Source organism: Calditrichota bacterium (genome assembly GCA_020637445.1).
In the GTDB taxonomy this organism is placed as follows: Bacteria; Electryoneota; RPQS01; order RPQS01; family RPQS01; genus JABWCQ01.
On the sequence record JACJVZ010000001.1, the window covers coordinates 1 to 115,343 of the forward strand.

The 115,343-nt window shown below is 49.5% G+C and carries 85 protein-coding genes (1 of these 85 running past the window's edge); 46 read left to right on the plus strand and 39 right to left on the minus strand.

Annotation, left to right across the window (positions count from 1 at the left end):
* Positions 1 to 384 precede the first annotated feature (384 nt).
* Genes ric (H6507_00005) through H6507_00065 form a run of 13 tightly spaced genes read right to left on the minus strand, consistent with a single transcriptional unit; the run spans position 385 to position 15,664 of the window.
* A complete protein-coding gene (ric, locus tag H6507_00005) occupies positions 385 to 1,083 on the minus strand; it encodes an iron-sulfur cluster repair di-iron protein (protein ID MCB9367483.1) in 699 nt (232 codons plus the stop codon).
* 28 nt (positions 1,084 to 1,111) lie between these two features.
* Positions 1,112 to 2,659: a NarK/NasA family nitrate transporter gene (locus tag H6507_00010; GenBank protein MCB9367484.1), complete on the minus strand. Its 1,548-nt coding sequence runs from the start codon at positions 2,657 to 2,659 to the stop codon at positions 1,112 to 1,114.
* Between the two features lie 13 nt (positions 2,660 to 2,672).
* The gene (locus H6507_00015) at positions 2,673 to 4,199 is read right to left on the minus strand and encodes a NarK/NasA family nitrate transporter (GenBank protein MCB9367485.1); all 1,527 of its coding nucleotides are present in this window, start codon (positions 4,197 to 4,199) and stop codon (positions 2,673 to 2,675) included.
* 24 nt (positions 4,200 to 4,223) lie between these two features.
* Positions 4,224 to 4,799: a hypothetical protein gene (locus H6507_00020; protein MCB9367486.1), complete on the minus strand. Its 576-nt coding sequence runs from the start codon at positions 4,797 to 4,799 to the stop codon at positions 4,224 to 4,226.
* A gap of 5 nt (positions 4,800 to 4,804) precedes the next feature.
* A complete protein-coding gene (locus H6507_00025; protein MCB9367487.1) occupies positions 4,805 to 5,902 on the minus strand; it encodes a cytochrome bc complex cytochrome b subunit in 1,098 nt (365 codons plus the stop codon).
* Positions 5,902 to 7,218, minus strand: coding sequence for a respiratory nitrate reductase subunit gamma (gene narI, locus H6507_00030; protein ID MCB9367488.1), 1,317 nt, complete (start codon positions 7,216 to 7,218; stop codon positions 5,902 to 5,904). Before narI (H6507_00030) ends, H6507_00025 begins: the two co-directional genes overlap by 1 nt.
* The gene (locus H6507_00035) at positions 7,211 to 7,747 is read right to left on the minus strand and encodes a hypothetical protein (protein MCB9367489.1); all 537 of its coding nucleotides are present in this window, start codon (positions 7,745 to 7,747) and stop codon (positions 7,211 to 7,213) included. The genes narI (H6507_00030) and H6507_00035 overlap by 8 nt, the downstream gene beginning before the upstream one ends.
* Position 7,748: 1 nt before the next feature.
* A complete protein-coding gene (gene narH, locus H6507_00040) occupies positions 7,749 to 9,239 on the minus strand; it encodes a nitrate reductase subunit beta (protein MCB9367490.1) in 1,491 nt (496 codons plus the stop codon).
* 9 nt (positions 9,240 to 9,248) lie between these two features.
* Positions 9,249 to 12,872 (minus strand): nitrate reductase subunit alpha, encoded by a 3,624-nt coding sequence (locus H6507_00045; GenBank protein MCB9367491.1) that lies wholly within the window; start codon positions 12,870 to 12,872, stop codon positions 9,249 to 9,251.
* On the minus strand, positions 12,869 to 13,672 hold the full coding sequence (locus tag H6507_00050; GenBank protein MCB9367492.1) for a c-type cytochrome: 804 nt from the start codon (positions 13,670 to 13,672) through the stop codon (positions 12,869 to 12,871). Before H6507_00050 ends, H6507_00045 begins: the two co-directional genes overlap by 4 nt.
* Positions 13,669 to 14,190, minus strand: coding sequence for an MOSC domain-containing protein (locus H6507_00055; protein MCB9367493.1), 522 nt, complete (start codon positions 14,188 to 14,190; stop codon positions 13,669 to 13,671). The genes H6507_00050 and H6507_00055 overlap by 4 nt, the downstream gene beginning before the upstream one ends.
* Positions 14,191 to 14,194: 4 nt before the next feature.
* Positions 14,195 to 15,211: a GTP 3',8-cyclase MoaA gene (moaA, locus tag H6507_00060; GenBank protein MCB9367494.1), complete on the minus strand. Its 1,017-nt coding sequence runs from the start codon at positions 15,209 to 15,211 to the stop codon at positions 14,195 to 14,197.
* A 9-nt stretch (positions 15,212 to 15,220) separates the two neighbouring features.
* Positions 15,221 to 15,664 carry an Rrf2 family transcriptional regulator gene (locus H6507_00065; GenBank protein ID MCB9367495.1) on the minus strand — a complete coding sequence of 148 codons (444 nt, stop codon included), beginning with the start codon at positions 15,662 to 15,664 and terminating at the stop codon, positions 15,221 to 15,223.
* 253 nt (positions 15,665 to 15,917) lie between these two features.
* Here H6507_00065 and H6507_00070 point away from each other — a divergent pair, with 253 nt between their 5' ends.
* From H6507_00070 to H6507_00110, 9 genes are all read left to right on the plus strand, one after another.
* Positions 15,918 to 16,541 (plus strand): NTP transferase domain-containing protein, encoded by a 624-nt coding sequence (locus tag H6507_00070; protein MCB9367496.1) that lies wholly within the window; start codon positions 15,918 to 15,920, stop codon positions 16,539 to 16,541.
* A complete protein-coding gene (locus tag H6507_00075; GenBank protein MCB9367497.1) occupies positions 16,538 to 17,476 on the plus strand; it encodes a bifunctional molybdenum cofactor biosynthesis protein MoaC/MoaB in 939 nt (312 codons plus the stop codon). Before H6507_00070 ends, H6507_00075 begins: the two co-directional genes overlap by 4 nt.
* Positions 17,469 to 18,683: a molybdopterin molybdotransferase MoeA gene (locus H6507_00080; GenBank protein ID MCB9367498.1), complete on the plus strand. Its 1,215-nt coding sequence runs from the start codon at positions 17,469 to 17,471 to the stop codon at positions 18,681 to 18,683. Before H6507_00075 ends, H6507_00080 begins: the two co-directional genes overlap by 8 nt.
* Positions 18,684 to 18,746: 63 nt before the next feature.
* Positions 18,747 to 19,490 (plus strand): sulfite exporter TauE/SafE family protein, encoded by a 744-nt coding sequence (locus H6507_00085; protein ID MCB9367499.1) that lies wholly within the window; start codon positions 18,747 to 18,749, stop codon positions 19,488 to 19,490.
* 136 nt (positions 19,491 to 19,626) lie between these two features.
* Entirely contained in the window at positions 19,627 to 19,848 is a 222-nt protein-coding gene (locus H6507_00090; protein ID MCB9367500.1) for an Rrf2 family transcriptional regulator, read from the plus strand.
* Positions 19,758 to 20,057, plus strand: coding sequence for an Rrf2 family transcriptional regulator (locus H6507_00095; GenBank protein MCB9367501.1), 300 nt, complete (start codon positions 19,758 to 19,760; stop codon positions 20,055 to 20,057). The genes H6507_00090 and H6507_00095 overlap by 91 nt, the downstream gene beginning before the upstream one ends.
* A 518-nt stretch (positions 20,058 to 20,575) precedes the next feature.
* Complete coding sequence (locus H6507_00100) at positions 20,576 to 21,862, plus strand: Glu/Leu/Phe/Val dehydrogenase (GenBank protein MCB9367502.1); 1,287 nt, start codon at positions 20,576 to 20,578, stop codon at positions 21,860 to 21,862.
* A gap of 83 nt (positions 21,863 to 21,945) precedes the next feature.
* Positions 21,946 to 23,718 carry a hypothetical protein gene (locus H6507_00105; protein MCB9367503.1) on the plus strand — a complete coding sequence of 591 codons (1,773 nt, stop codon included), beginning with the start codon at positions 21,946 to 21,948 and terminating at the stop codon, positions 23,716 to 23,718.
* Positions 23,711 to 26,896 carry a nucleotidyltransferase domain-containing protein gene (locus tag H6507_00110; GenBank protein ID MCB9367504.1) on the plus strand — a complete coding sequence of 1,062 codons (3,186 nt, stop codon included), beginning with the start codon at positions 23,711 to 23,713 and terminating at the stop codon, positions 26,894 to 26,896. The genes H6507_00105 and H6507_00110 overlap by 8 nt, the downstream gene beginning before the upstream one ends.
* A gap of 6 nt (positions 26,897 to 26,902) precedes the next feature.
* Here the strand turns inward: H6507_00110 and H6507_00115 are convergent, their stop codons facing one another.
* The gene (locus tag H6507_00115; protein MCB9367505.1) at positions 26,903 to 27,739 is read right to left on the minus strand and encodes a metallophosphoesterase; all 837 of its coding nucleotides are present in this window, start codon (positions 27,737 to 27,739) and stop codon (positions 26,903 to 26,905) included.
* A gap of 521 nt (positions 27,740 to 28,260) precedes the next feature.
* Here H6507_00115 and H6507_00120 point away from each other — a divergent pair.
* The 4 genes from H6507_00120 (at position 28,261) to H6507_00135 (ending at position 30,988) form a co-directional block, all read left to right on the plus strand.
* Entirely contained in the window at positions 28,261 to 28,470 is a 210-nt protein-coding gene (locus H6507_00120; protein ID MCB9367506.1) for a hypothetical protein, read from the plus strand.
* A gap of 97 nt (positions 28,471 to 28,567) precedes the next feature.
* Entirely contained in the window at positions 28,568 to 29,665 is a 1,098-nt protein-coding gene (locus H6507_00125) for a hypothetical protein (GenBank protein MCB9367507.1), read from the plus strand.
* Positions 29,628 to 30,323 carry a hypothetical protein gene (locus H6507_00130; protein MCB9367508.1) on the plus strand — a complete coding sequence of 232 codons (696 nt, stop codon included), beginning with the start codon at positions 29,628 to 29,630 and terminating at the stop codon, positions 30,321 to 30,323. The genes H6507_00125 and H6507_00130 overlap by 38 nt, the downstream gene beginning before the upstream one ends.
* A gap of 8 nt (positions 30,324 to 30,331) precedes the next feature.
* A complete protein-coding gene (locus H6507_00135; protein MCB9367509.1) occupies positions 30,332 to 30,988 on the plus strand; it encodes a ThiF family adenylyltransferase in 657 nt (218 codons plus the stop codon).
* A gap of 187 nt (positions 30,989 to 31,175) precedes the next feature.
* Here the strand turns inward: H6507_00135 and H6507_00140 are convergent, their stop codons facing one another.
* Together H6507_00140 and H6507_00145 are read right to left on the minus strand one after the other, a co-directional pair.
* On the minus strand, positions 31,176 to 31,571 hold the full coding sequence (locus tag H6507_00140) for a winged helix-turn-helix domain-containing protein (GenBank protein ID MCB9367510.1): 396 nt from the start codon (positions 31,569 to 31,571) through the stop codon (positions 31,176 to 31,178).
* An 18-nt stretch (positions 31,572 to 31,589) separates the two neighbouring features.
* Positions 31,590 to 31,856, minus strand: coding sequence for a hypothetical protein (locus H6507_00145; GenBank protein MCB9367511.1), 267 nt, complete (start codon positions 31,854 to 31,856; stop codon positions 31,590 to 31,592).
* Positions 31,857 to 32,682: 826 nt separating this feature from the next.
* Between H6507_00145 and H6507_00150 the strand changes: the two genes are divergently transcribed.
* From H6507_00150 to H6507_00160, 3 genes are read left to right on the plus strand one after another with little or no spacing between them, the layout of a single operon-like run.
* The gene (locus H6507_00150) at positions 32,683 to 33,765 is read left to right on the plus strand and encodes a hypothetical protein (protein MCB9367512.1); all 1,083 of its coding nucleotides are present in this window, start codon (positions 32,683 to 32,685) and stop codon (positions 33,763 to 33,765) included.
* A 1-nt stretch (position 33,766) separates the two neighbouring features.
* Entirely contained in the window at positions 33,767 to 33,988 is a 222-nt protein-coding gene (locus H6507_00155; GenBank protein MCB9367513.1) for a hypothetical protein, read from the plus strand.
* Positions 33,985 to 37,080, plus strand: a complete 3,096-nt coding sequence (locus tag H6507_00160) for a DNA polymerase III subunit alpha (GenBank protein MCB9367514.1) — start codon at positions 33,985 to 33,987, stop codon at positions 37,078 to 37,080. Before H6507_00155 ends, H6507_00160 begins: the two co-directional genes overlap by 4 nt.
* Positions 37,081 to 37,972: 892 nt before the next feature.
* On the opposite strand, the gene H6507_00165 is transcribed toward H6507_00160, so the two are convergent.
* The 4 genes from H6507_00165 to H6507_00180 form a co-directional block, all read right to left on the minus strand.
* Entirely contained in the window at positions 37,973 to 40,540 is a 2,568-nt protein-coding gene (locus H6507_00165) for a hypothetical protein (GenBank protein MCB9367515.1), read from the minus strand.
* Positions 40,503 to 40,775 carry a hypothetical protein gene (locus H6507_00170; protein MCB9367516.1) on the minus strand — a complete coding sequence of 91 codons (273 nt, stop codon included), beginning with the start codon at positions 40,773 to 40,775 and terminating at the stop codon, positions 40,503 to 40,505. Before H6507_00170 ends, H6507_00165 begins: the two co-directional genes overlap by 38 nt.
* An 18-nt stretch (positions 40,776 to 40,793) precedes the next feature.
* Positions 40,794 to 41,447, minus strand: coding sequence for a hypothetical protein (locus tag H6507_00175; protein MCB9367517.1), 654 nt, complete (start codon positions 41,445 to 41,447; stop codon positions 40,794 to 40,796).
* Between the two features lie 788 nt (positions 41,448 to 42,235).
* On the minus strand, positions 42,236 to 42,664 hold the full coding sequence (locus H6507_00180; GenBank protein ID MCB9367518.1) for a hypothetical protein: 429 nt from the start codon (positions 42,662 to 42,664) through the stop codon (positions 42,236 to 42,238).
* A gap of 762 nt (positions 42,665 to 43,426) precedes the next feature.
* Between H6507_00180 and H6507_00185 the strand changes: the two genes are divergently transcribed.
* The 11 genes from H6507_00185 (at position 43,427) to H6507_00235 (ending at position 61,277) form a co-directional block, all read left to right on the plus strand.
* Positions 43,427 to 46,339: an ATP-binding protein gene (locus H6507_00185; protein MCB9367519.1), complete on the plus strand. Its 2,913-nt coding sequence runs from the start codon at positions 43,427 to 43,429 to the stop codon at positions 46,337 to 46,339.
* Positions 46,336 to 46,758, plus strand: a complete 423-nt coding sequence (locus tag H6507_00190; protein ID MCB9367520.1) for a hypothetical protein — start codon at positions 46,336 to 46,338, stop codon at positions 46,756 to 46,758. Before H6507_00185 ends, H6507_00190 begins: the two co-directional genes overlap by 4 nt.
* Positions 46,759 to 46,775: 17 nt before the next feature.
* Positions 46,776 to 49,736: a DUF1156 domain-containing protein gene (locus H6507_00195; protein MCB9367521.1), complete on the plus strand. Its 2,961-nt coding sequence runs from the start codon at positions 46,776 to 46,778 to the stop codon at positions 49,734 to 49,736.
* A gap of 5 nt (positions 49,737 to 49,741) precedes the next feature.
* Positions 49,742 to 53,293, plus strand: a complete 3,552-nt coding sequence (locus H6507_00200) for a hypothetical protein (GenBank protein ID MCB9367522.1) — start codon at positions 49,742 to 49,744, stop codon at positions 53,291 to 53,293.
* A 444-nt stretch (positions 53,294 to 53,737) separates the two neighbouring features.
* Positions 53,738 to 55,105, plus strand: coding sequence for a DUF262 domain-containing protein (locus H6507_00205; GenBank protein ID MCB9367523.1), 1,368 nt, complete (start codon positions 53,738 to 53,740; stop codon positions 55,103 to 55,105).
* Complete coding sequence (locus tag H6507_00210; protein ID MCB9367524.1) at positions 55,102 to 56,178, plus strand: DUF3696 domain-containing protein; 1,077 nt, start codon at positions 55,102 to 55,104, stop codon at positions 56,176 to 56,178. Before H6507_00205 ends, H6507_00210 begins: the two co-directional genes overlap by 4 nt.
* Positions 56,175 to 56,933, plus strand: a complete 759-nt coding sequence (locus tag H6507_00215; protein ID MCB9367525.1) for a hypothetical protein — start codon at positions 56,175 to 56,177, stop codon at positions 56,931 to 56,933. The genes H6507_00210 and H6507_00215 overlap by 4 nt, the downstream gene beginning before the upstream one ends.
* A 790-nt stretch (positions 56,934 to 57,723) precedes the next feature.
* Entirely contained in the window at positions 57,724 to 58,311 is a 588-nt protein-coding gene (locus H6507_00220) for a hypothetical protein (protein ID MCB9367526.1), read from the plus strand.
* 95 nt (positions 58,312 to 58,406) lie between these two features.
* On the plus strand, positions 58,407 to 59,951 hold the full coding sequence (locus H6507_00225) for a hypothetical protein (GenBank protein ID MCB9367527.1): 1,545 nt from the start codon (positions 58,407 to 58,409) through the stop codon (positions 59,949 to 59,951).
* A 7-nt stretch (positions 59,952 to 59,958) separates the two neighbouring features.
* Positions 59,959 to 60,252 (plus strand): excisionase family DNA-binding protein, encoded by a 294-nt coding sequence (locus tag H6507_00230; protein ID MCB9367528.1) that lies wholly within the window; start codon positions 59,959 to 59,961, stop codon positions 60,250 to 60,252.
* Entirely contained in the window at positions 60,252 to 61,277 is a 1,026-nt protein-coding gene (locus tag H6507_00235) for a tyrosine-type recombinase/integrase (protein MCB9367529.1), read from the plus strand. Before H6507_00230 ends, H6507_00235 begins: the two co-directional genes overlap by 1 nt.
* 397 nt (positions 61,278 to 61,674) lie before the next feature.
* Here H6507_00235 and ric (H6507_00240) read toward each other — a convergent pair whose 3' ends face one another.
* The 13 genes from ric (H6507_00240) to H6507_00300 are packed head-to-tail and all read right to left on the minus strand — an operon-like array spanning position 61,675 to position 76,953.
* Entirely contained in the window at positions 61,675 to 62,373 is a 699-nt protein-coding gene (gene ric / locus H6507_00240; GenBank protein ID MCB9367530.1) for an iron-sulfur cluster repair di-iron protein, read from the minus strand.
* Between the two features lie 27 nt (positions 62,374 to 62,400).
* Positions 62,401 to 63,948, minus strand: a complete 1,548-nt coding sequence (locus tag H6507_00245; GenBank protein MCB9367531.1) for a NarK/NasA family nitrate transporter — start codon at positions 63,946 to 63,948, stop codon at positions 62,401 to 62,403.
* 13 nt (positions 63,949 to 63,961) lie between these two features.
* On the minus strand, positions 63,962 to 65,488 hold the full coding sequence (locus H6507_00250) for a NarK/NasA family nitrate transporter (GenBank protein MCB9367532.1): 1,527 nt from the start codon (positions 65,486 to 65,488) through the stop codon (positions 63,962 to 63,964).
* Between the two features lie 24 nt (positions 65,489 to 65,512).
* Positions 65,513 to 66,088, minus strand: coding sequence for a hypothetical protein (locus H6507_00255; protein ID MCB9367533.1), 576 nt, complete (start codon positions 66,086 to 66,088; stop codon positions 65,513 to 65,515).
* 5 nt (positions 66,089 to 66,093) lie between these two features.
* Complete coding sequence (locus H6507_00260; protein ID MCB9367534.1) at positions 66,094 to 67,191, minus strand: cytochrome bc complex cytochrome b subunit; 1,098 nt, start codon at positions 67,189 to 67,191, stop codon at positions 66,094 to 66,096.
* The gene (gene narI / locus H6507_00265) at positions 67,191 to 68,507 is read right to left on the minus strand and encodes a respiratory nitrate reductase subunit gamma (protein ID MCB9367535.1); all 1,317 of its coding nucleotides are present in this window, start codon (positions 68,505 to 68,507) and stop codon (positions 67,191 to 67,193) included. Before narI (H6507_00265) ends, H6507_00260 begins: the two co-directional genes overlap by 1 nt.
* A complete protein-coding gene (locus H6507_00270; GenBank protein ID MCB9367536.1) occupies positions 68,500 to 69,036 on the minus strand; it encodes a hypothetical protein in 537 nt (178 codons plus the stop codon). Before H6507_00270 ends, narI (H6507_00265) begins: the two co-directional genes overlap by 8 nt.
* A 1-nt stretch (position 69,037) precedes the next feature.
* Positions 69,038 to 70,528 carry a nitrate reductase subunit beta gene (gene narH / locus H6507_00275; protein MCB9367537.1) on the minus strand — a complete coding sequence of 497 codons (1,491 nt, stop codon included), beginning with the start codon at positions 70,526 to 70,528 and terminating at the stop codon, positions 69,038 to 69,040.
* Positions 70,529 to 70,537: 9 nt separating this feature from the next.
* Complete coding sequence (locus H6507_00280; protein MCB9367538.1) at positions 70,538 to 74,161, minus strand: nitrate reductase subunit alpha; 3,624 nt, start codon at positions 74,159 to 74,161, stop codon at positions 70,538 to 70,540.
* Entirely contained in the window at positions 74,158 to 74,961 is an 804-nt protein-coding gene (locus H6507_00285; GenBank protein MCB9367539.1) for a c-type cytochrome, read from the minus strand. The genes H6507_00280 and H6507_00285 overlap by 4 nt, the downstream gene beginning before the upstream one ends.
* Positions 74,958 to 75,479, minus strand: a complete 522-nt coding sequence (locus H6507_00290; protein ID MCB9367540.1) for an MOSC domain-containing protein — start codon at positions 75,477 to 75,479, stop codon at positions 74,958 to 74,960. The genes H6507_00285 and H6507_00290 overlap by 4 nt, the downstream gene beginning before the upstream one ends.
* A gap of 4 nt (positions 75,480 to 75,483) precedes the next feature.
* On the minus strand, positions 75,484 to 76,473 hold the full coding sequence (moaA, locus tag H6507_00295; GenBank protein ID MCB9367541.1) for a GTP 3',8-cyclase MoaA: 990 nt from the start codon (positions 76,471 to 76,473) through the stop codon (positions 75,484 to 75,486).
* Between the two features lie 36 nt (positions 76,474 to 76,509).
* Positions 76,510 to 76,953 carry an Rrf2 family transcriptional regulator gene (locus tag H6507_00300; GenBank protein MCB9367542.1) on the minus strand — a complete coding sequence of 148 codons (444 nt, stop codon included), beginning with the start codon at positions 76,951 to 76,953 and terminating at the stop codon, positions 76,510 to 76,512.
* Positions 76,954 to 77,207: 254 nt separating this feature from the next.
* Between H6507_00300 and H6507_00305 the strand changes: the two genes are divergently transcribed.
* The 14 genes from H6507_00305 to H6507_00370 all read left to right on the plus strand — a co-directional run bounded on the left by H6507_00305 (position 77,208) and on the right by H6507_00370 (position 100,586).
* Positions 77,208 to 77,810 carry a molybdenum cofactor guanylyltransferase gene (locus tag H6507_00305; protein ID MCB9367543.1) on the plus strand — a complete coding sequence of 201 codons (603 nt, stop codon included), beginning with the start codon at positions 77,208 to 77,210 and terminating at the stop codon, positions 77,808 to 77,810.
* 18 nt (positions 77,811 to 77,828) lie between these two features.
* Positions 77,829 to 78,749 carry a bifunctional molybdenum cofactor biosynthesis protein MoaC/MoaB gene (locus H6507_00310; GenBank protein MCB9367544.1) on the plus strand — a complete coding sequence of 307 codons (921 nt, stop codon included), beginning with the start codon at positions 77,829 to 77,831 and terminating at the stop codon, positions 78,747 to 78,749.
* 10 nt (positions 78,750 to 78,759) lie between these two features.
* Positions 78,760 to 79,974 (plus strand): molybdopterin molybdotransferase MoeA, encoded by a 1,215-nt coding sequence (locus tag H6507_00315; protein ID MCB9367545.1) that lies wholly within the window; start codon positions 78,760 to 78,762, stop codon positions 79,972 to 79,974.
* Between the two features lie 32 nt (positions 79,975 to 80,006).
* Positions 80,007 to 80,768 (plus strand): sulfite exporter TauE/SafE family protein, encoded by a 762-nt coding sequence (locus H6507_00320; protein ID MCB9367546.1) that lies wholly within the window; start codon positions 80,007 to 80,009, stop codon positions 80,766 to 80,768.
* A 153-nt stretch (positions 80,769 to 80,921) separates the two neighbouring features.
* Entirely contained in the window at positions 80,922 to 81,353 is a 432-nt protein-coding gene (locus tag H6507_00325) for an Rrf2 family transcriptional regulator (protein MCB9367547.1), read from the plus strand.
* A gap of 443 nt (positions 81,354 to 81,796) precedes the next feature.
* A complete protein-coding gene (locus H6507_00330) occupies positions 81,797 to 82,006 on the plus strand; it encodes a hypothetical protein (protein MCB9367548.1) in 210 nt (69 codons plus the stop codon).
* Positions 82,007 to 82,104: 98 nt separating this feature from the next.
* On the plus strand, positions 82,105 to 83,199 hold the full coding sequence (locus H6507_00335) for a hypothetical protein (protein ID MCB9367549.1): 1,095 nt from the start codon (positions 82,105 to 82,107) through the stop codon (positions 83,197 to 83,199).
* Positions 83,162 to 83,878, plus strand: coding sequence for a hypothetical protein (locus tag H6507_00340; GenBank protein ID MCB9367550.1), 717 nt, complete (start codon positions 83,162 to 83,164; stop codon positions 83,876 to 83,878). The genes H6507_00335 and H6507_00340 overlap by 38 nt, the downstream gene beginning before the upstream one ends.
* A gap of 8 nt (positions 83,879 to 83,886) precedes the next feature.
* Entirely contained in the window at positions 83,887 to 84,540 is a 654-nt protein-coding gene (locus H6507_00345; GenBank protein MCB9367551.1) for a ThiF family adenylyltransferase, read from the plus strand.
* 364 nt (positions 84,541 to 84,904) lie between these two features.
* Positions 84,905 to 87,409: a T9SS type A sorting domain-containing protein gene (locus H6507_00350; protein ID MCB9367552.1), complete on the plus strand. Its 2,505-nt coding sequence runs from the start codon at positions 84,905 to 84,907 to the stop codon at positions 87,407 to 87,409.
* 25 nt (positions 87,410 to 87,434) lie between these two features.
* Positions 87,435 to 94,271: a right-handed parallel beta-helix repeat-containing protein gene (locus tag H6507_00355; protein ID MCB9367553.1), complete on the plus strand. Its 6,837-nt coding sequence runs from the start codon at positions 87,435 to 87,437 to the stop codon at positions 94,269 to 94,271.
* A gap of 470 nt (positions 94,272 to 94,741) precedes the next feature.
* Complete coding sequence (locus H6507_00360; protein MCB9367554.1) at positions 94,742 to 95,797, plus strand: hypothetical protein; 1,056 nt, start codon at positions 94,742 to 94,744, stop codon at positions 95,795 to 95,797.
* Positions 95,798 to 96,200: 403 nt separating this feature from the next.
* Positions 96,201 to 97,283, plus strand: coding sequence for a hypothetical protein (locus H6507_00365; GenBank protein MCB9367555.1), 1,083 nt, complete (start codon positions 96,201 to 96,203; stop codon positions 97,281 to 97,283).
* Between the two features lie 240 nt (positions 97,284 to 97,523).
* Complete coding sequence (locus H6507_00370) at positions 97,524 to 100,586, plus strand: DNA polymerase III subunit alpha (protein MCB9367556.1); 3,063 nt, start codon at positions 97,524 to 97,526, stop codon at positions 100,584 to 100,586.
* A 51-nt stretch (positions 100,587 to 100,637) separates the two neighbouring features.
* On the opposite strand, the gene H6507_00375 is transcribed toward H6507_00370, so the two are convergent.
* The 6 genes from H6507_00375 to H6507_00400 all read right to left on the minus strand — a co-directional run bounded on the left by H6507_00375 (position 100,638) and on the right by H6507_00400 (position 105,588).
* A complete protein-coding gene (locus H6507_00375; protein ID MCB9367557.1) occupies positions 100,638 to 100,901 on the minus strand; it encodes a hypothetical protein in 264 nt (87 codons plus the stop codon).
* 296 nt (positions 100,902 to 101,197) lie between these two features.
* Positions 101,198 to 104,098 (minus strand): hypothetical protein, encoded by a 2,901-nt coding sequence (locus tag H6507_00380; protein ID MCB9367558.1) that lies wholly within the window; start codon positions 104,096 to 104,098, stop codon positions 101,198 to 101,200.
* Positions 104,046 to 104,336 (minus strand): hypothetical protein, encoded by a 291-nt coding sequence (locus tag H6507_00385; GenBank protein ID MCB9367559.1) that lies wholly within the window; start codon positions 104,334 to 104,336, stop codon positions 104,046 to 104,048. The genes H6507_00380 and H6507_00385 overlap by 53 nt, the downstream gene beginning before the upstream one ends.
* Positions 104,337 to 104,352: 16 nt before the next feature.
* Positions 104,353 to 104,715 carry a hypothetical protein gene (locus H6507_00390; protein ID MCB9367560.1) on the minus strand — a complete coding sequence of 121 codons (363 nt, stop codon included), beginning with the start codon at positions 104,713 to 104,715 and terminating at the stop codon, positions 104,353 to 104,355.
* Positions 104,716 to 104,816: 101 nt separating this feature from the next.
* A complete protein-coding gene (locus H6507_00395; protein ID MCB9367561.1) occupies positions 104,817 to 105,017 on the minus strand; it encodes a hypothetical protein in 201 nt (66 codons plus the stop codon).
* Between the two features lie 34 nt (positions 105,018 to 105,051).
* Positions 105,052 to 105,588 (minus strand): hypothetical protein, encoded by a 537-nt coding sequence (locus tag H6507_00400; protein MCB9367562.1) that lies wholly within the window; start codon positions 105,586 to 105,588, stop codon positions 105,052 to 105,054.
* A 1,269-nt stretch (positions 105,589 to 106,857) separates the two neighbouring features.
* On the opposite strand from H6507_00400, the gene H6507_00405 reads away from it, so the two are divergent.
* The 5 genes from H6507_00405 to H6507_00425 all read left to right on the plus strand — a co-directional run.
* Positions 106,858 to 109,524, plus strand: coding sequence for an N-6 DNA methylase (locus H6507_00405; GenBank protein ID MCB9367563.1), 2,667 nt, complete (start codon positions 106,858 to 106,860; stop codon positions 109,522 to 109,524).
* Positions 109,521 to 110,822: a restriction endonuclease subunit S gene (locus H6507_00410; GenBank protein ID MCB9367564.1), complete on the plus strand. Its 1,302-nt coding sequence runs from the start codon at positions 109,521 to 109,523 to the stop codon at positions 110,820 to 110,822. The genes H6507_00405 and H6507_00410 overlap by 4 nt, the downstream gene beginning before the upstream one ends.
* Positions 110,810 to 113,947: a type I restriction endonuclease subunit R gene (locus H6507_00415; GenBank protein MCB9367565.1), complete on the plus strand. Its 3,138-nt coding sequence runs from the start codon at positions 110,810 to 110,812 to the stop codon at positions 113,945 to 113,947. Before H6507_00410 ends, H6507_00415 begins: the two co-directional genes overlap by 13 nt.
* A gap of 5 nt (positions 113,948 to 113,952) precedes the next feature.
* Entirely contained in the window at positions 113,953 to 114,627 is a 675-nt protein-coding gene (locus H6507_00420) for a M48 family metallopeptidase (GenBank protein MCB9367566.1), read from the plus strand.
* 115 nt (positions 114,628 to 114,742) lie between these two features.
* Positions 114,743 to 115,343: the 5' end (the start) of a hypothetical protein gene (locus H6507_00425; protein ID MCB9367567.1), read on the plus strand. It continues 683 nt past the right edge of the window; the window shows 601 of its 1,284 coding nt (coding positions 1-601); it begins with the start codon at positions 114,743 to 114,745; its stop codon lies off the right edge, out of view.

Genomic DNA, 115,343 nt, shown 5'->3' on the forward strand with positions numbered 1-115,343 from the left:
AATCGAGCCTCCTGTTTTCTTTTGGGGCATGCCGGTTCACTGCCATTTTTCATGGGCAATTTCATTGTGAAAGTGATGCGACAGATCAGTTGACAACGGATACGAAAGTCTCGACTTGAATGTGAACATACGAACAAAATCGGTTTGCAAAAAAGCCCTGCAAAACAATGTTTTAGCAGGGCTTTAGTTGGTGCACCCACAGGGACTCGAACCCCGAACCAATTGATTAAGAGTAAATTAGTGGGGGTTGTTTTACAAGATATTACACGGCGACAAAGACAAATTCGGGACAGTTCGAGATGAACGTGTTCTTTCTGTGTAGTCGGATTTGGTGCCCTTGTGTAGGCAACGTCGCCGTAAGAAGAATAGTGTGAACAGTCCCGTTTACTTACCTCTTAAAGCACGCGGGAAGAGGATGTTGTTCTCCTTGTGGATGTGCCAATGTAAATCGCGCTCAAGCTCCTCCAGCCCAGCGAATAGTCCACGAAATGTGTTGCATGCGTCAGCCGGCGGAGTGTAGTCGTTGGTCAATTCTCTGAGTTTCAACAGCGCTTGGCCAGCTGATTCGTGCTCCTGCTCCATAACGCTGATCGGCCCAAAGAGCTGTGCGGCAGCTTCGGCAGGCAGAGAGCCTTGCTCAATTCTCTTGACCGCCGGGAAAAGAATATTCTCTTCTTTGTACATATGAGAATCCAATTCCGCATATAAGCCCGAGAAAGTCTGAAGAACATCGAGCATTTCGGGATGATGTTCACCATGAACGCGGTAGACCTTTTCAGCCATTTCGCCAAGATGCGGAAGCGCATTCTTCAGATAGTCATGGTGCTGTGCAAGAATGTTATCGACAAGTGCCGATAGCGTTGCTTTCGACCAATCCGGCTCCGAATTAGTGTCTTCCCGACTATCTTGGTCGGCCAGTTCTGCTTTGATAGTTTGTGGGTCGATGTTCTTTTCCTCGCAAACCACATTGAGGGGCCGACCGCCACCGCAACAGAAATCTATTTTGTGTTTTTGAAATATTCGAGCTCTACTCGGCTTGTCAACGACGAGCTGCCCGACGGGAGTTTCAAGCAAATTTTCCATCCTGTTTTTCACCTATTTTGTTTTGGTTTTAGCACTTGATCTCGGCATTCCGTCGCGCGTAAAACCACCAGTTAACCAATAAACAACTGCCATAATAGACGGCAAAACCGTACAGAGCATATTCCGGATGCCCGGCTTGAATTTGTGCCCCAAATACTTTCGGAATGATGAATGCGCCGTAAGCGGCAACGGCAGAAGTCCACCCCAGCACAGGGCCTGCCTGATGAGGCTCGAAGATCATCGGTATCATTCGGAACGTAGATCCGTTACCTATGCCCGTTGTGACGAACAACAACAAGAAGAGAATCAGGAAGGGAAAGAAATAGACTTCAGGATTCGGCGCGTCATTCGCAGCTTTCACGTTGTAAGCTACACCCAGCGCAGCAGCGATCATGACGATCGTGTCCCAATGTGTAACACGCGCGCCGCCGAATTTGTCAGACAACCAACCTCCCACCGGACGAATTAGCGATCCGACCAGTGGCCCGAGCCAAGCGTACGCAAATGGATTCGGCGCGTTGGAATTGATAGAGCCATCGGGCAGGTAACCAAAGACGTCCTGTATCAACTTCGGAAATGCCGCAGAGTATCCAATAAATGATCCAAACGTCATCACATAGAGCCAGGTCATTACCCAATTGTGTTTTTCGCCGAAGATTGCATACTGCTTCTTCAGGTTTGTGCGAATCTTCTCCGGGGAAAGATAGCGAATAAGCGCAAGTGTCAGCAGAATCGTGATGGGAAGAACGATCCACATATTCACTTTCAGAGAAATCAGCAAATACAAGCCGACAGCCGCGGACGCGAAACCCAGAGTGGTGAGATACAGCATTTTGCCAATCGCTGCGGGCGCTGAACCGACATTGTGCGTCGCCATGTTGTTCATTAAGAACCAGGCAAGAATCGTAAGAACCAGCAGAATCGGCACCCACACGAATCCACTGTTTTGAATCCACACCGAAGCACCGGTTGTGGGCATACTGTAGGCACCTCCACCAAAAGCACCAAACATTCCAAAAGTCATTGTGAAGGGCAACAGTACTTGCATTACACTGACGCCGAGATTTCCAAGACCAGCATTCAACCCCAGGGCCGTTCCCTGTACCCGTTTGGGGAAGAAAATGCTGATGTTAGACATTGAAGATGCAAATGCACCGCCTCCGATGCCTGAGAGCGCGGAGAGAACCACGAACGTCGAATAGGATGTGCCCGGCTCGCGCAGTGCAAGTCCCAGCCCGATTGCAGGAAGGATCAACAAAGCTGTCGTAGCGACGATGACGTTTCTTCCACCGCTAAGTGCAACAAAAAAAGAATTGGGGATGCGCAGCGTCGCACCTGTGAGACCGGCTATGGAGATCATGGTGTAGAGCATCGCCTTATTCTTTGCCGGATCGGGATCGAACACGAACCCAAGTTCCTGCATCTTCGTTGTGACAATCGACCAATACATCCAAACGGCGAAGCCGCACAGCAAACAAGGAATTGATATCCAGAGATTGCGGTTCGCGATGCGCTTGCCTTCTGATTCCCAGAAGACGTTGTCTTCAACATTCCAATTTGTAAGGGAGTGTCCCATGTGCGTAGTCCGGTTAGTTTGAAGGAACTGCCGTGGTTATTGGCAGAGAGTGATGATCCTCAATCTGCCGCATCAATACGGGCTGTTTTTCGCGCATCATTCGTTGAATAACTCGGTGCATCCACCACAAACACCAGGCGCTAAAAGCTGCAAAGAACATCCAACACGTCGTCCAGATACCGGTTCCTTTCAATAAGTATCCGAAAATAATCGGACAGAAAAACCCTCCTAATCCACCGACGACGCCGACAATTCCTCCGACCACGCCGACATCGTCAGGGAAATAGTCTGGGATGTGTTTATAAACGGCGGCCTTACCGATGCCCATCATGATTCCCACAATAAACACGAGTACCGTGAAGATCCAGATGTTCGCTTGAAAGTAGAGATGCGTAACGCCTTTAGCAAGGAGTTCCTTCTTCTTGATCTTGTCGCCGACTTGCACGACTGGTTCTTGCCAGAACGTGCCGGCAGGAATCACGTAGGTTGCTTGATCAAGGTGTTCGCGCCAACCCAGCGGCTTTGGCCTCAGTTTGTACGGTGTTCCGTCCACAGAAATAGTGGAATCTGAGACTTCTGTGACTGTTCCCCCTTTAACTGCGATGATGCTTTGTCCAGGCGACTGGATGTCCATTTTGGGAATGATCAAGAGACCGCAGCATATCACGCAAGCCCCGAGTACCCAATACATAACTTTGCGCGCGCCAAATTTGTCGGACATCCATCCACCCAGCGCACGAATTACACCGGAGGGCAAACTGAATATTGCGGCCAACAAGCCTGCGGTCGCAATTGTCACTGAATAGACGCTGACATAATACGGGATCAGCCACTGTGCAAGTGCGACAAATCCGCCAAACACCAAGAAGTAGTAAGCACCGAATCTCCAAACTCTCATGTGTCTTAGCGGATCGAGGCGCTGCCTTAGAGTATATCCCTGACTGTGTCCGGCGAGTTTCGTGTGAGAAAAGAGGACAAATAGAACGGCCACTAGCACAAGTCCTCCGGCGTACATTCGCGGGAGCATTCGCCAACCTTCGAGATTCGTGCCACCATCCGTCAGCCAACGCAAGACGAACGGAGCTCCCATGCTTGTCAGCGCCGCCCCTGCGTTTCCTGCGCCGAAAATACCTAACGCCGTGCCCTGTCTCTCTTTCTTGAACCACACAGACGTATACGCGATTCCTACCGCGAATGAGGCTCCGGTTAATCCAAAGCCAAGTCCCGCCAACATGAACTGTGTGAAATTGTTGGCGTAGCTCACCAAGAACATGGGAACTGCGGCCAAGAGCATCAGCACGCTGTAGACGACGCGACCGCCATATTTATCCGTGAGAATTCCAACAGGCAGCCGGGTGATTGATCCCGTCAAGACGGGTATACCAATCAACCATCCCATCTGAGCCTTATCCCAATGAAACACTCCATTGTCCACCAAGTAGGTAATCAACACACCGTTCATCATCCACGCCGCGAAGCAAACGGTGAACGCGAGCGTATTGAGGATCAGTACTTGAATTGCCTTGCTATTTTCTTGCATGGCGATCCCTCAGATTTCGAGATGCTAATTTCTCGCTTCGTGTGATTCGGCTTGAATTGCGAATCCCTGCAGCAGGTTGCTAAGACCATAGAAGCCCGAAGCTGTCGCGAGAATGATCAAGAATATGTGCAGTTTGTATTGGTTTAGATTGTGAACAAATAGCTTCCATGGATTGCCGTGCGAGCTATTGAGAGGATTTGTACCATCCAAGTATTCCAGAGCGTCGGGGATTCCATCTTCGTCGAGATCACTTTGGAAACCGTAAGCTTCGGCAAGTTGCTCGGGGTGCGCCCGTAACTCGAGGAATTTCGTTTTGCCGATTTTTCTGATGATATTGTTACCAAACGCGTTTAGAATTGGGCTTTCGACAGGCATGCCGGGTGCGAAGGCGCCGCGAGCTGCATTTAATCTGTTCAACTCGACGGGCGTGAGACTTCCGATTTGGCCCCGTGATGCCCCTTCGGGTCCGTCACCATTGACGTGACACATGGCGCAGTTTATCGGGCGGCCCGAATTCTCCTGTGAAAATCGCTGAAACTCTGGATAGGCGAAGCAGTTCCCAATGAATACAAGCGCCACAACAAAAACAGATTTGACCATAGCTACTATCCCTTAATGGCGTGATAAATGCTTTCGCCAAACAGAGTCATGATAACCAAGTATGCCGCGATTGCTGATGCGATCCAGCGCATAAATTTGTGACTCGCACCTTTGAATATCCAGGGCGCGGCAAATAGCCCGAGAGTCGCCGTAGTCATTACGACCATAATGATCCAGAACGGAAGTAGCTCCATTGGGTAATAGACGAAGTAGAAATACCATTCAGGCTTGATACCGTCCGGAGTGGATCCGAGAGCGTTGTAGGGTTCGAGCAGCGGGTATGGAAAGAGTGAATCGAACGGCAAACAAAGTGCGAGTACAAAGACGACGAGAAACGCGATTCCCCACTCTTTGAAGTCTTTCAGAATGAAAATCGGGAAGAACTTCTCTTTGCGGACAGGCTTCTCCTCGATTCCAGGACTCATGCCATGAAGTTGCACTGACAACAAATGCAGCCCGATCACTCCAAGTACGAGCAGCGGAAGAATAACCACGTGTAATGCGAAAAATCGACTGAGTGTCGCCTGACCGATTGCAGGCGCACCCTGAATCGTCACACGTACATCCTCGGCAAGGTGAGACAGCGCCGCAGGTAAATACTGTCCGACTTGATCGATTGAGGCCAATCCGACCTTGGTCGCATTTACTGCGATTTGATTCCACGGAAGTAGATAACCGGTGAATCCGAATCCGAAGGTCACAAGCAGCAACAAGACACCCGCGATCCATGTAATCTCACGCGGCTTGGCAAACGCTTTCATTGCGAGCGACGTCAGCATGTGGGTGATGACACAGAAGATCATGAACGACGCTGACCACGCGTGAAGATTTCTGACGAGTGCACCCATCGTGACAAAATGGGTGATGTATTCCACGGACTCGTGCGCTTCACTCACCGTCGGTTCGTAATAAAACAGGAGCATCAGCCCTGTCACTACTTGGATGATGAAAAAGAAGAGTGCCAATCCTCCGACGTAATATCCCCACGACATGGGATGAACAGGAACATCCTTCTCCGTCACCATGTGCTTGAAGCTTAGTTTTTCAAGGGGAAGCCGTAAGGCAAGAAAATCAAAGGTGGATGCGACAAATGACCTCTTCATCATGCCTCCGCCGAGAGTGATCTTACGATGTAGAGCGAATAGTCTCCGGCAATCTGCGGATCGATTCGTCCGGTCCGCGAGCCACGCGAACTTTCCGTCGCGATCTCTGCGCCCTGTTCGTCGCGAACAATCCATGCGATGCGGTCGAGCGGAGCTTTTGCCGGAGCGCCTTCATTCGGCAAACCGGTCTTAACGTCGAAATACGAGACATGGCACGGACATAGTATCTTGCCATTTGTGTCAACCTGATTTCCGACGGTGCAGCCGAGGTGCGTGCATTTGGCAGAGAGCAGCATCGGCCAGCCGTCTTCTGATCTAAAAGCAAGTCCGGGCCGCATTGCATAGTCAATGAAATACCTTCCCGTCGATCCATTCAGGTCGGAAAGCCTGGCGACATAGATTTCATTGCTGCGCAAGCGCTCTAATTCGAGTTGTTTCTCTTCGGCAGTTAATTGCAACCGCCGAAGCCGAGTTTCAAGTAGATCGGCTTCCTCGTCATGATGCAAACCGGGCATTTGAAAAAAACGACCAAGTTTGTCAAGCACTCCGACGGAGAGCAGCAATCCGGCGGCGCTCAAACCGAGAGAGGCTTTGATAAAGTGTCTGCGGGAGTTCTGATCCGCCCTGGCGACAACCGCACTCGCATTGCGGCGCGGGTTTGTCCATACTACTTTTTGCGGCGATCGCATCAAGTAGTGTATGGGAACTGTGATCATATGAATCAAACGAGTAAACGGGAAAATAAGGACAATTAACCACGCACCGACAATATGCGCCTGAATAATTACGGGCATGTCAGGAATGACCGAAATGTCGGGACTGAGTGTTATGAGGCTCCAAACGTACGGGGCTAAGGTGCCGGTGGACCAGCTTGCACCCCACCGGAAACCACCGGCGATCATTAACCCCAAAGTTATCTGCCCAAGCAAGAGCAATGCAACTATGAAATCGGCAAGCCTCGTTGTCTTCTGCAACCGTGCTGTGGTAGCGCGACGAAATATGAGTACTATCAATCCGACAAGGCAAATAATGCTTGCGGCCATGCCAAGAGTCTCCGCTACGGTAAGTAGGGAAGGAATTGCCATCAGTCGTTGCCATAGACCTGGGACGAGAAAAGCGACAAAATGACCCAAGAATACTGTTAATATTCCGATGTGCCAAGGAGCGGAGCCCCAGAGCATTTTCTTGCCTTCAAGAAATTGAGAAGACAGCGTGGTGATTCCATAACGATCGTATTTGAATCGCCGGACAGTTCCGACAACGCAAACGATTATGGCTGCGTAGGGCAGACCGACGTAGAGGAACAGCTCAAGCATAGACGGCCTCCTTTCCAGCCTCGGTCTCAACGATTTCACAAGCCGCTTTGAGTAGATGCGCGAATGGACTGTTTTTCGAAGCCAGAAACTCCGCCATTTTCATCAGACCGGGTAAAACTACGTATGTTGAAAGTTCTTTGCGGTCGACCACAGAAGCGCACGGTAGAAACCCAATCACTGTGCTCATGTGGTCGGCTGACTCGCCAGTGGAAACATACGATGTCTCGCGATACATGTCGAGCAGCCCGACCATCAAGTGCGATCTTTTGAAACTTTCCACTCCAAACAGGTGGACGCTTAAGGCAGGTGACGCAACCGGATTTAAGTCAAAAGTCTTCGAGTATAACTCTTGAATATCAGTGATTGAGAACGATTCTATTTCCTTAAGAAAGGCTCTGATGTGTCGGGTTGCGTGTTTTGAGTCCACGGAATCCGCGAGAGCCTGGGCAAGTTCGAGATAGTTGACTTGAGGATGACTGAGCAGTATAGCAAGATGCTCGAAATTGTTACCGACAATAGATTGAGACATACTATGCCCTCCCCGCACCGGCTTGCTTGATGTAGCCGCAACTTCCTTTGCAATCTTGTACGTCGCAGAGCGAACTAATTGCTTCCTCTCGTTGCAGTGGCGGAAGGACGTACCTCTTGTGGACAGTCGGGATAGCAGTCAGACTGTAAATTTCTTCCGCTTCTTCGGGTGTCGTGCCAGCTTCACGCATGATTCTGCGAACATTGTCATCGTCCACATCTCCGACATCCTGCATACGCTTGTAGTATCTGACGGCCATTAGCTTTCTGAGAGCGGCCGTAACCACTGCCTCGTTTCCAGCACTGAAGAGGCGAGCCATATATTTGATCGAGAGTCTTGCTTTGTCCAAAGAGCTGAACATCGTTTGATCCGCATGATCATAGGGTTGATCGCCGTCTTTTCCCATAACCGGCAAGAGCGGCGGGACATAAAAGAGCATCGGCATAGTTCGATACTCGATGTGCAACGGAAGAGCAAGTTTCCACTTAACGACGTATTTGTACACGGGAGATTTGCGCGCAGCTTCAAGAAACTCATCGCTGATTCCATTTGCGCGCGCACTCGCGATGACATTTTCATCATTAGGATCGCAGATTACATCACGCTGCGCCTCGACCAACAATGGATCCGCCGTTTTCATCGCTGTTTCGATGCGGTCCGCGTCATAAAGAAGAACGCCGAGATAACGGATTCGACCGACACATGAATGGAAGCATGCTGGCGCTTGTCCGGTTTCAAGACGTGGATAACAGAGAATGCATTTCTCGGACTTTCCAGTAACCCAGTTATAATAGATCTTCTTGTATGGGCACGCCGAGACACAGGCACGCCAGCCTCGACAGACATCCTGATTGATTAGCACGATTCCATCTTCGCCGCGTTTGTAGAGTGCCCCCGATGGACATGATGCCACGCAACTCGGGTTGGCGCAATGATTACATATACGCGGCAGATACATGAACGCGACTCGTTGAATCTCGAACAACTGCTGCCGTTCTTCAGGAGTTAGTCCGTCGTAGTTTACATCGTTGGCTGCGTAGAGGGGAGACCCTGACAGATCGTCATCCCAATTGGGACCGGCCTCGATTTTCATTTCCTCGCCCGTGATCTGAGATACCGGTCTTGCTGTCGGCTGATCGTCTCCTTCTGGCGCGTCAAAGAGATTCTCGTACTCGTACGTCCACGGCTCGTAGTAATCTTCAAGCCCCGGCTGATTGGGGTTGTAGAAGAGTTTCAGCAACCCGCTCAATTTGGATTGCGATTTCAACTGAAGCGACTTACTTCCGGTCAGTTTCCAGCCGCCTTTATAGCGCTCCTGATCTTCCCAACGGTGCGGAAATCCTGTACCCGGCTTCGTTTCGACATTGTTCCACCACATGTATTCTGCGCCGGGCCGGTCGGTCCAAATATTCTTGCAAGCGATGCTGCACGTATGACACCCAATACATTTGTCAAGGTGAAACACCATGGAGACTTGTGCTCTAATGTCCATTGTTCACCTCTAATAGTCTACTTTTTCGAGTTTCTTGACTGCCACAAATGTATCCCGATTCACTCCGGGAGGACCCCAGTAATTGAAGGCATATGTAAATTGCCCGTATCCGCCGATCATAAACAGTGGTTTGAGTCGCGCGCGCGTAAGGCTGTTGTGACCACCAGCTCTGCGGTTTCCGCGCTCCGGAGATTTGGGAATGCCGATAGTTCGTTCCGGAGAGTGGTAGATGAAACACATGCCGCGAGGGATTCGCGCGCTGACATTCGCGCATGTGCACACTACTCCGTGATCGTTAAAGATTTCGACCCAATCATTGTCTTCCACGCCAAGCAGTAATGCGTCCTTATCATTGATCCAAATGGGATCATGTCCCCGGCTTAGCGTACGCATTCTCAAAGTGTCGCCATAAGTCGAATGGATAGACCATTTCCCGTGGGGGGTCAAATAGTTCAGCACCAGTGTTCCACCGGCCGGTTTAGACATTTTCAGGTCACCGAGAATCTCGCGCGCCGGACGAGGTTTGTATGTTGGAAGGTTTTCACCGTACGCGATATACGTCTCGTGGTCGAGATAGTAGTGCTGTCTTCCACTAAGTGTGCGCCACGGAATATCGCCTTCAACGTTTTGACAATAGGCAGAATAGGTTCTGTTGTCGCTTGTTACGCCGGTCCAGAAGGGAGTAGTGAGAATTCTGCGGGGCTGGGCAGCGATGTCTTCAAACGTAATGCGAACTGAGCGGGTCTTTTCGGCAGCATGCGAGTGATCAATACCGGTTTTGACCGCCTCTGCTTTGTAGGCGCGGAAGGCCAGCTCGCCGTTTGTCTCAGGTGCGAAATTCAAAATCGCTTCGCAAACCAAAACATCTTCACGCAATGAGGGATACTCTTTACCGTCCCATTTTTCTGTAGGGTTGTTTTCCATGAAGGAATCGTACATGTCCGCGACTTCAAACAGAAGACCGTGCATCCCGAGTCCGTTCCTGAAATTCGGCCCAAGACTTATGAATTTGTTGAATACATTTTTATAGTCGCGCTTGACGACTTTCATGGCAGGCATCGTCTTGCCGGGGATCGCTTCGCATTCGCCTTTTGACCAATCCTTAACAGTCGGTTGCGCAATTTCAGCCGGTGTGTCGTGTGCGAGTGGCGCAGTCACGACATCTTCAACGGAATCGGGGAGATGTTTCTCTGCCAGCTTCGATGTTGCGCGCGCGATCTCGCGGAATATGTCCCAGTCGCTCTTGGATTCCCAACAAGGCGGGACGGCGGCCTGCAACGGATGAATGAAGCTGTGCATGTCCGTCGAGTTGAGATCATTCTTCTCATAGTAGGTTGCCGCCGGTAGTATGATATCCGAATAGAGCGCAGAGGAGTCCATCCGGTAGTTGAGGTCTACAACCAAGTCCATCTTGCCGAGTTCGACCTTGTCGTGCCAAGTCACATCTTCGACGAGCTCCTTCGCGCGCTCCGTGGCGATAAGATTCGTATGAGTCCCGAGATAGTGCTTTAGGAAATACTCATGTCCTTTCGCAGACGACATCAAGGCATTTCCCCGCCAGATATAGAATATTCGCGGGAAGCATTTTGGTGAATCTGGATCCTCAACTGCAAATTTGAGTTTCTTTGATTTCAGCCGGTCAACAACATTCTTGATGATTGACGCTTCGTCTTCGGCACCGTTTTGCCGCGCTTCACGAGCCACTTCAATCGAGGATTGATCGAATTGTGGATATGATGGAAGCCAACCCGCACGCACTGCCTGAATTTGCCGGTCCATTGTGTGACCGGAAGCCATTGAGTGCGAACGGTCGGCGACGGGACAGACTTCGTCCATTTTTCCGTCGTAGCGCCATTGATCCGAATGGACATAGTGGAATGACGGCGTGTTTTGGAGACGAGGCGGCGCCGACCAATCGGTACCGAACGCGATTGGCGCCCAGGATGTCTGCGGAACGAGTTTCTCTTGTCCAACATAGTGATTGAGCCCGCCGCCATTTTTTCCGACACAGCCGCACAGCATCAGGCTCGAGATAATTGATCTGTAAATCAAATTATTATGATACCAGTGGTTCACACCGGCGCCGATAATCACGCTGCAGCGGCCATTGGTTTTTTCTGCGGTGGTTGCCCAGTTGCGAGCGAAGCGAAGCACGACATCACCGGACACACCTGTGAACTTTTCTTGCCATGCGGGAGTATAGCAATGATCAGGCTCGTCGTATGGAATCGGCTTGTTCAAGTCCCGGCTTACTCCGTAGCTTGCGATCAACAATTCAAAAGCTGTTGTCACATAGATCTCGCCGTGCGCCGTCTGAATCTTACGGACAGGAACCATGGACTCGATTCGTCCGTCACCCTTTTCAGACGAGAACTCAGGAATCCTCACGGTAACCAGATCATCTTTGCTTGCATCCAGCGTCAAAAGCGGATCAAACTCTACCCCCGTGCGTTCGTCTTCGAGTTTGAGGTTCCATTGACCTTTTTTGTCCTGCCAGCGATGTCCGATTGTTCCCTGTGGAAGGCGCAGCTCACCGTTTTTGGAATCAATCATCAGGAATTTCCAGTCGGCCTTGTCGATGCCCGAGATGGAATCGACTTGTGACACGCGCAGGTATTGACCCGGCTTGAAAGTTCCGTCAGTTTGTTTGTGTAACTGAACGAGAATCGGACCGTCGGTAAAGCGTTTCTGGTAGTCTGTGAAGTAGGGAACACTTCGCTCAACATAATTTTCGCGCAAAATCGTATGCCCGACGGACATCCAGAAGGCGGAATCCTGTCCCTGATGAATCGGCACCCACTCGTCTGAGACTTTGGAGACCATAGAGAAGTCCGGCGAGAAAACGACGACCTTCGCTCCACGATGCCGAGCTTCAACAAGAAAATGCGCATCGGGAGTTCGCGTCATCAAGACATTTGACCCAACGACAGCAATGAATCCCGACTTGAACCAATCCGCACTTTCTGCAACGTCCGTTTGCTCGCCCCAAACTTCAGGAGAAGCCGGGGGCAAATCGCAGTACCAGTCATAGAACGAAAGTGAAACGCCGCCCATAAGCTGCATGAAGCGCGCTCCGGCGGCATAGCTTACCATCGACATTGCGGGAATCGGCGAGAAGCCTGCGATGCGGTCCGGGCCGTGCTTCTGCACCGTATGAATATTTGCCGCAGAAAGAATCTCGAGCGCTTCGTCCCAGCTAAACCGCCGCAATCCGCCTTTACCGCGCGCAGTATGATAACGAGCGCGCGATTCCGGATTCGAAACAATAGAATCCCATGCCGCAACCGGATTATCAGGGAAGTTACGTTTTGCGTCGCGCCACAAATCGATCAGAGCGCCGCGAACGTAGGGATACTTCACCCGAATGGGACTATAGATATACCAGGAGTACGAGATACCGCGTTGACAGCCGCGAGGTTCGTAGGGAGGAATATCCTTGTCGATTATCGGATAGTCCAAAGCCTGCATTTCCCACGTTACGATGCCGTTCTTGACGTAGATGTTCCAACTGCATCCACCCGTGCAGTTGACTCCATGTGTGCTACGAATTATCTTGTCGTAGGACCAACGGTTTCTATAGAGGTCTTCCCATTCCCGCTGCTTGGGGTCGAAGAGATCTGTTATCCAGCTCATGCCATGCCTCGTTGACGCGAAAAGTTTTTGCGCGAGCGCTTTCTGTACAGTCCGACCACAACCAAGAATCCAATGACTCCGAGCGACGCCCCAAGGACGGGTACACTCTTCTCAGCGCTTGACTTGGGCATCAATTCCGGTGAAGTGAGATACTCTGCGAGGTGTACGGCTTCTTGCGCTGTAATTGGATGGTTCTGATAGGTTCCAGACATTACCTTATACTGAGTCTGTTGTATTGCCGATATCATCGCTACTTTACTTAGCCGAGTATGCAATGAAGTGAGGTCAGGACCAAAGGTTCCGCCTTGCGCGCCTGTCCTGTGACAGGTGATGCAAGCGATACCTCCATTTACAAGCGGTATTGTACCGTCGAACAATCTCTGTCCAACACTCTTTGACGCAGGCTCGAGCTTCGCGGCGACCGCTTTCGCAGCGAGTTCTTGCGCGATGTGGACGCGTTCTTGCGCTCTCGAATCGTGTAGCAATTCGACATATTGATCAATGTCTTCTTGCGTCAACGGTCCCACTCGAGGTTCCATCAGTTTAACCTTTGCAAAAAGATCTGCTTTTGGCCAGGCGCGAGTAGGAAGGAGATCGGGACCTGTGAGTTTTCCGCCTCCGATTGTGTGACATCCCGCGCACTTTTGAGCGTAGCTTTGGGCCGCCACGTCGACCTGAACAGTTGTGTCTGCTGTTAAGGTCGAATCAGCGGTTGCTGCGACGGAAGACGAATCTTGTGCGAGTGACGTCGTCAGGGAGAGTAACAAGAACAGTGCGAACTGAAGAACAATGTGCTTCATGAATTCACCGCGTCGATTGCAACTTGGACATGATTGCTTTCACTCGGGATCGTGTGTACCACCACATTATCGCCTACCCTAATAACGCCGCCCCGCTTCACGATTGCGAATATACCCTCGCGAGGCATTACGCAATCGCCTGCACGATAGTAAATTGCGCACTTCTGATGGCACTCTTTCCCGATTTGCGTGATTTCTAGTTCAGATTCCCCAATTGATACTCGCGCACCGATAGTAAGATTGGGGATATCGATAAATTCGGTTGTGATATTTTCGGCAAAAGCACCCGGGCGAACGGGCACTCCCTTGTCTCGCATTTTCTGGACGCTTTCCATGGCGAGCAAGCTGACTTGCCTGTGCCAATCTCCGGCATGAATGTCGCCTTCAAGCCCCCAATTTTCTATCAGGCGTACTTCTTCGCGATTTGATTTGGGAATGCCACGGCGAGTGCTTGTCGAAATCGCGACAATCCTGCCGGAAGTTGTGGATGTTGAATGATCGTGTTGCGACTCGAGCATTGTTTTATCCTCCAATTTCGATCATGCTGAGATCGTTAAGCTTCTCAAGCTCCGTGGGATCAGGATGACCTTTCGGTTTCAAGCGAACTGCATCTGCAATGAGACTGCGGATGACCTCGTCGGACAGATTCGCCCGAAGGCTCTCACGAAGCTGAACTTGAGCAGGGAAAAACAGGCAAGCCTTAAGTGCGCCATCGGCAGTCAAACGCAGCCGGGAGCAAGTCGAGCAGAAGCTGTTCGACATGGACGCGATGAAACTTACCTTTCCAAGAAATCCCGGAATCATGAAGTCTTCCGCAACACGGTTGCTTATGAATGTATCCGGAAGAGCCTGTAGATCATATTTCGCCTCAAGTCGGGAGCGCATTTCGCTGTAAGTTACAACGCCGCAAGGATCCCAGCGATTCCCTTTGAACGGCATATATTCAATAAAGCGGACATTTACTGGTGTGGTACGAGCCAGTTCGACAAAATCGGCCATCTCGTGTTCGTTTATTCCAGCCATTACAACCATATTGATCTTGACTTGATCGAAGTCGCAATCGAGAGCGGAGTTCAAAGATTTGAGTACGGCGGTAAGTAGGTCACGACGGGCGATTCGGAGGAAGTTTTCCCGATTCAGGCTGTCGAGACTGATATTTACGCTTGACAATCCGGCACGTTTCAGGTCCTGAGCGTACTTTGAAAAGAGCACACCGTTCGTCGTAAGACATACTTTCTCGATACCGGGAACTTCGACAAGTCGAGAAACGAGTAATGGGAGGTCTTTGCGTGTTGTAGGCTCTCCCCCGGTCAGCCGGATCTTCTTGACACCCATTTCTGCCATTAAGCGGGCGACGCGCACAATCTCTTCGGTCTCCAGAAGTAGACCGGAGGGTTTCCAGTCTACACCTTCAACCGGCATGCAGTAGGTGCATCGAAGGTTGCAGCGATCGGTGACGGAAATCCTCAAGTAGTCGTGTATCCTGCCGAAGCGGTCGATAAGTTGCGGCGCAGGTTTATTTCCGGCTAACAGTTCCAAGTTTGCACGTTATGATTTTGAATTCGGTATGTCTGAATTTGCTGACTTAAGGCTGATACTGGCAAGCGTTCCAATCGTTGTGGATTCGAGAAGATTTCGAACCACAGATCGCGAATTCTCCCAAAGCTGTTCGAACGGGCACTGCGTGGTTTTGCCGCATTCACCGTAGGCCAGAACACACGAGCTAAGTTTCTTCTCTGTGTCGAACATTTCTGATATCATAAGAAGCGTGATCGTATCCGGTGCCTGAGTAAGAGTGTATCCGCCGTTGGGGCCGCGAATTGAAGAAACTAACCCCTGCGATTTCAGCACTCCGAGGACTTTGCTGAGATAGGGCAGGGGGATACCCTCCTGAGTTGCGACCACATTTGCCAACCAGCGGCTGTTCTTGGGCTGACAGGCCAGCCAGGTGAGGGCTCGAACCGCATATGCCGCTGAATGTGAAAACAACATAAAAGAGTATTGTATCTTTTTATCCGAATATATATTATATTGGTGGGCGTGTCAATGCTTTGGAGTAAAAAATCCAAAATCTATAAATATATATTTTCTTTTTGATTAGTTGAATATTTCGTACCTCGAATAGCCTACTAAGAAGCCACGGTGCTTCATTTCTAACCTCCTCCACATGTGTTCTAATGATGCGAAATTATTCTAATGTTCAAAAATTGGGAGATTGCAAGGATTTACTATATTGGTAGGTGATATGACCACGTCTGAGCAAAATTATGGGGTTGTCGCCGCGATTCTGGCGGGCGGAATGAGTTCACGAATGGGCAAGCCGAAAGCCGGGGTGCGGTTGTCGACCGGTCTTTCAGTATTTGAAACCGTATGGGCAGTATTGAGCCGCATGAATATTCCGAAAGCGATAGTCGGTCATGCGCACGGTATTGAATTGGCTTCCTTGGGAAACCCAATCGTAGTTCCAGACGTCGTTGAGCGGCGCGGGCCGGTCGGGGCACTGCTCGGACTCTTGAAAAGCGGGCTCGGCACTCATTACCTTGTTGTCGGATGCGATCAAATTTTGCTCACTCCTGCCTTGCTTCAGAAGCTTTTGACAGAGATTGACACTCGTCCAGCGGTATTAGGACTTCACAACAGTCACTTCAGTCCATTACCTGCACTCATTCCGGATACGGTGATCGGACGCGTTGAGGAATTACTGCAAAGTGAAAAGGCATCGATTCGCGACCTTCTTACTTTGACAAACGCAAGAATTGAAACTATTAGCGAATCAGAACTTGAACTGCTTCGAAGCGTGAACACTCCGCAAGATCTGGCGGAATTGGATCGTTTACAAAAAAATAACTCGATAGATCAAGAAACATGATCGACGTATCAAAAAAATCGCCAACTCTTCGAATTGCGGTTGCTGAATCCACTATTCAAATTTCGCCGGCGACGGTTGAACGCATACTCGCGCGGTCAGTACCCAAAGGAGATCCGCTCGAAGTTGCCCGAGTCGCGGGAATTATGGCCGCGAAACGAACGCAGGACATTATTCCGTTTTGTCATCCGGTTCCCATCGAGTTTATTGGCATAGAGCACAAGATCGTTGAATCAAGAGTCATGTTGACTGCGACTGTGAAAGGGATTTACCGTACTGGCATGGAGATGGAAGCCATGACAGCAGCAGCAGTTGCCGCATTGACCGTGTATGACATGCTCAAAATGCTTGATGACAAGATGGAGATTGAATCCGTAAAGCTAATCGAAAAGCGCGGCGGTAAATCAGATTTTAAGACACGAGTCGCCACTCCGCTTCATGCTGCGGTCTTGGTTTTGTCCGACTCGGTTTCAGCCGGCAAGAAATCCGATGCGTCCGGCCTTCTCATCAAGGACATGCTTACGAACTCTGGAATTATCGTCGACAGTTATGAGATTTTGCCCGACGACCGAGCAGCCATCATTGATAAGTTGAGAGACTACTGTGATAAGTCGCGACTTGACCTTGTGGTAACGACGGGCGGTACCGGTTTCAGTCCAAGAGACACAACTCCAGAGGCAATGTTGGAAGTCATTGAGCGCAGCATTCCCGGAATACCGGAAGCGATGCGCGCCTACGGCCAACAGCGTACGCCTTATGCCATGCTTTCCCGTTCGGCAGCTGGCATCCGAGGCAATACGCTGATACTTAATCTCCCGGGATCGAAGCGCGGAGTCCAGGAATCACTCGATGCACTGTTCCCTGCTTTGCTGCATGCGTTTCCGATGATGAGGAGCGGTGGGCATGAGAATCCGATATTGAAGAATAGCGATGATTAGCATAGCAGACGCGAAAAGAATCATTCTTGATTCTTGCAAGAGCTGCGGACACGAAGTCAAGTTGCTGGCGGATGCGCTGAACTTCCACCTCGCAGAAGAACTAACCACGAAGTTTCCCATTCCACGGTTTGACAACAGCGCGGTCGACGGATTTGCTGTTCAATCACGGGATACGATCGCCGCAACGACAGATGAACCGGTGCGGCTGCAGATTATTGGCACAGTGCATACGGGCGCAGCGACAACATTCAGTCTTAAGAGTGGGCAAGCTGCGCGTATATTTACAGGTGCGCCAATTCCGGAAGGTGCTGACTCAGTAGTCATGCTTGAAGATACCAAATGCGAAAACGATGCTGTCTCCCTCGCGGAGCCGCTCGCGCGCGGCCGAAACGTTCGATTGTCGGGAGAGGAGTTTAAAGAGGGAGCAGTTTGTATTCCCAATCGAACACGAATGACTCCGCCTGCCATTGCTCTTGCGTCTTCACTTGGCGTCACTCATATCAGAGTATTCAGAAAACCCAGCGTTGCCCTCATAATCACGGGTACTGAACTTGTGCAACCGGGCGAGGAGCTTGGTTCCTCGCAGATTTACGATTCGAACCTGCTTGGTTTAACTGCAGCACTTGCTGACACGGGAATACTTGTTTCTCGCGCATTAAGATGTAAGGACAATTTGGGTGAAACTCAGGTTGCCTTGAGCGAAGCGCTTAACACCGCTGATGTGGTCATCACATCTGGTGGTGCCTCAGTTGGAGATGTTGATTATGTAAAGCCAGCGCTGAAGGGCATCGGGGGTGAAATCGATATAGAGAGTATTGCAATAAAGCCGGGAAAACCTACGATACATGCAAGAGTTGGATCCAAACATGTGTTTGGATTACCTGGAAATCCAGTTGCGGCTCTTGTGGTGTTTGCACTACTTGTACGGCCAGCGTTACAGGTAATGTCGGGTGCAGTCTACTCCGAACCCAAACTGATTTCGGCCAGACTGGGCGCGAATGTCAAGAAACGTACTCCTCGAACCGAATTCGTCAGAGCGACGCTCTCAAACGAAAGTGGAGAATTGATAGCGAAACCGTGCCAGGGCCAACAATCCCATATGCTTGGAGGATTGCTCAGCGCAGACTGTTTGATTGTTTGCGATGGTGAACCTGGAACCATTCGCGGGGATGACATAGTTAAGGTGATTTTGTTGCCTTGGACTTAAGACTTTGTTAGTAAGTTCCCTCGCAAATACTTGATGATTGAGTCCAACACTTTACATTATCTTTTGCTACCGTCGATAATTTTCCTTGTTGCGGCTGTCTATTCCTCCGTCGGGCACGGAGGAGCTTCAGGCTACCTTGCCGTAATGAGCTTCTTCGCGTTTTCGCCGGAACAGATGTCAAGTTCAGCTCTGCTGCTGAATGTTATGGTTGCAACACTTGCATTTGTAATGTACCGCAGGGGTGGGCACAGACTCCCGGCTTTCTCGTGGCCAATCATACTTTTTGCCGTGCCGTTTGCGTTTATCGGGGGAATGCTTCGAGTTGACGCGCATATCTATAAGCTGCTGTTGTCGGCAGTGTTGGTATTTGCTGCGGCACGGATTGGTGTTGTGAGAAACAGTGGTCAATTAGATGCACTGAGAGCACCACATATATGGAGTGTGGTTGGAAGCGGAAGCGCGATTGGGCTATTGTCCGGAATTGTTGGTGTGGGCGGAGGCATCTTTCTGAGTCCGTTGGCTCTACTGCTTCGTTGGGCGACAGTAAAACCTGTTGCGACTTTGTCTGCACTGTTCATTCTGGTTAACTCACTTGCTGGATTGGCTGGCCGCGCCATTTCAAATAAGCTGACGCTCGCGCCCGCAGCGGGAGTCATTGTGGGGGCCTTTCTTGGTGGATTGCTTGGTTCCTATGTCGGAGCAAACCGAGTAAGTCCAATTTGGCTACGACGGTTACTTGCAATTGTGTTGCTTATGGCATCAACAAAGCTCATACTTGCAACGCTAAGGGCTTGGCACATCTTCTAACGGAAAACAGGTTAACTTCAATTCTTTGGGCTATAGTTGACTTTGCGACACAGTGCATGTTTGCTGATCATAATTTTTATTGAGTGTTTTTTGTGAATAATAGTGGATCTTTTGTGTTTGGTGGAAGGATAGGGAAATGATATTTTCCCGACAGACCGGCTATGCAATACGTGCCTTGGTGCACCTTGCGCAGAATATGAATAGCGGCGCAGTCTTGGCGAGTGCGATCGCAAAAACTGAGAATTTACCTGCGCTTTTCTATCAAAGTTGCTTCGCGATCTATCTTCAAACGGCTTCGTCAACTCGAGCAAAGGGCCGGGAGGCGGATTCACGCTTCTGCGCAAGCCTGAAGAGATAGCGCTCTATGATGTGTTTATTCTCTTCGACGGACTTACCCTTGCGCAAGACTGCATACTTGGCCACGGCGTCTGCAGCGACGAGACAGCGTGTTGCGTTCATCAACTTTGGAAAACTAAGAAAGCAGAGGTCGAGTCTTTCCTAAAAATAACTACAATCGCGGATCTTGCTAAGATGCGTGAGAAGAAACTCTGGATTCCGCAGCCTTAGCAAAAGCAGTTCGCTTTTTGCGAGTTCAGTTTCATTCGTCCTGAGCCAATGCTCTGGGAGTTCTTCATGAATAGACTCGACTTTAGGGAGAACTGTCAGTTTGGTTTGCACGTGATCCGCTTCTGTCGACCATGATGAAATGTTATGAATCAAAGTAAAAGTGACCCAAAGCCCTTGGCCTGAAATCCAAGGGCTGTCGACTTCTGGTGCTGTAGCGGGTAATGACTTTTCGCGAAATGATCCCCGAAATGCAAAAGGGACTATGTTTTGTTGTGAAATATTTCTCAAACGTTGTGTGTGCTAATCACAGTCTCGCATATGTAACATTTATAATTGTTTGTATTAAAGTAGGAGAAAGCTACCTGTAGCGGACGATTTTGCACTTTCGTACATTTGTGGTGCTGAAAGTTCATTGTGAACGGCCAGCTCCTGGAAACAGGATGAATTCCCAAACTTAACTGTGTGCATGTGGTATTAGATTGCCGCCTGCAACACAACGATTCGGAGGAATCACAGTAATGGCTACTAAGTCATTCAACGCGTTCGAAATGGCGCAAGCGCAATTCGATCAAACAGCAAAACAGCTCGGACTCGATCAGGCGACCTGCGAGCTATTACGCCAACCGCTTCGGGAGTACTCATTTGCTATACCCGTGAGAATGGACAACGGCACAACACAGGTCTTCCGCGGTTTCAGGGTCCAGCACAACGACGCGCGAGGCCCGGGTAAGGGCGGCATTCGGTTTCACCCTATGGAAACGCTCGATACGGTTCGCGCGTTGTCAATGTGGATGACCTGGAAGTGCAGCGTCGTAGACATCCCCTTGGGCGGCAGCAAAGGCGGCGTAATCTGCGATCCGCACAATCTCAGCGGCCGTGAGCAAGAGCAAATTTGCCGTGGATGGGTCCGGCAACTCGCGCAAGACATTGGACCGGATCGAGATGTTCCGGCTCCTGACGTGATGACCAATGCCCAGCACATGCTCTGGATGCTTGACGAGTACGAAACGATTCGCGGAGCGAGATTCCCGGGATTGATCACGGGCAAGCCGGTCGGTATGGGGGGATCTTTGGGCCGTACTGAAGCCACCGGATATGGTGTCGTCTTCACCGTGCGAGAAGCCCTGCGAGAGATGAACATCAAGCCGGCAGACACGATTGCAAGTGTTCAGGGATTTGGAAACGTGGCACAGTACGCGATCCAACTTTATACGCAACTTGGCGGCAAAGTCATCGCTATCTCCTATTGGGACCAAAAGGAACAGACTCCGCGCACCCTGCGAAAGAAAGAGGGAATTGATCTGGGCGCGTTGCTGAAGATCACCGACCGTTTTGGCGGAGTCGACAAAGATAAGGCTACGGACCTCGGCTACGAAGTCCTGCCGGGTGAAGCTTGGATTGAGCAAGAGGTCGATATTCTATTCCCCTCAGCAATGGAAAATCAGATAACCGCCGCAAACGTCAACAAGATTTCAAAAAGAGTTAAGATCATCGCCGAAGGCGCGAATGGGCCGACCACTCCGGATGCGGACATCGAGATCCACAAGCGCGGCATTTTCATGCTTCCCGATCTATTGGCCAATGCGGGCGGAGTGACGTGCAGCTACTTTGAGCAAGTGCAGAGCAACATGAATTACTTCTGGGAGAAGGATGAAGTACTCGGCAAACTGGATACTAAGATGACGTCCGCATATTTGCGTGTCAGCGAACTTGCGAGAAAGAAGAAGCTGTATATGCGTGACGCCGCCTACACGATTGCCGTGGACCGCGTTGCAAAAGCGTGCCGTGACCGAGGTTGGGTGTAAGCGAAACGGACTAAAATAATACCTATATAGCATACGAAATGGAACCGGAGTAATTCCGGTTCCATTTCTACTTTTTGTGTCATATGAAACTCACCGCCTTCACGCATACACAAGAGCAGATTCTCGATCTGATTCCAGGGTACTCTCGGGATACCGGATTTCACCTGACTCCTATTACACGAATTGGCTCTGGTGAAATCGGAGGAAAGGCGCACGGGCTTCTGTCCGCCAAAGCCCTTATCGACAGGCTTGATCTCTCAGGCGAACTCGAAGGCATTTCCGTATCGATTCCCCGCATGGTTGTTCTCACTACCGAAGTCTTCGACTTGTTCATGGAGCGAAACGAGCTGCAAGAGCTTGTCAAATCGGAAATTTCGGACGTCCGAATTGCAGATGCATTCCAGCGCGGCGATTTTCCAACCGAGTACGTTGGCGACTTGATGACCCTTGCGCAGAGTCTGACAACTCCGATAGCAGTAAGGTCTTCAAGCAGACTCGAGGATGCACTTTACCGCCCGTTTGCCGGCGTGTACGGAACAAAGATGGTGCCGAACAATCAATTCAGCTCGTCAGAACGCTTCTTACGGCTCATCGAAGCGATCAAATATGTTTATGCGTCAACGTATTTCCGAGAGGCAAGAATCTACAGACGAAACTGCACTGATGACACGACAGAAGAGAAGATGGCTGTCATTCTGCAAGAAGTTGTCGGAAAGCGACACGGAGAAAGATTCTATCCCGAAGTTTCAGGAGTTGCGAGGAGTTTTAACTTTTACGCTATGAATTGGGTGCGTCCTGAAGATGGCGTTATCGACTTGGCCCTTGGACTTGGCAAAACCGTTGTGGACGGTGAAGCGGCGTGGACTTATTCCCCGCATCTGCCTCACGTCGGGCCGCCCTTCAATACAATCTCCGACATGCTCAAACATTCTCAGGTGACGTTCTGGGCAGTGAATATGGAAAAACCGACCGTCTATGATCCTGTAAATGAAGCCGAATATTTGATTCGCTGCGATTTACCGGATGCCGAAGTTGACGGAAGTCTCAAATTCCTCGCTTCAACGTTTGATTCGGAGTCGGGGCGAATTCGGAGCGGAATTAGCACGCGCGGACCGAGGTTGCTAAACTTCACCCCAATATTGACTCACAACAGAGTTCCGTTGAATCAACTTCTAAAGCTGTTGTTGAAGGAATGCGAGACAGCGCTCGGCAGTCCCGTGGAGATCGAGTTTGCGATGTCCTTGGACCTCGAGGATGGACTGCCGGCGAGCTTCGGGTTTTTGCAAGTCCGGCCAATTGTCATCGACTCCGTGAACGTCGAGTTTGGTGAAGAGGATTTCGAAGCGACAAATGTCTTGTTGGCTTCGGACAATGCTTTGGGTAACGGAATTATCGATACAATTGAAGATATTATTCTCGTCCGGCGGGATTTGTTTGACTGGAAGCACACGCCGGTTATCGCCAACGAAATCGAATACTTGAATGCGCGGTTGATTCGTGAGAATAGGAATAGTATCTTGGTAGGTTATGGCCGCTGGGGTACGACAGACGAATGGCGCGGGATTCCCGTGCACGTAGGGCAGATTTCTTCAGCGAGAGTGATAATTGAAGCAACGCTGCCAGGAATGGTGGTTTCTCCCAGCCAGGGCTCGCACTTTTTTCACAACTTGACAAGTTTTCGAGTGTTCTATTTCTCCATGCCTCACGAAAACTCTCTGCGCAATATCGCGTGGGACGTTTTGGATGCATGTGAAATCATCGAAGAAACCCAATTTGTTCAATTACTGAGAGCAAGATCACCATTCAAGACTATGGTTGACGGCAAAACAAGACGCGGAATAATACTACATGGATAAGAACGGGCCGAACATTGACAAGCTTTTACACGACCTTTCGGAACGTGCAAAAGAGCTTAATTGCCTCTACCAAATTGAAGAATTGCTGAAGGACTATGGGCGCGAGCTTGACGAGGTACTATCAAAGGTCGTTGAAGCTATTCCGGCAGGATGGCAATTCTCCGATGTTTGCTGCTGCAAACTGGATTACGGCGACCATGCGTATTGCTCGAGCAATTTTGCCCACTCGCCGTGGTCGCAGACTGCGGGGATCGTCGTGCAAGGATTGGTCGTAGGGAGAATTCATGTTCATTATCTCGAAAATAGGCCACAGGCGGACTCTGGTCCATTTTTGAAAGAAGAAGTGAAGCTCATCCAGACAATATCGGAGCGTATTGCCGGCTTCATTCAGCACCAAAAGCTAAACCAAATTCTGAGAGAAGTAGAACGGGCTCGAGATACGGTATCTCCGACACCTGCATCGGACTGGCGAATTGTCATCGACATGCTTGCCGGAACTAACACGGTTCTTTACAACCGCATTGCTCGAAAATTGCTAATTACACTTTGCAGGCAGGGAACGCCCGAAGCCATAGAGCTGCAGCGAATTTTCAGTTCGGACCGAAGCCTGTCGCAACCAGGCACCGAAGAAGGCGAAAACCAACCTCGCCGCATTGAGAGTAGTATTGGATTAGAGGCAAACAGTGAATCTATTTTCAGAATCGCATCCGAACATATGCCGTCCGCGGCAATCTTGAATCTTGTCCAAGACTGGATGAAAGAAGACCGCGCGGGATTTCTTCTGAAGGCAGTCTCTGACCCGTCCATTAGTTTGGGTGACGTCATTAGCGCCGTGCGCAGATTTGTCCTGCTTTCGCCCTCCGGAATCGATCTGCCGGATTTCACGAAGAAAAGCATTCGCGTCGCATTACTCAGAAGAATTTTTTCCGATGATTTGGATTATATCAGGATCGCCAAGGAGTTCGTTAATCTCTACGACTTTCATGATTTGCTCTCGCGCGTCGTCTATCCGTCCGGAAGTCATGGCAGGCTGGGCGGCAAAAGCGCAGGGTTGTTTCTTGCAGAAAGTATCCTCAAGAAGCATGCGGAAGAATTCCCCGAGCTTGCCGCGCTCCGGGTTCCAAAAACCTGGTATATAGCCTCCGATGCTCAATCAGTATTTGTCCATTACAACAATCTCGAAGAGGTTGTAGAACAAAAGTACAAAGATATTGCTCAAGTCAGACAAGAGTATGCGCATGTAATCCAGTTGTTCAAAAACTCACAGTTTCCGCCCGACATGTTGCAGGGGCTCTCGATGGCACTTGATGATTTTGGAGACAAGCCTCTGGTTGTAAGAAGTTCGAGTCTACTTGAAGACCGGTTTGGCGCGGCATTTTCGGGCAAATACAAAAGCCTCTTTCTTGCAAATCAAGGAACAAAGGCGCAACGGCTCAGCGCGCTCACGGACGCAATCGCAGAGGTTTATTCATCTACCTTCGGGCCGGATCCAATCGAGTATCGTATCGAGCGTGGACTTGTAGATTTTCACGAAGAAATGAGTGTGATGATCCAGGAGGTAGTTGGAACTCATGTTGGAAAGTTCTTTTTGCCTTCCTGGGCGGGCGTCGCATTCAGCAACAATGAGTTTCGATGGTCGCCGAGAATCAGACGCGAGGACGGCCTGGTCCGCATGGTACCTGGACTTGGGACTCGTGCCGTTGACCGACTAAGTGACGACTATCCTGTGCTCGCTGCACCCGGTCAGCCGGGGTTGCGCGTGAACGTCTCGCCAGAGGAAATTGCGCGCTATTCTCCTTCAAAGATTGACGTCATTAATCTTGAAGAGAACTGTTTCGAGACGATTTCCGTGCAGGAATTTCTTGAGTGCTGCGGTGACGAGCTGCCTGACGTTGCAAACATGGTATCGATACTGGACGGCAACGAAATTCGCAGGTATTCAATCGCCGAAATGGACGTCAATTACCAGGAGGTAATTGTGACGTTCCGCACGCTCTTTGAAGACACCGCCTTTCTCAATCAAATGCACCGCATTCTCTCAATCTTGCAGGAAACCATTCAGTCACCTGTAGACATTGAATTCGCGTCTGACGGTTCGAATCTTCATCTATTGCAATGCAGGCCGCAAAGTGCAGGGCAAGAGAGTGCACCGGCCGTCATTCCGCGTGACTTCCCGGATGTCGCGTGCGTTTTTTCGGCAAACAAATACATTTCCAATGGCACCGTGCCGGACGTTACTCACATTGTGTATGTTGATCCGGAAGGATACGCATCCCTTGAAGGTATCGAAGAATTGCGTGCAGTTGGCCGCGCGGTGGGAGAGCTTAACAAGCTATTGCCGAAGCGCCAGTTTGTTCTGATGGGTCCGGGTCGATGGGGCAGCAGAGGCGATATCAAACTTGGAGTAAACGTAACATACTCCGATATCAACAATTCGGCCGTGTTGATTGAAATTGCTCGACGCATCGGGAACTACGTGCCGGATCTTTCATTTGGAACGCACTTCTTTCAGGATTTGGTTGAAGCGGGTATTCGTTATCTGCCTCTTTATCCTGACGACCCTGACGTACGATTTAATCTCCACATGCTGCAGAATTCTCCTAATATTTTGAAGGATCTGATTCCTGCATTTGCACATCTCGAGAAAGTAATTCGCGTCATTGATGTACCTGCTTGTACGGGCGGAAAGGTATTGAAGGTCTTCATGAACGCCGATTCGAACGAAGCAGTTGGAATACTATCACAACCTTCTGCGCTGCCAGTCGCCAAATCTGTCGAGGGACTTGTTCTCGGGAAAACGGAGAAGGGCGAACATTGGCAATGGCGATCTGAAATGGTGGAAAGACTTGCGAGATCCATGAATGCCGAGGAGTTTGGCGTCAGAGCGCTCTACATTATCGGAAGCACGAAAAATGGCACGGCGGGACCCGGTAGCGATATTGATCTTCTTATACATTTCGCTGGAACGAGTGCACAACAAGAAGCCCTTCACCAATGGTTAAAGGGCTGGAGTCTGTGCCTTGACGAAATAAACTACCTGAAGACCGGTTATCGAAGCACCGGCCTATTGGATGTTCACATGATCACTGACGAAGACATTAAGAGGCAGACCAGCTACGCCGTCAAAATTAATGCAGTGACAGATTCTGCTCGCGAAATTCCGATCGGTTCCAATTAGTCAAAGTTAAATCAGAATTCGCTCAGCTGACTCAAGTTCGTCGATCTTGAATCGGATAACGGAGAGTTCCGGTCCGTCATGTGCTGCGTTCATACAATGTGTACGACCAATCTTCTGGCGCCACGTTCCTGTCAATCTCGTCGATTCGTGCACATGTCCGTGTAATGTTAGCATTGGCTGCCGTTTTTCGATAAATCGCCTGATCGCAATACTCCCAACGTGTAAATCGAGCGGAATTCCTTCAAATGATTGGCCATCCAACGCTGCGCGATCGAGTTGTGTATCATAAGGCGGTGAATGGAACATTAGAATTGCGTTTGTCAGGTCGACGTTTTCTGTCAACTTGTCTAGATCGCTTGCAATTGTTGACCACTTTCTTTCCGTTTCGCTTAAGTCAACGCTAGTTTCACCTTCATCCGGAGGTGTGCAGCCTGGATCAACGTAGCGCGATACATCGTACCGCTCCCAGTCCTTAAGTTGAAATGGGGTCGGAGGAATGTAGTTGTAGCCTATAACGACGTATCGGTCAGTATTTGCACGCTTGCCATGGCAATAGATACAAAGTCCTTGACTTTCAAGTTCCAGCAATTCAGGTTCAGCGGCTCGAGGGTCGTCGTTTCCTAAGATCAAATAGATTAGAGGAAAATGTTCACGTAGGTGTTCCTGCAGACGCTTTAGTTGTGGCCTTAGGTATCCCGCAATAAACCCTTGCGAGTTCATTCGATGCGGAAAAAGGTCGCCACAAACGAAGACGTTTTTCGGTAGTACTTGCTTGATTGATTCGAAAAGACGGTCATACCGTCTTGTGCTGCCATGTAAGTCTGAAACGAAGAGTGATGTCATATTGGTACAGTAACGTTGTTCGTTCCTAGCAATATAGCAGGCTTTGCACGAATTGCAATTCGTTGCTGGCGAGGCATTCAGTCTAAAATGCTTATATCCTTAGGTGATATCACAGAGCGATTTGATGGAGAAACTGTGGAATCCTCAGTGTGGTCATCACGCAGTCCGAGAACATTCAACTCAACTGGAACAAATGCGCTGACATGTTAAGGCTTTATTGAGTGTAAGTTCGAGAAATTTAGATATTTGGGTATGTACGTTTGTATTTGTCAGAAGGTGGTACTCTAAGCTCAGTAGGAGCCTGCCAATAGATTGGCAATCAGAGGTGGCTCCTCGTAAAACATCATCTTACGAAGCGTTAGAGACAGAATCGAGACAGACACTACATCTTGTGGTGCCTGTGTTAGGTGCAAAGACAGACTCTTAGTCTTATGCCTGATTCCCTGGCATAAGAGATCAAGAAAGAAAAGGCCTCGCATTGTGCGGGGCCTTCTTGTTGATCAACCATTCAGGAGAATCTCATGCGGGTGAAAGTATTGTGCTTAGGCCGCTCGGCCAAAGAAATCAACGTCAGTGACGGCACGACAGTCGAACAGGCTATTGCCGAGGCAGGTTTCCCGAAAGACAGCTCGAACACTCGGCACTTGAACGGTAGCCCGTGTTTCGATACGGATGTCGTGGTCGATGGGGCCGTGCTGACACTGGTCCCGCAGGTCAAAGGGGGCATCTAGGAGGGTGCTTCAGACTACCTGTCCTACGTAGTCTAAAGTATTCAAAGAGGGCTGTGATCCACGTGATCATGGCCCTCTTTCCTCCGGAGGTACAATCATGATTGAACAACAGATTAGAACGCTGTGCAACTTCCACGCCCAGAAGTGTCATACGCCAATTACGCTGATAACCAAGGAAGCTGATATTGCGACTTGGCATGAAGTCGGGATTGCAGTGTATGTAAATGCCGAGAAGGATTCGCAGTTGTGCAAGGACATGTTCGGTGATCCGATTGTGATGGAGTCCGTGCTTGTCGGTAAGGTGTCACCGACGTGGTTGGTTTTGTACGGCGCACCCAGACTGGACATCACATCGAACATTCTCGATGCGCATCTTCCACGCATGTGCCGTGTCTTTCGAAACAGCCAACGCCAGGCATTGATCGAAACAACGCTTTCAGTTGCTGCCGAACGTAAGCAGGAACTTGCACGAACATTACGCGACGACAAATATGAACTCGAACGACTCTGCATGCAAGTGATGACTCTATCTCGCAAGATCGAGGGCGACAACGAGATTCTCAAGCTGTTCAGCAGAGCACCTGAATTGATTAAATCCAAGGCAACGCGGAAATTTGTCGAGATGATGAAGTTAGTGCCGAGTTGCTACGAATCTATCAAGCTGGAAGACTCTTCGGTCATCGCGACGACGTATCCAATCGTGCTTGAACATGACGGCGGGCGATACGACTTTGAACCATACACCGTGGAAGTTCGTCTTGATATTGGCAAGGTACTTATCAGCGGTGGCACTGAAATGAACGGCTACATCCATCCGCATGTCACGGATGATCCGAACAACATCTGCTGGGGCAATATCGGGCATCTCGTACCACGACTTGCAGGAGAACTTGATTTGCATGGATTGCTACAACTGGTTCATCAATTCCTATCAAGCTACAACTCATCGGATCCATTCGTTCGCCTTGAAAAATGGTCCAATGACTGGACCGAAGATGAAGACGATGAACCTTATTGCTCGTGGTGCGACGACTATGGCCATGACATTAGCGACTGTGAATCATGCTGGTGGTGTCCTCACTGCAATCAACACGATGACCACGATGAAGACGATTGCCCCAACCGCCCACAAGAAGACAACGAGGAGGTGGATACCGATGCAGAACTTGCAGAGGACGCAGCGACAGCCGGTTGATGCGGGAATCAAGATTCAAGTTGAAGCAACTGCCATGCAGAAACTGTGGCTATGGACAGACATGGCAAAGGGCGAAGTGTCGTGTCTTGGACTGGTCGATGAAGTCGTTGATGCTGATTCCAAGCGCATCACTGCTTTGGTCGTTACAGACTTCTTTCTGGTTAAGCAAAACTGCTCGTACGATGAAACAGACATGGACATTGCCGACGTGGCTAGGTTGATCACTGAACTTGAATCCAAGGGCATTGACTCACGAAAGCTCCGATGCTGGGCCCACTCGCATGGCAGCATGTCAGTATTCTGGAGCGGGCAGGACAACACTTGCATCGACGGACTCGCAAATGGTGAATGGCTTCTGTCACTGGTAGTCAACAAACGCCGAGATACTATCATGCGTTTGGACCAGTATCATCCGAGTCACATGTATCTTGCCGATGTCGTATGGGAGACTAAGTTTCCACTTGTAGATGGTCTTGCCGAATCGTGCATGTCGGAGTTCAAAGCTAAAGTGCAGGAGGTAGCCTTTGTTCCAAGGAATCGTGACTACGGTCCTGCAAGCTTGCGGGACGCTAAGGAGCGGGGTGCATTGACGATGGACGAACTGAATGACGAACTTGATTGGCTGGGATTGGATCGTGATGAACTTGAACCCTTCTAGGAGACAACATGAACGACATGCGATTTCTAAGACAGCAAGATGTTGTCGATGCGGACAGATTGGCAAATCTGTCTGTGACTTTGATCGGTCTAGGGAGCATTGGTTCGGTGACGGGCCTATATCTTGCAAAGATGGGCGTTTGCAACTTGACTTGCTTCGATGCCGATATTGTGGATATTCACAATGTCAGCAATCAGGCTTATGGGATGTCTGATGTGGGATTGCTGAAAGCGGATGCGTTTTCTGTTCTTGTTGAAAATCAAACCGGACTGCTGTCAAACAGTACCTGTTTGCAATATGACGGAAGACGACTTTCAGGAGTTGTCATATCCGCTGTCGACAGCATGGAAAGTCGCAAGGCAATCTGGAAGAGTATTCGAGACCAAGCTGGCGTTCAGGTTTACATTGATTCACGCATGGCGCTAAACACGATGGACATTCACATTGCTAATCCACAAATTCGAGAGGAACGCGTAGCTTATTCACGGACGATCGTTTCAGACGATCAGACTCTGCAAGAACCATGTACCGCACGCACCGTTTGCTACACGCCTTTGATGGCGGCGAGTGTTGTCTGCAACTTGGTCAAGCGCTATGTTAACAACGAACAACTACCACATCGTGTGATTCTGGATCTCGCGACGTGGACACTTATCACGAACTAGGAGAACAACAATATGAATCGAAAAGGCTGCGCAATAGTTGACGCAGTTTGTACAGTCGCAGATCGGGTTTGCGGCAATGACCGGCCGGATGACGACGAGGACAAAAAGTAGGTCATTGCGGTCGACAAAAGAAGAGCCTCGCGGGGGCTCTTCTTCTATGGATAATTGAGATCTACCTGATTAACTGTCAGCAACTTCCACCGTGATCAGTTCGCGGACGCAAGGCTTGGTTCTTGTCCCTCCATGTTGCCAACAACTTACGAACTCTTTCGGTCTTGATTTGCGACTCCATGTATATCCGTCCTTTTTCTGAAAGTTCCCATTGCCCATGGCGAGAATCACGACGGAGATAACCATCGTCTTTCAATTGCTTGCGCGCCCAACAACACGTGTTGTAATACCTCTTCTGGTCAGAACTCAAAAGCTCAAAGTCTAAAGGTCTTAACATTCCGTTCGCCTCAAGGATCGTTCTAACTATCTCTACGACTTTCCAGGTAGGCACGCTTGACTTCTTGGCATATAGTACTACAAGTATCATTGTTTTGAAATCATCTTCGGGCGTTCTACCATTTCGTCTTTGCATGCTAGTCTCCTTTTGTGGTTACTGGTTCTGTTTGTATACTGTGAGGATCTTAAACGCTGATACAGGCGGCGACCAACGGGCATCGCAGACAACAACAGTACCTATTGCGTTTCGAACATCAGTGTCCCACAATCGATTATTTTTGACATCTTCTTGTGTTAACTCGAAGCGAATTACACTCATTAAAATTCGTTTCTGTCCATAGCGAAGCGTTGCATCAATTTCCCAGTCAGAAACAAAGCGCTCCGCACTTCTAGAACTACTGTGTTCGGTAAAAAGATACATGATGTCTCCGTATTTATTCGTGGTCAAATATAGTTCACGACGAGCAGTGTGTCAAGCAAAAGGTGCAAAATACCTTAGTGCAAGATAAAATAGTTTGGTGGAATGTTTAGAAGAATCATTAGAAGAAACCTTAGAAGGAATAGGCTGACGTGTCTAACGGAAGCTAACATGATTGAGCACAGAAGTCTCTCTCGGGCTTTGATTGATATGTTGATTTGCTCGAGCACTCGCGCGTTTTGAACCAGTGGATCTGGGTGGTTCAGAGACAATCATCTTTTCTGGAATAAGAATCTGTCCGAGGACAAAACTAACGGAGATTCATTGAATGAGAAATAGACCGGGATTGATCGACGGGATACTAAAAGGATTATCCGAAGCCTTGAAGGTGATCCTGAAGCGGCATTAGGTGCAACGAAAAAAAATAGACTCCAAGGACGATTTCGGAGCCTATGAGACTGAAGAAGACCTGTAAGCGCAGGTCTTCTTTTTATTTTTGAATTCACACGAAAAATAGTAACAATAACACGATTTTGGGACATCATAGGGGCATACCCAGAGACCTAAAAAATCCAACAAAAGAAATTCCAAACTCGGTTTTGGGACCAGGTTTGTATGATTCCTAGGGTATTAGGCGGGAAGAGATACTCACGGGGTATTATTGCACCGCGTGGCTTTCACGAAAGAATGCTTTTTCATCCCTTGACTCAAGCCAAATTGCTCCGTATATTCATTGAACAAATGAATAAATAACGACATTTTTATGATTGTTTTTGTTATGTTTCCGAGTTTTTATCTGTACGGACTGCAACAGGGCCCAAAGCAAGCGGTGGCTAGGGATCGAACCGTCCTTGAAGCATCAGATGAAGCAGCCAGGCACGGAGTTCAGGTAGGTGACACGATTAGACTGGCACGAAGACAGTGTCCGGGACTCGAAGTTCAGGAGTTTCGACCAGAAAACTATTCAGATCGTTTTGAACAGGCTTGGTCGGTCATCGCTGGATTCACGCCTATGGTTCAGACTACTGATCTTCATCAAGGCTACTTGGACATCACGAAGGACTTCAAGCGATTTGGCGACGCAGATACGATGGTTCGAAGTCTAAATGAAGAGCTGACGAAGACAACGGGCCTGAAATTCAATTGGGGTGGTGGAGCGGACAAGTGGATGGCTTGGCTTGCTCGCGGGCACAACCAGTTTATCACTCCTGCGATGGAGTCTCTCGTCCTGTCCAAGCTGCCGATCGAGTCAATGGCTCTGCCTGAACGCGTTACGGAGCGTCTCCACCACTTTGACATTCATACTGTCGCACAAGTCACGGGATTGCCGCCGGGATTTCTGGAATCGCATCTCGGTTTCGATCGGATCTTTGTGCTAAAGTTCTTGACTAGACACAAAGAACCCGTTCGACCAAACTTCCCACCGCGCAAGATTGAATCTTGTGTGGATGTCACAGAATCAGATGAATTTGCCTGTCAGCGGGCGATAGCAGAAGTCGCATCGAGTATCGCTACACAACTTGCAGACGCTTCTTTGCAGACCTCATGTTTACGAATAGCCTATAAGTCTGAAGTGAAGAAGCTCGAAGTAGACCACAAGCTTTCGCAAGGAGTTCTTAGTGATGGACGACTTACGAAGATACTTTTTGATTTGTTGCCAGACGGCATGCAGCAAAGCCTAAAGAGCATTGACGTTGAAGCCCTTAGATTACTTCCCCGACAAGTTACACAAGACTTGCTTTGGGAAAAGTCGCTTACTAACAATGCTGGAGAACAACTTGAACGTGCACAGAACAAACTTCACACCCGATACGGCATGGACTCTTTGGTGACTGGAAGCACCGCTTTTGCACGACAGCAGCCTCGTTTTGCACAACTAGTCTATCAGTCTCGTGGGCTAACTCTGCCATAGTATGGAGCCAGTGAACGTCATATGCGCTTCAGGCGCACCCAATTCGCTATTCTGGCGCGGCCAGTCACAGCTGATTGTCTGCGTCTTGGATCATTGGTGGGAAGCCGGACGCTGGTGGGAGACGGAAGTTGCGCGGGAGTTCTTTCTTGTGCTGACGAATCAACGGAGAATTCTACTGTGCCGCAATCCAAATTCTGGTGATTGGCTTGCCAAGTCAGCATGAGACCACCTGTTCCACTTATGGTCCGCAGCGAGTTCAGCTTTCTGAATGGCGCATCGCGGTTGGAAGAGCTTGTCAAAGTTGCTGCCCAACTTGGTTATGACACGCTTGCGCTGACCGATGTAGATCACTTGTGCGGAGTCCCAGAATTTCTTGGACTATGCAAACGCCACGGAGTGCGTCCGATACTCGGTGTAGAACTTACACTAAACACCGGCAGAATAATCGCCCTTGCCAAATCACGCAAGGGTTTTGCTTCTCTGTGCAGGCTATTAACGCAGTCACATCTGGAGAATGAACGGCGTCAACCCAAGCTTCACGAAGGTCGCCTTCTTGATGACGCAGAAGACATGATTCTGATTGCAGGAGGAAATGATGCACCACTCGTATCATGGGTTTATCAGCGGCGCATGGAAAAGGCCGAAGCCTGGCTTCGTGGTGTGCGAGACAGACTGAGCGCAGATTTTTTCGTCCGCATAGAACGTACGTTTCAACCAATGCAGCAGGAATTCAACGCGCACTTAACAGCACTTTGTTCTGATTTGAATATTCCTGTCGTTGCCTGCAACCCGGTTCACTACGCCCGGCCAGATCAATATCGCATTTTCGATTTGCTATCCTGCATCCGCAATCTAATTAAGCTCGACGACCCGCATCCTGAACGGCCCATTAACGGATTTGGATATCTGCAAAGTCCTACAGCTTTCACAAGACTATTTGAAGACATGCCGCAGGCTTTGGAGATGACACATGTCATAGCAGATCGATGTGAAGACTATTCTTTGAATGACGAGGCTTATCGTCCACGGTTTGGCAGCATTTCTGAAGACGCTTCAATCCGCAAACTGTGCCAGTTGGCAGAAGCTGGTGCCAGAAGAAAGTACGGCACCATCGATGATGAGCTTGACAAGCGCATCAAATACGAACTTAGTGTCATCACGGATTTGGGTTTTGCCGGATACTTTCTGATTGTCCATGACCTTCTGACCTTCGCGAGGTCAAAAGGCGTCAGATATGCCGGTCGTGGCAGTTCAGCAGATTCTGTTGTAGCCTACTGTCTGGACATCACCAAAGTGGATGCTTTCAAGCGCAATTTACGATTCGAAAGATTCATTAACCCCGAACGAAAAGAGTCACTGCCGGACATAGATATTGATTTCGATCGCCGGTATCGAGAGGCAATCGTTCAGTATGTGATTGGCAAGTACGGTCAGGAACATGTCGCGGGTGTAGCATCCTTCAATCGCTATAGGGCACGCGGCGCAATTCGGGATGTTGCCAATGCCATTGGTTTCGAAACCGAAGACATTGACAAGCTGGCTAGATATTCCCATTGGGCGCTTTCCGCGAAGCGTATTGCATCTACGCTCGACAGCAGACCCGAAATTCGATCCTTGAAGGTAGACAGGAAGAAGTTCGAGCTTCTATTTGAACTCTGTGCGGGTTTGGATGATATGCCAAGGCATATCTCCGCGCATCCCTGCGGAGTCATGATCACAGGTGCGCCAGTTCAAGGAATTACTCCGCTTCTCCGAGCCGCAAACGGCATGTTGATATCGCACTATGACAAAGACGGTGTCGAGGATCTTGGTTTGGTGAAATTCGATTTGCTTTCGCTGCCAACGCTGGGCGTAGTTGAAGATACCGCTGTGATGGTTCGGCGGCATTCCCCGAAGTTTGAATATGACCAGATTCCGTTGGACGACGAAGAAACCTTCGAACTACTCAGATCAGGTGAAACAACCGGTGGATTTCAGAATGAAAGTCCAGCACAACAATCCCTCGCACCAAGACTGCAAGCACGAACCATTGAAGACGTCATTGCTGCCGTCGCGCTGATTCGCCCAGGGCCACTGAAAGGTGAAATGATTGAACCATTCGTCAGACGGCGCAATGGCACGGAACCCGTCGCATCTATTCATCCCGTCATTGACAAGATTCTGGAGCATACCTACGGTGTTGTTCTGTACCAAGAGCAGGTTATCAGCATTGCCGTAGAATTGGCTGGCTTCACACCCGGACAGGCAGATGTCTTGCGCAGGACTATTTCTCACAACCGATCGTATGAAAAGATGGCCGAGCTTGGTGAACAGTTTGTTAAACAAGCCATCGAGCGAGGCGTTGAACCAGAACTCGCAGAGAAGGTCTTCACATGGATTCAGGGCTATGCAGGTTACGGATTCTGTGAAGCACATGCAGCGTCCTTTGGGGATACCAGCTACAAAACAGCTTATCTACTTAAACATCATCCAGCAGAATTCTATGCGTCGTTGCTGAATCATCAGCCAATGGGGTTCTTCCCAGCTGCCACGCTTATGAATGAAGCTAGGCGGCGGGGAATTGTGGTCTACGGACCCGATTGTAACAGCAGTGGTGCCTCAACTACAGTCCAGAATGGGACTATTCGAATCGGGCTATTGCAGATTTCAGGGATGAAAGAGGCAGAAGCAGGAAAGATCGTAGCCGCTGCACCTTATCTATCGTGGGGTGACTTCGTCCGGCGCGTACGACTGAATCGCGACCTGCTAGAGAACCTAGTCTTGTCTGGTGCCTTTGACTCGCTGCACAAGAATCGCAAAGAACTTCTATTCAGCTTGGGAACAATTCTGCCGCCGGCAGAAACGGGAAGACTCGTGCTGGCATTGGATCTTGAACCGGTGATTTCGCGAAGACCGGATTTTGATGCTTTCACACGATCAATGCAGGAACATCGGGTCTTAGGTTTTTCACCTGATCGGCATATAATCTCCTTCTGGCGAGAGTCACTTGCGAAGCGGGGGATTCAGACGTGTCGTGATGTTAAGACGAATCAAGATTCCAAAGCTGTTCTTTCAGCAGCCGGTGTCGTCATACGTCCCCACACACCACCAACTAAATCTGGTAAACGAGTAATCTTCTTTTCGCTCGAAGATGAATCCGGACTTCTAAACGTCACAGTATTCCCGGACGTGCAAGAGAAGTTTGGGCATCTAATTCCGGGTCAATCAATGCTTGTTGTCACTGGCCGCAAAGACAAGCGTGGAAGTAATGGGCTTACTGCGCTTCATTTGGCGAAAATCCCAGAAAGGGCAGGCCAATCCTGGCATAAGAAGTAATGGAATCATTACTTCGGAGGGCTTTTGTGGCGCAGAATACCGTTTGACCTGCTGTTGGACGCAGGCCACGCACTAATCAAATGGCTAAGACGGAGACATCGGTATCGTTGATGTTTTCGTTATCCAAATAGAAAGAGTAGGTTTTTGACCTACTCTTTTTAGTTAGTTCGTGTGTTATTGGAGACGTTGGAGACGATTACAAGTCTGCGCTGATCTTTGTCAGTTTGGTGCGCAGATGTGTCCCATGTTGCCGCGTACGGCAGCCACAGGAGCCCTTTTGGGGCTTTCCCAGCATCATCCAACGCTAAGCGTGTTTTCCGCTTCCACACCACCTCCAATGTAGCGTAGGAGGTTCTCGTGGGCCGCGTCAGCCCATCCCGGCAGAGGTTGTTGTTGGCGGCGTGCGGAGTCCAGTCCAAGATCACTCTGGCGTTGATCCGGCATAGTACGCTGGGCAGTGCTTGGCAGCTTATTGGCGCGTTGGAGTAGTAGGCGGATGTATTGTGATGTTGCTTTCATGAATTCTCCCGATTTGGCCGGTGACAAAAGTGACATTTCGGTGACACTCCGGTGACACAAATTTTGCATCTTAAGTTATTGTTTTTATTGTTGTGATGACGGAAGTGACGCTTGTGACACTAATTTTCAAAACTATTTATGGGAACTGCCCACCCCGGGTTCCGCCGGAATCCAAGGGATCATACACTTCCAGAAAACTTTTACCCAAAAACCTGTCACTTCCGTCACTTCCGTCACCGACCGTTCTTAATATATTATTTTTATTAAAGTAACATAGGTGACATTTGGTGACACTTTTCAAAACCCGTTTGTCACTTTTGTCACCAGCGTCACCTGGTCCAGGCTCCTTCGGAACCCGACCCTGACCTGAAGTCTAGTCAAAGGCGGACCGCTTGGGCTTAGGGATCTCCGAAACCGTTCCCCCAGTTTTCCCGGTATCATCCGTATCCGCATAGAACCCTTTATCACGCAGAATCAGGTACCCCAAGCGCTGCGACTTCTCCCTGTGACTTCCATCGTAGGACAAAACACCCTGCTCCTGCAAGACGTTAACGTAGGCTTTGGGATTGGAACTGCCCTTGAATCGCAACTTGCTAATTAGTTCTCGAATTTCGCTTAACTGCACGTATCTCTTGCCATCCGAGTTCTTCGCTGCAAATTGGATTTTGCCAAAATCCGGATTGAAGGGATCCTTTCTATCCACACCACAAACTAAAATTTCCGCCAGTTCTTCTGTTTCAAGTTCAATAATGGTCTTGGCAGATTCGAAAAGGTTCTTGGCCAAATCTGTCATCGGTGCCGCTAATGTGTAGCGGTTGTTAGATAGATTTTCAGAACACAACCTATCATAACGCTGCTTTAGCTCGGTTCGAATGTAATGCCCAAGTCTTGCCTGAAGCTTTGCTCCTAATTCCTTGTCGATCTTCTTCGCGTCCACTTCGGGCACGCCATAGATGAAGAAGTTATTGACGTTTTCAGACTTCGGTTTCTCCCGCGACTTCAAGAAGATCGGGCTTGGGTCGTTGGTCGCAATAATAATATTAGTGTTATTGGGCACGTAATAAGCAGGTGTATATTTTTCATTAATACGAATCACTTTGTTTCCCGTGATCTTCTTGATTTCGGTGTATTGCATAGGCTTATCACCGTTCGAGTTTTCGTCAACGAAGATCAGTTTCCCTTTGAATTGATCATTGAACGTTTCGGTCACGCCCACCCAGCTACCTGCCAGTCTGGGGAAAATGCTGCTAACCATGTCGACAAAAGTTCCCTTACCGCTGCTGCGTTCACTTGTCAGAATGATCACCGGCAACGTCAGATAGTTCGTGTAGGAATACATGGCCAACCAATCCTTACTGAAACCGCTGTACTTGCCAAACATAGTGTCCAGAAAGTTGTCGATCAACGCATTGTCCGTGGCTACAACTGGAAGGGCCGGATATTTGAATACCAAAGCGTTTTCCTGCATACGAAATTCATAATCAAGCTGTTCGAAGTCCGCGCTTCCAATTCTACGAATCTGAAACTGGTCATCCAGAAAGCGGCGATTCAAATCCGTCAGCAACTTGCGTTTGACATATGTGTAGTCCGCTTTGTCGCGAAAGGATTCTTCGTCCAGTACTTCCATGCTGATGAACTGGTCGGATCGCTTCTCCACACGCAGCAGTTTGTTTTTGTAGGTGAACATCCCTGGGGACAGTGCCGCTTCGTAATATGGCTTCTGGCATTTTTCACACCAGATGTGAACGAAGTTGAAGGTGTCGGATTTAAGCGTCGCCGTAACATCGCTGCACACCGGACAGACTGCGCAGATAGTCTTGTGCCTGGGAAGCAACGTATACTTCGCTTCCTCGAGATTCACAACGGTCCACTGGCCATTGATCTTCACTACGATATTGTCTTCCCAACCGATTCGGACGTATTCCGGTGATTGCACCGTCTTCGTTCCAATCTTCCCCCAGCCCGCCGGTGCCAAGGGTTTGGACGGAACAGGGCCAGGCCATCCCAGATACTTCAATCTCGCATAGGTCTGCGGATTGTATTCTTCACAATTCCGTTGAATTTTGTCATCTACAAGCTCGCGAGTATACTTGCCGGGCCTGCAATCCCGGCTTAGCACCTTGTGTATTTCTTCCGCGCCACCTTCGTATCCGCACAAGTTGGAGATGAACCCAAACCGCAGGGGTTCGTGCATTTCTGTGTCAGGGTTGACGATGTTGTCCTTCATCCACTTCACAAACGGGCAGAACTTAAGAATCCGATCAAGTTCTGATCTGGGTTTTAGTGTACCATCCCACACGTGTTCTGGATAGTCCGATCTGACGTCTTCATCTCGCACGTCGTCAATGGCGATGTCAAAGTACTTGCCCGTTTCATTAACATACAACTCGAACTTAGCTCCGCGTTCCGCACAGAATGGAAAGAATTGTCTGGCGGCATCCGTGCAGGCCGAGTCCATTTGGGGGAATTCGGACAGCAGTTTCAAATAGACCTTCTTGCAATCCCGAGAACTTACAAATCGAAGATCGCTCGGAGCAAAGGGGAGAATGACGCGGAATCGCTCGGCGACAATCCCCCACTTCTCCACGTTGTGTGATGTTGACGTATGTAGAATGTAATTGAACGGCGCGAACACATTCATAGCTTCACTAATCGTCATGCCCGAGTCGAAGTCCAAAGCGACGCCGGTCATTCCTACATATGTTGATCCGTGTCGCGTGCCATTCCAAACATTAGTCGAGTAGTTTCTGGACTTCAATACTTCCTTCAACGACTCGATGTCTGTTGAATTCAGCTCGCGCTCGTCAAACTGGTTGATCATCCCAGCGCGGTCTTTTGCCGCAATGGTCTGCTTTGACACGGACAGGCGAATTGTAAAATTGTTATTATTGTTATTGTTGTTGTTATCGTTCGATAAATCTATTTCCGCGTTTTGTTCCATATGAATCTGAATCCTTCAATTTGAATATGATGTTCTTGACTTGTCGCTGTGCAGCGGCAAAGTCCTGGATCGCTACCAGTTCCGTATTCTGGTAGAATCCGTCTTCGATGCGGCGAACCAATTCATTGTCTTCAAATTTGAAGACGACTTCGCCACGGCTGTTTGTATAGTAGCCTTGCATCGGTTGCTTACGCGCAATCAAAAGCGCGCATAATAGTTGTTCTCTCGTTTCCATGTTCTTCTCCGAATCTGTTTATTGCGTAGTTGTGGTTGCGTCTTCTAGTTGTTTGCTGATGATTTCAATGACTTCGTGATGTTCGATATGATATCTGTTGCCGTCGTGATAGCCGGTTTTCGTTTCTTTACAGTCAATCATGCGCATGATGTGGTAAGCAAGCATTGCCTGGGCGTCAAAGTAGGCGATACGCAACTTCATCGACGGAAAGCTACTGGGAATTTTCTTTGTAGCTTTGGATCCATCGTTATCACATTCAATATCAACGTGCTGATGCGTTGCTGCCGCTTCCGACTTTGCTCCGTCGCTGAATATGAAACTGTCGGCAATAAAGTGGTCAACAAGTTTGCGCATCAATTTGACCTTGGCTTTGTCCGTTCCAACCAAGTGCAAGTCGATGGCATTGTCAACAATGTCATATAGTGGTATAGTAAGCATCCAAGCCGTCGCATAGATGCTGTCCTGATGTTTGGCAGGAAGCCTTTTTGCCAGCTGTTTACTTAGTGTCGCCAAGCTTGGGCACAGGTCCGCGTTCATGAATGCTTCGTCGTTGATCTTGGGGCGGTCATCGTAAGCCTTCCGTGCCAGATACGGGCATTCGTATGGCGAAACCAAGCGGATTCCGTCAGCCTTTACGGCAACAACATCACGGGACTTCGTCGGTAGATCCATGTAAATCGTTTTATTTGTATGGACTGTTGCGATGTGATTCGGTTTTGCGAATCTTATAATTCTTGTATGCATATCTGCTCCTTGAATTCGAGTTAAAAAGAAACGGGTTGAGCACATGGGCCCAACCCGCAAATTCACACCAAGAGCGTCCTAGTTGTGCTAGGAGTTAATTCTTTATTTGAATGTAAATTTGCATGATTGGTTAATAGCAGAATGTGTGAATGTCATGAAGCAAAAATGCTGAACCGAAGCCCAGCACAAGAATATCCGGCGACCTGTTTGGACGCTACATTTAGGATGATTTTTTGTGCTGGATCTTCTTCATATCGGGAATGTCAGAATTGGGAAATTTCAGATATCGGACGGGAAATATTTCATCGGATAGCGGGTCGGATAACACCCGCCCCTGATATAGTATACGCAAAACAGGGTCGTTTGTCAAGGGCAAAAATGCCCTAAAATGCGAGAAAATAATTAAAGAATTACTATTGTTATTTGCTGCTTCGTAAGCATATGATAATGGAGAACATCGAAAAATAGTGTTTTTCAATTTTTCTTTGCGTTCGAATTATTTTGTTTGTCGGAAACCGATTTTTCTGCTCCACGCATTAGGTTTCGCCGATTTTCGAAAACTCCGAACCGTAATTTGTTTTCGAAAGAATCGAACCCAGTAATTATCATCAGTTCGCAAAAATAATTCTGAACGACAGAATGCCAAATTGCCAATTTGCAATTTTGGAATCGTCCAAGCTAAAAGAAACCCCGGGCGTTCCCAGGGTTTTGGGAAATTAGATTTCCCACCGATCCTTCCGCAGCCCGCTGGAATGCCCGACCCAGTAGTCATTCGCGTCGAGCAACATTCGGTACATGCCGGAATGTCCGTCCACAATGAACAGCAAGCTGAACGTTGTGCTTAGATCCAGCTCTTCACCGAAGTCGGATTCATCTTCGCATTCATCGATGTAGTCGCGTGCTTCGTCTGCGTCGACTTCCTTCATCTGCATGACGCCTTTGACCAGCAGATCCTGGTAAGTCTCCGTCAGCATTTCGTGGTCGGGGTACTCCTTGAACTGGACCACGGCTCCGAGCAAGCAATTCTCGTCATCATACCAAAAGCCGTCTTCGTCCTTCTCGACGTGGTAGGCAAAGTGCTTTTCGATCTGTGCGTCTTTGACGATCCGGTATTCGGGTGCGAACGTTTTTTCGCGGTCTGACATGTCTTGTCTCCTGTTGGCAAATAAGAGGGGTAGCTGCTATGTCCTCTTATGCCAGAAAACCCGGTGACGCTGCAACGCCTCAAAAGTGCGTGTTCAGGAATCAGCCAAGCAAGTTCGGTTTCCTCAGGAAATCATCGCAGCAGGCGCTCGTCGTTTCAACGACCAGTTTCCAAAACGGTGGTAGCATCGAAAATCTTGTTACTTTCGACCACAATCGGCAAGGCGATCATAAAGCTATATAAAATCAAAGTCTTAAAACAAAAGATAGGATCTGATATCAGGCGAACGGACGAGGTTCCCGCAGAGGAGTCATCTGTAGGGCCACGGCTGTGTCAAAAGGAGAGAGAACACGAGCGAAGAAATCGATCATGACCATTTTCGTAGAAAAAGAACTACTTAAGGCTGCCGTTGGTCAGTACGACAGACGTCAACGTGATTTACCTAACAGGCAAAGTTGCGCGTGAATAATAAATGCGCAAATTACTGTTATGAACTAACTTCGCCGGGGAAAATAACTTGATTATTTGTGATTTTTTAAGCACATTAGCTAACTTGAATTACTTTGCGCTTATGCGCCAGTGACACAGCGGTCGTCCGGAGTCATGGGCAGTCCGCGCTGGAAGACAGAGTGCAATGTGGGGGTGGCAGTCAGTAGATGAGAAACGCTTTAACCATTACAACTACGTAAATCGCAGTTCCACCGTGCGCACTCATCGGTAACCGATCGAGGACGCAGAAAGCAAACTTCCCGAGGACAATTGCATGGGTATTCTAACGGGTTGCACACCAAGACCAGAAATCCTGAAGGGTGATCTTAACGATTCCATATTTGCCGCAGATTTCGGTACCCTTGTCGCGGGCAACGCCGATCCAGTATATGGTGTTGCAAAGACTTTCTTTGCCAATACACATCCCGCCACTCAACTGAAGAAAGTCGTAGAAGTCGTGTTTGAGCGGCTTGCTAGTCCACAAGAGTCTGGTGCCGTCGTTGCACTTAGCACGGGCTTCGGTGGTGGAAAAACTCATACGCTGATGGCGTTGTACCACTTGGCTGAAAATATTGCGGACATATCACTTGGAACGGAGTTGCTGCCAGCCGCGGGTCGACCTAAGAAGGTCAAGGTGATTGCAATCGACGCAGGGAAAGCAGGATCGCATGAATTCTCCGCGCACGGAAAGATATCGGTCAAGAGCCTTTGGGGCGAAGTCTTCTACCAAATGGGAGAAGCGGCCGCACTAAAGACTCTTGGACCAGCAGATGATCCTGAAGGATCGCCAAGTGAAGCGCAGATTGAATCAGTCTTCCCAAAGGGACCAACGCTTATTCTGCTTGATGAATTAGTCATTTACATGGCAAAGCTATCGAGTCGAGGTCAAGGCAATCTGCTCGGATTCGTCAATTCTTTGGCCGCAATTGTAGCACGACACCCGCAGACTGTCATGATCATTACCGATCCAGCGGGGCAAGCGGCCTATCAGCAAGAGACCGATGAATTGAAACGCATGGCATTAAACTCGGCAGCCGTGAAACTTGATGAAGTTGTCGGGCGTCGCGCGAGCGAATTCGATCCAATCGGTGACGAATCAGCGCAAGTCATTGTACGCAGACTGCTGACGAAAGTTGATCATGTGGCGGCGCAACAAGCGTCAGCTGCCTATCACAACCTTTACCAGCGCGTCGCCAAAGATCATCCGAACCTACTTCCGAATAACTCGATCAATAAGGCCTACGCAGAGCGCATCGTCGCCTCCTACCCATTTCATCCACGCCTGTTGGACACGGCGCAAGATCGTCTTGGCGCATTGCAAGATTTTCAGAAGAGCAGGGGCGTACTTCGTCTGTTTGCAAGGATTCTGCGGGATGTGTGGGAAGCGCAGACCGATTATGACGTCATCGGGGCGGGCGAAATCAACTGGTCGAGTCCGCGAATTCAAGCCGATTTGCTGCATAGATTGAACAAGGACAATTTCCGAGCAGCTGTGACCGCTGACGTTGAATCGCATGCAGGAGATTTGGATGGAGGCGCGCCACGCGGTATTCATCGGCGAGTAGCATCAGCATTATTGCTTGAAAGTTTGCCGCTTCAGAACAGTAGTGGCCTGGATCCAGCAGAGGCGACACTAGCAGTGTTGCGCCTCGATGAGGCTGGAGTAGAACCGTCGGAAGCGATGGAACGTCTTGTGGGCTGCTGTTGGCACACGTATCCGATGGCAAGCGGACGCGGTTGGCAGTTCCGCTTCGATCCGAACATCTACAAGCAGATCGAAGAGAGAAAATCACAGATTCCTATCGAGGATGCGCGCAAGCGTTTGGAAGCGGAAGTCCAGTCCTATTTCACGGGCCCAACATTCCGAGTTACCCCGTGGCCAACTTCAGCGCGAACGGTAAGAGAGCTTCCCGACTTACAGCTTGTTCTTTGCGACAACGAAAAGACAGCGCACTGGGTATGTGCAAACAGTGATGACTCTACGCCCGAAGCTCCAATGCCTCGGAGTTTCATCAACGCGGTAGTGGCAGTTGCACCGACTTCATCGCGATTAAACAATGCCATTGAACGAGCGCAACGCCTGTTAGCAGCTGAAACGATAGAAAGAGAGAATCGGTCTGGCGAACATGCCGCTTTGGTACGTCAGCAGATGGTGCGTATTCTTCCGGAGCTAAAGAAACACTTCCGAATCGAATCCGTGCGAGCCTTCGATACGTTGGTTTTTGCCGGCGGAACAACAAAGAAGCTAACGGAGAAAAACCAAGTTCCGGATGAATTAGTTCTACAAGAGCGCCCGCACGGCCAGAAAAACATCATGGATTTTCTGGAAGTCAGCAAACTGATCTACTCCACATCGGCTACGATGGACGTAGACAAGTTCATGCGCGATGTACTGCCAGGCACAACTCCGTTGATGGACAATCCGGAGGTATTCACGGCTAAAGCTGTGCATGAGCGTTTTCTATCGGTACGCGGACTACAATTGCTGCGGGACGGCGGCATTGTGCGGCAGACGATTCTGAAAGCCGTTGACGAGGGCAAGCTATTGGTCAAAGTTCAGGATGGCCGCGTGTTTGACAAGGAAGGCTGCGTGGAAGGACTGGAAGGACAGCGTCGGCGAATCGCCGGCTCCATTTCCTCCATTCCGCTTGACGACACAGTGCTGGTCACGCGTGGCGTCGGTAAGACGGCAGAAATCTGGTTGAAGGTCGACCCAGAGGGGCAGGAAGAGGGACCAAGAAAGCCGCTTCGTAAAAAGGAAGGCCGGATTGCTGTTCGCGGTTGGGATCAAGCAGTGGAAAGTGCAGCGACCAGACCTTTGGTTCAACTGCGACTGAAAGCGACTACTCCGTCTGCGGCACAGCAGCTTATCCCGATGGCACAGCCGTTATCGGCAAATGCGCTATCGATGGAAGTTAGCCTTTCCGGTGAAGTGAAAGACGGTGGCACAGTCAATCTTATTGTTAGCGGGATTCATGCCACACACCAAATGAAACCACTTGAGATTGCCCAAAAATTGCACACATCCTTGAAGGAAGGATGCGATTTTCAAGCGGATCTGTTGATGGAATTTGGAGCAGCCGGCCGTGCGGGACTTGCAGAACAACTAAAGGAGATCGCGGACAAAGCGCCAAACGACATCTCTCCTGAAGCGTTGTTTGAGGAACCGACAGGAACTAAGTCATGACCATAAGAAACGCATCATTCGCGCTGCGTATCGTCCACCGGCGGGCAGGCGACGCAGCCATACTATATCGAAGAACGCTTAACCAGCGTCAGCAGGAACGGCTGACCAAGATTGCGCCAATATCTCCGCTTGCTTTCGCCGCGGGATTTGGTTTGTTGCGATCTGCGGGCCGCGCAAACGGTATAACTAAGCTGGCACCGGGTCCATTTCATCCGCTTGACCCGGATTGGGGTGCGCGTGTGGCTTGCTATGCTTTGGTGGCGGCAGGATTGCGTAATCCGGATCGCCTGCATCGAGCGGCAGAAGAGCTTCGTAATGCAGATGGTTCGGAAGCAGCCTGGTGGTTTGGATTAATGACCAGCAGAAACGGAAAACGCGCTATTCGAGCGTTGCGAATCTTAGTAGAGGCCGTCAAGTGAAAAAACCACCTCGGGTCTTGATTGAAGAGTGGCTTCCGGCGACGGCGATCGGCGTGGAGTGCATTAGAGAACGATCCACAGGCCAGCAGCCACCAGATAAAAGATTTCATGTCTGGTGGGCGCGCCGACCCTTAACTGTATCGCGGGCAGCGGTTCTAGGGTCCATTCTTCCGGCGACATTTCCGAAGGATGTGTTTGAGAAATTGCTGGGTTTTTGGGGGAGCTCACGTCAGCTGCATGACGCACAGCGAAGTCTTGATTATGCGCGACTTCATAGCAGACCAATTGACAATCCACATGGCCAGAGGGCGTTCAAGAATCGTATTCCTACGCCACAACTTGATAAGATGCGATCAGAAGCAAAAATGCTTTGGGGATCTGAAGTTCGGATAATGGACCCCATGGCGGGCGGAGGATCGATTCCACTCGAAGGTGTTAGACTTGGGCTTAGTGTGTTGGCGAACGAGTACAATCCGGTAGCGTGTTCGGTCCTTGAAGCAACCCTGGACTATCCTTTTCGTTACGGAGAATTACTCGCCTACAAAGCGCGTGTGTGGGGAGAACAACTTAGAAAGCGATTTGTTGAACGCGTGGAAGAATTCTTCCCGCAGCAAGGTAATATCCCGCCACATTGTTATATCTTCGCGCGGACCGTACCGTGTCCAGACACCCAACATCCTACGCCACTTATTCCGGATTGGCATTTGCTGAAACCCAAAACAGGCAGGCGAGTAGTTGCCGAACCGATCCATGTGAATCCTGAAAGCGGAACATGGAGTATTAGGACACGTGATATCGGTAAACGGGCAGGAGAGCTGCGGGAGGCTCCATTGCCAACATATTCAGGTGGCAAGGGCATTTCATTGTTCACTGGAAATCCCATTTCGTCCGATTACATCAAAGCAAAGGCGCAATCTGGAGAAATGGAAAGCGTTCTTTATGCCATTGCCTATAAGACGCCACAGGGCTTAGAGTTCTTTCCACCGGAGAAGGCCGATCTTGAGGCCCTGGATGCAGCAAAGCTTAAGATGAATCGCTTGCGAGCTGATTGGGAGCGAAAGAACATCATCCCGGCAGAAGACATTCCACAAGGTGATAAAACCGGCGAGCCAATGGCGCGGGGAATCTACCGCTGGGCGGACATGTTCTCGCCACGCCAATTGTTTTGCATGGGAACATTGGTCGATGAACTTCAGAAGCTTCGCTCAGAGGTTATCAAGGAGGAAGGCAAGGAGCTGGGCGAAGCGATTGTGCACTTGCTGGCACTTGCAATGGACAAATATGCAGATTACAATAACCTCCTAAATACATGGGAAAGCAGCCGAGGAATTGCAAAACATCTATTTCAACGTCACGATTTTGCATTTAAAGCGACGTATGCAGAAATGGCACCTTGTCAAGCGGGTTCAGGATTGGCATGGGTCGTAGACAATGTAACGTCGGCGTATGAGGATCTGGTCAAGCTAGACAATAGAGTAACTGATTCGAGTGTCAATCTCTCTAATGGATCTTCTGCTAATCTAAGTTTAGTTGAAGATGGAAGCATAACGGCTGTCGTTGTGGATCCTCCGTATGACGACAACGTTCAGTATTCCGAGCTGGCGAATTTCTTCTATGTCTGGTTGAAACGAACGCAAGGACACCGGCGACCAGAATGGTTTTCGACCTACCTTTGTGACCATAGTCAGGAAGCTGTCGTAAACGTATCGCGCCATCTGGAAAGCGCGACTACCAACGGGAAAAAGCGCGAGCGTGGCGAGACCGCTGCCGCCCGTGAAAAGGCACGGACGTTCTACCGCACCTTGATGACGGATACCTTCAAAGAATGCCGCCGGGTGTTGCGAGACGACGGCGTATTGACGGTGATGTTTACCCACAAAAAACAGGAAGCTTGGGAAGCGCTGTTCACGTCACTGATTAACGCTGGCTTTACTATTACGGCCACATGGCCAGTGAAGACGGAAAGTGAGCACAGTCTCCATCAAGCGAAAAAGAACGCGGCGCAGAGCACGGTGCTTCTGGTCGCCCGCAAGCGTCCAACCGGAGCGGGCAAGGGCTACTACGACAGCGCCATGAAGGAAGCGATCCGCAAGAAGGCGCAGGAAAAAGCAGCACAGCTTGCGAACGAGGGACTGAATCGCGTTGACCAGTTAGTCGGATCCTTTGGACCGGCAATGGAAGTGTACAGCCAGTTCGACGAGGTCGTGACGGATACGGGGGAACACGTCGGAGTGGATCAGGCGATTGATGAAGCTTCCGAAGCTGTTAGCAAGTGGCGAATTGACCAGTTGGCCGGACAAGGTTTGGAAGGAGTTGAACCGGAAGGCCAATTTGAATTGCTTTGCTGGGACGTTCTGGGTGCAGCCGAGTTTCGATTCAATGAAGCACACTTGCTGGGTAAAGCGGTCGGCATGGATGTGGACCAGCTAATTGTCGCGGGACTTGTGACCAAGGTAGGTGACAAGATACACATTCTGTCCGCCCAAGATCGCCGACGTGAACGAGCGCTGGAACCGGATGAAGCGACCGAGACTTTATTTGGCCCTGTGACGATTTCCAAGCGACGGACAAAGAAAGATGCGTTGAAGGTCCACCCCAATGATCCGCAATTCCGTACCGCACTGGACGCATGCCATGCTTTGGCTTTGCAGTACATCGAAGCGAAAGACCCGTCCTCAAGCATTGGCGCTGCGAAAGCGTTGATGCGCAAACAAGGATGGAATGCGGAATCAACCGTCGCAAAACTAATGGTTGCTTTGGTCAATGCGGCGCCTGACGCCGTGAAGTTCCCCAAGAAGAAGCAGAAGACTGCGGCCGATATGTTTCCGGAATTTAGTGCTTGGCACGCGATGTTGAATCCGCTTTTTGGTATTGAACCGCCGGACTGGGCAGAGCCGCCACCACCATTGGAATTGGCGTTGGACCACGAAGACGAGGACGAGGAAGAAGAATCTGAAGAAACTGGGGACGAAGAATGAGTAGCATGCGGGACCGTCGTTGGAAGCGTTTCTTCCATGCTCCAGATCCTGAACTACTAAGCGACTTGTATGTTCCGGCACTGTCTATGGCAGTTAAATACGACCGCTGCTGTGCCTATTTCTCGAGTTCAGCATTGTCTGCCGCTGCTCGCGGGTTTGGAAAGTTAATCGAACGGCTTGAATCCATGGGCACCAGCGCTCCTCGTCCGGCTGTGCGTCTGATCGTGAATGAAGAACTGTCACGTGACGACGTACAGGCACTTACTGAAACCGGTGATCTATCAAAGCTCGAGGAGCAGCTAAAGAAACGATTCAAGACACCATCCGACGCGTTATCCCGCAATCGTCTTGGGATGCTGGCCTGGCTATACAAGAAGGGATTGTTGGACATTCGCGTGGGGATCATGCGAACAGGCGAAGGAATTGTACACGGGAAGTCCGGAATTGCCACAGATGAAAATGGTGATTCCATCGTCTTTGCCGGTAGCAGCAATGAATCCGCCAAAGCGCTGCTGCATAATTACGAGCACATTGAAGTTTCCGGATCGTGGGAGGACCATGCGCGGTACGACTTTTATCGCTCCGAATTCGACAAGCTATGGTCGGATCATCACGCTGATGTCTTTACGGTAACGCTGCCTGAAGCTCTTCGACAGCAACTGATCAAGTTTGCTCCGAAGGAAGCTCCGACCTTCGAGCCAAGCAACCAAGTTGCCCGGCAGAAGGCAGCTATGGTCTGGCGTTTCATCGCAGAAGCGCCATTCTTGGAAAATGGACATCTCGCCTGCGACGCGACAGCGTTGGTCTCCATGTGGCCACATCAACGAGCGGTGGTAGATGAAGTTGCTAACGCCTGGCCAGATGGACGGTTGTTGTGTGACGAAGTTGGTATGGGAAAGACCGTCGAAGCCATTATGGTCTTACGACGCTTGATGGCAGGACGGGGCGTCAAGAGAGTATTAGTCTTGCTACCCAAAGGGCTCCTGGAGCAGTGGCAGACGGAACTCCGTGAAAAAGGGGGACTGCTTTTCCCGCGGATGGTGTCTTCCGACAGAGTAATCTGGCCAAACGGGAAAGAACAACGCTTCGCTGGTTTTGTTGACATGCTTAACCATTGCGACCAACTGCTTGTCAGCCGCGAATATGCCCGCACGGAAAACAACGCGCCGTTGGTACTATCGGCGGAGCCGTGGGACCTTGTAATCCTCGATGAAGCGCATGCCGCCCGAAGAGCTGAACCAAAAGAGGAATTGTTCAACCATGGAACACTTCTTCTCAATCTACTCCGCCAGCTTCAAATGCGACAACGTGCACGAGGGTTCTTGCTCCTCAGCGCCACGCCGATGCAAACGAACCCATGGGAACCGTGGGACCTGCTTAGTGTTTTGGGCGAAGGTGGAAAGTGGTTAGCTGATTTTCAGGGAATTCGCGATTACTACACCGCTCTTTCCTGTCTGAAAAGTGGGGCCTGCAATTTGCCGACAGCCCGCAAGGCCGCCAGACTGATCGCTGATGATCCCTCCTTCCCAAATCGTCCTGACGGCAGACCTGCCGGTGATGACGTGATGGAGATTGCTCGTTACATTGCCTCTGCGAATCGAGATCAAAGGCCACAAGTAGCATCGTGGTTACGTCAGGGATCGCCGCTTGCGCGTCGAATGCACAGGAACACCAGGCATACTTTGCACAAGTACCATGAGATGGGAATGCTCGACCGAGAACCACCGGTTCGAAGGGTACACGATGAATCCTTTGACTACGACACACGAGCAGAGCGAAAAGTATATGAATCTATTACCAGCTACATTGACCGTAGATGGCAGGAGTTGGAGCGGAGCGGCAAAGGGTTTGTGATGACGATTTATCGTCGCCGGGCTTCAAGTTCACCTTATGCTCTTCAGCGAAGTCTCGAACGACGAGCGGAAGCATTAAGGAAGATCGTTGATAGTCGAGCCGCAGACCAATACGATGTCGAAGATGAGGCACCAGAGGACTTTGTTGCAGACGAATTGCCGGATGACGAAGTACCTGGAGCCAAGTCCCTGGCGCTGCCGGATGACATTTCGCGGGCGGCAGCGGAGTTGAATGAGATAAACTCGCTCCTTGATCAGCTCAGAACATTAGGCGGCATAGATACAAAGCGCGATCGCTTCTTTCAACAACTTAGAAGCATCGCGGACGATGGACGGGCAGTTCTAGTGTTCACGGAATATAGCGACACAATGAACTATATCCGTGACAATTTGGTGTCACACTTTGGAAGAACTCTTGGCTGCTATTCCGGGAAAGGCGGACAGTTATGGAATGGTGAGTCTTGGGAGGACGTGTCCAAGGATAAGATTACCGACGCTTTATTCAAAGGTGAACTGAAAGTCCTGGTTTGCACCGATGCCGCAAGCGAAGGATTGAATCTTCAAGCGGCGGCGGCAGTGATCAATTATGATCTACCGTGGAATCCCAGTAAAGTCGAACAGCGAATTGGCCGTGTGGACCGTATTGGGCAAAAGTGTTCGGACGTGCGCGTTGTTAACATGTTTCTAAAGAAGAGTGTGGATGATAGAGTTTACACAATGTTAAGAGAACGATGTGGTCTTTTCGAGCGCTTCGTCGGTCGTATGCAGCCTGTCCTGGCACTTGCCAAGAAGCTGCTACTAAATGATTCTGGTGAAGTCAGCGCGTTAAACGCCGATATTGACAATATTCAAAACGACATCTTAACTGAAGAAGCTTATCTCGAAAGCGATGCACATCATGGGGACGGCCAAGACTCTGTGTTGGACAATGCCGATATCAAAGCTGCGCTGAGATATCTATCCAAAGACACGGGAGTGGAGGCCGTCTACGATAAGCGAAACCAATGCTGGAATATCTCTGGCTCTGGCATACAGAAACGTCGCTGTGCAGTTGATCCGGAGTCTCTAGAGAAGAATTCAAAGCTGGAGCCACTTACCCCACTTAGTCAAGATCTAGTACATCAACTTGCGGACTCCCTGTCCGCAAGTCAAGAAGTGATTCCTCTTGTTGTTGGAAGTTGCCGCGTTGGGGCGTTTCGTGTAAGCAAAATGTTCTGGATTTCCGATGGACTGCCAGTTCCGATTGAAAGCTTGAACGATTTAACTTCATGCATTGACAAATGGGATGGTGATGCACCCGATCCTGCAAAGTGGCTTGAGGTTATGAGACGAGCTGAGGGTGATTCAAGACGCACAACGAACGGAATGGTTGCATCAGCAGTAAATGCGCAGCAGCAGTCTATTCGCAGGCAGAATACCAGTGCGCGGGAAAGGCTAAAACAGGAACTTGGGCGCTTTCTGGTGTCCGTAGACGGGAATGGATTAGATCTAAACGCGGTCATCGACGACTGGTTACAAAGAAGGATTCCGTTGAGCCAGAAGCTGAGTAAGAGTCTAGACAAACTTGGTGGCGAGTACCCAGAGTGGACAGATGAAGACTTCTGGCAGCTTGAGCAGTTCGGAAAACAGGTCACGGAGAATCAACGGACGAGCAGAAGAGCAGGGAAAGAGATTGACGCTGCACTTGCGGATCCTAGATGGTAATCACGCATTGGCAACGCCTCACTCGTTGCGCTGAATTTGGGTCTATTTTACTGTTTGCAAACTCTTGATACCACTGCTGTTGCTTTATCTAGTGTGGATAGTTAGCAATGCAACCCAACAAGGTTCTTATATAGAATTTCAAGCTCCTCGCTGACTTACGTATTGTGCGCCCGATAAATATCACGCTGCTTTTGCGTGGTTATGCAGAGGACAAATCCCACTCCTAGACACGCCTTTACCATGGAATGGCTCGGGACCTGCAAAATGTCACAGAAGTTGTGCACGACTGAGATATAGCGGTTCAACTTAATTATTGAATCAGAGTCAGTACGTCGTTTGTTTCAAATTGAACGACGAAACACCGACCTTTAGCAAAACGGTCCTTTTCCAGTGGACCAGAATTTCGGTTTATCTTGCAACTGTCCATCGATGCGAAACGAGAAAATGTTCACAGATCAAACGCTTGCCAAAGTGCTCGAGATTCTTCACGAAAACGGTGGGAGCTTGCCACGCGAAGAGCTATTTTGCAGTATAGTCGCCGATTTACGCCAGGACGTCACATTAGATCTGTTTGTTCAGAACCTGCTTGAGGCCGCAGGTGCAGATGAGCAACGGCTTATGGGCATGGATCACTCAACTGACGCTATCATGATTACGTCAGCGGGGCGTGATTATCTAGAAGAATTCTCCCGTGGTCTCGGTATCGACGAGGAAACACTTGAATCATCGACGGCATCAGCTCCACCAGCTCCATCGGCACCAGTAGACTCCTCAGCACCATACGATACAATGACGGTAACTGTGGATCAGTTCATGTTCACTGTCTTTCAAATAATGAGAAAGATCGAAATGAACGAAATTGATCTACAGCCCGATTTTCAGCGCCATTTGGTGTGGGACGAAATTCGACAATGCAGACTTATCGAGTCCATTCTGATCAGGATCCCCTTGCCAGCGTTTTATCTGGATGCATTGGATGAATCGCGTTGGGTTGTCGTGGATGGCCTTCAGCGTCTTCATACGCTTGATCGCTTCTATAATAAAAACGACCTTAAGCTACACGATTTGGAATTTCTGCAGCAATTAAATGGAATGTCTTTTTCCGACCTCCCACGGACATATCAACGCCTTATAGAAGATGAAACCCGTCTGAACTTCTACATTATCAAACCCGACACGTCGCCCAATGTTAAGTTCACGGTGTTCCGTCGAATCAACACAGGCGGAATGATACTGACAGCTCAAGAGATAAGGCATTCACTATTCCAAGGTAAGGCCACAAGACTCCTTCAAGTATTAGCAGACAGCGATGAGTTCTTGCGGGCAACCGCAAGCTCGATAAATACAAAGCGGATGGATGACCGAGAATGTGTACTTCGATTCTTGGCTTTTTATCGCTCCTCGCCTGAGAGCTATAATAAGAACGACCTCGACCTTTTCTTGAGTAATCAGATGAGCGAATTGAATGCGCTTTCTGAGTCAGAGATTCACCAATTGGATGCTGTCTTTCGCGACTCAATGCTTAAGGCTTTTTCTCTTTTTGGTGACAAAGCCTTCCGCAAGTTATTCAGCCTAAATGGACGGAGGTCACCGATCAACAAGAGTCTGTTTGAAACCTGGAGTGTTTGCCTCGCGCCAGTACCTCAAGAGCAGTTGCTAACCTCGAAAGACCGAATTATTGCTGCTTTTATGCAGCTGATGAACGTCGATCCCCACTTCGTGAAATCGATATCTGTTGGGACTGGGAATATGTCTAGTGTCAAGATGCGATTCGGGGCGGTAGAAAAGCTTCTTAGGGAGAACTTGTTGTGATAAGAGAATTACGAATCCAAAACTTCAAATGCTTCGAAGACGATACTGTCCACTTTGGGAACATTACCCTGTTGGTTGGGGAGAATGGGACAGGAAAATCTTCTGTTATTCAGTCGCTGCTTTTGCTGAAACAATCTGACGATTCAGGACAACTCCGAAAGGGTGTCCTCCAACTGAACGGGGTGCTCTCTCATTTAGGAACGGCTGTGGATGTACTCCGTGGAAAGAGCCAGAGTGATACCGTCGTGTTTGACGTCTCATTCGAAGATGGAAGGAAAGTAGCTTTTCGCTTCAAATACCCAAAAGGAAAGCCAGACGATTATTTCCTGCATTCAAAAGAACATCATCTTGCCTTCGATCACTCGTTATTGTATCTAAGTGCTGAGCGTGAAGGACCTAGACTAACGTACCCTATGTCGCAACAAGGAGGGGGAACTTACGACGTTGGGATACACGGTGAGTTCAGCATGAGTACGTTGTCGTCTAACGGTCACGAGCCCACACCTAATAGACATTTGTCGAGGATTGCAGACGGAACGAATCAGGCGCTTCTCTACCAGGCGAATTACTGGCTGCAGAACATAATTGGTGATGTTGAGTGCGAAGTAGAGAGCATTGTAAAGGCCGATCAAGTGAGGATTGGCATCAGAGCGATGAATGATAGTAGTTTCCGTCGAGCCTCTAACGTGGGCTTCGGAATAACATATGTACTACCAATCGTTGTCGGTGCTCTGGTTTCCACACAGGGATCGATACTTATAGTGGAGAATCCAGAGGCGCATCTTCATCCTCGCGGTCAGTCAGTGATCGGTTACTTTTTGGCTCATGTCGCAGCCAGCGGCGTGCAGGTTATCGTTGAATCGCACAGCGATCATGTTCTCAACGGAATGAGAAAGGCTGTCGTGGATCAAGTGGTCGAGCCAAACAACGTATCGATTCAATTCTTCATCACACCTAAAATGGATAAAGACAAACGCATAATCACGATAAATCTGGACGAGAAGGGCAGAATCGACAAGTGGCCAGATGGCTTCTTCGACCAAATCACCAATGATCTTGAGCATCTCATATGAACCGTGTGGCTGTTTTGAACGAACTATCTTGTGTGCAGCAAGCACATAATAGCTGGGACGTAACGGATCTTGTTGTTCAATTGCTGCAAGTTGTGCGGGACCTCCGGCCTGTGTTGATGGATTCTAATCCGGTGGCCCACAGCCGAATATGGACTTCGTCACTAGCGGCAGGCACGACACTTTACGATTGGGTTGTCGACAAACGGACAGACAATAAGGACATTCGCCTCGAGCTTCTAAGGTTGTTGACTGCGGCACCGGAAATCAAAACAATGTTCGGTCTGCCCAAGCTGAGATGTGAAGTCGACGGCACCGAGGTCTCAGACTCGGGAGTGGAGGGCGCCACGATTGGAAAGATGGAGAGAAATTGGGAAAGCATGCTGCTCAGTTTCGCGGACGCACCGACTTACAGTACCAGTCCAATTAGTGTTCACATTATCAATGGCGAACAAGAAGAGCACCTTGATCTCGACAATTTGACTGCAGCATCTCAGGTGTCAAGCTACCGACGGGTTTATGAAGCTAGTCCAAAGCATATAGACCACGACAATGAGAATAGTTTTGTGTCGCCGATGGATCTTAACGCTTCAGACGCCCAAGCGGTACTAGACCGTGGGATTAGGTATGGGCGAAAGATTATTGGAAAACACGACGGACGATACTACATATTCATGTGTCACCTCGGAATGTCGTTTCACGGGTATCGCGCGAAATCGCATGAGATCCCTTGGGAAATCCGACGAAAGTTCGATTGAAGAAGGCGTAGCCAGAAATCGCGTGCGGAACGCGTCCTCGATTGTCTACCCACGAGATGGTGGACCCGAGAAACGCTGAACGGCAAGCATGTAATATGCAGAGAAACAAGAGAACCCTGCGATGAATACGTGACAGGGCTTTCAATTCATCTAAATCAAAAAGCTTTCCGTCAACGCATTTGGCGCAAAAGGATCAGGAGTACAGTGGTTTGGTTTGGCGATGTGAGTTCATTTGGTCTGACACAGTTTCGAAATCCGCGCAACAAACGGACGGTAGAAAAGAACCAAACTATCCAAGCGCCCAGCCTAATCCATGACCCGGGCTAAGCGAGAGCCACTGGACCTCTTTGGGAAACATTTGCAAAACCGCGCTTGGCCCCACCCAGAGCGATCTCGCTGTCCAGCTGTTGTTTCCAATTCTTGCTAAATCCATGCGGTCCGAAACAGTGCAATCTCGATTCCACAGATGCACTTTGATGTGAATTGTGATAAAACAGAGAGTACAACACGGACCTTTGCCGGGTACTTGCACTTGTCGAAAGATCTTCTTAGATTGATGCCTGCACGATAGTTGCGTCATTGAAGACGCAGTTTGACAAGCGCACGTTGCGCACTACTTAAAAAACCGCGCCGCTGGGTACTCACCCGACGGCACCTAGTCAAGACTTGACGGCTCTTCCTAACTGGAAGCGCTGGCAGGTCTTTTTTTTTGCGCAAATTCTGGGTAAGCGTAGAAAAGCACATAAACAATTTACACGGCGACCCGGACGCCGGACATATAGGATCCAAAATGTATTTACCAGACACACATCATAACGTGGAGCATGTACGAGGTCGCTGGCTTGCGTCGCTTGAACGATACGCGGATGCTCGTAAGCGATATCCGGACTTGTCCGATTCGGAGTTCGAGAGATTGGCTCGAGAATTTCGATCATTGATCACGGTTGGCAAACAGGCCGATCTCTTCATCGATGTTCTTTCCTTCGAAGCCTTGTACCAGAATGAACTGGCAAAGAAGGTAGAGGCCGAACCATTGCCGGAATTGACGCTCTTTGCTGGGCAGGCTCAGGTAAGACTTCTACAAGAAAGCATTCGTCAGACGCGCTCACAGAGGCATAGATTGATGGGCCAAATCGCTTGGTTTGACCACGGATGCGAGATGCATGATTTGCACACAGGGACATTGGACACGGTGGACAACTACAACCGGCGTGAAGTGGTTGATCGAGTAAAAGCCAACGACATCAAGGTTGCCGAGTTGGAAGAGGAGCTGGATTCTCTAGTTGCTCTCTACAGCGTGGAAGGAGCCGCCGAAATCACGTCGGAAGTAATGGAAAAGTACAGTATTACCAAGTCGAAAAAACGGCGCAAATTCTGAGGAGGAAGGTATCGGGTGCGTGGCTGTTGAAAGCAAAACGATGGTCATGCACCCGAGCGCCATTCCTATCCAGTATTCAATCAACTTCGATTGTTATGTCTTTCTCTATTGACCCAAAAAGATTTCAGAAGTTTTTCAATGTCGTGCCCGACTATGTTGCGCTGTCGCCGGGGATTTTGTTTCGAGTACAAGGGGCTGCAGAGTTTGGTGGGCTATTGAGCAATCATGTCACGGGACTTCGTCGTGTCGCGATTTTTCCAATGCAAGTCGACGGGACGACTCCGCTGGCCGTTATTCGATTCCGTCAATCAGACGACAATTCAAACACCTCGCCATTGAACCAGGCCCTCTCTGTCAACCGTGTCCTGCATAACGGATTGCCGACCTTGACCGACGAAGGTCCCGAATCTCGCATTACAGCAAAGTTTAAGGAGTGGCAGATACCGACTTATGTCGAGCTCACGGGAGTATCGGGGCAAGAAGAGGTTAATCTCTGGCTATTGTTCAAATCTCCACGCCCAGCCGCCGAGGTATGGCTAACGCTGTCGTCACTTCTGGCGGGATTGGGGCTGAGTTCATTTGCAACGATTCACCCGAACCCAACATTGATAGCAAGCATTCCCCACAGGGACGAAGCGATTCTCCTTCCATACTACTCAGGACTTCCCGAGATCTTTTTCGAGCGTTCGGTCGGGAGCTTGCACACCGAGCGAACATGTTTTCTAGATTTGAGTCACAATACTGCCGTGCCGATTCACGAATTTCCAAGCCTTGCGCAAAGGGTGACGAATGCGGCACTAGAGAATCTCGCTGCCGCGGTGAGCCCACACAACGACCAGGCTCGCCGGACCATCCTGTATCGTGACAACGGGAATGGGCATTCTTCCGACGACTCATTTGAGGAGGGAATTGCCAGTAAACGGTATTTACCGCCAGCACCAGTCATCGTCAAGGTTGAGCTTCCACGCGGATACGCGGATCGACCGTCCTTGTACGGCGATGACGAGTCGGGGCAGGGTTCATCAAATGTGAAAAGCGCGAACGAGCACATGTTGTTACCTGCTGAGCTTCGCGTAAAACTTGAGACGTGGAAGATCTTGACCGTTGGGCATCAGATGGAGGCCGTGAAATCACACTTCAGCAACGATTTTCACGTTCTCCCGCGTGAAATCCAACGCCTCTGGCTCAAAACCATTGTAAACCAAATTAGCGTAATCGCGGAGCAAGCAAGCACTTGGGCCGCAGAGGGATTGGCGTCCATGGATTTGGGCAAACGTGATATTGTTGACATACTTCTACGGGCAAAGATTCTTGACTTTTCCGATGAGCAAAGGGGACGTCTGTTCGTAACGTGGCTTAGTTCGAACGGCGGAGTCTTTCAACGTGCAGGCGATGGGGCTGAACTTGAGTGGCGGGGCGACAAGTTCGTGGTCGGAGAAAATCAGAAGTTCCGGTCGCTCTTCTGGGAGTTAACTGGACGGGGCGACTCGCAACTATCGTTCGATACGGCCATCGACGCAATCCACAACGAGTCGATTGCAATTTCCGAAGCTAATGTTGGAGCTCCGGTACCGAAAGCAGCGAGTAAAAAGTCCGCGCGAAAATCCGCGAAATCTGACAGCGCAGAAAATCGGGCATAAGTTAATAGTGGCGAACAGCGACCCAAGACTTGACGAGATCCTTCGTGCACTCCGTGAAATTCGCACCGAGCACGAACGATTACAGAGTCCATGGTTAACGCCGGAACACGCGGCGTTCTATCTCGGTGTGTCGCGCTCTCGCATCTACCAGTACATTCACGAAGGAAGTATCCCGTTCCACCGCTTGCCCGAGTCGAATCTAATTCGATTGAACGCGCTCGAACTCGACGCATGGGTGCGGAGCGAATCGCAACCACCAAAACAAGTCAGCAATGAAGCAATCAGGAGGATTCTAAGATAATGCCCGTCACAGTACGATGGAGGGACAGAAAGAAGGGACGCACGTACTTTCTGGACATCGTTCACGACGGACGGCGAAAGAAAGTAACAATTGGCGTTGTAAGTAGTCGCGATGCTCGCGACATCGCCGCTCGAACGGAGCGTGAACTTCTGCTCAACGGTTGGCCTGATGAAAAGCCGGGCAATCTGACGTTTTCAGAGTTCATGACGCAGTACTTCGACTACTGCGTCGCAACAAAGTCTGGCAGCACGGTGAAAACGGACCGATACGCGCTCCATACCTTCGCGAGGTACATCGGCAACGTACCGTTGTCCGACATCACGACCGACAAGATCGAAGAGTTCCGGCTGCATTTGCTGCGAAAAGTGAAGCCGAATTCCGTGAACGTTGTGCTTCGTCATTTGAAATCAGCGATGTCCTGGGCTGCCCAACGAGAATTAGTCGCTTCAAGTCCTGCAGCAAAGGTAAAATTGAACCGTGTACCCCGGAACACGCATATGCGATTCCTCGACGACGCAGAGATCCAACGCCTGCGCGATGCAATCGGAGAGAATCTGCATCTGCGTCGTGTCGTTGACTTCGCGCTTTGGACGGGTCTGCGCCGCAATGAGATAGTGAACTTGCAATGGTTGGATATCGACTTGAATCGCAAAACGCTCGTCGTTCAAAACAAGGCAGGCTTCCGCACGAAGTCGGGCAAATCTCGTAGTGTTCCGCTGAATAGCAACCTTGAGGCGATGCTAACGGACATGAAGACCACCAGCCATCGACAAGAGGATCGGGTTTTTCCAGCCAACTACTGGACATTGGGCCAGCATTTTCGTAACGTTGCCCACACTGCCGGATTGACCGGAATTAGCCTGCACACACTCAGGCACACGTTTGCGTCGCACTTGATCATGGCGGGAGCTGACGTTCGATCTGTCCAAGAACTACTAGGGCACCATGACCTTTCGGTCACGCAAATCTATGCTCACCTTTCAAGAGACCATTTGGCAAACACAGTCGAGAAGCTAAAATACTAAACAGGAGGCCGATCAAGCCTCCTGTTTCTTTTGCGGCAACTAGCGAAAGGTCAATTGCGAGCGCAGCTATTCTTGGGGACAGTTTTGGGGACAGATTAGTTGATACTGGTTGTTAAAATCTGGACTTACGAATGAACACTTGCGCAAATCCGAAAAACAAAAAAGCCCTGCAAAACAATGTTTTAGCAGGGCTTTAGTTGGTGCACCCACAGGGACTCGAACCCCGAACCAATTGATTAAGAGTAAATTGTCGGGGTTTGTTTTTATAGTCACTTACAAGAGAAAAAAGACAGTTTCAGGACAATCCAATATGGCAAGAAGATACAATCCTAAAAGCCCGGGCAATGCAACCGTGCTGGAATCCACTTGAATTGTGGAATCAAGAGAACCAGTTGGCCTAACTCCCCCTAAGAGCGCGAGGGAAGAGGATGTTGTTTTCTTTGTGAATGTGCCAATGGAGGTCGCGTTCAAGCTCTTCAAGACCAGCAAACAATCCGCGAAATGTATTGCACGCATCTGCCGGCGGAGTGTAGTCGTTGGTCAATTCTCTGAGTTTCAACAGCGCTTGGCCGGCCGATTCGTGCTCTTGCTCCATGACGCTGATCGGTCCGAAGAGTTGTGCGGCAGCTTCGGCAGGCAAGGAGCCTTGCTCGATTCTCTTGACTGCCGGGAAAAGGATGTTCTCCTCCTTGTACATGTGAGAATCCAATTCTGCAAACAAACCAGAAAAGGTTTGAAGCACGTCGAGCATTTCGGGATGGCGCTCGCCGTGAACGCGGTACACTTTTTCTGCCATTTCACCAAGATGCGGAAGAGCATTCTTTAGATAATCATGGTGCTGTGCAAGAATGTTGTCGACAAGTGCCGACAATTTCGCTTTCGACCAATCGGGTTCGGAATGGGTGTCTTCCCGGTTGTCTTGGTCGGCTAATTCCGCTGTGATGGTTTGAGGGTCAATGTTCTTTTCTGCACATACCACATTGAGAGGCCGTCCGCCTCCACAACAGAAATCAATTTGATGTTTTTGAAAGATTCGAGCTCTACCCGGTTTGTCAACGACGAGTTGCCCGACAGGAGTTTCAAGCAAATTTTCCATCTTAGTTCCACCTATTTTGTTTTGGTCTTAGCACTTGATTTCGGCATTCCGTCGCGCGTAAAACCACCAGTTAACCAATAAACAACTGCCATAATAGACGGCGAAACCGTACAGAGCATATTCCGGATGCCCCGCTTGGATTTGCGCGCCAAATACTTTCGGAATAATGAATGCACCGTAGGCGGCAACGGCGGAGGTCCACCCCAGCACAGGTCCCGCTTGATGCGGCTCAAAGATCATCGGAATCATCCTAAACGTCGACCCGTTTCCGATTCCAGTCGTAACAAACAACAGCAAGAAGAGAATCAAGAACGGAAAGAAATAGGCTTCAGGATTCGGCGCGTCGTTCGCAGCTTTTACGTTGTAAGCGACTCCGAGTGCAGCAGCAATCATAACGATTGTATCCCAATGTGTGACACGCGCGCCGCCGAATTTGTCGGACAACCATCCTCCGACCGGACGAATGAGCGAACCGACCAGCGGCCCGAGCCACGCGTAAGCAAACGGATTTGGCGCGTTGGGATTTACTGTTCCATCGGGCAGATAACCGAAAACGTCCTGAATTAATTTGGGAAATGCTGCGGAGTATCCGATAAATGATCCAAATGTCATCACATAGAGCCAGGTCATTACCCAGTTATGCTTCTCGCCGAAGATCGCATACTGCTTTTTCAGATTTGTACGAATTTTCGCAGGAGATAAATAGCGAATCAGTGCGAGCGTCAGCAGGATCGTAACGGGAAGAACGAGCCACATATTCACTTTCAGCGCAATCAGCAAATACAGTCCGGCAGCAGCGGATGCGAAACCAAGCGCAGTGAGGTAAAGCATCTTGCCCATTGCGGCGGGCGCGGAACCGACATTATGCGCCGCCATGTTGTTCATCATGAACCACGCGAGAATCGTGAGAACCAAGAGAATCGGCACCCAAACAAACCCACTGTTTTGAATCCACACCGAAGCGCCTGTCGTGGGCATGCTATACGCGCCGCCTCCAAAAGCTCCGAACATTCCGAAGGTCATTGTGAAAGGAAGAAGCACTTGCATGACACTCACGCCGAGATTCCCAAGTCCCGCATTTAGCCCCAAAGCGGTTCCTTGTACACGTTTAGGGTAAAATATGCTAATGTTGGACATTGATGACGCAAACGCACCGCCGCCGATGCCGGAAAGCGCAGAGAGAATCACAAACGTCGAATAAGACGTGCCCGGCTCACGCAGCGCGAGTCCAAGTCCGAGCGCAGGAAGGATCAGCAACGCCGTCGTTGCGGTGATGACATTTCTTCCGCCGCTCAGTGCTACGAAAAACGAATTGGGGATGCGCAGCGTCGCCCCGGTGAGTCCGGCAATCGATATCAACGTGTAAAGCATCGCCTTGTTCTTTGCTGGGTCGGGATCGAACACGAACCCAAGCTCCTGCATCTTGGTCGTTACAATCGACCAATACATCCATACAGCGAAGCCACACAGTAAGCATGGTATAGAGATCCAGAGATTGCGGTTCGCAATGCGCTTGCCTTCTGATTCCCAGAAGACATTGTCTTCAACATTCCAATTGGTCAGGAATTGTCCCATGTGCGTATTCCGGTTAGCTTGTAGGAATTGCGGTGGTGGCGGGTAGGGAGTGATAGTCCTCGATCTGCCGCATTAATACAGGCTGTATTTCGCGCATCATGCGTTGAATAACCCGGTGCATCCACCATAAACACCAGGCGCTGAAAGCCGCAAAAAACATCCAACACGTCGTCCAAATGCCCGTCCCTTTCAATAAGTATCCGAAAATAATCGGACAGAAAAACCCACCCAATCCGCCGACGACACCGACGATTCCTCCGACCACGCCGACATCGTCGGGGAAATAGTCCGGGATGTGCTTATACACCGCGGCCTTACCGACGCCCATCATGATCCCCACAACAAACACAAGTACCGTGAATATCCAGATGTTCGCTTGAAAGTAGAGATGTGTAACGCCCTTGGCGAGAAGTTCTTTCTTCTTGACTTTGTCGCCGACTTTTACGACAGGTTCTTGCCAAAAAGTGCCTGCCGGCATAACATATGTTGCTTCATCGAGATGTTCGCGCCAGCCTTGCGGTTTGGGAGTCAGCTTATAAGGCGTTCCATCAACGGAAATAGTTGATTCCGAAACTTCGGTGACCGTTCCTCCTTTGGCAGCCATAACACTTTGCCCCGGCGACTGGATATCCATTTTGGGAATGATCAGGAGTCCACAGCAAATCACACATAACCCGAGCACCCAATACATGACTTTCCGGGCGCCGAATTTGTCGGACATCCATCCGCCTAACGCGCGAATGACGCCAGAAGGCAAACTAAAGATTGCCGCGAGCAAGCCCGCCGTTGCAATGGTTACGGAGTATACACTGACGTAATAGGGTATCAGCCATTGTGCGAGAGCGACGAACCCGCCGAACACCAGAAAATAGTAAGCGCCGAATCTCCAGACTCTCATATGTCTAAGCGGATCGAGGCGCTGCCTCAATGTGTATCCCTGGCTGTGACCAGCGAGTTTCGTGTGTGAAAAGAGGATAAACAACACGGCCATGACGACGAGTCCAGCGGAATAGATTCTCGGGAGCATTCGCCATCCATCGAGGTTCGTGCCGCCATCCGTCAACCATCTCAAGACAAATGGAGCTCCCATGCTTGTCAGGGCCGCGCCAGCATTGCCTGCGCCAAAAATACCTAATGCGGTACCCTGACGTTCCTTCTTGAACCAAACAGACGTATATGCGATTCCGACTGCGAAGGAGGCTCCTGTTAGCCCAAAACCGAGTCCCGCCAGCATGAATTGCGTGAAGTTGTTTGCGTAGCTCACCAAGAACATGGGAACAGCTACCAAGAGCATCAAAACACTGTACACAATTCGGCCGCCGTATTTATCCGTGAGAATTCCGACTGGAAGCCGCGTAAGCGAACCCGTCAAGACAGGAATTCCAATCAGCCAGCCCATTTGGGCCTTATCCCAATGAAAGACTCCGTTATCCACCAAGTAGGTAATCAAGACACCGTTCATCATCCACGCTGCGAAGCAGACTGTGAATGCGAGTGTATTGAGAATCAGTACTTGAATGGCTTTGCTATTTTCTTGCATGGCAATCCCTCAAAGTTCAAGATGCTAACTTCTCGCCTCGTGCGATTCGGCCTGTATTGCGAAGCCGTGCAACAGGTTGCTAAGACCATAGTAGCCCGCAGCAGTTGCAAGAACGATCAAGAATATGTGCAGTTTGTATAGGTTTAGATTATGCAGAAACAGCTTCCATGGATTGCCGTGCGAGCTATTTAGCGGATGAGTACCATCATTATATTCTTGAGCGTCCGGGATTCCATCTTCATCGAGGTCGCTTTGGAAACCGTAGGCTTCGGCAAGTTGCTCGGGATGCGCCCGCAGCTCAAGGAATTTCGTCTTACCGATTTTCAGAATGATATTGTTACCGAACGCGTTCAGAATCGGGCTTTCAACCGGCATGCCGGGTGCGAAGGCTCCGCGAGCGGCATTCAGTCTATTTAGCTCGACGGGAGTGAGACTACCGATTTGACCTCGCGAAGCGCCCTCAGGACCATCACCGTTGGCGTGACACATGGCGCAGTTTATCGGACGGCCCGAGTTTTCCTGAGAAAAGCGCTGGAACTCCGGGTAGGCAAAACAGTTTCCGATGAAGATAAGGGCTGCAATGAAGGCTATTCTAAACATGGCAACTATCCCTTGATGGCGTGGTAGATGCTCTCGCCAAACAGAGTCATTGTAATTAAGTACGCTGCAATGGCCGACGCAATCCAGCGCATAGTCCTATGACTCGCGCCTTTGAATATCCACGGAGCCGCGAACAAACCCAACGTCGCCGCAGTCATCACAACTATGATGATCCAAAACGGAAGAAGCTCCATCGGGTAATAAACGAAGTAAAAATACCACTCGGGTTTTATTCCGTCTGGAGTAGAGCCGAGCGCATTGTACGGTTCGAGCAGCGGATACGGAAACAAAGAATCGAAAGGCAAACATAGCGCGAGCACGAAGACGACGAGAAACGCGATTCCCCACTCTTTGAAATCCTTTAGGATAAAAAACGGGAAGAACTTCTCCTTTCGGACGGGTTTGTCCTCGATGCCGGGACTCATGCCGTGAAGCTGTACCGACAACAAATGCAGCCCGATTACTCCAATTACCAGAAGCGGCAGAATCACTACGTGCAACGCGAAGAAGCGACTCAATGTCGCTTGGCCGATCGCAGGCGCACCTTGAATCGTGACGCGCACGTCTTCCGCGAGGTGAGAAAGCGCGGCGGGGAGATATTGTCCGACTTGATCAATGGAAGCCAGTCCGACTTTGGTCGCGTTAACCGCAATCTGATTCCAAGGAAGAAGATAGCCCGTAAATCCGAAACCGAAGGTCACAAGCAGCAAGAGAACTCCGGCAATCCATGTGATTTCGCGCGGCTTGGCGAATGCCTTCATTGCGAGCGAGGTCAGCATGTGCGTGATCACACAGAAGATCATGAACGACGCGGACCAGGCATGAAGGTTCCGAATCAGCGCGCCCATCGTAACAAAATGAGTGATGTACTCCACGGACTCGTGCGCTTCACTTACGGTCGGTTCGTAGTAAAACAGGAGCATCAATCCCGTCATCACTTGAATGATGAAGAAGAAAAGGGCCAGACCTCCGACGTAATATCCCCATGACATACGATGAACGGGGACATCTTTCTCCGTCACCATGTGTTTGAAGCTCAGCTTTTCGAGGGGAAGTCTTGAGACGAGAAAATCAAATGTGGATGCGGCAAAGGATTTTTTCATCATGCCTCCGCCGAGAGTGATCTTACAATGTAGAGCGAATAGTCCGCGGCAATTTGAGGATCAATGCGACCGGTCCGTGAGCCGCGCGAACTTTCCGTTGCGATCTCTCCACCTTGTTCGTCGCGAACAATCCACGCGATGCGGTCGAGCGGCGCTTTTGCCGGAGCGCCTTCATTTGGCAATCCGGTCTTTATGTCGAAATATGAGACATGGCACGGACAAAGTATCTTGCCGTTTGCGTCAACTTGATTTCCGACGGTGCAACCGAGATGTGTGCATTTGGCAGAGAGCAGCATCGGCCAACCGTCTTCCGTGCGAAACGCAAGCCCGGGGCGCATTGCATAATCGATGAAGTATTTTCCGGTCGATCCGTTCAGCTCGGAAAGTTTGGCAACGTAAATTTCATTGCTGCGCAGGCGTTCCAATTCAAGCTGCTTTTCCTCGGCGGTCAATTGCAGTCTTCGCAAACGAGTTTCAAGTAGATCGGCTTCCTCGTCATGATGCAAACCGGGCATTTGAAAGAATCTGCCAAGCTTGTCGAGCACGCCGACCGAAAGCAATAGGCTTGCGGCACTCAAACCAAGCGAGGCCTTGATGAAGTGCCTGCGAGAATCCTGATGTGCAAGAGCAACAACGGCACCGGCATTTCGGCGCGGGTTGGTCCATACAACTTTTTGCGGAGATCGCAATAAGTATTGTACGGGAACCGTGATCATATGAATCAATCGTGTAAACGGAAATACGAGAACGATTAGCCAGGCTCCGACAACATGCGCTTGAATAATTACGGGCATGTCACGAATCACCGAGATGTCAGGGCCAAGTGTTACGAGGCTCCAGACATACGGGGCTAAGGTGCCGGTGGACCAGCTTGCGCCCCATCTGAAGCCACCGGCAATCATTAACCCCAAAGCGACTTGCATCAGCAGGAGCATTGCCACTAAGAAATCGGCAAGTTTCGTGGTCTTCTGCAAACGAGCTGTGGTAGCGCGTCGAAATATGAGTACAATCAATCCGATGAGGCAAATGATACTTGCCGCCATTCCCAGAGTTTCCGCGATGGTAAGCAGCGCAGGAACCGCCATTAATTTGTGCCATACACTGGGAACGAGAAATGCAAGAAAGTGCCCGAAGAACACAATTAGAATTCCGATGTGCCAAGGAGCCGAACCCCACAACATCTTCTTGCCTTCCAGAAATTGCGAGGACAGCGTAGTGATGCCATAGCGATCATTCTTGAACCGCCGTACGGTCCCCACGATGCAAATGATAATGGCCGCGTATGGCAGTCCGATAAACAGGAACAGATCAAGCATATGCCGTCTCCTTTCCGGCCTCAGTCTCTACGATTTCACAAGCTGCTCTGAGCAGATGCGCGTAGTGATTGTTTTTCGACGCGAGAAAGTCCGCCATTTTCGTCAAACCTGGCAAGATTACATATGTGGAAAGCTCTTTGCGATCGACGGGAGATGCACACGGCAAAAATCCGATCACCGTGCTCATGTGGTCGGCAGATTCGCCTGTGGACACATACGACGCATTGCGATACATGTCAAGCAGACCAACCATTAAATGTGACCGCTTGAAGCTTTCCACTCCAAAAAGGTGAACACTCAGCGCGGGGGACGTGACCGGATTCAAATCGAATGTCTTCGAGTACAATTCTTGAAGATCTGTGATTGTGAGCCACTCAACTTCCTTGAGAAACGCCCGAATGTGGCGAGTTGCGTGTTTTGACTCCACAGTCTCGGCGAGCGCCTGGGCAAGATCGAGAAAGTTGAAGTGGGGATGGCTGAGCAGAGCGGCAAGTTGCTCGAAAGTGTTGCCGACGATAAATCGAGACATTTTATTTCCTCCCGGCACCGGCTTGCTTGATGTAGCCGCAACTGCCCTTGCAGTCTTGAACGTCGCAAAGCGAACCAATCGCTTCCTCTCGCTGCAGCGGCGGCAATACGTACCGCTTATGCACGGTCGGCACTGCCGTCAAGCTGTAAATTTCTTCCGCTTCTTCGGGTGTTGTTCCGGCTTCGCGCATAATTCTCCGAACATTGTCGTCTTCAACATCGCCGACGTCCTGCATGCGTTTGTAATATCTGACGGCCATTAACTTTCTGAGCGCGGCCGTCACAATCGCTTCATTACCAGCGCTGAAGAGACGAGCCATGTATTTGATCGAGAGCCTTGATTTGTCAAGTGAGCTGAATAAAGTCTCATCCGCATGATCATAGGGCTGGTCTCCGTCCTTTCCCATGACCGGCAGAAGCGGCGGGACATAGAAGAGCATCGGCATGGTTCGATACTCGATGTGCAACGGAAGCGCAAGTTTCCACTTCACGACGTACTTATACACGGGGGATTTACGTGCGGCATCAATGAACTCGTCGCTAATTCCATTTGCGCGCGCACTCGCGATGACATTTTCATCATTAGGATCGCAAATTACATCGCGCTGTGCTTCGACCAACAAAGGATCCGCAGTCTTCATCGCCGTTTCGATGCGGTCCGCGTCGTAGAGGAGAACTCCAAGATAGCGAATTCGTCCGACGCAAGAATGAAAACAGGCAGGAGCTTGTCCGGTTTCAAGGCGTGGGTAACAGAGAATGCACTTCTCCGATTTTCCCGTGACCCAGTTGTAATAAATTTTCTTGTAGGGGCAAGCTGAGACGCAGGCGCGCCAGCCCCGGCAGACATCTTGGTTGATCAAAACGATGCCGTCTTCGCCGCGTTTATAGAGTGCGCCTGATGGACATGAAGCCACACAACTCGGGTTGGCGCAATGATTACAGATGCGCGGCAAATACATGAATGCGACGCGCTGAATCTCGAACAATTGCTGCCGTTCTTCGGGAGTAAGCCCGTCGTAGTTCACGTCGTTCGCGGCGTACACCGGAGAGCCCGAGAGATCGTCATCCCAATTCGGACCGGACTCGATCTTCATTTCTTCGCCGGTGATTTGTGAAACCGGTCGAGCAGTAGGCTGGTCGTCGCCTTCGGGCGCGTCAAACAAGTTCTCGTATTCATACGTCCACGGCTCGTAGTAGTCTTCCAATCCCGGTTGATTGGGATTGTAGAAGAGTTTCAACAAGCCGCTTAACTTAGTCTGCGATTTCAACTGTAGCGATTTGTCACTTCTTAGTTTCCAACCGCCTTTGTAGCGCTCCTGATCTTCCCAACGGTGCGGAAATCCCGTGCCCGGCTTAGTTTCAACATTGTTCCACCACATGTATTCGGCGCCGGGCCGGTCAGTCCAAATATTTTTGCAAGCGATGCTGCAAGTGTGACAGCCAATACATTTGTCAAGGTGAAACACCATTGAGACTTGTGCTCTAATGTCCATTGTTCACCTCTAATAATTGATTTTTTCAAGTTTCTTCACGGCCACAAAAGTATCCCGATTCACTCCGGGTGGGCCCCAATAATTGAAGGCGTAAGTAAATTGCCCATATCCGCCGATCATAAAGAGCGGCTTGAGTCGCGCGCGCGTCAAACTGTTGTGACCGCCTGCGCGACGATTCCCGCGTTCGGGAGATTTGGGAATACCGATGGTTCGTTCCGGAGAGTGGTAGATGAAACACATACCGCGAGGGATTCGCGCGCTGACATTCGCGCAAGTACACACCACGCCGTGATCGTTGAAGATTTCAACCCAATCATTATCTTCAACGCCAAGCAACAGCGCGTCCTTATCATTGATCCAGATCGGATCGTGGCCGCGGCTCAGCGTGCGCATTCTCAGTGTATCGCCGTACGTCGAATGAATAGACCATTTTCCGTGCGGCGTAAGGTAATTCAGAACCAGTGTTCCTCCGGCCGGTTTGGACATTGTCAAATCCCCGAGAATCTCGCGCGCGGGACGGGGTTTATACGTCGGAAGATTTTCGCCGTAAGCGATGTACGTCTCGTGGTCGAGGTAGTAGTGCTGTCTGCCGCTCAGAGTTCGCCACGGAATATCACCTTCCACATTTTGACAGTACGCCGAATACGTTCTGTTGTCGTTCGTGACGCCCGTCCAGAAGGGCGTGGTGAGAATTCTGCGCGGCTGCGCTGCGATGTCTTCGAAAGTAATCCGAACCGAGCGCGTTTTTTCGGCGGCATGTGAGTGATCTAATCCGGTTCTGACCGCTTCCGCTTTGTACGATCGGTAAGCCAACTCGCCATTTGTCTCCGGAGCGAAATTCAAAATCGCTTCGCAAACCAAAACATCTTCACGAAGCGAGGGATATTCTTTGCCGCCCCATTTTTCCGTGGGGTTATTTTCCATGTAGGAGTCGTACATATCCGCGACATCAAATTGAATGCCGTGCATGCCGAGTCCGTTTCGGAAATTGGGTCCGAGGCTGACGAACTTGTTAAAGACATTCTTGTAGTCACGCGTGACGACTTTGATGACGGGCATCGTCTTTCCGGGAATGGCTTCGCACTCGCCCTTTGACCAATCCTTAACCGCAGGCTGCGCGATCTCTGCCGGAGTGTCGTGTGCAAGCGGAGCCGTCACGACATCTTCAACGGGATCCGGGAGATGTTTTTCCGCTAGTTTAGAGGTTGCTCTTGCGATCTCGCGGAAAATATCCCAGTCGCTTTTCGACTCCCAGCAAGCCGGAACAGCCGCCTGAAGCGGGTGTATAAAGCTATGCATGTCCGTCGAGTTGAGATCATTTTTTTCGTAGTAGGTCGCCGCCGGCAATATGATGTCCGAATAGAGCGCCGATGAGTCCATGCGATAGTTGACGTCCACGACCAAGTCCATCTTGCCGAGTTCGACTTTGTCGTGCCATGTCACATCTTCGACAAGCTCTTTAGCGCGCTCGGTGGCAATGAGATTTGTATGAGTCCCGAGATAGTGTTTGAGAAAATACTCATGCCCTTTCGCAGATGACATCAACGCATTGCCCCGCCAGATATAGAAAATTCGCGGGAAGCATTTCGGCGAATCCGGATCTTCGACCGCGAACTTGAGCTTTTTCGATTTCAGACGTTCAACGACGTTCTTGACAATGGCCGCTTCATCTCCGGCGCCATTGTGCCGTGCTTCACGAGCCACGTCGATTGAAGATTGATCGAATTGAGGATATGACGGAAGCCAACCTGCGCGAACTGCTTGAATCTGCCGGTCCATCGTATGGCCGGAAGCCATCGAATGCGAGCGATCGGCGACGGGGCAGACTTCGTCCATCTTCCCGTCGTAGCGCCACTGATCAGAATGCACATAGTGGAAGGACGGAGTATTCTGAAGCCGGGGCGGTGCGGACCAATCCGTACCGAAAGCAATCGGAGCCCATGAAGTTTGCGGAACAAGTTTCTCCTGTCCCACATAGTGGTTGAGACCGCCGCCATTTTTTCCGACACAGCCGCACAGCATCAGACTTGAAATTATGGATCTGTAGATTAGATTGTTATGATACCAGTGGTTCACACCGGCGCCGATGATCACGCTGCAGCGGCCATTTGTTTTTTCGGCGGTCGTCGCCCAGTTGCGCGCGAATCGAAGTACGACGTCGCCGGAAACTCCCGTAAATTTTTCCTGCCACGCCGGAGTATAACAGTGATCGGGTTCATCGTAGGGAACCGGCTTACTCGAATCGCGGCTAACGCCGTAACTTGAGATCAGGAGTTCAAAAGCCGTGGTCACATAAATATCGCCTTGCGCCGTCTGAATCTTACGGACAGGGACTTTGGACTCGATTCGTCCGTCACCCTTTTCCGATGAGAACTCAGGGATACTCACAGTGACCAGCTCATCTTTGCTTGCATCCAGCATTAATAGCGGATCGAACTCCGCTCCTGTGCGCTCATCTTCAAGTTTCAGATTCCACTGACCCTTTTTGTCTTGCCAGCGATGCCCGATCGTTCCTTGCGGAAGGCGCAGCTCGCCACTCTTGGAATCAATCATCAAGAATTTCCAGTCGGGCTTGTCGATGCCCGTTATGGCATCAACTTGCGACACTCGCAGGTATTGACCCGGCTTGAAACTTCCGTCAGATTGTTTGTGCAGCTGTACGAGAATCGGGCCGTCCGTAAAGCGTTGCTGATATTCCGTGAAATAGGGAACGCGGCGTTCGACATAGTTTTCGCGCAATATCGTATGCCCGACGGACATCCAGAAAGCGGAATCTTGCCCCTGATGAATGGGCACCCACTCGTCCGAGACTTTGGAAACCATCGAGAAATCCGGCGAGAAAACGACGACCTTTGCTCCACGATGCCGTGCTTCAACAAGAAAATGCGCATCGGGAGTTCTGGTCATCAAAACATTGGAACCGACGACCGCGATAAATCCGGATTTGAACCAGTCCGCGCTCTCCGCGACATCTGTCTGCTCGCCCCAAATTTCTGGAGAGGCCGGCGGCAAATCGCAGTACCAATCATAGAATGAAAGTGAAACGCCGCCCATGAGCTGCATAAAGCGCGCTCCAGCGGCGTAACTCACCATCGACATTGCAGGAATCGGCGAGAATCCCGCGATACGGTCGGGGCCGTGCTTCTGCACTGTGTGAATGTTTGCCGCAGAGAGAATTTCTAACGCTTCGTCCCAGCTAAACCGCCGGAGTCCGCCTTTGCCGCGCGCCGAGTGATATCGCGCGCGTGATTCCGGATTTGATACAATGGAATCCCATGCGGCGACAGGATTGTCCGGGAAGTTGCGTTTCGCTTCGCGCCACAAGTCGATCAGAGCGCCGCGAACGTAAGGATACTTTACGCGAATAGGGCTATAGATATACCATGAGTACGAGATTCCGCGTTGACAGCCGCGCGGTTCGTAGGGAGGAATATCTTTGTCGATTATCGGATAGTCCAGAGCTTGCATTTCCCACGTGACGATACCGTTCTTGACATAGATATTCCAACTGCAACCGCCCGTGCAATTGACACCGTGCGTACTTCGAATGATCTTGTCGTAGGACCAGCGGTTTCTATAAAGGTCTTCCCATTCCCGCTGTTTGGGATCGAAGAGATCTGTGATCCAGCTCATGCCATACCTCGTTGACGCGAAAAGTTGTTGCGCGAGCGCTTTCTATAAAGTCCAACTACAATCAAGAAGCCGATGACTCCGAGCGATGCGCCAAGAATGGGCACGCTTTTCTCCGAGCTTTCTTGGGGCATCAGCTCCGGCGATGTGAGATACTCGGCAAGGTGTACGGCTTCTTGCGCAGTAATCGGGTGATTCTGATAGGTCCCAGACATTACTTTGTACTGAGTTTGTTGAATAGCCGAGATCATTGCTACTTTGCTGAGTCGAGTATGCAATGAAGTGAGATCCGGACCAAACGTACCGCCCTGCGCACCTGCTCTGTGACAAGTAATGCAAGCGATGCCACCGTTCGTTAATGAGGTTGCGCCTTCAAACAGTTTTTGACCTTCACTCTTTGACGCAGGTTCGAGCTTTGCAGCAACGGCCTTCGCTGCCAGTTCTTGCGCGATGTGGACGCGCTCCTGCGCCCGTGAATCGTGCAGTAACTCGACAAACTGATCGATGTCCTGTTGAGTCAGGGGGCCTACCCGGGGTTCCATTAGTTTCACCTTTGCAGAAAGGTCCGCTTTCGGCCACGCACGAGTAGGAAGGAGATCGGGACCGGTGAGTTTTCCACCTCCGATCGTGTGACACCCCGCGCATTTCTGAGCATAGCTCTGCGCTGCCACATCGACCTGCACTGTCGTGTCTTGTGTTTGCGCCGAATCTGCAGCTACAGTCACGGAATCCGACTCTTGCGCAATTGAAGCCCTGAGATTGAATGACAAGAAAAGTGCGAACAGAAGAACGATGTGCTTCATGAGCCTACCGCACCGGTTGTGATTTGGACATGTTTGCTTTCACCCTGTTCGTCGTGTACCACAACGTCGTCGCCGATCTTGATAGTGCCGCCGCGCTTTACAATCGCAAAAATTCCCTCGCGAGGCATGACGCAGTCTCCTGCGCGATAGTAAATTGCGCACTTCTGATGGCACTCTTTTCCGATTTGCGTGATTTCAAGTTCGGAATCTCCTATGGTCACGCGTGTGCCAATCGTCAGGTTGGGGATATCAATGAACTCGGTTGTGATGTTTTCCGCGAAGGCGCCCGGTCGAACCGGCACACCTTTATCCCGCATCTTTTGAACGCTTTCCATGGCGAGTAAGCTGACCTGCCTGTGCCAATCGCCTGCATGTATGTCGCCTTCCAGTCCCCAGTTTTCGATCAAGCGTACCTCATCGCGGTTGGATTTTGGAATGCCGCGGCGGGTACTCGTGGAAATTGCGACGACTCTGCCGGAGATCGTTGATTTTGAGTTGGCGTGCGGTTGCTCAAGCATTGCCTTATCCTCCAATTTCGATCATGCTGAGGTCATTTAATTGCTCGAGTTCCGAAGGATCGGGATGACCTTTCGGTTTACTCTGCACTGCATCTGTGATCAGACACCGGATGACTTCATCGGACTGATTTGCCCGAAGGCTCTCGCGCAGGTGAACTTGCGCAGGGAAAAACAGGCAAGCCTTAAGCGCTCCGTCGGCAGTTAAGCGCAGTCGTGAGCAGGTCGAACAAAAGCTATTCGACATCGATGCAATGAAACTCACTTTTCCGAGAAATCCAGGGATCATGAAGTCTTCCGCCACGCGGTTGCTGATGTATGTGTCCGGGAGCGCGCGGAGATCATAGCTCGCTTCGAGGCGCGAGCGCATTTCGTTGTACGTTACGACTCCGCGAGGATCCCAGCGATTGCCTTTGAACGGCATATATTCGATGAAACGGACATTTACCGGTTTCGTTCGAGCAACTTCGACAAAATCGGGCATCTCATGTTCGTTTGTGCCGGCCATGACTACCATGTTGAGTTTGACTTGCTCGAAGCCGCAATCAAGTGCTGCGTCCAGCGATTTGAGCACGCTGTCCAGCAAGTCACGACGGGCGATCCGGATGAAGTTCTCGCGATTCAGGCTGTCGAGACTAATGTTTACATGCGACAAACCTGCGCGCTTTAGGTCTTCTGCAAACTTTGAAAAGAGCACTCCGTTTGTTGTGAGGCAAATGTCTTCGATTCCGGGGATTTCGGCGAGTCGCGAAACCAGAAGCGAAAGATCACTGCGAGTCGTGGGTTCACCTCCGGTTAGGCGGATTTTCTTGACACCCATTTCGGCCATCAAGCGAGCGACGCGCACGATTTCATCGGAATTCAGAAGCAGATTAGAGGACTTCCAGCCTATGCCTTCCTCAGGCATGCAGTAGGTACACCGGAGATTGCAGCGATCAGTGACGGAAATCCTCAAGTAATCGTGTATCCTGCCGAAGCGGTCGATCAGTTGCGACATAGATTTATTTCCGTCCAGTGGTTCCATGTTCGCGCTTCAAGATTTAGAATTTGGAGTATTTGAAGAAGCAGTTTCGCGGCTGATGCTGGCAAGCGTTTCAATCGTAGTGGATTCGAGCAGGTTTTTTAGTGTAGATTTTGAGTTTTCCCAGAACTGCTCAAACGGGCACCGCGTGGTTTTGCCGCATTCACCGTAGGCCAGAACACACGAGCTAAGTTTTTTCTCTGTGTCGAACATTTCTGATATCATAAGAAGCGTGATCGTGTCCGGTGCCTGAGTAAGAGTGTATCCGCCGTTGGGGCCGCGAATTGAAGAAACTAACCCCTGCGATTTCAGCACTCCGAGGACTTTGCTGAGATAAGGCAGGGGGATACCCTCCTGAGTTGCGACCACATTTGCCAACCAGCGACTGTCCTTGGGCTGACAGGCCAGCCAGGTGAGGGCCCGAACCGCATAAGCCGCTGAATGTGAAAACAACATAAAAGAGTATTGTATCTTTTTATCCGAATATATATTATATTGATGGGCGTGTCAATACTTTGGATACAAAAATCCAAAATACATAAATGTTCATTTAACATTTATTTACATTACAAAAACTGACAATAGGCCGCTCCTCCGGGGTTGTCAGCCCAACTTCACAATCCTCTTTCAAGTGAATATTTCAGGCAACAGACTATTCTAATGTTCAATCATCGTGGCGGTCGCAGGGGATTGCTATATTCATAGGATATATGGGCGAGTCTCAGCAAAAACAGAAAATCGTGGCCGCGATTTTGGCCGGAGGACTGAGTTCACGCATGGGTACTCCGAAAGCCGGGGTGCGCTTGTCGTCCGGACTGACTGTCTTCGAAACCGTGTGGAGAATTTTGGACGGCTTGAATCTTCCAAGAATCATTGTGGGGCATGCGCAAGGAATCGAATCAACTTCTCTGGGAAAGCCGATAATAATACCTGATGCAGTCGAGCGGCGCGGGCCGGTCGGGGCGCTGCTTGGACTTTTGCAAAGCGGACTCGGCACACACTATCTCGTGGTCGGATGTGACCAAATTCTGCTGACTCCAGACCTGCTTCAAACTCTCGTATCAGAAGTCGCCGGACGTCCAATCGTATTGGGACGACCGGATGGACGTGTCAGTCCGTTGCCCGCACTCATTCCCGAAACCGCGATCCGACACGTCGAAGAATTGCTTTGCCATGAGCAAGCATCACTGCGCAAACTGCTTGAGATCGCCGACGCCAGGACCATTTCTATAAGCGAAAAAGAATTTGAACGGCTTCGCAGCGTAAATACTCCGCAAGATCTGGCGGAACTGGATCGTTCGCTAAATCAATAAACCCGACAGCTCGAACACATGATCGACGTATCAAAAAAATCGCCAACTCTTAGAATCGCGGTTGCCGAATCCACTCTTCGAATTTCGCCGGCGACAATTGAACGCATACTTGCGCGCACGGTGCCCAAAGGAGATCCGCTGGAGGTCGCTCGAGTCGCGGGCATTATGGCGGCAAAGCGAACTCAAGACATCATCCCGTTTTGCCATCCGGTGCCCATCGAGTTCATAGGCATCGAGCACAAAATAGTTGACAATCGAATCACGTTGAGTGCGACGGTCAAGGGGATTTACCGAACAGGTATGGAGATGGAAGCCATGACCGCCGCGGCAGTTGCCGCATTGACCGTGTACGACATGCTCAAAATGCTTGACGACGACATGGAAATCGAATCCGTTAAGTTGATTGAAAAGCGCGGCGGAAAATCAGATTTCAAAACACGCATTGTTGCTCCGCTTCATGCTGCCGTATTGGTATTGTCGGATTCGGTTTCGGCAGGCAAGAAATCCGATGCGTCCGGGCTACTCATCAAAGAAGTCCTCACGAACTCGGGAATCATCGTTGACACCTACGAGATTTTGCCAGATGAAAGAACTGCAATTATTGAGAAGTTGAGAGACTATTGCGACCGGTCACGTCTGGATCTTGTGGTTACGACCGGCGGCACCGGATTCAGTCCAAGGGACACCACTCCCGAAGCAATGCAGGAAGTCATCGAACGCAGCATTCCCGGGATACCGGAAGCGATGCGCGCCTACGGTCAGCAGCGTACGCCTTACGCGATGCTTTCTCGTTCTGCGGCCGGTATCAGAGGTCAAACGTTGATTCTCAATCTTCCGGGCTCGAAACGCGGCGTGCAGGAGTCCCTCGACGCGCTCTTCCCGGCTTTGCTGCATGCGTTCCCCATGATGCGGAGCGGTGGGCATGAAAATCCGAAATAGAAGAACAGCGATGATTAGCATAGCGGACGCAAAGAGAATAATTCTTGAATCGTGCGCGCACGGCGGACACGAAGTCCGGTTGCTTGCGGACTCGATGAACTTCTACCTTGCCGAAGATCTGACCACCAAGTTCCCGATCCCACGATTCGACAACAGCGCGGTAGATGGATTTGCAGTCAAGTCTCAGGATACGATCTCCGCAACGAAAGATGCACCCTCGCAGCTTCAGATTGCCGGAACCGTGCACACGGGCGAAGCGACAAAATCAAGTCTAAAAACCGGTCAAGCGTCGCGCGTCTTTACGGGTGCGCCTGTTCCAGATGGTGCGGACGCCGTCGTGATGCTCGAAGATACCACGAGTGACCACGACGTGGTCAAAATTACCGCGCCACTCGATCACGGCCGAAACATTCGACTCGCGGGCGAGGAGTTCAAGACTGGTGATACATGTATGTCCGCGCACACCCAAATGACTCCGCCTGCAATTGCACTTGCATCGTCGCTTGGCATTACTCAAATCAAAGTTTACAAGAAACCACGCGTCGCGCTGGTAATCACTGGATCCGAACTCCTTGAGCCGGGGAGCGAACTTGGCCCCGCACAGATTTACGATTCAAATCAGCTTGGATTAACGACGGCGCTTGCCGGGATGGGCATTGTTGTCACTCGCGCCGTTCGCTGTGCAGACAACATAAATGATACATGCCACGCATTGGGCGAAGCACTGAATTCAGCCGATGCAGTCATAACTTCTGGCGGCGCATCCGTCGGCGATGTTGATTACATCAAGCCTGCGCTAAGCAACTTGGGTGCTAAGATAGACATAGAGAGTATTGCGATTAAGCCGGGCAAACCTACGATCCATGCAAGAGTTGGATCCAAACATGTATTTGGATTACCCGGAAATCCGGTCGCCGCGCTTGTCGTATTCGCACTTATTGTTCGGCCTGCGCTGCAAGTGATGTCAGGAGCAAACTATAGTGAGCCGATTCAAATCTCTGCGCGTTTGGGCTCAACAATTAATAAACGCACTACTCGTACGGAGTTCGTGAGAGCAAGTCTTTCCAACGATAACGGAGAGTTAGTGGCTATACCTTGCCACGGTCAGCAGTCCCATATGCTTGGAGGTTTGGTCCACGCAGACTGTTTGATCGTCGGTGACGGCGAGCCGGGAACGATTCGTGAAGGTGAACCTGTCAAAGTGATTTTGCTGCCGTGGAACTAGGGTGCGGTTGAAAAGTTATTTGCGAGTATTCGATGATTGAGCAAAATACGGTACAATACGTTCTGCTGCCGACGATTATTTTCCTTGTGGCGACGATCTATTCGTCAGTCGGTCATGGAGGTGCGTCAGGCTATCTCGCCGTACTGAGCTTTTTTTCTTATTCGCCGGAGCAAATGTCAAGTTCGGCACTGCTATTGAATGTCATGGTCGCAACGCTCGCATTTGCGATGTACTGGCGCGGAGGACACAAGCTTCCGGCTTTTTCGTGGCTCATTATACTCGTTGCTGTGCCGTTTGCATTTTTTGGTGGAATGCTTCGAGTAGATGCTCATATCTACAAACTGCTGTTGTCGGCGGTTTTGGTGTTTGCCGCGATTAGAATTGGTGCGGTAAGAAATGGCGATAAAGAGACCGAGCTTCGATTGCCGCACACATGGAGCGTGATTGGCAGCGGAAGCGCGATTGGTTTGCTGTCGGGTATTGTAGGTGTTGGCGGCGGGATTTTCCTTAGTCCGTTGGCTCTGCTTCTTAGATGGGCGACAGTAAAACCCGTGGCAACACTTTCCGCAGTCTTTATTCTGGTTAACTCGCTTGCCGGATTGGCTGGTCGTGCCGTGACAAACAGTTTAACGCTCGCCCCTGCGACAGGAGTGATTGCCGGAGCCTTTCTCGGCGGACTTCTCGGATCTTATTTCGGCGCGAACCGGGTTAGTCCGATGTGGCTTCGCCGGCTCCTGGCAATTGTCTTGGTAATTGCTTCGATAAAGCTTATCCTTACTTCGATCAAATCATAGTACACAGAATGACCGCTCGCAGTCATCGCTTTGAGCTTGGCGGGACGATGCTAATTTTCAGGTTATGCATTGTAACCTAGATTGGGCATTGACACTCTATACGGATTTAGAAATTAGAAAGGATCGATTCGTGTTTAGTAGAAGGACGAGATCGTGATTTTTTCCCGACAAACAGGTTATGCAATACGGGCTTTGGTTCACCTGGCCCAGAATGCGGATCAGGGAGCACTCTTGGCAAACGCGATTGCCAAAACGGAGAATCTTCCCGCTCCGTTTTTATCAAAGCTGCTTCGTGACTTGTCGTCCAACGGCTTTGTCAGCTCGAGTAAAGGACCGGGAGGCGGTTTTACGTTGCTTCGCAAACCTGATAAGATCGCGCTTTACGACGTGTTCATACTATTCGACGGTCTGACTCTTGCGCAAGATTGCATACTTGGTCACGGCGTTTGCAGCGATGAGACGGCTTGCTGCGTTCATCAGTTGTGGAAGTCCAAGAAAGCCGAGGTTGAGAATTTTCTAAAGCAAACTACGATTGCCGATCTTGTAAAGATGCGTGACAAAAGGCCATGGGTCTTGCGACCCTAACTAGGCAAAGACCAATTTCATAAACTTTCGTATACCAATTTGCTGCAGAAACTCTGGAACAGTTTCTGAAGTCGATCGAGACTGGAGCATAACTTTACTAAGTCGCTTGCTGTATGAGTATCTAACTTGAGTGGTCGCAAGTATTTGAGTCGTGGGATTCTCAATTGTACGGCACAATTATCGCTTAAGGTCGGCAAGAAAGGTAACCGTCCCGTTAAGTGCCAGCCAATTGATTGGCAATCAGAGGTGGCTCCTCGCAAAACAGCGTCTTAGAAAGCGCCAGAGACAGAATCGAGACAGACACTATATCTTGTGGTGCCTGTGCTAAGCGCAAAGACAGACTTATAGTCTTATGCCTGATTCCCTGGCATAAGAGATCATGAAAGAAAGGGCCTCGCATTGTGCGGGGCCTTCTTGTTGATCAACAAATCAAGGAGAATCTCATGCGCGTGAAGGTATTATGCTTAGGCCGCTCGGCCAAGGAAATCAACGTCAACGAAGGAACCACGGTCGAACAGGCAATTGCGGAAGCGGGTTTTCCGAAGGACTCCAGCTACACCCGGCATCTGAACGGCAGTCCGTGTTTCGACACAGATGTCGTGGTCGATGGTGCCGTGCTGACACTGGTCCCGCAGGTCAAAGGGGGCGCATAGGAGGGTGCTTCAGACTACCTTTCCTGAGTAGTCTAAGTATTCAGAGAGGGCTGTGATCCATGTGGTCATGGCCCTCTCTTTCCTCCGGAGGAACGCTTATGATTGAACAACAGATTCGAACATTGTGCGACTTCTATGCACAGAAATGGCATGTGCCGATTACGTTAATGATGAAGGAGACCGACATTCCCATGTGGCATGAAATTGGGATTGCTGTCTACGTGAACGCAGACAAGGATTGGCAATTCTGCAAAGACATGTTCGGCGATCCGCTTGTGATGGAATCGGTGCTGGTCGGCAAGGTGTCGCCGACGTGGTTAGTCTTGTTCGGTGCGCCGCGTCTGGACATTACTTCAAACATCCTCGATGCACATCTTCCCCGAATGTGCCGTTCATTTCGAAATGGTCAGCGACAGGCATTGATCGAAACAACGCTGTCAGTTGCTGCCGAACAGAAGCAGGAACTTGCACGATCCTTAAGGGATGACAAATATGAACTCGAACGGCTTTGCATGCAGGTGATGACACTATCACGCAAGATCGAAGGTGACAGCGAGATTCTGAAGCTGTTCAGCAGAACGCCTGATTTGATCAAAGCCAAAGCGACGCGTACTTTCGTCGAGATGATGAAGTTGGTCCCGAGTTGCTACGAATCTATCAAGCTCGAAGACTCTTCAGTCATTGCGACGACATATCCAATTGTGTTGGAACACGACGGCGGAAGATACGACTTTGAACCGTATGTCGTTGAAGTTCGACTTAATTCAGGCAAGGTGATGATCAGCGGTGGAACTGAATGCAACGGGTATGTGCATCCACATGTCACAGATGATCCGAATAACATCTGTTGGGGAAACATTGGACACCTTGTCCCACGGCTTGCAGGTGAACTTGATTTGCATGGATTGCTTCAACTGGTTCATCAGTTTCTTCATTCCTACAACAGCAGCGATCCATTTCAAAAGATTGAGAAGTGGGATCCAAACTGGGTTGAAGATGAAGATGACGAGCCGTATTGCAGTTGGTGCAATGAATATGGCCATGACATCAGCGACTGCGAGTCATGTAGTTGGTGTGAACACTGTCAGCATTATGAAGATCACGGCGAAGATGAATGCCCCAGCCGTCCACAAGAAGACAATGAGGAGGATGCCGATGCAGAGCTTGCAGAGGACACAGCGACAGCCGGTTGATGCCGGGATTAAGATCCAAGTCGAAGCGACTGCGATGCAGAAACTTTGGCTTTGGACGGACATGGCAAAGGGTGAAGTTTCTTGTCTTGGGCTCGTCGATGAAGTTGTCAATGCTGATTCTAAGCGCATTACTTCACTCGTGGTCAAGGACTTCTTTCTCGTCAAGCAGAACTGTTCATACGATGAAACCGATATGGACATTACCGACGTTGCAAGGCTGATCACAGAGCTTGAATCCAATGACATTGACTCGCGCAAGCTTCGGTGTTGGGCTCATTCCCACGGCGGGATGCAGGTTTTCTGGTCAGGACAAGATCAAACGTGCATTGCCGGACTTGCCAATGGTGAATGGCTTCTATCTCTGGTTGTCAACAAGCGCCGAGATGCGATCATGCGTCTGGACCAGTATCATCCGAGTCACATGTATCTTGCAGACGTCGTATGGGAGACTAAGTTTCCACTAGTGGACGGACTAGCAGAAGCATGCTTTTCGGAGTTCAAGACAAAGGTGCAGGAGGTAGCCTTTGTTCCAAGGAATCGTGACTACGGACCTGCAAGTCTGCGGCAATCTCGTAAGGAACTGCAAGAGGCAGAAGCACGTGGCGCACTGACAATGGACGAATTGAACGACGAACTTGATTGGCTTGGATTGGACCGTGATGAACTCGAACCCTTCTAGGAGACAACATGAACGATTTGCGATTTCTAAGACAGCAAGATGTTGTCGACGCCGAGAAACTTTCAAGTGTGCAAGTTACGTTGATCGGTCTGGGTTCCATTGGCAGCGTCACGGGATTGTATCTTGCCAAGATGGGAGTGGTCAATTTGACCACTTTCGATGCCGATGTTGTGGACATCCACAATGTCAGCAATCAGGCCTATGGGATGTCTGATGTCGGACTGCTGAAGGCGAATGCGTTCTCGATACTCGTTGAGAACCAAACTAGCGTGCTGCCAAACGCTATAGGCACGCATCATGATGGTCGACAGCTATCCGGTATTGTCATCAGTGCAGTGGATTCAATGAAGTCACGGGAGAGTATCTGGAAGTCTATTCGTGGTCAAACTGGTGTCCAGTTGTACATTGATGCTCGTATGGGGCTGGAGACTCTAGTTGTTTATGCCGTCAGACCACAGATTCGAGAAGATCGTGTGCGCTATTCGCAATCAATCATTCCTGATGACCGAGCTTATCAGGAACCCTGCACCGCGCGCACCGTTTGCTACACGCCTTTGATGGCAGCTTCGGTCGTATGCAATTTTGTGAAGCGGTTTGTGAATCAGGAACACGCGCCAAGTCAGGTTACTTTGGATTTGGCGACGTACACGATGATAGCTTGAGCAAAGAAAGGGGATACCCTTTCTTTTAACTTGGTGCGAACAGAATTTCACACGTGCAGTCTACAGACAAAAATATCAGAAGAGGCAGGGGTCATTATGTATGCCTCTTTGCATGTTTCTGTTGATAAACAAGTTGATTTGGACAATATTGTACACTGGTAAAGTATGGATAAGTTGGCTGCTTGCAAGAATCTGAAACCTCAGTATTTGCAACATGTTGAACGATCAAAACACAGTCACCAAAGACGTTCACTTTTTTCTGGAGCAGATAGTAATGAGCCTCTTGACAACAAACCTCCGGTCAGGTAACTTGATTTCAGGTCTTGGGAAAACGGATGGAAAACGAAATTCGGAGGCCTTGAAAATGAGAAAGCGAATTCCAAACGTCTGCCGATTCATCGGGCGATTGGGGTTCGTTTTGGTCGTTTTGGGGACTGCTTACTCAACAGTAGTTGCAGGTCCCACCAAAACCAGTGTGTCCAGCGGCAGCTACTGGATTGAGAACACCGGTCAATGGGAAGGCGATTTTCAGTTCAAGTGCGAAGTAGGGCCAGCAGTTTATTACGTCACACCCAAAGGGATGACGGTGGACTTTCGAGAGTACCATCGGTATCCGAAAGCTCGGAGTCAGAATGATCCGCTGGATAGCTTTGGCCGGGACAGCGAACGGGATTCAGTCACAGTTAGTGGGCATGTTGTGCAGATTCACTATGTGGGTGCTGAGTCGAAACTGGCAACTGGTGATGGACTGCTGTCACACTATTCCAACTACTTCTTCGGTAGAGATTCCACGAACTGGCGCAGCCGAGTCTCCCACTATCAAACCGTAGTCGCCGAAGAAGTCTGGCCCGGCATCGACGTTGAATACCGCGTAGATAAGCAAGGCATTGAAACCATCTACCACGTCCAACCCGGTGCCGACCCCACCCAAATCCAAATAGACTACCTCGGTCTCGATGCTCCGCTAGGAATTGATTCTCAAGGCAATCTCGTCCTAACCACATCCTTTGGCAAAGTCAAAGAGCTAGCTCCTTATGCCTATCAGATGGAAGGACGAACCCAAAAGCGCATCGAATCAACCTATCGCATTATAGACACTGATCGCGTTGCGTTTGAGTTTGAGGTATTCGATGTGAGCAAAGAAATGGTGATTGATCCGCTGCTCTATGGAACATATTTGGGTGGTGGCAACGTAGACGAGTGCCATGTGGTTTGTCCTGCTCCGAATGGTGGAGCCTATGTGGCTGGTGGGACTCGTGCTCTGTCGGGATTCCCAACAACACCAGGTGCCTACGATGAATCTGGACAGTTTGACGGCGAAAGAGAGTTTGTTTGCTGGTTTGGTCCGAATGGGGAGTTTATCGCGTCCACGTTATATGGTGTGGCACAGACACAGAGCCAACCGCATACAAGAGGCGGGGCATGGGCAATGGTGTACGATTCTGTAAGAGCCGGGCTATGGATTGGAGGATACGCACGGGACAATAATTGGCCGCTTACACCAGATGCATATGATACTGTGGTCGACGAGATCGGAGACGGTTTCATCATGAGATTTGATGACTCGCTAACTGACTTGCAGTACTGCTCCTTCCTTGGAGGAAACAGTACTGACTTAGTTACAACTTTGGATATTGGAAGGGATGGGAACCTATGTGCGGCAGGAGAGACATATTCATCTGATTTTCCAGTCACACCTGACGCGATTTTCACGACACATCGAGAATACGATTGCTTTGTCTGGGTATATGATTTTACCAGCCGCGAGGTTGTATTCTCAACCTATTTCGGGGGAAGCCGGAGCGAGATAAACACCCGTTCAATCCAAGTTGATCAAGAGGGGGTTATGTGGTTTGTTTCCAGAACGCAGAGCGATGACCTTCCTGTGACGGAGGATGCTTTTCAACAGACTATCGGGGATTCAGTGCCCGGAATTGACGATGTTTTGATTGCGGGGATTTCACTCGGTCCGCCCACGATTGTCTATTGCAGTTACCTCGGGGGAAGTGGGGGCGAAGAACCATTTACGCTTTCTGTCGTAGATTCTGATTTGTATGTAGCTGGGCGAACGAATTCGGTTGACTTTCCGGTTTCGCCAGACGCGTATGATACGACAGGACCGGAAGAAGTCGCTCCCAACTATTGGGACGCATTTGTCTCGCGCCTGAATTGGCGGACGAGTGAATATGTGGGGACGTTTTTTGGGGGAAGTGGAGGCGATCTGTATGTGCAGAATACAAATTGGGTGCACGACACGACACTTACCTTGCTGGGCTTCACAGACAGTGACAATCTGCCTGTGACGCCAGATGCGTATCAAAGCTGGCTGCGATTTTCTGACGGGTTTGTCACAAAGCTCTCTACGGATCTTTGCCGTTTGAACTACTGCTCGTATCTGGGAGGATCAGGAATTGACGGATATGAATTTGCTTATGTCGTGAACGCCGATAGTCTATGGACGGTTGGGGCAACGCAGTCCAATAGTTTCCCCACGACCCCTGATGGGCTCCAACGCAACCGTGTTGGTCTGACGGACGGTTTTGTGCAGTACTTTGCAATCGACACAACAGCCGACACAACCAGTTCTGCACACAACGTACCTATTCCCTCCGACTTCACTCTTGCCGCTTTTCCGAACCCCTTTAATTCTACAACAACCCTTGCATTCTACCTGCCCAAAGCATCTGAAGTCAAGATAGTCGTACACGATGTATTAGGTCGTGAAGTCATAAGGAATCACCTTGGTCGACTAAACGTCGGCCAGCATGAATATCACCTCGACGGCTCGAACTGGGCCTCGGGGATTTACTTTGTTACTCTGGATAGGAATTCAATTCGGACAAGCGTCAAGCTTGCACTTGTCAATTAGCAAATCATGTATCAGGGAGAAAAAGATGAAAAGGACCTTGATTGGAATTCTTGCCTTCGTGTGGGTAGTTTGTATCACTCACTCTGGTTATGCACATTGGTACGACGTCAAACCCGGGATCCAGTCGACGGACACGACCGGCTTGGACAACACGCCGACCGTTTTGACGGACACGGTCTTAATTGTCTACACCGCCGATTCACTGGAATGGTCGGCTCAAGATCTCGCCGAACAGCTTGCGGACTCGTTCGGAATAACGGCAACCACGGCCTTCGTTTCGGATTTTTATGCTGCTGACTGCGGGTTGTCACCGGGCAATGACCAGATTATGCTCACTACACAGACCGATGGACTTTCAGCGTACGCTTCAAGTTCCAGTGTAATCGGAGACAGACTCTTCAATATTGTTCCGGGAACCTATGCTGCAAATGAAGCCTACGCGATACTCGCGCCCGGAGACACCTTCGGCACGCCGGCTTACAGCGCGAAATGCGTGAAGTGCTTTATTGCTTCAAAGAGTGTACGCGGCGTCTTGTATGGCGTGACCACGCTAATAGACGCTTTAGAAACGGCATCTGATTCAGTATTGCTCTGGCCGGCAATTGTAAAAGACTTTCCGACATTTTCTCGACGAATCATAGGAGAACCTTACGATCTCCATTCCACTGTACCTTGGTCTACGTCTCTTGATCATGCCGACGGAATATTGACAGGCGCGCGGGACTTGTTGCTCAAAAACAAAGGTAACGGTTTCATGCAGTTCGGCGCAATTACTGGTGACGGGCTTGATTCTGCGGGTACCATCTACTCAAGGTTGCGCACGGGCGACACCACCTCCACTCATGTTGATACATGGGACAATCTCGGCATGGATTGGTATCAAGGAACCGGCAGATGGGGAGGAACAAACCCGCTGAGAAAGAGAGGAAAATCGTCCGCTGAAATATGCAAGACCGTCACCTTTGACACTACTTTCGTCTACTCCGGATCACCAGCAATTACTCTCAAGCCCGTTGAAACAGAATATGATGTTCCCAATTTCAACTTCGACGAGAACAGCTTTGAGGGTTGGGACCAAAACTCCATCACTGGTTGGAATCTTGCAACCGATGGCACAAACTTCATTGCGCGTAGTCCGTCTATCGCAGAAAGCAGCGTTGTGAGTCTTTCGCGCCTCATACCGCTTCAAGACAGCGTTGGGCTTCCTATGCGCCAGCTTGTGTTAGAGTTTAAAGCACGGCTTAACTCTGGAAGTTCTGCCGATATGTGGATTGAGTCTCTCATGCCTCCTGACAGTAATGGACTCCCCATAACAAGCGAAGACACTCACACTTCCGGCGACTTCAGAAACTTTGATGTTAATCACAGTGATGCGGGGAGCCGATACAAGCATACGCTCACAACAACGTGGCAAACCTTGCATGTGGTATTTCTGAGCTACGGCATGAAATGGGACAGATTCACGTTTAAGTTCGAGAGCCTTTCGGGTAACTCGCAAGTGGACTTTGAAGGAGTCCGGCTTATTGAATCGGAAGTCTATTTTCTGACTATGTTACATAATGAGTCAGGAAATCGACCGCTTCCTAATTACGCATATTTGGTTATTGACAGTCTAGGAATTCCTGTCTTTACAACAACAAGTGAATTGGCTCCGGTTAATCGCTACTCGAATCAATATAGTAGTCTTTTTTGGTCCGAGCCAATCATGGCTGTGAGGAGCAATCACGTCGGTGGGAGGAGCTTCGCCGATCTGCAAGTAGATAGTATCTACACAGGACGATTATTCTATCATACACTTTGTACAAACGCCCTCCCAGCGTTCTTCGACACATTAGTGCCATTACAGCCCTTTGCCTACAATACGAATGGCACTGCCAATTGGACAGGCCCCATTCTGGACAATACAAACACCGCGTTTTGGGTGGCAGATACGGCCGCCCAGAATCTTGCGGACAATATGCAAGCTGTAGAAATTTTGTGGGACTCCCTGGGGCCAGAGATGCCATATTCCGGCTACTTCAATCGGTCAAACGAGCATCGGCACTTTGGCTGGTCAAAAATGGAAGAAGGATTGGCGGACTCCAATAGTTGGACGCTTTCGGACATGTACGTCGATTTCTGCGGACATGTAGCTGATTCGATCAATACGCGCTTGAGCAAATCCGCACCTCTTTTGCTTTATTCCGACATGTTAAATCCCTACCACAACGGACAGTTGATATCCCGTGTAAACAACCCGTTTGCCCTTCTAAACGGCTACGACGTCAGCACAACCAATTTCTCCACGAATTCTGAGGATCAGCCATTGGTGTTTGTTGATTGGTGGTCAAAGAACGTTTCAGACACTTCACATGCAACAGGAATCGTGAATGCCTACACGAGCATACTGAGTCCAGCAAACCAAAACTGGGAAGCCATGTTTGCCTTTTTGCCAGAGGATCGGGTCAATGATAATACATTTGCAGCGCGAGAGTCATTGTATGTTGAAATTGCCCTCGCTTGTTCATTGCGAAGAGAGGCCGGCTATAACTTCTCGGGTGGCGGATTGCTCTATGACTCTGAGGTAATGTCACCAGATTGGGCAGAATTCAAGGCAAGGGAAGAGTTCCTCCAGTTGTGGTGGAAAAATGATCCGGTCACTTGGGCTGCCGTTGCATTCGATAGACAAGTGGCATCCAGTCAATCTAGCCAGAACGCCACCTATAAGTGCTACCCAGTCCCATATCCAGACGACAGCGAGGCCGAGGTTGATAGTGCAGTGCTACAGTATCGTTTCAATGGTGGCGGTAACTGGGAAACACAGAAGGTTACTTATCAATCTGACAGTTTGTACGATTTCAGTCTTAGTTTACCTGATTCCGGCGGATATGTGCAATATCGGGTATGGGCGTTTGACGATCTTGGGCGATATGGATCTAATCCTCCCTATGGGACAAAATGGACTGATCCTGAATCCGGCGAAAGCTCGTATTTCACTTTCGAGCGTCGAAAAACAGATGCAATTGCGAAACCGGACACATTCTGGCTTCCGGGTGTAATCAGCAAGGAACACGTTGTCAAGGGAGGTGGTCGGCTTGTGTTCCAGCCATTGCCGGGATACAAGCATGCTACTCTTTACGTCGAAAATGATGCGAAGATTCGCGTTCTTGATAATTTCAGCAAGGTTATCTTCAATGGCTCCGATACAAGTTATATCCATGTAAAACCCGCATGTCCGACTTGCACTTGGAAGGGAATTGAGGATAGCATTGGTGTCGTGAAGAAGAGTTTCGTGACCTTCGAGGAGGGCACAGGCATAGCAACAGAATTCAAATACGCAGAGTCCGATACTTCCGTTTACTTGGAGTCAGTAGCTTACAAAGATACTGTCAAGGTGATAGGGCCGACAAAAATTTCAGGAACGGCGACGTTTAACAAGCTCATTGTCGATTCTGGAGCCACACTGACAATTCTGCCTGGCAGTGAATTGTCGTTCTTTGAAGGCGGCCAACTACTTGTTCGTGATGGTGGACAACTAATAGCATTTGGCAATGACTCAACGGCGATTGCCTTTAAGGCCGCTGTCGATGGTTCACCATGGGAAGGTATTCACTGCGAGGTAGCACTTGCAGCCGAGGCGTGCTCGTTGGAATATGTCTCCGTATCCGGTGCGGTCGCAGGTTTGCTTGTAGATCATGGGCGTGCTCACGTCAAGAACAGCACGTTTGAAGACAACAGCTACGGAATCATGGTGAATAACGGCGGTTGGGTGGTCGCAGAGAGTTGTTCTCTGACAATAAATGGCACCGGATTACTTACGACAAACTTGTCTAGCGTCGAACTTAGTGACGTTGTGGCAACTAACAACACTGGAGTCGGAATCAAAGCCTTGTCACGGTCGTCCCTCTACTTGTCAGACTGTCTGATCAATGATAACGATGGGGACGGTTTGGCGGGCGGTATCGGACTATATACTGGATCCAGCGCCTTTATGGAATGTACAGAAGTCGACGCCAACACGGGCTCTGGCATAACTGCCTATGGCGGCACTCTGATGCTCACATCGGTCGAAGAGATTGGTGACACGCTGACACAGTGGCATGGCAACAGAATCGAGCATAATGTCACGATACCTTACGAGGGCCAGATTACTTTGCGGGACCGCGTCGCGCTTGCACTTTGGAATGGACATAACTGCATCCAAGACACCTCAGGTGCAGGGAAGCTGATTCACTGGGAGGACCAAGTGGGCTCAGACCGCTGGGCCGACACGTATTGGGGCTCTTTAGACACTTCATCGATCAAAAGCAAGCTGCCTTCCAGTGTAACGCTTGTTCGCATCGATTCGTCAGCCTCAAATTGTCCGACTTTTGCTGAAGATACCGGTGTCAACGACTCTTTGGTTCAGATCTTCCTTGAACCGCACAACAATGAGCTGTCGGGTTACACCTCGTCAGCAGAGAGCAGTTACAAAGCGGTCATTCGTAATGCTCCAAGTTCAGACTATGCGTTTACTGCATGTGACCGGCTATTGAATATTTGCCTTTTGGATAACAAGGATTTCGATGCTTTGGTGGATACGCTTGAAGTCTTGTATGGAAATACAAGCAGCACTTCCTTGAAGCGCTGGATTAAGAATGTTCAGGCATGGGCTACTGCTGAAGACGGTGATTTCGAAAAAGCACAAGGCAGGCTCGATTCACTCGCACAATATACACCAACAAGATTTGATCGCGTGTCCGCAAGAGTACAGCGTCAACTATTGGAAATCCGCGAGCTCGACCACGACACGACGACGGAATACAAGGCATCGGATTGCGTTGCCTATCTGGATTCCGCACAGAAAGTCCTTGAGCTAATGAAAGTGTGGACGAATACCACGATCAGCGATAGCGTCGTATTGTATGCTCCGACGACTGTTGAAGGACTAATCACGATCAGTCAGCCCAATGGACGTTTGACGATTCTGCCGCATCCAGGCGCCGAAGGTGCGACTGTGCGTTTCGTTTCGAACGGCGGGATTCAGGTCAATGGATCGAATACTTCGATTGGACGCGGAAAGCTCTACGTTTATGGCGAAGCAGATAACCGCGTGAATTTAATGTGGGATTCTTCAAGTGCGTATGGGAATATCTACTCAACATCTGGATATGTCGACTTGAAGCATGTCAATCTCACTGGAACTGGATGGGTGAACATAAACGAAGACCCATTTGGCTATTGGCGCACACCGATTTTCATTGCCGATTCCTGCACGTTCAGTGGATTTGATGAGGGGCTTTGGCTCTTCGGTGCTACCGACTCATGTGAAATTTCGAATTGCACGTTCGAGGATTTGGGTGGCGGAGCTGTGGGCTTCACGGGAATGGACGGTTCAGGACTCTCAATGGTATACAGCTCAAACGTTGTCATCGAGAACTGCGATTTTGTTGACAACGCTGACAATGGTATCTATGGATACTATTGCGACAACATTGACGTGAGTGAAGCCGATGTTTCAGGCAGTGGAGATTACGGTCTTCTTGCCTGGGAATCTGCAAACTTTGACATTACCTGCAGCAATTTCCACGGGAACGGCGACACACTTGCGGAAATTTGGGTTGAAGACGGGTTAGTAAATCTCGTTGGTGGACATACACAGGTTTCAGATAGTGACGGTGTGTTGATCTACTCAGGTGATGCCTCATACACAGATATTGAGGATGGTGAAAACAGTTTCGATCTGCTTGATGGAACGGGTTATTACTTGAAACTCGGGGACACCACCGCTACTTGGGATGTCACCTACAACGTATGGGCACCGTTAACTCCTGCAGACAGCGGCTTCTATAGCAAACTCTATCCCTCTACACCAAGTAAATGGACCATAGATTCTTCACTGGCGGCATTTATTGAGTGCGGAGGTGGCGGAACGAGTTCACTTGGTGGTCAAAACCTGATTGTAGTTGGCGAGGATGAATCGTCCGGAACTTCCTCTACAGAATCTGATGGTCTAACAAAGAAATCTTCGTCTCTCTCGAAGTCAGCGGCGACTGCAAGGTCGGGTCTTGTTGCCAAGAGCAGCAAGATCATCGATCACCATGTGGAACTTGCGAAATGGCGAGAGTTCAGGGATGTATCAAAGTCACCTGCGAACCGTCAGACAGCAATAGCCATCGGCAAACAGTTCTTGAATGAGTATCCAAATTCACCGCTTGTTCCTGCTGCTGTCATTCAATTGACATCCTTGGCGAAGCGTTCTAATGGTAAGTCAGAGATTTCTTCCTATCTTGCGCAACAGGCGTTGACAACGAAGAATGAATCGCACCGCGCATTGTTCACGCGCAAAGCATATGTTGCCAAGGCGTTCGAAGGTAATCCAAGCGACGCTCTTGCGGGACTTGAAGGATTGGTCGAGACTTCTTTGACGAAGCGTGACTCGATCTGCGCGCTGGCGGATGCAATTGGCATCTACGCGGCCTTTAGGTCGAGCAATGATTTGACACCAAAGCATGAGTTTGTCAAAACAGCAACGTTGCCGGATCTCAAGCTTCGTATCAGAGAACTGTCTCGACGGCTTGATGGAAGTACGTTGGAAGCGGCGGAAAACGAAGTCCCGATACCGACATCCTATTCACTTTACCAGAACTACCCGAATCCGTTCAACCCCACGACGGAAATCCGTTTTGACCTTCCGGAAGCGGTTCGCGCGGAACTAAAGGTGTTTAACATCCTCGGTCAGGAGGTCGTGACTCTGGTGGACGACGTGCGAAACGCGGGTGCCTATCGCATCCTCTGGGACGGCAAGAACGCCGCCGGACTATCAGTGGCGTCTGGTGTCTATATCTATCAGTTGAAGACTCCGAACTTCACAAATGCCAAGAAAATGATGCTGCTCAGATAGCATCGACCTGATTTGAAACAGAAAGCCTCAGCAATTTGCTGGGGCTTTTCTTTTTCTGGCATAAGAATCAGTCCAAGGACAAACTAATGGAGATTCACTGAATGGCAAATAGAGGCGAACTGCTGAAGGGACTTCTAACCGGGCTATCGAAGGTGCTGAAGGCGGTTTTGAAGCACCTATGAGGGCTTGACTTCCCCACAGTTCCTTTGTATCTTCTGGCGTCCTACCAAGCGGGGATCCTTACTGGATTCCTGTACAACTTGTTATCATGCTGGCGGCCATTTCCCACACAAGGGATTTGGCCTCTGGTTGTTGAGTTGTGCAGGTTTCCCGCTTGGTAGGACAAGTAGGTAGCCGCCAGCAAGACGCCAGAGGTCTTTTTTTTGTCTGAAAGTTAAGACTGTGGCATAAGAGGCGGATAACGGGATTAATAGAGTCTCGTAGAAATACCGATCAAGAAGGAGCTTCTTATGCACATTTGGATTCATGACTGTCTCGTCACTCGTTTGACGATCTTGACGCTGTCAAGTGTGAAGAGAAAAATTGCAGTTTTGATTATTGCCGTGATAAGTGTTCTCTCAGCATGCGGAGGTAGTAACACATCTCTGGAGAAGGAGGCACAGCGGGGGCGATTTGATAAGATTCTCGAGAAAGTTAGCACCAGACTTCAAAAGAATATCTGCGATAGCCTTACTCTTCACGGCATAGACTTGCTACTTGATTCAAGAAATGCTGAGAAAGTAGGCTGGGATGTAATCAAAGAGCAAGCTACTCAGTGCTATCCAACACCTAGTGGGTTAAGAATTCGAAGCGCGCTGGCAGTGAAACATCCAGCAGTTTTGGACAGCATGTTCTGGCACACGATACGTGTATGGGCATCTGATCAAAACTTGAGCGCAGTTTCGGCGGTGGGACAAGGTTATCTTGGTTTGAAAACAGGTCGTATGACATTTGTAAGCTCCCTTGTGAATATTTCAAATAGCATTCAGGAGCAAGTGGCCGCCAAAGGTCATGCCCAAGCTTGCTTGCCTCGGCTTGAACGAGAAATGTCAAATTCACACCTGGAGCCAATAAACTCGCAGTCACTGACGGCATATATGATTGCAAATACAGGATATCGTCAATACGAGATTGCGCTGCCGGAGCAGACATATCTTGGAAGGATGCCTTCTGATCGACATGCGGTACTAATTACAAAACAATCCTCTTTTGAATCGACGGGATGGTTTACGATTCGCGTGCGACGGCTCGATAATTCTGTGGTTAAACTCAGAGAGGAGTTTGGTTCCTTCAACCAAACGTGGCCTGTCTACGAGGAAGTTTCGGATGAAGAGATATCGAATTACAATCGTATGGTCGAGTTAGTCCAGTCCAAGAGTGATTCTCTCGGCTGGGCCCGCGAAACAATAGAAAAGGCAGATTCACGGATAAGAGTGTTGACAAAGAACTTTAACACTGTGTTAGCATGCAAATGCGATACAACAATAGCTTCTGCAATACCCTTTCTTTCAGGCGAAAAAAAATAGAAGTTCTGATGCGTCATGAAGAGCTTTTGAGACTGAAGAAGACCTGAATCTACAGGTCTTCTTTTATTTTTGAAGTCACACGAAAAAAAGTAACAATTACACGATTTCGGGACATCATTAGGGGGTACCCAGGGACATAGAAAAACCAACAAAAAAATTCCGAACTCGGTTTCGAGACCAGGTTCGGAATGATTCTTAGGGTATTAGGCGGATAGAAATACTGGTGGGGTTTATGTAGAAGCCGTGGCTTTTCGTGAAAGCATGCTCTTTAATCCCTTGACTCATGCCAAATTGCTCCGTATATTCATTGAACAAATGAATAAATTATGGCACCCTGATGATTGTTTTTATTATATTTCCGAGATTCTACTTGTACGGAGTGCAACCAAGCCAGAAGCTCGTGGTGATTAGGAACCGAACCGTCCTTGAAGCATCAGATGAAGCGGCCTGGCACGGAGTTCGGGCTGGTGATACCGTCAGATTGGCACGAAGACGGTGTCCAGGTCTCGAAGTTCAGGAGTTTCGGCCAGAAGACTATTCAGATCGTTTCGATCAGGTGTGGTCCAAGGTCGCCGGATTCACGCCGATGGTTCAGACCACAGATCTTCATCATGGCTACTTGGATATTACGAAGGACATCAAGCGGTTTGGCGACGCAGATACGATGGTTCGAAGTCTAAATGAAGAGCTGACGAAGACAACGGGCCTTAATATCAATTGGGGCGGAGGCGCGGACAAATGGATGGCTTGGCTTGCTCGTGGGCACAACCAGTTTATCACTCCTGCGATGGAGTCTCTTGTCCTGTCTAAGCTACCAATCGAGTCTATGGCTTTGCCAGAACGAGTTACGGAGCGTCTCCACCATTTCGACATCCATACAGTCGCGCAAGTCATGGCTTTGCCTTCAGGTTTTCTAGAATCGCATCTCGGATTTGACCGGAACTTTGTGCTGAAGTGCTTGACCAGGCACAAAGAACCCGTTCGACCCAGCTTTCCACCCCGTAAGATTGAAGCTCACCTGGACATTGCAGAATCAGATGAATTTGCCCGTCAACGGGTGATAAAAGAAGTCGCAAGGGAAATTGTCACACAACTCACAGAAGCTGCCATGCAGACCTCATGTTTACGAATATCCTACAAAACTAGAACGAAGAAGCACGAAATTGACCACAGACTCTCGCATGGAGTTCTAAGTGAAGAGCGACTTTCAAAGATCCTATTTGATTTGCTGCCAGACGGCATACAGCAAAGCCTAAAGAGCATTTGGGTTGAAGTCCTTGGATTACTTCCCCGACAAGTTACCCAAGACTTGCTTTGGGAAAAGTCCCTAACAAACAACACTGACGAACAGCTTGAACGCACACAAAACAAACTTCACACTCGGTACGGAGTTGATTCATTGGTTTCCGGAAGCACTGCATATGCACGCCAACGGCCGCGTTTTGCACAGCTAGTATATCAATCACGCGGACTAACCCTACCGTAACATGGAGCCCGTGAACGTCACATGTTCTTCAGGTGCGCCAAATTCATTGTTCTGGCGTGGTCAATCACAGCTGATAATCTGCGTCTTAGATCATTGGTGGGAAGCAGGACGCTGGTGGGAGACGGAAGTAGCACGGGAGTTCTTTCTTGTACTGACGAATCAACGACGCATACTTTTGTGCCGCAACCCTAACTCCGGAGATTGGCTTGCCAAGTCAGCATGAGATCACCCGTACCACTTATGGTTCGCAGCGAGTTCAGCTTTCTGAATGGCGCATCGCGGTTGGAAGAGCTTGTCAAAGTTGCTGCCCAACTTGGTTATGACACGCTTGCGCTTACCGATGTAGACCACTTGTGCGGAGTTCCGGAGTTTCTTGGGTTATGCAAACGCCACGGAGTGCGACCGATACTAGGGTTAGAACTTACATTAAACACCGGCAGAGTAATCGCCCTTGCCAAATCGCGCAAGGGTTTTGCTTCTCTATGTAGGTTAGTTACGGAATCGCATCTGGAAAATGAACGGCGTCAGCCCATGCTTCAGGAAGATCGTCTTCTTGATGACGCAGATGACTTGATTCTGATTGCGGGTGGCAATGATGCACCATTCGCATCATGGGTTTATCAGCAACGCATAGATAGGGCAGAAGCCAGGCTCCGTGGTATGCAAAATAGACTAGGCGCAGATTTTTTCGTGCGCATAGAACGAACGTTACAACCAATGCAGCAGGAATTCAACGCAAGACTGACGAGCCTTTGTTCGGATTTGAGAATCCCAGTCGTAGCCTGCAACTCTGTTCACTACGCACGTCCTAATCAATATCGCATCTTCGATTTGCTATCCTGCATTCGCAACCTAATTAAACTGGACGACCCGCATCCTGAACGACCAATCAATGGATTCGGTTATTTGCAAAGCCCTATAGCTTTCACAAGACTGTTTGCAGACATGCCACAGGCTTTGGAAATGACTCATTCCATCGCTGATCGCTGCGAGAATTACTCATTGAATGACGAGTTGTATCGACCACGGTTTGGCAGCATTTCTGAAGATGCTTCAATCCGCGAACTGTACAAGTTAACAGAAGCTGGTGCCCGAAGAAAATACGGCAGCATCAATGATGAGCTCGACAAGCGGATCAAATACGAACTTAGTGTCATCACGGATTTAAGTTTTGCAGGATACTTTCTGATCGTCCATGACCTCTTGACTTTTGCGAGGTCAAAAGGCGTCAGATACGCAGGGCGGGGCAGTTCAGCCGACTCTGTTGTGGCCTTTTGTCTGGACATTACAAAGGTAGATGCTTTCGAGCGCAACCTACGGTTTGAGAGATTCATCAACCCGGAACGAAAGGAATCGCTGCCAGACATTGATATTGATTTCGACCGTCGGTACCGCGATGAGATAGTTCAATATGTCATTGGCAAGTACGGACAAGAACACGTCGCAGGCGTGGCATCCTTCAATCGATACAGAGCACGGGGCACGATCCGGGACGTTGCAAAAGCACTAGGCTTTGAAACAGAGGATATTGACAAGCTGGCCAGGTATTCCCATTGGGCGCTTTCTGCCAAACGGATTGCTTCTACACTCGATAGTAGGCCTGAAATACGATCTTTGCAGGTTGACAAGAAGAAGTTCGAACTTCTGTTTGAACTTTGCGCGGGCTTGGATGATGTGCCAAGACACATTTCTGCACATCCATGCGGCGTAATGATAACAGGAGCGCCGGTTCAGGGAATCACGCCACTTCTGCGTGCAGCCAACGGCATGTTGATTTCGCATTATGACAAAGATGGTGTTGAAGATCTCGGCTTGGTCAAATTTGATTTGCTTTCATTGCCTACGCTAGGCGTAGTCGAAGATACGGCAGTAATGGTTCGGCAGCATTCGCCCAAGTTTGAGTATGACCAAATCCCACTTGATGATGAAAAGACCTTCGAACTGCTACGATCTGGAGAAACCACCGGTGGATTTCAAAATGAAAGCCCAGCACAACAATCCCTCGCACCAAGACTGCAAGCACGAACCATTGAAGACGTCATTGCTGCCGTCGCGTTGATTCGGCCAGGTCCACTAAAAGGTGATATGGTCGAACCATTTGTCAGGCGTCGAAATGGCACGGAAGCGGTCACTACAATTCATCCAGTTATCGACACGATTCTGGAGCACACCTACGGCGTCGTTTTGTACCAAGAACAGGTAATCAGTATCGCAGTAGAACTAGCTGGGTTCACACCCGGCCAAGCCGATGTCTTACGCAGGACTATTTCTCACAATCGATCGTATGAGAAGATGGCCGAATTAGGCGAACAGTTTGTGAAACAGGCCATTGAACGCGGTGTTGAACCAGATTTGGCGCAGAAAGTCTTTACTTGGATTCAAGGCTACGCAGGATATGGCTTTTGTGAAGCACACGCAGCTTCATTTGGGGATACGAGTTACAAAACAGCCTATCTACTTCAACATCATCCAGCTGAATTCTACGCTTCGCTACTGAATCATCAACCAATGGGGTTCTTTCCGGCTGCCACGTTGATGAATGAAGCCAGGCGAAGGGGAATTGCCGTTTTGGGACCGGATTGTAATAGCAGTGGTGCCACAACTACAGTCCAAAATGGGGCGATTCGAATTGGGCTATTGCAGATTTCGGGAATGAACGAGGCGGAAGCGAAAGAAATAACTGGTGCAGCTCCGTATGTCTCGTGGGGTGATTTTGTACGGCGCGTTCGACTGAATCGCGACCTACTGGAGAACCTTGTTTTGTCAGGTGCGTTTGACTCGCTTCACAAGAATCGCAAAGAACTACTTTTCAGCTTAGGGACAATTCTGCCGCCGATTGATACGGGCAAGCTTACGCTGGCCTTGGATCTTGAACCGGTGATTTCACGCAGACCGGACTTTGATGCCTTCACGCGTTCAATGCAGGAACATCGCGTTCTGGGCTTTTCACCAGATCGGCATATTATCTCTTTCTGGCGGGAGTCACTTGCGAAGCGGGGGATTCAGACATGCAGAGAAGTAAAGACCAATCAAGATTCCAAAACAATTCTGTCAGCAGCCGGAGTTGTAATACGACCACACACACCACCAACTAAGTCCGGCAAACGAGTCATTTTCTTCTCCCTCGAAGATGAATCCGGACTATTGAACGTCACGGTCTTTCCGGACGTGCAGGAGAAGTTTGGTCATCTGATTCCAGGTCAATCAATGCTGGTTGTCACGGGCAGAAAGGACAAGCGTGGCAGCAATGGACTGACTGCGTCGCATCTGGCGCCACTTCCCAATAGATTTGGAAAAAAGTAAGCCTCGACCGATTTGGTCAAGGCTTTTTAGGGTAAGTAGATTGGATGCATCTTAGGCACCCGATTCCAACGGCGAACCTACTGGATTCTTAACATCACCCCAATGCGACCAGTGGTCCAACCACATACCAGTGAAGTTGGGAGCTTGTGGCACACGTTCATCATGAATTGGGTAGTCGACATCTGGTTTTATTGTCTTCCGGTTGTTTTCGATCGGTCGATGAGGCAGAAAGAAATGCTGAATCGAATCTGACTTTCGCCTGAATCCGAGTTGTTTTAGTGTTTTTGTTGTGGGGTTTAGTGTGGATGTTGTCATGAATATTCTTTCGTGATTTCTTGCGCAGTCTTGCCATTCAGAAATGTAACCTGGATTTTGAATTTGTAACCAGCATGTAACCAACGTAAGGCGAGTATTTTCTAACGTGTAACCATGTAACCAATTTTTGCGATACACACCCCACTATAAATGATTTTTTGATCGTCGTATTCAGCATTGAATCTAGTGAATTGAATTTTCTATAATGAGAGTATCGTTCTAAAAAGGTTACAAGGTTACATTACTATTTCTACTCCACTTACGTGGTTACAATCAGGTTACATGAAGGTTACATTTTAGGAAAACAGGTTACAATTATTATCAAAAGGTTTTTGTTTTGGCGTTTTCTTATTCGGCGTTTGACTTTCGTCGTCGTCTGCAAGCGATCTGCTGATTGCTTCAAAGCCCGATAGATCCAGCCCAAGCGTCGTTGCCAATTCTATGTCAACAATGATGCATTTCTTCGGCGCACTCTTCTTGCCATAACTATCATTCTTGAATCTTACGGGGTGGTTTGTCTTAACGACAAATTCCTTTCGCGAATCAAGCTGCTTTTGATAGGCTGCGTAGTCACTTATTTCACCGTCGTAACCAATTCGACTGGCATTTGCAGCAAATACTTGCGCTGCAGTCCTAAGGTGAATTGCGAGATATTCTTTGCTCGAGTCCAGACTTCTAATGTTTACGAACGCATAGTCTACATGCTGTTTCGCTAAGTCTCTTTCAGCCATTATTGCGAGTTGTTCGAGCAAGTAGTCAAACGAAAGTTTCACTTGACCATTGCCAGCACCAGTAACTTCTTCGATTTGGATGTCGATCGCTTTCTGCAGGTCGATCTGCCCAGCCATCGAAATGCCGTACTTTGCTGCAAAGTCTTGCATCAACGTCAAACCGAACACCATGGCAGTAATGTTGTTTTGAATGCGGGGTGCGACATGCTTGTCGCCATACAAAGCTTTTGCAGTATTTTCTGCGTCAGCCAATCGCGCTGCCACATCCACTCCCAAGCAGAAAGGAATATATTGTGTCATGAAAGCCTGAAGATCAAGACCCTTCAAAGATCTAAATGCTGTTTGGCAAGCACTGTTCTTCTTGATTTCATCTGTGAATCCTGCAATCAACACACGTTCCAGAACGGCTGATTCCTTTACCTTGGATTCACCACACAAAACCACCGGTGCGGTCAAGTGGTAGTGTGTTACGGTCTGATCAGGATTACCCTTGTCTTCGATTTCTCCACGATAAACTTTGCGCAGCATTCTGGTCAGGTCCATTACCTGGCCATCACGCATATCGTATGGTTTGAACTCGTCTAGGACGACAGGTACTGCATTTGTACTACTGAGCAGTTTCAGCATCGGAAACTGTTTCATGGTGCATGAAGACACAACAGGATCATCGTAACCGTGCAACGACATCATCAATTCCAGAAGTGAAGTCTTTCCGCCGCCCTGTGTACCATAACAGAACAATGCTGGGAAACTTCCGACTAAGTCCGTGATGCGTGGCTTCAACGGGACGGCGAAAAACCAACCTAGAATAGGCAGCATCACTTCCGGCTGATTGACGGCAAGAATATTGTTGAAGAATGTGTTGATAATGGATGCATAGTCAGTATCAGACATCTGCGAATATTTAACACGCGCATGAAGCGAATCCGAACTTTTGTCAAAAGGCATGATTTGCATCGGATTGATCTGACCGGCAGCGGTCAAATTCAGATCACGAACAACCCAAATGTCGTCGTGCAATCCAATACTGCGGGTTCCCTGTTTTCTAACAGCAACCTTAGATATGACATGCTGACAGACGTCGATTACGTCCAGGTCGCTGCCATGAAAAGTTCCTTCGCTGTGCTTGGTTGCTTTCATGAACTTTCCACGCGTGTGCCAATCCGTGTTTTCGATAGTAATCCCGGTCCATTCCTGACCGGAGATGTGTTTGATTGTGCAGTTCAAAACATCGCCGTCTGGCAGCATTAACAGTTCGCCAGCATCGATCGTAAATGGCGTCAGCATGATAAAATCGCCGTTCTTTCCAATCTTGCCATAGCATCCGCTGCGTTCCACAATCGGGCTATCAATCGGGTCATACTTAGAAGCCCAACCTGCAGGCGCTTTGGGAGCACCCACAGGCAATTCGAACTTCACGCCCTGATCCGCAAATGTTTCATAGCTTTGTGGGCCATTCCAGTTTTCGGCGATATCGCAATACAGGTCATCTAGCTTCTCCTGGCTGAATCGCTCGGGTTCGCGCTTGCTCAATTCGGTAAATCGATCCCAACCACCCGTTTTTACCAAGTAGTTGGAGCCAACTCCCACCCAAGGGTCATAGTCCCACCCACAAGGGTTCTCTTCGAACATCCGAATTATTGGGCAGTGTTCGATCATACTGGCTAGACCTGGCTGATTCAATTGAATGCCGGAATTGGAAGCGTGCAACTTTGCATGGTCGACTTTCGAATTGCCAATAACACGCTTTACCGCCATTGCTGAGTTGCGCTGGACTTCATCCAAAGTACGCACCGGATCATCAACAGGCTGAAAGTTTGTTGGATTAAGCAATTCACTTCGCTGACCAGACACCTTATGCAGTGCGAATGGTAGTTTTAGTAGGTTGCCAAGCCCTTTCTTCCCACTTATGGAATCTTGTTTGGGAAAGATTTCAATATGCAAACCGTCGGGCAGCATACCGATCTTTGAAATTAGTACACGACCAAGTTGTTTTGCCTGGGCCGCAGGAAACAATTCTTCAAACAACAGTATAACGTGGTATCCCTTGCGGCCACTAAATTCTAACAATGCATGCAAGCCCAAGTCTTCACATGCCGAAAGCAGCTTGCACGCGGTGTCCTGAAGTGCGGGAAGGTACTCAAGTACCTTGTCTGTGTGTTCTTTGTTGACATCAATATCCAAGGCAAGGAATTTTACTTTGTCGTCCTTGTCAATGGGATAGATGCCGATAGTTGTGTCGCCTGCGACGTGATTCTGCAGATCGACAAGCGTTAGTTCGCAATTCTGCGGGTAATAGTCGCCATTCGATTGTTGAACGGCATAGTTGTCGGTTCTTGTAACAAACCTATGTAGTAATCCCGACGCAACCAGAAGCACCTGCGCCGGGTTGGTATCAAACTTGTTATCATTATTATGCTGTGTGGTAGCTGTCAGTGGTTCTTCCACTGCGTACGGTAATGCCATTCTCATTTGCCTTTCTCTTAATATCGAAGACCAAAGTCTTCATCATGGTCTGTGCATTCAAAAAGTCCTGCACCCGCACAGACAGGGTATTGCGGAAAAATCCGTCTTCGATCGCCTTAATTTCGGGGCAGTCATCGAAACGGAAGAAGATTCGTCCAAGGTCGTCCACGTAGTAGTCTACGAATTGGTGGCCCTTGGCTTTCAAAGTCGTTATCAATCCAAAATCTTTTGTTTTCATTGTTGATTTCCTTTAGTTAGGGAATAAGTGGCAGAATTGTTCTTAGCCATTTCAGCATATCTTTCTTGCCCGCGTATCTGCTGCCGAACGCTGGTTGCGGCATCGGGAATTGTTGCGCGAGTGCGTGCGGAACTTGCAAAATGCTGCGATGCAGCAGGCATTGAAAGGCGATTTCACTGGCAAACCTTCCGTCAGTAAGTCCTAAATGGCGCTTGATTGCTTGTGTATCGCTTGTGCCGATTGCCTTGTTTTCCCAGGGCAACCATAGAATGTACCAACAACCTGCTACGCAGTAGCACTTTAGACCGTGGGCCATTAGGTAGTGCGCGGTCCTTTGGGCGCTCATCAGCGCCATTCCATGCAATATTTTCTTCTTCATGTTTTCTTCCTTTGTGTTCTTAAGAAAAGCCGGATCATAGACCCGGCACACGAAGGAAGGAAGTTATCATCTTCATGCGCCGAGCATATCCATATTCATTATTATTGGCAGCGTCTTAGTCCTTCAAAAATGATCCACGCTGTGACGATCATCTTGTTATCAGTTTGCGGCTTCATGTAGTCGTGCCGCGTTAGAAATTCTATCAATTCGTGATGGTCATACAAGTTGACCAGTTGCTCTTGGCAATATAGATACGGATGCCGGTCATCCAAGGCCACAAAATCGGCATTATCAGCTTCCAAGCTACTAAGTATGCCGGAAGCACGGCGTATGGCTTTATGTGCTGGAGTGTTGTTGCTTGTTTTGAAGCGCGGCATTAAGTTCCCTTTGTTTCTGATTAATGAGTGCGATGATGTTTGCCTTGTTGTTAAGTATCTTGTTGACATGAATGCTGGTATCAGCCGGTTTCTTTGTATGCGTAGCGATCAAGTCACTGTGGTGGAACTTGAAAAGTTCAAGTACAAACAAGCGGAGCCGTGTATCGTTGTCGAACAACGTGCCGTCATTCAGCAGTTTCTTTAAGTTTGCTAATTCAGACTGAAAATTACGGGCGGTCAGCCATTCATCAAGATGAATTCCCAGCCCAATCAGATTGCCGGTTAACAACCTAGCCTGTTCTTTTGTTAAGTGATCTTTGACTGTAAACAGGCCCGTGCGAATCAACAAGGCTTCAAGTTCTCGACGGCTTATAATATCGGTCACGTCTTCGCCATCACAGAGGTAGTGGAAGTTTGGAAACAAGACGGGAATACCGCCCATTTTCAACAAGGCCAACGCCTGTTCGAGTGCGGTTTCTTCAATGGTTTTTTTCATTCAATTTCCTTGGTTAATTCAGGGTTCTCACCCGAATGTTGTGCGGCTACTAACAGCCAGGAATCACAACAAAAAAGACCGAACGGACATGATGCATGTCGTCGATCGGTCTTTCGTCTATAGTCTATGGGCGGGCGGCCGAATCGGCACAGCCCTAATTATTGGAGTCTATCAGGAAGCGAATTCCGTGGTTCTTCCGAGTTATTTAGTCGGTTACTGCAGTAGCCGGAATACCGACCCCTACTATATAGTATACTCAATTTTTCCCGGTTGTCAAGGCAATATTGCCCATTTTTCATCCCAAAATCAAAAAAATTCAACTTTTTTCAGCCCATAGACACAGGTTCTCGTCGTTTTTCCCCTTCCACGGGAGCAAACCGCGCCTTGATTTTGAATCAACGAATTTGCACCTTTAATCCCGCTACGAACACCAAGTCTCTAGCATGGAAGAACCCCTATTAAATCGCACCTGCGATTTTTCGTGTTTTCGGGTACAAGAACTAAAGGAGGCTCCCATGTTCGAAGACTTCTCGACCATTGAATCCCGCCTAGCTCCACACATTGTAAACGCTGTGTGTGATCTGCCTTCACTTTCCCATGCCGACATGTGGTTCCCTTGCTGCAACGGACAGCTGTTTCGAATGATCGAATGGACGGCAGTGTACTTGGATCGATTGGAGAACGGCCAGCCGGTAGAACAGAGTTCGCTTATCGGCCACCCTGTATCCGGTCGTGGCTAAAAACTACAGCAACACACTGAAGCCAGTATTACTGCTGGCTTTTTTTGTTCTCTGCGGATAGGTGCGAAGATATGTTCGCACTTTCATAGCCCGGCGTTCTTTTTGTTCTCGTCGCGACCTCTCCTGATTCTTACCCCAGTTGGAGAGTGTCTGCTTCAAAAGATGTTCAATTTCGGGCGATCGGATTTCCAACGTGCTCCCGCCTGGGAAAACTTGTCCTAGGGCAAATATGAAGGCCCGAGCCTCGGGACCTTAGGGGGCCTACCGGAGCGAAAATTCGGATAGACTCCTTAGATGCTGTAAGTTATAGGCTTAGAGAGTGGGCGGGAATCGACGAACTCGGAGTTGCCCTCGCCCCAAATTCCGACGCCGCCCGACGCTCCCGGTCGTTCAAACCACTAACTTATCCAGACTTATTCAATCCGGCTCAGATTCACCCAACATGCCGTGAACTGTTGAATTAGCACCAATGTATTTGTAGATTGAGGAGTTACGGTCCCACCTTCTTCAAGCCCTGCCATTTCACCCAATGAAACAAGATAAAATAACGCTCTCGCAACTGGAGAGCTTTCTCTTTAAGGCTGCGGATATTCTTCGTGGCAAGATGGACGCTTCCGAATTCAAAGAGTTTATTTTCGGAATGCTTTTCATCAAACGAATGTCTGACGAGTTCGATCGAAAACGAGCTGAACTTCGCCGGCAGTACAAGCACTTACCTGCCGATAAGCTGGAATCACTTCTCGAAGACAAGACTTCCTACGGCGATACGTTCTTCGTTCCCAAGCGCGCCCGCTGGAGTGAAGAATGGGTAGACGAAAATGGTAAGCAAGTCCCCGCACTAAAGCACCTCAAGGAAGACATTGGAGCAATGCTGAACAAAGCATTGGCGGCTATCGAGGAAGCAAACGATGCCCTGTACGGTGTATTGAAATCCAATATCGTATTTACATCGGGCAAAGGCAAAGAAGGTAAGACTAAAGTTAGTGATAGTCAGTGGAAAGACCTACTCGATCACTTCAATGATCCGAAGTTTGTGCTGGTCAACGAAAACTTCGAATTTCCTGATCTGCTCGGTGCGGCGTACGAATATTTGATTAAGTACTTTGCAGACAGTGCCGGTAAAAAGGGCGGCGAATTCTATACGCCCGGCGAAGTAGTTCGATTGTTAATCCAGCTGGTTCGCCCACAATCCGGAATGACTATTTATGACCCCACGGCTGGCAGTGGTGGCTTTCTGATTCAATCACATCAGTATATCGAGGAGCAAGGGCAAAACCCGGAAGACATTTTTCTTTACGGCCAAGAATCGAATGGTACAACTTGGTCAATCAGCCAGATGAACATGATTCTGCACAATATCACGAAGTTCCTTATTGAGAACGATGATACATTGCAGAATCCCTTGCATCTCGACGGAAATCAAATTAAGAAATTCGATATCGTGCTGGCAAACCCGCCGTTCTCGCAGAACTACAGTCGTACAGACATGAAGTTTGAAAGCAGGTTCCGCGAGTTCTGTCCTGAAAAAGGTAAGAAGGCTGATTTGATGTTCGTTCAGCATATGGCGGCGAGCTTGAAGTCTAAAGGACGAATGGCGACCATTATGCCTCACGGCGTTCTGTTTCGTGGCGGCAAAGAGAAGATCATTCGAAAGCTACTAATTGACGACAATATCATCGAAGCAATCATAAGTTTGCCTCCTGCACTTTTTTACGGTACCGGGATTCCTGCCTGCGTCCTGGTTATCAACCGAAACAAACCGGACACGATGCAGGACAAGATTCTGTTCATCAATGCCGACGCGGAATACGGTGAAGGGAAAGTTCAAAACAAGCTTCGCCCTGAAGACGTAGAGAAGATTGATTACGTCTTCACCAACAAGCTTGAGATTCCTAAATACTCCCGTTTGGTAACTAAGGAAGAGATAATCAACACGCACGACCTGAACTTGAACATTCGCCGATATGTGGACAATACGCCTGATCCTGAACCCGAAGATGTGCAGGCGCATCTGATTGGTGGCGTGCCGATCCCAGAAGTCGAGGCACTCCAACCCATATACGACAAATTCAAATTCAATCCCGAAGTCATTTTTCAGCCGGACCGGGAAGGCTATTTGGCGTTTCGTGCTGAGATAGATGGTAAGTCAAAGATCCGCGAATTGGTTGATGCGGACCCAGGAGTCCAAGAAACGCTGCAGGCCATGCATTCAGCGATTGAAGAGTGGTGGGACGTGGCGAAGGCGGACTTCGTGAAACTTGAAAATGACCGAAATAGTCTGCCAACGGTTCGCAAGGAACTCTTGGACCAAATCAAAAACAAGTTGATTCCTTTGGGAGTTCTCGATCAATTCCAAGCGGCGGGTGTGTTCGTCAACTGGTGGACGAAAATTCGCTACGACTTGAAGACGATCAGCAATCTCGGCTGGGTGCACATCCTGCTACCGGACGATTATCTAGTTCGCGAGTTCTTCCAGACCGAGCAAGACGAATTGGATCAACTTGACTCCTCGCTTAATGAAGAAGAAGCCACTCTTCAGGAAGCAGTCGAAGCCGTAGAATACGAACCCGACGAAGACGAAAAGGTGACGGCGACCGTAGTCAAGGGCTATCTAAAAGATACGATAGAGGATCTGGAAGATTCGACCGATGAGGCGGCCATTGCCGAACGATCTATGCTTGAAACACAACTTGCTGCAATCAAAACAAGCGAAAGTGCAATCAAGCAGTTAAAGATAGACATTAAGGAGAAGCAATCCGAGCTTGAGGAAAAGCTGGAGTTCAAGCGAAACGGGATTGATGACACAAAGATTGGACTGGAATCGCTACTGCTGCAAATTGATAAAGAACTGTCGACGATGAATCCCGAATCGAGGGCGAATCAGAGAAAGATAAGTGCACTGGAAAGCGACAAGAAGAATATAGAGGCTCGAATTGCAGGACTTGAAGTACAACTCGCAGCCATCGGAGGGATAATATCAGCTGATCAATGCGAAGCTCTAATTCTGAAGAAACTGCATGATTTTGTAGACACCGAGCTTGGCAGATACCTCGCGGAAGCAATAAGAACGTTAGTCTCTAAATGTGAGAATTTGTATTCAAAATATGCATTCGACTTTGGCTCGTTAGCTGACAACAGTCAGCAAATTCAAGAAAGCATGGCACAAGTCTTTGTGGATTTGGGGTACAGGCCGTGATCGATTGTGAACACTGGGACGAGCGTCCAATTACCGATTTAGCTGACTTCATTGACGGATACGCGTTTGCGCCCGACGATTGGAGTAGGGAAGGTCTGCCTATCATTCGAATCGAACAACTTCGGAATTTTGATTCAGTTAGTGATTGGTATAGTGGAACATTGCCTATTGAAAATATTATCGAGAATGGCGATCTAATATTCTCCTGGAGTGCATCGCTCTTCTTAAAGATTTGGTCCCACGGAAAGGCAGCCCTTAATCAGCACCTTTTCAAAGTCGTGGAGCATGATGGTGTTGACCGACTGTATCTAAAGTACCTGATTGAATACAATTTGCCGCGACTTAAGAATGCGTCTCACGGGTCGACGATGCAACATGTCACTAGACGTGAGTTGCGGCAGTTTTTGGTTAGATATCCAATCAAAGAGTCAGAACAAGCCCTGATTGCTGCTTTGCTTCAAACCGTGGACAAAGCCATTGAGCAAACAGAAGCGATGATTGCCAAGCAAGAGCGAATCAAGACTGGATTGATGCAGGATCTGCTTACGAAAGGGATTGATAAGCACGGCAACATCCGCTCTGAAGCCACACACAAATTCAAGGACTCGCCGCTGGGCAGGATTCCGGAAGAATGGGAATGCGATGCCTTGGGTGCATATCTGAATTCTGGCGGAGGGTTTATTCAAACGGGACCATTCGGGAGCCAACTTCATTCCTATGAATACGTCGATGAAGGGATTCCGGTTGTAATGCCTCAAGATATGCTTGATGACGAGATCAGCCTGAAGTCTATTGCCCTCATAACTCCTAAGCGCGCGAAGGATCTTTCGCGACACAAAGTGGAAGTGAACGATGTTCTCTTTGCCCGCCGCGGCGAGCTAGATAGATGTGCAGCAATCTATGAGAGAGAACAAGGCTGGATTTGTGGAACGGGATGCTTACTAATGCGGATGGCACGATCAAATCTTAATCCAACATGGGTGACAATGACCTACAAGCATCACCGAATACAGAGACAAGTGCTTGCGCACGCTGTCGGATCTACAATGATAAACCTTAATCAAGGACTGCTTAAGGATCTCTCATTTCCGCGTCCAAGCCTTGCGGAACAACATGAGATCTGCCTAAGATTATCGACCTTTGACGCCTCGCTGTCTGGCCAGCATGTACTGCTCGGCAAATTGCAGTTACTTAAGTTAGGCCTCATGCAAGACCTTCTATCCGGCAAGGTCCCCGTTACGCATCTTCTAAAGCAAAGTGGTTCCGCAGATGTGGAGAATGTCGCATGCCCCGCGTAGACCGCACGCCAGCCTATATTAAGATTGACGAGAAGAACCACGTCGAAGTGCCGTTTCTTGCACAGCTTGAGGGATTGGGATGGGACGTAATACGGCTGGAGATGAAAGATCAAAAGCCCAAAGATACTTGGCGGACCGATTTTTCCGAAGTAATTCTCGAACCTGTACTAAGGCAATCGCTGAAGAAGATCAATCCGTGGATCGAAGACGATCAGGTTGACGACGTAATTCGCAGGCTGACCAGTTACACAGCGTCTGGGTTGCTAGACAATAACCGGCGGATTCTGGCGATGCTGTTGGAGAATATGTCGGTATCTGAAAATCGCAAGACCGGCGATCCTGATCCCACGGTCCGAATCATAGATTTTGAAAACAGGGACAACAACTCCTTCATCGCTGTTTCGCAGCCCAAGTTTCGAGTGCCTGCCACGGAGCACCACATCTTTCCCGACATCGTGCTCTTCGTGAACGGTCTGCCCGTCGTGCTGGTCGAATGCAAATCCCCAAAGGTCAAGGAACCGATCCCCGAAGCGATAGACCAGATGATGCGCTACAGCCAACAACGAGGCGAAGAGAAAGAAGGCGTTCCGCAGCTCTTCTATTTCAATCAGTTCATTGTTGCCACCTGCCGCCAGCAAGCGAAGTTTGGAACCATCACAACGCACACAGAGCGCCACTTCTACCGCTGGACCGATCCCTACCCCAAAAGCCTGAACGATTTGGAGCACGGCGCCAGCAGCCCCAATGACCAGCAACGCTTGGTGGCCGGTATGTTGGACAAGGATAACCTGCTTAGCCTGATACGGACGTTTACGCTGTTCAAGACCAACGACAAAGGCAAGTTGATCAAAGTCGTCGGCCGCTACCAGCAATTTCGTGCGGTCAAGAAAGCCGTCGGCCGTTTGCTGACGGGCACAAACCGGCAGGAACGCAGTGGTATTATTTGGCATACCCAAGGATCTGGCAAGTCCCTGACAATGATGTTCATGGTACGCGAAATGTACCGCCATCCTGAGCTTTCTAAATGGAAAGTTGTCTTTGTCACGGACCGTACGCAGCTGGAACAACAGTTACGCGAGACAAGTCAGAGTATCGGCTTCACGGTCAAGCCTGCGGACTCGATAGCGAAATTGAAGGAGTTGCTGCCGACTGATTCTTCTGACCTGATCATGGCGATGATCCACAAGTTTCAGGAAAGGGAGTTACAAGAGGCCTTCCCTGAGCTGAACACGAGTCAGAATGTGCTTGTAATGACAGACGAAGCACACCGGTCGCAATACAAGCTGCTTGGGGCGAACTTGGATCGAGCACTCCCCAATGCGACGAAAATCGGATATACAGGCACGCCTATCGATAGGACCGAACAGGTGTTTGGCGACTACATTGACAAGTATACGATGCGGGAAGCCATCGAAGACGGTGTAACACTTTCCATCGTGTACGAAGGCAGAACGCACAATGCAGAAGTTGACGACGCCGAAGCGATGGATACGGACTTTCAAGATGTTTTCAGCGATTGCAAGATCGACGAGCGCCTAAAAATTCTGGGCTATTCATCACGCCTGGCGTATCTTGAAGCTGAACCAACCATCACAGCCAAAGCGAAGGACATGGTGAAGCACTATGTTTCGCAGGTCTTTCCCAATGGATTTAAGGCACAGGTGGTTGCTGTTTCCCAAGAGGCCGCCGTTCGCTACAAGAAAGCTCTTGAATCGGCCTTGCAAGGCATGATAGAAGGACTGGAAAAGCATAACCCGCGCAAAATCAACATTGAGCGACTAAAGCAGCTCAAAGTTGAAGTTGTGATATCGGGAGGCCACAACGATCTGCCGCACATTAAGGAACATGCAGACTCATCTAAACACAAGACACATATTAAGAGCTTTACACTGCCCTTCGACACGGAAGACGAAGGCGTCAAAGGCGACGTTGGAATCCTGGTTGTAATGAATATGCTGATTACCGGATTCGATGCACCCATCGAGCAGGTAATGTACCTCGACCGTGTCATCACGGACCATAATTTGCTTCAGGCTATCGCCCGAGTTAATCGCGTAGGTGAAGAAGGCAAAGACAAAGGGTTTGTTGTAGATTACGTAGGTGTCGGCCATCATTTGAAGGACGCGATAAAGAGCTACGACGAGCGTGAACAGGCAGAGGTCGTGAAATGCTTGTCTACGCCAGCAGAAGAACTAAATGAACTCGTCGCGGCAAGCAATAGCCTGAAAGAAATGCTTGCAAAGCACGGATTGACGAACCTGTCTGATCACGATGCCTTCTTCGACCTCTTTTACGACGAAGACGTTAGATATGATTATCTTGAGGCCTTCAAGAAGCTTACAAAGAGTTTGAACTTAGTGTTTCCGCGCAAAGAAGCGCTCGAATATCTTAACGAGTATCAGTCATTATCCGAGATTAATGCGCTTGCCGCTTCTCACCTGAACGACGACCGTCTTAGTTTGAAGGGCGTCCCCGCGAAGTTAAGAAGAATTACGGATGCGCATCTTGTTTCAAAAGGCATCGAACAGAAGGTCGCGCCTATTTCCATTTTTGATGACTCGTTTATCGAAAACGTCAAGAAGCGCAGTCGGGCAAAGACAAAAGCCGCTGAAGTGGAACATGCGATTCGTCACCACATTGAAGTGAACATAAATGACGACCCAGAGCTATATGCTTCTTTCGCAGAGGCGCTAGAGCGCATTTTCCAAGACTTCAAGGACAACTGGCAGGCAATTTTCGAGGAGCTAGAGAAGCTAAGAGCGAGAATAAGAAATCTGCCGCAGCCACCTGCCGGGCTGACCCGAAAGAAACACATGCCATTCTTCCGAATTCTTGCAAGAGAAATCTACGGAAAACGTTTTGGCGATGACACATTTACAGATGAAGAAGAAGACAATTTAGTCGAGCTCACACACGAAGTTGTTGAGACAATCGTCCGTGAAACCAAACTAATCGGCTTTTGGGATAGCACTCCTTCACAGAACAGGCTTGAAGCCGACCTTCAGGGGATACTGTTGTCTGAGCGGTTTAGCAAGTTGCCCAACGTTTTGGATAACTGGAAACCGATTAGATCGCGGCTCATGGAGAAAGCCTATACTTCTCGCGACATTTTGTCGTACGCCTAGTTACAATGACAATCACATACGAAACGCGACACTCAAAACGCAAAACCATTTCGATAACCGTCGAACGGGACCGTTCCGTAGTGGTACATGCGCCATTGGGTACGACAAAGGGAGCCATCGACCGTATTGTCGAAAAGAAGAAGTCATGGATAAAGGAAAAACTCCGGCATCCCTTGAAGTATGACAATGAAAAGCGACCTGTTGAATTTGTTTCAGGCGAATCTGTGTACTACATGGGCAGAGAATATCGACTTGAAATTCGCAAGGGCGGCAACGAGACAATCGAAATTCAAGGGTCATTCATTGTTACAAGTTCAAGTAGGGAGCGTGCACGAGAAGTATTTCGCAATTGGTGCAAGTCCGAGGCTCGCGAGAGATTCGTGCCACGCGTCCACGAAATTGCGAAACGACTCGGAGTTTTACCAAGCCGCGTATCGATCACGGACTCCAAATACAGGTGGGGATCCTGCACTCCGAAAGGTACTGTAACTCTAAATTGGAGACTTGTGAAAGCTCCCCCTACAGTAGTTGATTACGTGATAGTACACGAATTAGCGCATCTCAAAGAACTCAATCACTCTCCGGACTTTTGGACGATCGTAAAGACGCACGCCCCGAAACAGAGAGAAGCGAGGGAGTGGCTGAAGCAGCACGGAAGTGCTCTGGAAGCAAATTTCTAATACGCTGCTCCATACACGAGCATCATACAAAAGTATCTCATCGCATGAAAATGCCAAAACTCATACATGATTTCGCAACACCGATTCTCGGTTAATCACCGAGGACAGAGTACCTGTGAAGCTGCGAAATGTTTCGTTTACAGTTTGGCTCCAGAGCCACAGCAAGAAGGACCCCGAGGAGAAATGGCTTCGCGAACTTTACCCGTGGCCAGTACTTGCGCAAGTAGACTACGATGAAAGGCAAATTGGCAAGCCCCAAGTAATTGAATTTGATGGTGCCGGGTACTTGATTACTCTAGAGTCCATGAAATGGCAACCGACGCATGGCACCTATAGGTATCGTTTACACGTTGAGTCAGACGGGCTTGGGTGGCACGCAAGATCGTATTCAGATAGGTTTGATTTGTGCGCAACTCCGGACGGCTTGTTTGTGACACTTTTTCACACAAGCAGACAAGAGCCACTCGAAAGAATTGCGAGGGCGTTCTTTGCGCGCCGATGGGAAGATATTAATCCAAGGTTGTTCGAGAATCTTGCTGTATCTCGATTTCTAGCTGCAAGCATCGTTGCACAAATAGTAGAAGACCTTTCTTGGGAGATTCCGCTTACGCACTACCCAAACGCACGTCTTTCAGGAACTGTGGCGCCAATGTTCGCAAACGGCAACAACTTATGGCTGGGGTATCGCTTCTTGTCGGAAACTGCTTACGCATGGG

Coding starts and splice junctions, on each gene's coding strand:
- ric (MCB9367483.1), bottom strand. CDS start 1,083: ATGGAAAATTTGCTTGAAACTCCCGTCGGGCAGCTCGTCGTTGACAAG.
- H6507_00010 (MCB9367484.1), bottom strand. CDS start 2,659: ATGGGACACTCCCTTACAAATTGGAATGTTGAAGACAACGTCTTCTGG.
- H6507_00015 (MCB9367485.1), bottom strand. CDS start 4,199: ATGCAAGAAAATAGCAAGGCAATTCAAGTACTGATCCTCAATACGCTC.
- H6507_00020 (MCB9367486.1), bottom strand. CDS start 4,799: ATGGTCAAATCTGTTTTTGTTGTGGCGCTTGTATTCATTGGGAACTGC.
- H6507_00025 (MCB9367487.1), bottom strand. CDS start 5,902: ATGAAGAGGTCATTTGTCGCATCCACCTTTGATTTTCTTGCCTTACGG.
- narI (MCB9367488.1), bottom strand. CDS start 7,218: ATGCTTGAGCTGTTCCTCTACGTCGGTCTGCCCTACGCAGCCATAATC.
- H6507_00035 (MCB9367489.1), bottom strand. CDS start 7,747: ATGTCTCAATCTATTGTCGGTAACAATTTCGAGCATCTTGCTATACTG.
- narH (MCB9367490.1), bottom strand. CDS start 9,239: ATGGACATTAGAGCACAAGTCTCCATGGTGTTTCACCTTGACAAATGT.
- H6507_00045 (MCB9367491.1), bottom strand. CDS start 12,872: ATGAGCTGGATAACAGATCTCTTCGACCCCAAGCAGCGGGAATGGGAA.
- H6507_00050 (MCB9367492.1), bottom strand. CDS start 13,672: ATGAAGCACATTGTTCTTCAGTTCGCACTGTTCTTGTTACTCTCCCTG.
- H6507_00055 (MCB9367493.1), bottom strand. CDS start 14,190: ATGCTCGAGTCGCAACACGATCATTCAACATCCACAACTTCCGGCAGG.
- H6507_00065 (MCB9367495.1), bottom strand. CDS start 15,664: ATGTTGTTTTCACATTCAGCGGCATATGCGGTTCGAGCCCTCACCTGG.
- H6507_00070 (MCB9367496.1), top strand. CDS start 15,918: ATGACCACGTCTGAGCAAAATTATGGGGTTGTCGCCGCGATTCTGGCG.
- H6507_00075 (MCB9367497.1), top strand. CDS start 16,538: ATGATCGACGTATCAAAAAAATCGCCAACTCTTCGAATTGCGGTTGCT.
- H6507_00080 (MCB9367498.1), top strand. CDS start 17,469: ATGATTAGCATAGCAGACGCGAAAAGAATCATTCTTGATTCTTGCAAG.
- H6507_00090 (MCB9367500.1), top strand. CDS start 19,627: ATGATATTTTCCCGACAGACCGGCTATGCAATACGTGCCTTGGTGCAC.
- H6507_00100 (MCB9367502.1), top strand. CDS start 20,576: ATGGCTACTAAGTCATTCAACGCGTTCGAAATGGCGCAAGCGCAATTC.
- H6507_00105 (MCB9367503.1), top strand. CDS start 21,946: ATGAAACTCACCGCCTTCACGCATACACAAGAGCAGATTCTCGATCTG.
- H6507_00110 (MCB9367504.1), top strand. CDS start 23,711: ATGGATAAGAACGGGCCGAACATTGACAAGCTTTTACACGACCTTTCG.
- H6507_00115 (MCB9367505.1), bottom strand. CDS start 27,739: ATGACATCACTCTTCGTTTCAGACTTACATGGCAGCACAAGACGGTAT.
- H6507_00120 (MCB9367506.1), top strand. CDS start 28,261: ATGCGGGTGAAAGTATTGTGCTTAGGCCGCTCGGCCAAAGAAATCAAC.
- H6507_00125 (MCB9367507.1), top strand. CDS start 28,568: ATGATTGAACAACAGATTAGAACGCTGTGCAACTTCCACGCCCAGAAG.
- H6507_00130 (MCB9367508.1), top strand. CDS start 29,628: ATGCAGAACTTGCAGAGGACGCAGCGACAGCCGGTTGATGCGGGAATC.
- H6507_00135 (MCB9367509.1), top strand. CDS start 30,332: ATGAACGACATGCGATTTCTAAGACAGCAAGATGTTGTCGATGCGGAC.
- H6507_00140 (MCB9367510.1), bottom strand. CDS start 31,571: ATGCAAAGACGAAATGGTAGAACGCCCGAAGATGATTTCAAAACAATG.
- H6507_00145 (MCB9367511.1), bottom strand. CDS start 31,856: ATGTATCTTTTTACCGAACACAGTAGTTCTAGAAGTGCGGAGCGCTTT.
- H6507_00155 (MCB9367513.1), top strand. CDS start 33,767: ATGGAGCCAGTGAACGTCATATGCGCTTCAGGCGCACCCAATTCGCTA.
- H6507_00160 (MCB9367514.1), top strand. CDS start 33,985: ATGAGACCACCTGTTCCACTTATGGTCCGCAGCGAGTTCAGCTTTCTG.
- H6507_00165 (MCB9367515.1), bottom strand. CDS start 40,540: ATGGAACAAAACGCGGAAATAGATTTATCGAACGATAACAACAACAAT.
- H6507_00170 (MCB9367516.1), bottom strand. CDS start 40,775: ATGGAAACGAGAGAACAACTATTATGCGCGCTTTTGATTGCGCGTAAG.
- H6507_00175 (MCB9367517.1), bottom strand. CDS start 41,447: ATGGATCTACCGACGAAGTCCCGTGATGTTGTTGCCGTAAAGGCTGAC.
- H6507_00180 (MCB9367518.1), bottom strand. CDS start 42,664: ATGTCAGACCGCGAAAAAACGTTCGCACCCGAATACCGGATCGTCAAA.
- H6507_00185 (MCB9367519.1), top strand. CDS start 43,427: ATGGGTATTCTAACGGGTTGCACACCAAGACCAGAAATCCTGAAGGGT.
- H6507_00190 (MCB9367520.1), top strand. CDS start 46,336: ATGACCATAAGAAACGCATCATTCGCGCTGCGTATCGTCCACCGGCGG.
- H6507_00200 (MCB9367522.1), top strand. CDS start 49,742: ATGCGGGACCGTCGTTGGAAGCGTTTCTTCCATGCTCCAGATCCTGAA.
- H6507_00205 (MCB9367523.1), top strand. CDS start 53,738: ATGTTCACAGATCAAACGCTTGCCAAAGTGCTCGAGATTCTTCACGAA.
- H6507_00215 (MCB9367525.1), top strand. CDS start 56,175: ATGAACCGTGTGGCTGTTTTGAACGAACTATCTTGTGTGCAGCAAGCA.
- H6507_00220 (MCB9367526.1), top strand. CDS start 57,724: ATGTATTTACCAGACACACATCATAACGTGGAGCATGTACGAGGTCGC.
- H6507_00225 (MCB9367527.1), top strand. CDS start 58,407: ATGTCTTTCTCTATTGACCCAAAAAGATTTCAGAAGTTTTTCAATGTC.
- H6507_00235 (MCB9367529.1), top strand. CDS start 60,252: ATGCCCGTCACAGTACGATGGAGGGACAGAAAGAAGGGACGCACGTAC.
- ric (MCB9367530.1), bottom strand. CDS start 62,373: ATGGAAAATTTGCTTGAAACTCCTGTCGGGCAACTCGTCGTTGACAAA.
- H6507_00245 (MCB9367531.1), bottom strand. CDS start 63,948: ATGGGACAATTCCTGACCAATTGGAATGTTGAAGACAATGTCTTCTGG.
- H6507_00250 (MCB9367532.1), bottom strand. CDS start 65,488: ATGCAAGAAAATAGCAAAGCCATTCAAGTACTGATTCTCAATACACTC.
- H6507_00255 (MCB9367533.1), bottom strand. CDS start 66,088: ATGTTTAGAATAGCCTTCATTGCAGCCCTTATCTTCATCGGAAACTGT.
- H6507_00260 (MCB9367534.1), bottom strand. CDS start 67,191: ATGAAAAAATCCTTTGCCGCATCCACATTTGATTTTCTCGTCTCAAGA.
- narI (MCB9367535.1), bottom strand. CDS start 68,507: ATGCTTGATCTGTTCCTGTTTATCGGACTGCCATACGCGGCCATTATC.
- H6507_00270 (MCB9367536.1), bottom strand. CDS start 69,036: ATGTCTCGATTTATCGTCGGCAACACTTTCGAGCAACTTGCCGCTCTG.
- narH (MCB9367537.1), bottom strand. CDS start 70,528: ATGGACATTAGAGCACAAGTCTCAATGGTGTTTCACCTTGACAAATGT.
- H6507_00280 (MCB9367538.1), bottom strand. CDS start 74,161: ATGAGCTGGATCACAGATCTCTTCGATCCCAAACAGCGGGAATGGGAA.
- H6507_00285 (MCB9367539.1), bottom strand. CDS start 74,961: ATGAAGCACATCGTTCTTCTGTTCGCACTTTTCTTGTCATTCAATCTC.
- H6507_00290 (MCB9367540.1), bottom strand. CDS start 75,479: ATGCTTGAGCAACCGCACGCCAACTCAAAATCAACGATCTCCGGCAGA.
- moaA (MCB9367541.1), bottom strand. CDS start 76,473: ATGTCGCAACTGATCGACCGCTTCGGCAGGATACACGATTACTTGAGG.
- H6507_00300 (MCB9367542.1), bottom strand. CDS start 76,953: ATGTTGTTTTCACATTCAGCGGCTTATGCGGTTCGGGCCCTCACCTGG.
- H6507_00305 (MCB9367543.1), top strand. CDS start 77,208: ATGGGCGAGTCTCAGCAAAAACAGAAAATCGTGGCCGCGATTTTGGCC.
- H6507_00310 (MCB9367544.1), top strand. CDS start 77,829: ATGATCGACGTATCAAAAAAATCGCCAACTCTTAGAATCGCGGTTGCC.
- H6507_00315 (MCB9367545.1), top strand. CDS start 78,760: ATGATTAGCATAGCGGACGCAAAGAGAATAATTCTTGAATCGTGCGCG.
- H6507_00320 (MCB9367546.1), top strand. CDS start 80,007: ATGATTGAGCAAAATACGGTACAATACGTTCTGCTGCCGACGATTATT.
- H6507_00330 (MCB9367548.1), top strand. CDS start 81,797: ATGCGCGTGAAGGTATTATGCTTAGGCCGCTCGGCCAAGGAAATCAAC.
- H6507_00335 (MCB9367549.1), top strand. CDS start 82,105: ATGATTGAACAACAGATTCGAACATTGTGCGACTTCTATGCACAGAAA.
- H6507_00340 (MCB9367550.1), top strand. CDS start 83,162: ATGCAGAGCTTGCAGAGGACACAGCGACAGCCGGTTGATGCCGGGATT.
- H6507_00345 (MCB9367551.1), top strand. CDS start 83,887: ATGAACGATTTGCGATTTCTAAGACAGCAAGATGTTGTCGACGCCGAG.
- H6507_00350 (MCB9367552.1), top strand. CDS start 84,905: ATGAGAAAGCGAATTCCAAACGTCTGCCGATTCATCGGGCGATTGGGG.
- H6507_00355 (MCB9367553.1), top strand. CDS start 87,435: ATGAAAAGGACCTTGATTGGAATTCTTGCCTTCGTGTGGGTAGTTTGT.
- H6507_00360 (MCB9367554.1), top strand. CDS start 94,742: ATGCACATTTGGATTCATGACTGTCTCGTCACTCGTTTGACGATCTTG.
- H6507_00370 (MCB9367556.1), top strand. CDS start 97,524: ATGGTTCGCAGCGAGTTCAGCTTTCTGAATGGCGCATCGCGGTTGGAA.
- H6507_00375 (MCB9367557.1), bottom strand. CDS start 100,901: ATGACAACATCCACACTAAACCCCACAACAAAAACACTAAAACAACTC.
- H6507_00380 (MCB9367558.1), bottom strand. CDS start 104,098: ATGGCATTACCGTACGCAGTGGAAGAACCACTGACAGCTACCACACAG.
- H6507_00385 (MCB9367559.1), bottom strand. CDS start 104,336: ATGAAAACAAAAGATTTTGGATTGATAACGACTTTGAAAGCCAAGGGC.
- H6507_00390 (MCB9367560.1), bottom strand. CDS start 104,715: ATGAAGAAGAAAATATTGCATGGAATGGCGCTGATGAGCGCCCAAAGG.
- H6507_00400 (MCB9367562.1), bottom strand. CDS start 105,588: ATGAAAAAAACCATTGAAGAAACCGCACTCGAACAGGCGTTGGCCTTG.
- H6507_00405 (MCB9367563.1), top strand. CDS start 106,858: ATGAAACAAGATAAAATAACGCTCTCGCAACTGGAGAGCTTTCTCTTT.
- H6507_00415 (MCB9367565.1), top strand. CDS start 110,810: ATGCCCCGCGTAGACCGCACGCCAGCCTATATTAAGATTGACGAGAAG.
- H6507_00420 (MCB9367566.1), top strand. CDS start 113,953: ATGACAATCACATACGAAACGCGACACTCAAAACGCAAAACCATTTCG.